Source organism: Microbacterium sp. AISO3 (assembly GCF_002204305.1).
GTDB classification, from domain to species: Bacteria; Actinomycetota; Actinomycetes; order Actinomycetales; family Microbacteriaceae; genus Microbacterium; species Microbacterium arborescens.
The window spans coordinates 1-110365 of the sequence record NZ_NHRF01000003.1; the positions used below are offsets into that span (position 1 = coordinate 1).

Genomic DNA, 110365 nt, shown 5'->3' on the forward strand with positions numbered 1-110365 from the left:
CACCGAAGTGGAGTCGAGGTTATTTGGCATTTGACAAGTGCACGCTGTTGAGTTCTCAAGGATCGGACGCTCCCCCAACTGACCTCACAGCCAGCCCAGAGGGCAACTTCACAACCATACCCCACCCTTGACCTGTTCATAACCAGAGCCGGAGACCGACTCGGTTGTGAGGTGTCGTGGGGACCCTGTGGCAGGTCTTGGACCTGCGACGCTCGGAAGCGTCTGTTTCGGGTTGTTCTCCGCTTGAGGGAGGCGGGACCTTCCGGCCCTCTCGCTCTTCCCTGTGGGGCGAACAAGTAATAAGTTACGCGGCTCCCGGCATCCTGGCAAAGCGGCGCGACATCCCGGGCGTGTCGCGGTCGCAGATCCCCGTCATTCCGCGGGAAGCCGGGGCACGGCGGCCACGAGCTTCGCGGTGTACTCGTCGCGGGGCGACGTGAGCAGCTGAGATGTCGGCCCCTCCTCCACGACGCGACCGGCGCGGAGCACCGTCATGCGCTCGCACAGCGCCGACACGATCGTCAGGTCGTGCGAGACCAGCAGCATGCCGATGCCCTGCTCCGCGGCGAGCCGCTGGAACAGCTCGATGACGTGCATGCGCACCGACGTGTCGAGAGCGCTCACCGGCTCGTCCGCCAGAAGCAGACGGGGGCGAGGCGCGAGGGCACGGGCGATCGCGATGCGTTGGCGCTGCCCACCCGAGAACGCGTCGGGGTAGCGGGACGCCGCCTCCACGTCGAGGTCGACGGCCGTGAGCAGCTCGCCGACCCGCGCGTCGATGCGACTCCGGTCGCGGGTGATACCGAGGGACCGCAGCGGTTCGGCGATGGACTGCCCCACCGTCATCCGCGGGTCGAGCGACGAGAACGGGTCCTGGTAGACCGGCTGCACGGCGCGGCGCAGCGACCGCATCTGCGCGCGGTCGCCGACGCGAAGCGGTGCGCCGTCGAAGAGAGCGCGACCCGATGTCGGTGCCGCCAGGCCCAGCAGCAGGCGGAGAACGGATGTCTTCCCCGCGCCCGACTCCCCCACGAGTCCGACCGTCTCGCCGGGCGCGAGCGAGAGCGAGACATCGTGGAGCACGGCCGCTCCGCGACCGTAGGCGAAGTCGACGTGCTCGAGTGCGAGTTTCGCGTGAGCGTCGGCCGTCATCGGGTTCCCTTCGCCGGCAGGAAGTCGTCGAGAGCGCGCGAGGCGGCGACCAGCTGCGCGGTGTACTCGTGCCGGGGCGACCGGAGCAGCTGCGCCGTGTCGCCGAGCTCGACCTGACGCCCGTCACGCATGACGAGCACGCGGTCGGCGATCTGCGAGACGACCGGCAGATCGTGGCTGATGAACAGCAGCGTCATCCCCCGCTCGGTCACCTCACGCTGGAGCAGATCGAGGATGCCGGCCTGCACGGTGACGTCGAGCGCGGTCGTCGGCTCATCGGCGATGAGGATGCTCGGGCCCGCCGCCAGGGCGAGGGCGATCGCGACGCGCTGCCGCTGGCCCCCGGAGATCTCGTGGATGAACGACCGTGCGATGCGCTCCGGGTCGGGCAGCTGAACATCTGTCAGGGCATCGAGCACGCCGCGCCGCAGCGCGTCTCCGGCCAGCCCGCGGTGCTTCGCGAGCGGCCAGGCCAGCTGCTTGCCCACGCGCATGAGCGGATCGAGCGAGGCCAGCGGCTCTTGGAAGACCGCTGAGATCGTCCGGCCCCGCACCCGATCGAGGCGGCGCGAGGGGGTTCCGACGACCTCCACCTCGCCCTCGGCGGTCGCGATCGTCGCCGATCCGAACGGCGTCAGCGGGTACGCGAGCAGGCCGAGCATCGCGAGGGCGGTCAGCGACTTGCCCGAGCCGGACTCGCCGATGATGCCCAGGCGTTCGCCGGGTTCGAGCGTCACGTCGACGCCGTGCACGAGCGTGCGGTCGTCACCCAGCCGCACGCCGAGACCGGATGCGGTCAGCGCGGCGGTCATCCGATGCTCCTCGTGGTCGGATCGGCGATGTCGCGCAGGCCGTCGGCCAGCAGGTTCGCGCCGATGATGAAGGCGACCAGCAGGACGCCGGGGAGGATCGCCGCGGTCGGGGCGACGAGCACGGTGCTCTGCGCCTCCTCCAGCATCCGGCCCCACGAGGCGTTCGGCGGCGGGGAGCCGAGCCCGAGGTACGACAGCGACGCCTCCGCACCGACCGCTCCGCCGAACTGGAGTGCCAGCGGCACGATGAGGGTGGGCCAGACATTGCGCAGCACGTGCCGGAACACGATGCCCAGCCTGCCCGTGCCCGAGGTGCGTGCAGCAGTGACGTAGTCCATCGCGAGGACGCGCGTCGCGGCGATGCGCGTGAGCCGGGCGATCACCGCCGAGCCGGCGAGGCCGATCGCGAGGATCGCCGAATCGACTGATGCCCCGCGCCAGGCGACGATCAGCATCGCCAGCAGCAGGGTCGGGAAGGCGATCGCGATGTCGAGCAGGCTCGTGAGGGCGTCGTCCACCCATCGGCGTGCGACGGCGGCGAGCAGGCCGAGACCGATACCGACGATCGCCGCGATCAACACCGATCCGAACCCGACGGTGAGGGCCAGCCGCGCTCCGATCATGAGCTGCGTGAACAGGTCGCGGCCGAGGCGGTCGGTGCCGGCCCAGTGCTCGGCGGACGGCGGTTGCAGCCGGCCGCCGCTGGTGTCGTCGAAGGTGAACGGGGTCCACAGCAGCGAGATCAGGCCGATCACCGCGATGGCGCCGAACAGGATGCCGCCGACGGCGAGGTTGATCGAGCGTCGGCGGCGGGGCCGGGTGGGCCGCGTCGCCGGGACGGTGCCCGTGTCGGGAAGGGTCGTTGCCGTCATGTCGCCGCCCTCGCTCTGCGATTGCCCGAGATCGTGTCGCGCAGTCGCGGGTCGATGATGCGCTGCACGATGTCTGCGGCGAAACCGAGCAGAAGAACGAGGGCGGTCGAGAAGAGCAGCACCCCCTGGACGCTCGGGAAGTCCTGCTCCTTGATGCCGACCAGCAGCATGTCACCGAGACCGGGGAGCGCGAAGACCCGCTCGATGATGACCGCGCCGACGAAGGTCGTCGACAGCTGGATCGCGAGGATCGAGATCAACGGGACGACGGCGTTTCGCACGCCGTGACGCCAGATGGCCGTGGCGAAGCTCTGCCCCGTGGCCCGAGCCGCGCGCAGATACTGCTGGCCGAGCACGTCGAGCGTCGCGCTGCGGACGTAACGTGCGAGATCGCTGCCCGCCACGATCGCGATCGTGAGCACCGGAAGCGTGAGTGACACGAGCGCGGCCCCGGGGTCCTCCCAGTCGCGCCGCGGGAAGCCGCCCGCCGGCAGCAATCGCCAGTTCAGCGCGAACACCGCGACGAGCAGGATGCCGACCCAGAAGACGGGAATCGCGCCGCCGAGCTGCGACACGGCCGAGAAGGCGGTTCCGTACCAGGTGCGCGCCTTCCAGGCCGAGATGAACCCCACCGGCACCGCGATCAGCACCGACAGCGTGAACGCGATGAGGGTCAGGGGCAGCGTGACGTTGAGCCGGCGCAGGATCTCATCGCCGACGGGAAGGTTGTTGGTGAACGATCGCCCCAGGTCGAAGCTCGCGAGCTGGCCGAGATAGGCCAGGAACTGCTCCGGGATCGGCCGGTCGACGCCCAGCCGCGCGGCGGCGGCCGCGATCTCGGCATCCGTCGCCCCCACCGAGATGAGAGCGAAGACCGGGTTGCCGAGAACGCGCAGCACGACGAACAGGATCACCACCGCCAGCGCGAACGCCAGCAGCAGCAATCCTGTCCGTCGGATCAGATACCGGGTGATGGAGATCAGGCCTTCGTGATGTCGGAGACGTAGAACAGCGAGTTCAGTCCATTCTTGGGCACGCCCGACACGCCTTCGGCCGCGATGCGCAGCTGCGGGTTGAGGTAGAGCCAGACGCTGGCTGCGTCGTCCGAGATCTGCTGGTTCGCCTTCTTGATCAGTTCGGTCTGCTCATCGACGGATGCCGCGGCCTCCGAGTCGGCCAGCCAGGTCTGCACGTCGGCGTTGTCGTAGCCCCAGTAGAAGTCGGGGTTGCCGTAGAAGTTGATGTCGCGGTCGTTGACGTGGCCCTGCAGCGTCGCCTCGAAGTTCTTCTCGGTGTAGACCTTCTGGTACCACTCGTCGTCGGTGATGATGTTGATGTTCAACGTGATGCCGACCTTCGCCAGCTCCGACTTGAGGAACTCCGCGACCGTCGAGTGGACGCCCGAGTCGGGGGTGTCGACCGTGAACGTGAACCCGCCGGACTGACCGGCCTCGGCGAGCAGCTTCTCCGACAGCGCCGGGTCGTAGGGGTTGTTGTCGGCCAGATCGATGTACCAGGGCTCGGAGGGCGGCACCATCGATCCGATGAGTTCGCCGCGGCCGTCCCAGATCGCATCGAGCAGCTTCTCGCGATCGATCGCGGAGTAGATCGCCTTGCGCACGCGCGCGTCGTTGAACGGAGCGATCCGGTCGTTGAACGCCAGCAGCTCCTTCGTCGTCGAGGTGCCCTCGATGATCTGGAAGCCGGCAGCCTCGAACTCCGCGATGCTGTCGGGGTTCGACTGGCTCGTGACGAGGTCGACCGCACCGGTCGTCAGGGCGTTGTTCAGGGCCGTCGGGTCGGCGTAGTACTGGTAGACGACCCCGCCGTTCTTCGGCGCGACGCCCCAGTAGGAGTCGTTGACGTCGAGGGTGATCGAGTCGCCCTTGCGATAGTCGCCGAGCTCGTAGGGCCCGGTGCCGTCGGCGGTGGCCGTCAGGTCGCCGGCATCCTCGTTGACGATCCAGACGTAGCCGAGGTTGTAGGTGAAGCTGATCGACGGCTGCGAGAGGGTCACCTCGACGGTCTTGTCGTCGACCGCCGTGACGGTGTCGATGACGCTCAACTGGCGCTTGCGCGCCGCGATCGACTCGTCGCCGACGAACCGCTCCAGGCTGTACTTCACATCGGCGGCGGTCAGCTCCTTGCCCGAGTGGAAGGTGGCGTCCTCAAGGGTGAACGTGTAGACGAGACCGTCTGCCGACACGCTGGTCTCCGCGGCCAGCAACGGCTCGACCTGGGCGTCGTCGGTGATCCGGAACAGACCCTCGTACACGTTGCCGGTGAAGACCTCGGTGACGCCCGACGAGCCGCCGAAGATCTGATCGAGGTTGGTCGGCTCGTTCTGCGATCCGACGACGATCTCGGCGTTCGGGTCGCTCGCGCCGGCCGAACCGGCCGGGTCTGCGGATCCGGAGCATCCGGCCAGGACGAGAAGACCGGCCGTCGCAGCCGCGGTGGCGGCGACGATCCGGGAGAAGCCGCGTGAAGTCACGGGTGTTCCTTTGCTGTGTGGAGGGGGCGGCGGAGCGAGGTGCGGGCGCTCCGCCGTTTCGGGTGTTGCAGGAAGGAGATCAGAGCGAGAAGTCGCCGGCGAACCGGACCTTCTTCTCACCGGCGCGAACCGGGAAGGGCAGACGGTTCTGCAGCGGCGGCAGGGGGCAGTTCATCTGGTTCGAGAAGCCGCACGGCGGGACGACGGCCCGGTTGAAGTCGACCGTGACGGGCGTGCTGTCACCGGGGGCCAGGTCGCCGGTCGCGCCCGGGTGGTCGAGGAAGAGGAACCGGCCGGCACCGTAGGACTCGGCGCCGTTGGTCTGGTCGCCGAAGACGAGGTGAAGCTTCGGACCGCCGTAGTTGGTGTCGAAAGCGGCGAGTCGGTACTCGGTGCCGTCGATCTCGAAGACCAGGTCGCCCGAGACCGGGAGGCCGCGCGTCGCGCCGCCGTCCTTGATGTGCTCGAAGGGGACCACCCGGTCTTCATCGACGAGCTCGAAGCGGCCCTCGATCACCCAGGCCGGGTCGTACTCCCAGCGCTCGATGTCTTCGAACGCTTCGTTCGCGGGCGAGTCCTGCCGCCAGATGCGGTAGCCCTCCTGCGGAAGACCGGTCTCGATGTCGGTTCGCTGCAGACGGGTGAGCAGCGCATCGACCGGATGCCCGGCGCGCGCAGTCTCGTCGTCGACGGCGGGCTCGCCCGGAGCCGACCAGTGCGTGAGCACGAGGGCGAGGGATCCCTGCGGGGCCGCGACCGACTCCCGGCGGAAAGCCGCCCAAGCTCGGTAGTCGGACTCAGCCGAGGAGACGGATGCTGCTGCGGATGCGGATGTACTCACCATGACAGGCAACCAAACGTGGGACCGCCACGAGAAATTCCGTGTCGGACTGTTGCGCCCTCAGCGGGACCGCCCGGGGATGTCGGTGCCGCCCGCCCACAGCGCCCACGCGACGAGCACGGGCTGGAGGAAGAGTCGGCCGAAGCGCCGCTCATCGGTGTCGAGTCCGGGAGCCGACGCACCGGTGCGCCACTGGTGCACGTTGCCCGGGAACACGGCGACGAAGAAGGCGGCGATCGCCGCGGCGATGCGACGGCGTTCGCGTGGTAGCGCGAGGAGCCCGGCGCCGAGCATCATCTCGACCGCACCGCTGGCCACGACGATCATGTCCTTATCGGTGCGCAGCAGCCGCGCCGCCCAGTCCGGGACCGCGATGCGATAGCCGCGTCGGAGGACGGTCAGATGCGCCGCTCCCGCCGCGATCAGCAGAGCGGCGAGGGCGAGGCGGGCAACGGTGCGCGGCATCCGATCACGTTACGCCCGTCCGGGCGGTCCGATCACCAGCAGCACGACGTATGCGGCGATGATGCCGATCGCGAGGATCACCGCCAGCACCACGGGACGGCGGACGAACCATCGCAGGAACCGGTCGACCGCGCGCCGGTCGCGCGGGTCGTCGGTCGCCTCGGTCCGCCACTCCCCCTCGAGAAGGCCGCGCCGGCGCAGCACGATCTCGGTCGGCACGGTCGCATAGGGGACCACGGCGGCGCCGACGGCGCAGATCGTCGGGACGATCGACCACCGGTTGTTCCAGGCGACGAGCACGGCGGTCGCGCCATAGCAGAGGAAGACGAAGCCGTGGATGCCGCCGCCGATCGTCACGGCGACCGGCAGGTCGAGCGCTGTGCGGAGAATCAAGCCGAGGATCAGCAGCGTCCACGAGACGGCCTCGGCGATCGCGAGCGAACGGAATGCGGTCGACGGTGTTCGGAACACCCCCGAACCCTATCCAGCCGACCTAGACGATTCCTGCACGGATGCCGTCCATCGAGGCCGCCAGGCCCGGCATGTTGTCGCTCAGCGTGGCGTCGAGCTCGAGCAGCCGCTGGTGAGCCTGCTCCATGACCGCGATGCCCTTGGCCGTGATGCGCAGGTCGGACGCCGAGCCTGCGTGCGCCGTCGCATCGGCGACGAGCCCCTCGTCGACGAGGGTGCGGACGGCGGTGTGCGCGGATTGCACCGTGATGTGCGAGCGACGCGCGAGCTCCGAGAACGAGATACCCGGCTCCGAGCCGATGTGCCCGAGCAGGCCGAACTTGCGGGTGGAGAGGCCGAGGTCGCGCAGGGCTGCGGAGAGCCGGCCTTCCCACGACGCCGAGACGGCGATGAGCGCGATGACCGGGCTGAAGCGCGGCTCGCGCGTGAGGGCAGGAGTTTCCGACACGGTCACGATTGTAGGAGGCGGGGGCTCACTCGTGCGGGTGATAGCCGCCAGAAAAGCTGTGTCGCATCCCTAACGCGCCGCGCGCCGTTCGTCAAGGACCGAGCGTCGACGCGAGCGGATGTTCATGATGAGTTCCACGGAAGAAGCGGGGAGGTCACCATGATCACGAACGAAGAGCAGGACGAGCAACACACCGACATCCGCGGCGAGAAGCCGTTCGGTCAATGGCTCGGACTGATCAACGGCGGCCGCTGACGCCACGCGAAAGCCCCCGGCATCCTCTCTCGCGAGGAGGATGCCGGGGGCTTCGTCATTCTCGGGAGCGCGACGTTTTACATAGCTAGCCTATGCATGTTGTATAGTGAAGCTATGCAGTTGCCCGACTCCCCTATCCGCCTGATGTCGGCGTCGAGCCGGTTCAACCGGGCTGTGGCCCGCCGAGTCGAGACGTCCGCCGCCGCAGGAACCTGGCGTGCGCTCGCCGCCCTCGACGAGCTGGGCCCCACACGGGTCAGCGACCTCGCCGAGTGGCAGCGCGTGAGCCAGCCGACCATGACGACGCTGGTTCGCCGGATGGAAGCGGAGGGCCTCGTGGATCGTGCACCCGACCCCGAGGACGGCCGGGCCTCGCTCGTGTCGATCACCGACGAGGGGCGGCGCCAGTTCGAGGCGTTCCGCTCGCAAGCGCTGGAGGTGACCGCGCCGGCGTGGTCGCGGCTCAGCGACGCCGACCGGTCGGCTCTCGCGCGCGCGGCCGAGGTTCTCGCCGCGCTGCTCGAGGAGCCGGAACTGCAATGACCCCGACAGACTCCGACGAGAGGAAGGTGCGCGTGACGAGCGCGACGAAAACAGAACGGTCCGCGACCGGCGATCAGACGAAGGCGACAGCCGAGACCGCGAAGGCGTCGATCTGGCGCCAACCCGTCGCGGTATGGGCAATCGCCTTCGCCTGCACGGTGTCGTTCATGGGCATCGGCCTGGTCGATCCGATCCTCCCGGCGATCAGCCGCGAGCTGGATGCGACGCCGTCCGAGACGATGCTCCTGTTCACCAGCTACCTCTTCATCACCGGCATCGTCATGCTCTTCGCCAGCTGGGTGTCGTCGAGACTCGGCGTGAAGAAGACCCTGCTGCTGGGGCTCGCCCTCATCGTCGTCTTCGCTGCGGCCGCAGGCCTCTCCGGTGGCGTGGTCGAGATCATCGGATTCCGCGCCGGTTGGGGAATCGGCAACGCGCTCTTCATCGCGACGGCGCTGGCCGCCATCGTCGGGGCCGCCAGCGGCGGAAGCCGTCAGGCGATCGTGCTGTACGAGGCATCCCTCGGCATCGGCCTCGCGGTCGGACCGCTCCTCGGCGGCGCGCTCGGCGAGCTGTCGTGGCGCGGCCCCTTCTTCGGGACCGCGGCGCTCATGGCCATCGCGCTCCTCGCGATCCTCGTCGTGTTCCGCTCCCCCGCACCCGCTGCCGGGGCCGCAGCGCCGGCGAAGGTGTCGCTTCTCGCGTCGTTCCGTGCGCTGCGCAACCCGGCCCTGCTGACCCTGTCACTGACGGCGTTCTTCTACAACGTCGCGTTCTTCGTGCTTCTGGCCTACAGCCCGTACCCGATCGAGTCCGCCGCGGCGCAGGCCGGGATGACGTTCGGAGCGCACGAGCTCGGCCTCGTCTTCTTCGGCTGGGGACTCGCCGTGGCGCTCACCTCGGTGCTCGCAGCCCCCCTGCTGACCCGCCGGCTGGGCCTGCGCCCCGTGCTCTTCACGATGCTCGGGCTGCTGGCCGTCGCCGAAGCCGTCCTCGCGATCGGCATCGACAGCGCCACCGTGCTCATCGTCACTGTCATCGTCGCCGGCCTGTTCCTCGGCGTGCTCAACACAGCACTGACCGAGGCCGTCATGGAGGCCACCGACCTGCCCCGGAACGTCGCGAGCGGCACCTACTCGGGCGTGCGCTTCATCGGTGGCGCGATCGCTCCCGCCGTGGCAGGCCCCCTCGCCGCCGCGATCACCCCGAGTGCGCCGTACTGGCTCGGTGTCGCCGCGCTCGTCGTCGCGATCGCGATCCTCGCCGCCGCAGGCCGTACGCTGCGCCACCTCGGCCGCCCGCACGAGACCGCGATCGCCGAGGCCGCCGACATCGGCCAGGGCGACGCCTGACCGGAGGACATCTGCATGTCGGAGGGCGGGCTCCTGAAAGCCACCCTCCGACATGCTCTTCTCCGCGTGAACTGAAGCGCGGGGCGCACGCACAGCCCGGGGCGCGTCAGCCGCGCAGCGAGCCGACCAGGTGCGCGACGCCGTAGGCGTAGGCCTCGTCGAGATCCCCGCCGAGTCGGAACGCGCCGGCGAGCTCCATCGTGACAAAGCCCGTCGCCCACGCCGTCAGCAACCGCGCGGCATCCAGGGCGTGGCCGGCACCGACGGCGGCGGTCGTGGCTCGAAGAACCGGCGCGCTCGTCGCCGCGAGCTTGTCGGGATCGACCGTGCTCGTGAAGAGCAGGCGGAACGCCTCGGGGCGCTCACGCCCGAAGCGCCGGAAGGCGCCGAGCATCTCTTCGAGACCGCCGGATGCCGCGTCGAGACGTTTCGTCAGATCGTCCGCAGCCGCGCCACCGACGAGAGCCAGAAGGGCTTCACGGTCACGCACGCGTTTGTAGAGCGACGGCGCCTTCACCCCGACCGCCTGAGCCACCGCCTGCATAGTCACTGCAGAGATACCTCCGCTTTCGAGCAGCGCCGTTGCCGCGTCGATGATGCTCACGAGCGTTGTTCGTTCCGGTGTCGGCATCGCCCCTCCCAAAGCTACGCTCATAAGCTATCATGGCTACACACATTAGCCATGACCCGAGGACATCATGCAACTCACTCATTCACTCCATCGGATCGGCAACGACATCGTCGCCGCTTACCTCATCGTCACAGCCGAAGGCATCACCGTCGTCGACGCCGGCCTGCCCGGCTTTCATCGCGACCTGCGACGCGAGCTGGCCGGCATCGGGCGCACCCTCGACGACATCCGCGGTGTGGTCCTCACCCACGGCGACAGCGACCACGTCGGCTTCGCGGAACGGCTGCGGCGCGAGCACGGCGTTCCCGTCTACGTCCACGCTGCGGATGCCGCTCGCGCGCGCGGCGGCGAGAAGCCAAAGACCCCGCTCGGTCCCGTCCGTCTCGGTCCCCTTCTGCAATTCGCCGCCTACGGCGCGCGAAAGGGGATGCGGCCGCAGTGGCTGACCGCCGTCGAGGAGGTCTCCGGCGGGGACGTCCTGCCGCTGCCCGGCGAACCTCGCGTCATCGACATGCCGGGCCACTCCCCGGGCAGTGTCGCCGTGTACTCCCCCGCCGCCGCAGCCATCTTCGTGGGCGACGCGCTGACCACTCGGCACGTGCTGACCGGGCGCTCCGGCCCCGGCCCGGCGCCCTTCACCGATGACCCCGCCGAGGCGATCGCCTCGCTCGACCGCATTGCCGGCCTGCCCGCCGCGTGGGTGCTGCCGGGACACGGACCGGCGTTCCACGGCTCACCGGCCGAGGCTGTCGCCGCGGTTCAGGCAGCCAGCTCGTAGGAGAGGCGCGTTGATCGAGCCAGCAGCGGAGCTCTCACCCCATGCCCGACATCCGGTCCCACTCGATCGACCGGAACTGCAGGTACGCACACAGATCGCTCGCGACGCGCAGTTCGGCTGCAAAGCCGGCCAGCCGCTGCGGACTGACCGTCAGGTCTTCATCCCTCCCCGTGAGCGTGATCACCCACTCAGCCCGGTCGGGTCCCGCAGGTTGCATATAGACCTCTGCCGGCGTCCCGAACGGAACCATGATCACAAGACCGGTGTCTTTGCCGAGAGACTCGTCTTGGATGGCGACCTTGAACGACGACGACGTCCGCGGCCCGGTCGCAAGATAGTCGGCCAGCCATTGCTCGAGGAGAGCCTTCGAGCGCACGGGGTATCGGGGCCGGTGGCGGGTCTCGGAGTTCATGTCGTCAGCGTAAGCGACGGTGTGGGCGCCGGCGTTCCCGTAGGGCGACGCCTGGCCCCCGGGCATCCGCGTGTCGGAGGGCGGGCTCCGGGAAGCCACCCTCCGACACGCTTTTCTCCTCCGACGGGGATGCGGGTCAATCGCCTTTCACGTTGACCAGCTGACGCAGCGTGTGCCGCACCTCGACGAGGTCGGCCGCATCCGCCATGACGCGATCGATCGGCTTGTAGGCCTGCGGGATCTCGTCGATGAAGGCATCCGTGTCGCGGAACTCGATGCCCATCATGGCCTCACGCAGCTGGTCGTGCGTGAAGGTTCGGCGCGCGGCCGACCGCGAGTACTCCCGCCCCGCCCCGTGCGGCGACGAGTTCAGTGACAGCGGGTTGCCGAGCCCCGAGACGACGTACGACGCCGTCCCCATGGATCCCGGGATGAGGCCGGGCCGGCCGGCATCCGCCTGAATCGCGCCCTTGCGCGACACCCACACCTGCTTGCCGAAGTGCTTCTCGCTCTCGGTGAAGTTGTGGTGGCAGTTGATGCGCTCGAGCTCCTCGACGTCGGCGCCCATCGTCTCGGACAGCTGACGGGCGACGCGGTCCATCATCTCCTCGCGGTTCAGGAGCGCGAAGTGCTGCGCCCACCGGAGCTCGCGGATATAGCGCCGGAACTCCTCCGTGCCCTCGGCGAGGTACGCCAGGTCGGGATCGGGCAGGTCGATCCACCACTGCTTCGCGAGCCGCTGAGCGACGCCGATGTGGTGCGTCGCGATTCTGTTGCCCACTCCCCGCGAGCCGGAGTGCAGGAACATCCACACCGCGTCGGTCTCGTCGACCGACACCTCGATGAAGTGGTTGCCCGAGCCGAGCGACCCGAGCTGGTTGCGCCAGTGCCCGGCGTAGCGCGCGGGGTCGAACTCGTGCTTCTCGGCGAGCTCCTCCAGCTCGGCGATGCGCGGCTCGGCGGTCGCGACGACCTTGCGGTTGTCGCGACCGGCCGACAGCGGAATCGCCCGCTCGATCTGCTCGCGCAGCGTCCCCAGGTCGCGGCCGAGCAGCTGCGACTTCGTGAACTGCGTGCGGACGGCGATCATGCCGCACCCGATGTCGACGCCGACGGCAGCCGGCATGATCGCCCCGAGCGTCGGGATGACCGACCCGACGGTCGCCCCCTTGCCGAGGTGCGCATCGGGCATGAGCGCCAGATGCGGGTGGATGAACGGCATGCCAGACGCGGTGCGAGCCTGATCGAGGGTCTTCTCGTCGATGATGCTCGCCCATGACAGCAGCCTGTTCGAGAGCTTCTCCATGGTTCCTTTCCTTGTGATGACGGTCCGGGAACGGGCGCATGGAGAGGAACACACGAACGCCCCGGACCTGTGCGGTGCGGGGCGTGCTGACAGTGGCGGGTCAGGCGTCTCGCACCGGAGGGTACGACTCATTGCGGAGCTGGAACTGGTCCAGGTCCGCTGCGATCAGGCGCTCGTTGCGCATGGTCATGTCGTTCCTCCGGTGATGCCGTGCCTCGTGGCGCAGCCTCGCAACCCTATGCGTGGGCATGGCGCGGCGTCAACGAAAAAGTGGCGCGTGCGCCGGGAACCGCCGGAGCGATCCCGTCACACGCGCCACTTTCGTGCGCGAGTCAGCTTAGAAGTCCCAGTCCTCGTCTTCGGTGGCCTCGGCCTTGCCGATGACGTACGACGAGCCCGACCCCGAGAAGAAGTCGTGGTTCTCGTCTGCGTTCGGCGACAGGGCCGACAGAATCGCCGGGTTCACGTTGGTGACCGTGGCGGGGAACATCGCCTCGAATCCGAGGTTCATCAGCGCCTTGTTGGCGTTGTAGTGCAGGAACTTCTTGACGTCCTCGGTCAGGCCGACGGCGTCGTAGAGGTCCTGCGTGTACTGCACCTCGTTGTCGTAGAGCTCGTAGAGCAGCGAGAACGTGTAGTCCTTGATCTCGTCGCGCTCGGCCTGCGAGAGCTGCTCGTAGCCCTTCTGGAACTTGTAGCCGATGTAGTAGCCGTGCACGGCCTCGTCACGGATGATGAGGCGGATGATGTCGGCGGTGTTCGTCAGCTTCGCCTTCGCCGACCAGTGCAGCGGCAGGTAGAACCCCGAGTAGAAGAGGAACGACTCGAGCAGGGTCGAGGCGACCTTGCGCTTAAGTGGCTCGTCACCACGGTAGTAATCCATGACGATCGAGGCCTTCTTCTGAAGGTTCGGGTTCTCGACCGACCAGCGGAACGCGTCGTCGATCTCGGGCGTCGAGGCGAGCGTCGAGAAGATCGACGAGTAGCTCTTCGCGTGCACCGACTCCATGAACGCGATGTTCGTGTAGACGGCCTCCTCGTGCGGGGTGATCGCATCGGGGATGAGCGAGACGGCGCCGACGGTGCCCTGGATCGTGTCGAGGAGCGTCAGCCCCGTGAACACGCGCATGGTGAGCGTCTGCTCGTCGGGCGTCAGCGTGTTCCACGACTGGATGTCGTTCGACAGCGGCACCTTCTCGGGCAGCCAGAAGTTGTTCACCAGACGGTTCCAGACCTCGAGGTCCTTGTCGTCCTGGATGCGGTTCCAGTTGATCGCCTGCACGTGGTCGACGAGCTTGAGCGGTTCGGGAGTCATTTCGGCTTCAGTTCCTGGTTCGGGTTCCGGCATCCGTCACAGCATGCAGCTGACGCACTCGGACATATCGGTGCCCTCGAGCGCCATCTGCCGCAGGCGGATGTAGTAGATCGTCTTGATGCCCTTGCGCCAGGCGTAGATCTGGGCCTTGTTGATGTCGCGCGTGGTCGCGGTGTCCTTGAAGAACAGCGTGAGCGACAGACCCTGGTCGACGTGCTGGGTCGCGGCGGCGTAGGTGTCGATGACCTTCTCGTAGCCGATCTCGTACGCGTCCTCGTAGTACTCGAGGTTGTCGTTCGTCATGAACGGCGCCGGGTAGTAGACGCGGCCGAGCTTGCCTTCCTTGCGGATCTCGATCTTCGACGCGATCGGGTGGATCGACGACGTCGAGTTGTTGATGTACGAGATCGAGCCGGTCGGGGGCACCGCCTGCAGGTTCTGGTTGTAGATGCCGTGCTGCTGGATGGATGCCTTCAGCTCGCGCCAGTCGTCCTGCGTGGGGATGTGGATGCCGTCGAACAGACCCTTCACCTTGTCGGTCTGGGGCGCCCACTCCTGCTCGATGTACTTGTCGAAGAACTCGCCCGACGCGTAGGTCGAGTCGGGGAAGCCCTCGAAGTACGTGCCGCGCTCGATCGCGATCTTGTTCGAGGCCCGCAGCGCGTGGAACAGCACCGTGTAGAAGTAGATGTTCGTGAAGTCCAGGCCCTCTTCGGAGCCGTAGTGGACGTGCTCGCGCGCCAGGTAGCCGTGCAGGTTCATCTGTCCGAGCCCGATCGCGTGCGAACGGTCGTTGCCGTCCTCGATCGAGCGGACCGAGGCGATGTGACTCTGGTCGCTGACCGCGGTGAGGGCACGGATGCTGGTCTCGACGGTCTGGGCGAGGTCCTTGCCGTCCATCGCGAGCGCGATGTTCATCGACCCCAGGTTGCAGGAGATGTCCTTGCCGATCTGGGCGTACGAGAGGTCTTCGTTGTACGTCGTCGGGGTGTTGACCTGGAGGATCTCCGAGCACAGGTTCGACATGTTGATCCGGCCCTTGATCGGGTTGGCCTTGTTCACCGTGTCCTCGAACATGATGTACGGGTAGCCCGACTCGAACTGGATCTCGGCGAGGGTCTGGAAGAACTCGCGCGCGTTGATCTTCGTCTTCTTGATGCGCGCGTCGTCGACCATCTCGCGATACTTCTCGGTGACCGAGATGTCGCCGAACGGAACGCCGTAGACCTTCTCGACGTCGTAGGGCGAGAACAGGTACATGTCCTCGCCGTTCTTGGCGAGCTCGAAGGTGATGTCGGGGATGACGACACCCAGCGACAGCGTCTTGATGCGGATCTTCTCGTCGGCGTTCTCGCGCTTGGTGTCGAGGAACTTCAGGATGTCGGGGTGGTGCGCCGAGAGGTACACCGCGCCGGCGCCCTGACGCGCGCCGAGCTGGTTGGCGTAGCTGAAGCTGTCTTCGAGCAGCTTCATGACGGGGATGATGCCCGACGACTGGTTCTCGATCTGCTTGATCGGAGCACCGGCCTCGCGGATGTTCGACAGCAGCAGAGCCACGCCGCCGCCGCGCTTCGAGAGCTGCAGGGCGGAGTTGATGCCGCGGGCGATCGACTCCATGTTGTCTTCGATGCGGAGCAGGAAGCACGACACGAGCTCGCCGCGCTGCGCCTTGCCGGTGTTGAGGAACGTCGGGGTGGCGGGCTGGAAACGACCCGAGATGATCTCGTCGACGAGCTGCATCGCGAGGTTCTCGTCACCGTCGGCGAGACCGAGGGCGGTCATCACAACGCGGTCCTCGAAGCGCTCGAGGTAACGCTTGCCGTCGAAGGTCTTCAGCGTGTAGCTCGTGTAGTACTTGAACGCGCCGAGGAAGGTCTCGAAGCGGAACTTCTTGCCGTAGGCGAAGTCGTTGAGCTTCTGGATGAACTCGAGCGAGTACTTCTCGATGACCTTGGGCTCGTAGTACTCCTTCTCGACGAGGTAGTCGAGACGCTCCTTGAGGGAGTGGAAGAAGACCGTGTTCTGGTTGACGTGCTGGAGGAAGTACTCCCGCGCCGCGCGCTTGTCGGCGTCGAACTGGATCTTGCCGTCCGCGCCGTAGAGGTTGAGCATCGCGTTGAGGGCGTGGTAGTCGAGCCCGTCGAAGCGCGCGTCGACCTTGAAGCCGTTATCGGTCAAGGCTGTTTCCAGTGCTGATTCCACCATCGTTCCAATCCTGCGCTCACGCGCTCGACGTCTTCGGGCGTGCCGAACAGTTCCACCTTGTCCAAGTGCGGCACGGAGCACTTGCGGCTGATGATGTCGCCGGCGAGGCAGTACGACTCGCCGAAATTCGTGTTGCCGGTGGAGATGACTCCACGGAGCAGGGTGCGGTTGCGCACATCGTTCAAGAAGCGAACGACCTGCTTGGGCACCGCACCCTTCTCCTCACCGCGCCCCTGTCCCCCGCCGTAGGTAGGGGTGACGAGCACGAAAGGCTCGGTCATGACGAGGGGCGTCGGTGAGGAGTGAAGGGGGATGCGGAGCGCCGGCAGTCCGAGCTTGTCGATGAATCGCGCGGTGTTGCCGGAGACGCTCGAGAAGTACACGAGCAGAGGCGCCCGCGTCGCGACCGCCGTGCTCATGGCTCAGGCGAAGCGAGCGGCCAGCTCGTCGATCTTGTCGGGACGGAAGCCCGACCAGTGGTCCTCGTCGGTGATGACGACGGGGGCCTGCAGGTAGCCGAGCGACTTGACGCGCTCGAGTGCCGCCGGGTCCTCGGAGAGGTCGAGGACGTCGTATTCGATGCCCTTGGAGTCCAGCGCACGGTACGTCGCGTTGCACTGCACGCAGGAGGGCTTGGTGTAGACCGTGATCGCCATGTCGAGTGTGGTTTCCCTTCGCTTCTTACGCATCTCCGGCTGAGAACCCGCCGGGACCTCAATACTACATATGGGTGCCGACATCGGGGGGCACCACAAGGGGTAGTAGTTACAAGTCTGTAGTTTTGCACCGCTCTCCCCAGGTACAACACATCTTGTCCACCGTTTCATCCACAGATCGCGAGATCGGTCGAAGCCCGGTTCGGCGCGTGATTCCGCGCTTCCTCGAGGTGCTCGCGCAGTCTGTCCACAGGTCGGACGGTAGACCGACCCACCGACATCCGATTCGGACCGATCTCGTCGCTTCGGCGTGTCGCGGGCGTGTCGCGGCGATGCTCGACCGAACGTCGCCGAGGAGCCCCCGGAATCGCTACCGTTGAGGGGTGGCGGGATACGGAGAACTGCTGCGCACACCGGGTGTCGCGCGCATCATCGCCGCACAGTTGACCGCGCGCTTTCCGAGCGGGATGACGAGCCTCGCCATCCTGCTCCACATCGAGCACGTGACCGGTTCCTACGGGTCCGCCGGTCTGGTCCTGGCGGCCACCTCAGTCGGACAGGCGATCGCCGGCCCGGTGACGAGTCGATGGATGGGCGTCTGGGGCATGCGGCGCGTGCTGACGCTGACGCTCGCCGTCTGCGCGGCGGCGATCGGCCTACTCGCGGTGCTCGACGTCCCGCTGTGGGTCTACATGACACTCGGCCTCATCGCGGGCCTGTCGACCCCGCCGGTGCAGTCGGCCGTGCGCACGATCTACCCCAAGATGGTCACCTCGCGGCAGCTCACACCGCTCTTCTCGCTCGACGCGTCGCTGCAGGAGATCATCTGGATCATCGCGCCGGTGCTCATCACCTTCGTGGCGCTGCAGGCCGGTACCGTGCCGGGGCTGCTGCTCGTCGTCGTCATCCTCATCGGCGGCGGGGCGTGGTTCATCTCCTCCCCCGAGCTCGGCCGCGTCCGCATCCCGCGCAGCCGGCGCAGCCTGGGCCGTGTGCTGCTGAAGCCGCCGGTCATGCTCGCGACTGCGACCGGGTTCCTCCTCATCGGCGCGTGCTCCGCGGTCGAAGCGGGCGTCGTCGCCTCGTTCGGTCACGGCGGCCTCGAGTCCGGCATCGTGCTCGCGGTGTTCGCCGTCGGCAGTCTCGCGGGCGGCCTGTCGTTCGGTCACATCCCGATCGGGCGCTGGGCCATGGCTCGCCGCTTCCTCATCGTCACCGTCGGGCTCGCGGCGACGATCTTCTCGCTCAACGCCTGGTGGCTCGGCGGCTCGCTCCTGGTCGCGGGCATCGGTATCGCGCCGGCGCTGGCGGTCATGTTCGCCATCACCTCGGCGAGCGTGAAGTTCAGCGAGACGGCGGAGGCCTACGGCTGGATCGGTACCGGCCAGCTCATCGGAGCGGCCGCGGGTTCGGCCATCGCGGGATTCCTCATCGACGGTGTCGGCCCCCAGGGCGCCTACGTCGCCGCGACGCTGTTCGCGGCGGCCGGCCTCATCGTCGCCGCGACGTGCGTGCAGTGGTTCCCCGATCTCCGCGGGCGCGACTCGTCACCGATACCCGACACCGAGCCCGTCCACACGATCACGTGAGGCTGGTTCTGCGGTACCGACCGCTCAGTCGTTGACGCGTCGCAGCATCGCGAGCACCGCTGCCGCGTAGGCGTCCTCGGGCTGCGGATGCTCGAACGCCAGCTCCTCGCCGGCGAACTCGATCTCCACACGGTGGGTGTCGGCGAGCCGGCGCAGGCTCCGGAATCCGCCGCGCAGCATCTCGCGCAGCTGGTCCTCGCGAGGAAGCCACAGCGCCTCGTCGAGCGCGACGGAGTCGAGCGCCCATTCGGTCGTGCCGTTGAACGCGAGGATCGTGCCGGTCGGATACCGACGCGGTTCGACCGTCATCTCGCTGACGGTGAAGATGTCGGCCTCGAACTCCGGCTCGTTGAGCTGAAAACGGTCTCCGGATGCCGGGTGCCAGACGAGCCCGGCCTCGCGCAGGGCGAGCGCGGCGTCGGTCGAGATCATGTCCCCATCCTGCACCAGGACATCGGGTGCACGGCGGGCCCCGCCGGACACACCACCCGCTGCGCGGGGGCGGGAGCAGAATGGATGCCGTGAGCGACTTCGACTCGGCCCGATACCTGCCCGACGACCTCCTCGACCGGATCCGCGGGCGCGCCGCGGGCGTCGATGCCGACAACGTCTTCCCCGAAGACGACCTCGCCGAGCTACGGGAGGCGGGCTACCTCGGCATCCTCGTTCCGGAAGAGCTCGGCGGCGCGGGCCTGTCGCTCGCGCAGGCATCCGTTCTGCAGCAGCGACTCGCCGGTGCTGCACCCGCGACAGCCCTCGCGATCAACATGCACCTCGTGTGGACCGGTGTCGCCAAGGTGCTGTCCGACCGCGGTGACGACGCCCTGCGCTTCGTGCAGGAGGGCGCCGCAGCGGGCGAGGTGTTCGCGTTCGGAATCAGCGAGGCGGGCAACGACCTCGTCCTGTTCGGCAGCGACACCGTCGCCGAGCCTCAGCCGGATGGCGGATACGCCTTCACGGGCACGAAGATCTTCACCTCGCTCGCACCGGTGTGGGACCGCCTCGGACTCCACGGCCTCGACACCACGAGCGAGGACGCACCGAAGCTGGTGTTCGCCTTCGTCGACCGCACCGACGCGGTGCGCACGCGCGACGATTGGGACACCGTCGGCATGCGCGGAACCCAGTCGCGCACGACAGAGCTGCACGGCGCGGTCGCATCGCCCGGCCGTATCGTGCGCCGCCTCTCTCCCGGCCCGAACCCGGATCCGCTCGTGTTCGGGATCTTCTCGGTCTTCGAGCTGCTGCTCGCGTCGGTGTACACCGGCATCGCCCGGCGCGCCCTCGACCTCGCTGTCGTGGCCGCGACGTCGCGCACGTCGAAGAAGACGGGGATGGCGTACAGCCAGGATCCCGACATCCGCTGGCGCATCGCCGACATGGCGCTGACGTACGACGGGATGCTGCCGCAGCTCGAGGCGATCGCGCACGACATCGATGAACGGGCCGATCACGGCGGCCTGTGGTTCGCGAAGCTCAGCGGCCTGAAGCACCGCGCGGTCACGGCGGCGAAGGCCGTCGTCGACGAGGCGATGCTCGTGGCGGGCGGTTCGTCGTACTTCTCCCGCTCCGAGCTCGGCCGCCTCTACCGCGACGTCATCGCGGGGATGTTCCACCCCTCCGACCCGGAGTCCGCCCACAGCACCGTCGCCACCGCCTGGCTCGGCCCCCTGACCCCCTGACCTCCTGACCCTCTGCCCGCGCGGTGCCTCCGTGCCGGTCGAGTCGCCACGAAACGCGGATGCCGGGGCCCCCGGATCCGCACTTCCTGGCGACTCGACGGGGTCGGGAAGGGCCGGGAAGGGAGGGATCCGATCAGCGGGTCTCTAGGTCGTAGGCCTTGAGCAGCTCGGCGACGGCCTGCTCGCGGTCCGCGCCGCCGTTCTCGAACATGTGCGTCACGTGGGTGCGGAGGTGGTTCTCGATGAGGAGCTTGTCGAGCGACGCGAGGGCCTTCTGGATGGCCCGTGACTGGGCGATGATGTCCATGCAGTAGTCCTCGTTCTCGATCATCCGGGCCAGCCCGCGGACCTGTCCTTCGAGGATGCTCGTGCGGCGCAGGGCTCGCTTCTGGATGTCGTCGATCACGCGGTCAGGATACGCCGTGACCGGCCCCGCCCGGCGAACCACCGTGGGAGGATGACCGGATGGCACGCACGCCGACCTCCCTGCTCTCCCCCGCCGACCAGGCTCGACGCCAGGGCCTGCGGCGGATGAAGGCCGTCGCCCTCGGTGCGCTGATCTTCATGGCGATCGTCTTCGCGATCTCGTTCCCCCTGCAGCAGACCGTCCCCGCGTTCGGATACGTCCGCGCCGCCGCGGAGGGCGGCATGGTCGGAGCTCTCGCCGACTGGTTCGCGGTCACCGCGCTGTTCCGGCATCCGCTCGGCCTGCCCATTCCGCATACCGCGATCATCCCGAGACGCAAGGATGAGATAGGCCGCACCCTGGGTGAGTTCGTCGAGACGAATTTCCTCGAAGCCGGCGTCATCCGCGGCAAGCTCGAGTCGATAGGCATCGCGACGCGGCTCGGCGCGTGGCTGCGGCGCCCCGAGAACGCCGAGCGCGTGTCGGCCGAGGCGTCGGCTGCGGCATCCGGCATCCTCACCGCGCTGAGCGACGACGAGGTGCAGGACCTCCTCGAAGACCTGGCGCGCGAGCACCTGCTGGCGCCCTCGTGGGGCCCGTCGATCGGCGGGTGGCTCGAGCGTGTCGTCGGCGCCGGGGCCCACCACGGTGCGGTCGACCTCGCGATCGACAACATCGAGACCTGGCTCGTCGCAAATCGCTCGGTGTTCACCGGGCTCGTCTCCCGCCGCCTGCCGTCGTGGCTGCCGTCGGTGGCGACACGGCTCGTCGACGACACGGTCTACCGCGAGGCGCTGACGTTCGTCGCAGCCGTGCGCAGCGATCCCGAGCACCCGGCGCGGAAGGCGATCGACGGCTACCTCGCTCGTCTCGCCGGCGATCTGCAGGGCGAGACCGACACGGCGGCGCGGCTCGAGGCGGCCAAGGCGGCGGTCTTCGACAGTCCCCGTGTCCGTGCCCTGGCCGCCGAGGCGTGGGGCACGGCGAAGGCCGGTCTCGTCCGTTCACTCGGTGACGCCGAGAGCCCGCTCCGCCGCCGCATCGCGGCCGCGCTCACCGAGGTCGGCGAACGTCTGTCGACCGATCCGGCGCTGCAGCAGCGCATCGACGCCCGCGTCATCGACGCCGCCGCGACGCTCGTTGCCCGCCATCGCGCCGACATCGCCTCGGTGATCACCGAGACGGTCGAGCGCTGGGATGCCCAGGAGACGACCGAGAAGATCGAGCTCATGGTCGGCCGCGATCTGCAGTACATCCGGCTCAACGGCACGATCGTGGGATCGCTCGCCGGACTCGTCATCTTCACGATCGCGCATGCGGTCTTCGGCGCGGGAGGATGATTCCATGACGACGCTCATCCTCGTGCGACATGCCAAGAGCGACTGGGGCTCGCCCGCCCTCGATGACCACGACCGTCCGCTGAACGAGCGCGGCATGCGCGACGCCCCCGCGATGGCCGAGCGCCTGGCGGCCACCGGTGTCACCGTCGAGCGCATCCTCGCGTCGACGGCGCTTCGTGCTCGCACGACGGCCGCAGCCTTCGGCACCGCACTCGGGCTCGAACCCGACCTGCGCGACGAGCTCTACGGCGCTTCGGCACGCGCGCTCCTCGACGCGGCGAGCGGCAGCGGTGCTCGCTCGGTGCTCGTGGTCGCGCACGACCCGGGGATGACGGTGCTCGCCGAACGCTTGTCGAACGGCGGCATCGGCGGAATGCCGACGTGCGCGGTGGCCACCTTCATGTGGCGGACCGACGACTGGGATGTCGCGACCGCGACCGATCCCGACGAGTGGAGCTTCGACAGCCCGAAGGGCTGAGTCCGCGCCGCAGGCTACGGCTCAGACGACGGCGACGACCGTGCCGCCGGTCAGACGCACCAGGTCGTCGAAGGTCAGCGGGAAGACGGTGTGCGGGGTGCCGCCGGCCGCCCAGATCTCGTCGTACTGCGCGAGGTCTTCGTCGATGAGCGTCGTGAGGGGCGCGGGGTGTCCCGTCGGCGCGACCCCGCCGATCGCCTGGCCCGTCGCGGCACGCACCTGTTCGACGCTCGCGCGCGTGATCGCGCTGCGTCCCGTGCGCTCGGCAAGGGCGGCGGTGTCGACGCGGTGCGCGCCGCTGGTCATGACCAGCAGCGGCTCACCGTCCGACCAGAAGACCAGGCTGTTGGCGATCGCCCCCACTTCGACGCCGAGCGCTGCAGCGGCGAGGGCGGCGGTGGATGCGGCATCCGGCAGCACGACGATGTCGCCGGGGATGCCGGCGGCGCGCAGGGACTCGTGGACGATACGGCTTCGCGAAGGCAGATCGGTGGTCACGCTGACACTCTAGAAGAGGCACAATGGGCGGGGTGCCGCAACGCCGCGGCACGGAGAGCACGAGCCCACAAGGCTCCGCCGAAAGAGGATCGCGATGACCCACGCCCTGCCCCTGCCCGATTTCACGCACGAGCGCGTGGAGGTGATCTCGGGGCGGCGAAGCGGCCTGTTCATCGCCGCCGCGTTGCACTCCTCGGTGCTCGGCCCCGCCCTGGGCGGCGCCCGGGTGTGGACCTACCCGCACTGGAGCGATGCCCTCGGCGACGCCCTGCGCCTGTCGGCGGCGATGACGCTGAAGAACGCGGCCGCGGGTCTGGATGCCGGTGGCGGCAAGGCTGTGATCGGACTGCCTCCGGGGACCGTGCTCGACGCCGAGCGTCGACGGGCGGCATTCCTCGATCTCGGTGACGCTGTCGAGTCGCTGGGCGGCCTGTACCGCACGGCGGAGGATGTCGGCTCGACCACCGACGACATGCTGACCGTCAGCGAGCGCACGGCGCACGTCGTGGGGCTCCCCGACCGTGTGGGCGGCTCGGGCGAGCCCGCAGGCCCCACGAGCATCGGCGTGCACGCGTCGCTGCTCGCGACGTTCGAGCGCGCGACCGGTTCTCGCGAGGTCGCCGGACGCCGGGTCACGATCGCCGGGCTCGGACAGGTGGGCAGCCGGCTTGCCGTGCAGCTCGCCGCCGAGGGCGCGGAGCTCACCGTGACCGATGTGAACCCGGCCAAGCGCGAGCTCGCGACGAGCCTGGGCGCCACCTGGATCGAGCCCGCCGAGGCCCACCTCGCCTCGGCCGACGTGTTCGTGCCCGCCGGCATCGGCGGCGTGCTGACCGACGAGGTGATCGACGCCCTCGATGCGCGGGCGGTGTGCGGACCGGCGAACAACCCGCTGGCGCACCGTTCCGGCGCCGACCGGCTGGCCGCCCGCGGCATCCTGTACGCCCCCGACTTCGTCGTGAACGCCGGCGGCGTCATCTACCTCGACCTCGCCGCCAAGCAGCGCGACCGCAGCGAGATCGCGACGCGTGTCGAGGGCATCGGCGATGTCCTGCGGCGCATCTTCGACGAGGCCGACGCGCGCGGTGTCACCCCGCTCGCCGCCGCGGAGTCGCTGGCCGCCGAACGCCTCGCCGCCGGAGCCGCCCGCGACGCCCTGGTCTGACCCCGGTCAGGTCGGCTGCCCGCTCGCTTCCGCGCGGACGCGGATGCAAGGGATCGTGGCCGACACGCCGGCGGAGCGGCATCCGCGCCGGCGCGCCGCGCCCGATCCCTTGCATCCCGGCACCATCATCCACGGCGCAGGCGGGGGCTCAGATCTGCAGGATGGCGCGCGCGATCAGGAAGTACAGGATCAGGCCGCTGGCGTCGACGAAGGTCGTGATGAACGGGTTCGAGAAGACAGCGGGGTCCACCCGGATGGCCCGTGCGAGAAGCGGCATGACTCCCCCGACCGTCGCGGCCATCGTGCACACCGCGATCAGGGTCGCCCCGATGACGAGTCCGATGCGCGGCTCGTACACGAGCGACGTGACCGCGAACCCGACGAGCCCCAGGATGCTGCCGAGGAAGAATCCCACCCGCACCTCGCGGCTCAGCACCCGCACGACATCGCGGGGTCGCACATCCCCCAGCGCGAGCGCACGCGTGACCGTCGTCGCCGCCTGGTTGCCGGTGTTACCGCCGGTTCCGATGAGCAGCGGGACGAACAGCGCGAGCACCGTGATCTGGGCGAGCGTCGCCTCGAACGCCGACAGCACCTGCACGGTCAGGGTCGCTCCGACAGCCAGCACCAGCAGCCAGACGACGCGTGACCGCACGATCTGCAGGATCGGCGTCGAGAGGTAGGGCCGGCGCAGCGGCTCGGCGCCGCCCTGGCGCGCGGCATCCTCGCTCTCCTCGTGCTCCAGGATGCGGGCGGCGTCGTCGACCGTCAGGATGCCGACGAGCCGCTCCTCACTGTCGACGATGGGCAGCGCGAGCAGGCCCCGCTCGGTGCAGCGACGCGCGGCGGTCTCGGCGTCGTCGTCCACGCTCGCGGTCTGCGCGCTCTGCATGATGTCGCGCACGTCGGCGTCGGGGTCGGCGGCGAGCAGGTCGCGCAGGCTGACGACCCCGGCGACGCGACGACCCGCGTCGACGACGGGGAGCGTGTACACCGTCTCGGCGTCGTGCAGACGCGCCCGCACCCGGTCGAGCGCGCCCGCGACCCTGCTGCCGATCGGAACCGACACGAACTCCGGGCTCATGCGGCGCCCGATCGAGCCGCGACGGTAGCCGAGCACGGCGGCGGTCATCTCGCGCTCGTGAGCGGGAAGCCCGCGCATCAGCCGGGATGCGAGCGAGGCCGGCAGCTCGTCGACGAGCCAGGCGCGGTCGTCGGGATCGAGGTCGCCGAAGATGTGCGCCACCTCGGCGTCGCGCAGGTCTCCGATGAGCTCCCCCTGCATGTTCGGCGAGAGCGCTTCGAAGACCTGCAGCGCGTGGTCCTTCGGCAGCAGCCGGTAGGCGACGGCGCGGCGACGACCGTCGAGTCGCTCGAGCACCTCGGCGAGACGCCCGGGCTCGACGTCGGCGAGAGCGGCCGCGGCCGACGGCAGATCACCGCGCGACAGGGGCGCGGCGATGCCGTCGACGACGATGGTCAGTTCGTTGATCTGCTCCGGAGTCATGGGAGCCCTCCTCATGTGGACGCGCGCACATCCGTGGCATCGTCACGAAGACGACGGCACGGAGAACATCGCGAAGCCTGCTGGCGCGTCGCACCGCGGCTCGTCCGCTCAGGAGTCGATTCGGTCGACGAGCGGGCCGGCAGCGGGCACGGCGCTGATGATCTCGCGATGGCAACTATCACCGCTCATTGAGCACCTCACCTCGCTTCCTTTTTCTCGCAGGTCGACGACGGGCAGATGAGGATCTGCCGTCGATCACGGGCCGGGCGGCGGCACATCGGATGCCGCGGGCCGAACCCCGCCGACCATGCTACGCCTCGCACCTGAACGAACCCGACCATCGCCGGAGAACCCCTTCCGGCCTCGCGTCACGAGAGCGTCAGGCGGGCCCGTGGCTCCTCGGGCGGCACAGCGGCCAGGAGCCGCCGGGTGTACTCGTCCGACGGCTCGGCGAAGATGCGCCGGGCAGGGGCCGACTCGACGACCTTGCCGTCCCGCAGCACGACCACGTCGTGACTCATCTGCTGCACGATCGCGAGGTCGTGGGCGATGAAGAGGTACGTCAGTCCCAGCTCGCTCTGCAGGTCGCGCAAAAGGTCGAGCACGTGCGCCTGCACAGACACGTCGAGCGACGCCGTCGCCTCGTCGAGGATCATCAGCTCCGGTTCGAGGGCGAGGGCGCGAGCGATCGAGATGCGCTGACGCTGCCCGCCCGACAGCTCGTGCGGGAACCGGGTAGCGAACGCCGCGGGAAGACCGACCATGTCGAGCAGTTCTGCGGTGCGCCGCTCTCGCGCGGCGGCGGTCGGCCCGCCGAGCCGGTGCACGGTGAGCGGCTCGATGATGGCGTCGCCGACGCTCCGCCGAGGGTCGAGCGAGGCGAACGGGTCTTGGAAGACCATGGAGATCCGCCGGCGGTCGCGCCGCCCGGAGCGCAGAACGTCGCGTCCGGCGAGCGTCGCGGTGCCCGAGTCGGGTCGCACGAGACCCGTCAGCGCATTCGCGATCGTCGATTTGCCCGACCCCGACTCGCCCACGAGAGCCGTCGTGCAGCCGCGCCGCACCGAGAACGACACCCCGTCGACGGCGTGGATGGTACGGCGTCCGGTGGGAGTCGGAATCGTGAACGACACATCGAGATCCGTCACCTCGAGAAGGGACTCGGATGCCGCGGGCTCGGGCGGACCGGCATCGGCCACGATCCGCGGCCGCGCGCGGAGCAGCTCGCGCGTGTAGTCGTCTTCAGGGGCGGCGTAGACGTCTTCGACGGGTCGGTGCTCGCGGGTCCGTCCCTCGCGCAGCACGAGGACGTCGTCGGCCACTTGCCCGATGACGCCGAGGTCGTGGCTGATCCACACCACGGCGGTACCGCGCTCGTTCTGGAGCTCGCGCACGAGGTCGATGATCTGGGCCTGTGTGGTGACGTCGAGGGCGGTCGTCGGCTCGTCGGCGATCAGGAGCGCCGGATCGCAGGCGAGCGCGATGGCGATCATCGCGCGCTGACGCTGCCCACCGGAGAACTGGTGCGGGTAGGCGTCGACACGCTCGTCGGGTCGGGGCAGGCCGACGGCGTCGAGCAGGTCGATCGCACGCGTGCGCGCCGCGCGGCGGGACAGACGGCGATGGGTCTCGAGCGACTCGGTGATCTGCCGACCCACGGTCAGGAACGGGTTGAGCGACGTCGACGGGTCCTGGAAGACGAAACCGACGCGGTCGCCGTGCACGCTGCGCAGCGTGCGCTCGGATGCGCCCACCAGCTCCACGCCCGCGGCATCGATGCTGCCGTCATCGTTCCGGCGGCGCAGCACGCTCGATCCGCTGACGCGGGCCCCCGGGGCGTCGATGAGTCCGGTCGCCGCCAGCACCGACATCGTCTTGCCCGACCCCGACTCGCCCACGATGCCGAGCGTCTGGCCGGCGATGACGTCGAAGCCGAGGCCGTGAACGATCTCCTTCGTTCCGATGGCCACGCGCAGATCGCGCACCGAGAGCACCGGGTGAGCAGCGGCGGTCATCGCGCCCTCCTCGCTTCGATCAGGGTCCGCTGACGCGGATCGAGGATGTCGCGCAGGCCGTCGCCCACGAGGTTGAAGGCGAGCGCCGTGACGAAGATCGCGGCCCCCGGGAAGACGCTCATCCACCAGGCCTGGCCGAGGAAGCCCTGCGCGGTGAACAGCATCCCTCCCCACGATGGCGCCGGAGGCTGCACCCCGAGCCCGAGGAACGACAGCGCCGCCTCGGAGAGGATCGCGAAGGCGAGCGACAGCGACGTCTGAACGACGACGGGACCGGCGATGTTGGGAAGCACATGGCGGGTGAGGATCCACCACCCGGGCGTCCCCATCGTCTGCGACACCTGGACGAACGCAGAGGTGCGCACCGACAGCGCGCTGGCTCGGGCCACCCGCGCGAAGATCGGGGTGTAGACGATGCCGATCGCGATCGTCGTCGTCACCTGGCCCGGCTGGAAGATCGCGACGATCGCGAGCGCGAGCAGCAGCACCGGGAACGCGAACATCACGTCGACGACCCGCATGAGGGCAGCATCCACCCACCCGCCGCGGTAACCCGCGACGGCGCCTATCGCGAGGCCGAGGACGAGGGCGAACAGCACGGCGACCACCGCGATCGTGAGCGAGGTCGACCCCGCCACGAGCACGCGCGAGAGGACGTCGCGACCGAGTTCATCGGTGCCGAACCAGTGGTCGGGGCCGGGGGGCTGCAACGCGCGCGAGACGTCGATGTCGTTGATGCCGAAGGGGGCGATCCAGCCCGACAGCACCGAGAGCAGCACGATGGCGAACAGGCCGGCACCACTGACCACCGTCGTCGGGTTGGACAGCAACAGACGCCAGGCGGGCGTGCGGCCGCGGTCGGCGACGGCGGGTGCCGTGGCGGGCTCGGGGGTGGCGGAGGCATCGATGGTCATGAGACTCGGATCCTCGGGTCGGCGATCGCGTAGAGCACGTCCACGATGAGGTTGACGCCGATGAACATCACAGCCACCAGCAGGACGGCTCCCTGGATGAGCGGATAGTCGCGGGCAGCCACGGCTTCGAAGACGAGACGTCCGAGACCCGGCCAGGCGAAGACGACTTCGACCACGACGACTCCGCCGAGGATCGTCGCGAGCTGGATACCGGCGATCGTCAGAACCGGCACCAGGGCTCCGCGCACGATATGCCGGAATGTCACGACCCGGCGCGGAAGCCCCTTCGACACCGCGGTGCGGACATACCCTGCCGACGCCACGTCGATGACGGCCGCTCGGATGTAGCGGGTCATGATCGCCCCCGCGACCAGGCCGACGGTGAGCCCCGGCAGGAACACCTGTCGCAGCCATCCGCCGGGATCCGTTCCGAAGGCGACGTAGCCGCTCGCCGGCAGCCAGCCGAGCGTCACGGAGAACAGCGAGATGAGCAGCATCCCGAGCCAGAAGTCCGGGATCGAGACGCCGAATTGACTGGTGAGCCGCACGATGACATCACTCACGCGTCCTTCGCGCAGCGCCGAGTGGATTCCCGCGGGGACGGCCAGGACGAGGGCGATGACGAGACCCACCAGAGCCAGCGAGACCGTCGCGGGCAGGCGGTCGAGCAGCGTTACGGTCACCGGCTGCCCGTTGCGGAAGCTCACCCCGAGGTCACCCGTGACGGCGCTGCCGAGGTAGCCGAAGAACTGTTCCCACAGGGGGCGATCGAGGCCGGATGCCGCGCGCAGGGCCTCGTAGGCCTCGGGCGTGTACCGCGTGCCGAGGGCCAGGCGCACCGGGTCGCCCGGCACGAGCTGGATGAGGGCGAAGACGACGACGGCGACCCCGAGCAGCACGAGCGCCGACGAGAGCAGGCGCACGCCGAGGAACCGGGCGATACGCGCGGGGCTGATTCTCATGAGGCCTCCTCTCGGACGGACCGTGCTGCTCGAGGTCGTCACCTCAGTCGCCGATCGATGCGTCGTCGAACCGGATGGCGCGGTCGGCACGCGTCTCGTAGCCCGAGACCTGCGGCGACCACACCTGGATGACCGACGGGTTGTAGAGGTAGATGTAGCTGGCCTCGTCGGCGATGATCGTCGCGGCCTGGGCGTAGAGGCCCTTGCGCGCGTCCTGGTCGACCTCGACGCGAGCGGCGTCGAGCAGTCCATCGACCTCGCTGTTGGAGTACTTCTGCGCGTTGCTGGCCCCGTCGGTGTGGTGCTGCGAATAGTAGAAGTCGTCGGGGTCGATGTTGCCGAGCCAGCCCATCATGAGCATGTCGAAGTTTCCGGAGTTCTGCTCGTCGAGCCAGGTAGAGAAGTCGGGCTGGCGGATCTGCACGTCGATGCCGAACGGCTCGAGGTTCGCGGCGATGATCTGCGCGGCCGTGACGGTCTCGGGATAGTCCGACGTCGCGAGCAGGTCGAGCGTTCCGCCGGTGAAGCCGGCCTCGTCGAGCAGCCCGCGAGCGGTGTCGAGGTCGGTCGAGTACTGGTCGTAGGAGGTGTACCAGACGCTCTGCTCGGGGATCGCGAGCTGGTTCTGCGCGGCGGTTCCGTAGCTGACCGCCTGGACGATCGCGTCCCGGTCGATCGCATACGCGATCGCCTGCCGCACCCGCACGTCGCTCCACGGTCCCCGCGCTTCATTCAGGGCCAGGTACCAGTAGTCGCTCGAGGGGGTGAGGCCGAGCTGCACGGCGTCGTCGCCCTGCAGGTCGGAGACCTGCTGCGTCGGCACGACATCGGTCCATTGGATGTCTCCGGCGCGAAGTGCGGCGAGAGCCGTGGCCGGCTCCGAGATGAAGCGGAACTCGACACCGCCGAGCTCGGGTGCACCACCCCAGTAGTCCTCGTTGGCGGCGAGTTCGATGCGGTCGCCGGCCGTGTAGCTCGCGACCGAGAAAGGCCCGGTGCCGATCGGCGCGGTGGTGATGTCGCCCGACTCGACGTTCTCCTTCTTCACGATCGCCATGCCCTTGAAGCCGCCGAGGTTGCTCAGCAGGTTCGGCGTGGGCTGCGAGACGGTGATGACGACGGTGTCGTCGTCGGGAGCGGTGACGTCGGTGACCGCGCTGAACTTCCACGCGTTGGCGAGTTCTTCGTCGATGATGCGGTCGTAGGAGTAGACGACATCCGCACTCGTGAAGTCGGAGCCGTCGTGGAAGGAGACGCCGTCGCGCAGATCGAAGGTCCATGTCAGCTGGTCGTCGCTGACTTCCCAGCTCTCGGCGAGGGCGGGCTGCATCTCGAGATTCTCGTCGGGGGCGACGAGTGTGTCGAAGACGTTCTCGAGCACCTCGAACGCGAAGTACGAGCTCGTGCGATGGGGGTCGAGTTGGTCGGGTTCACCGCCGATGGCCGCGACGAGGACGTCGCCTTCGACGCCGGCGGCGCCGTCGATATCGACGCCTTCGCCCGCGGAGCAACCGGCCAGGGTGAGCGCCGCGACGAGGGTCACGGCGCCGAATGCGGTGCGCTTGTTCATGGTCTGCCTATCGGGTCATCGGTCGGGGCATCATCGCTGGTGCATCATTTTGATGATGATTCGATCAGTATGTGCCACCATGAGGGAGGGCGACAAGCGCACGCCCAACTCGAAACAGAATCTTCACAATCGCCCCGCGAGAGGAATCGCATGACCTTCACCGTCCTGGCACGCGATGGTCGTACGGACCTGATCGGCGCTGCCACGGCGAGCAAGTCGCTCGCCGTGGGCAACGCCGTCATCGATGTGCGGCGGGGTGTCGGCGCGGCGGCGAGCCAGGCATGGACCAATCGGGCGCTGCGGGGCCGACTTCTCGACGCGGTCGCGTCGGGATCCGCAGCGGATGCCGTCGCACTCATCCCCCGCTGGGACGACGAGCCGGCACTGCGCCAGGCCGCCGTTCTGCCGGCGGCGGGCGCGGGGGCAGCGCACACGGGTGCGGACACGTCGCCGTGGAGCGGCCACCTCGTCGAGAGTGACCTGATCGTCGCCGGCAACCTGCTGACGGGCGAAGACGTGCTCGGCGCCATGCGAGACGCATGGCTGGCTGGCGACGAAGACCCGACAATCACGCCCGCCCCCGATGCAGCCGCTTTCGCTGCGCGCCTCGTCGCCGTCCTCGCGGCGGGTGAAGCGCAGGGCGGCGATCGCAGGGGACGCCAGAGCGCCGCGGTCATGGTGACGTCGTCGGGTGTCGCCGGCGACGCGTGGGTCGACCTCCGGGTCGACGACCACGACGACCCGCTCGCGGAACTCCACCGGCTCGTGGAGCTGCGCGCGAGCGATCTGCGCCTGGATCTCAGCGCTCGAAAGGCGTGACGGCGCCGAGCACGACCGTGACGTCGTCGTGGCCGTTGGCCCACCAGTGCGCCTCGGAGCAGCCGTAGGTCACCGTGTCGCCGGTTTCGAGCCGCACGCGACGCTCGCCCTGCGCGACGATGAGCACCCCGCGCTCGACCGTGACGGTCTCGGTGCCGATGTGGCGGAACGGACGGCTTTCATTGCTGAATCCGACCGGTAGGGTCGACCGGATCAGCTGGAGCATCGATTCGCCCCGCGGCGTCAGCAGCTCGCGGACCGACTGCTGATCGGCGGGGATATCGGCAATCGGCGGCATCCGGTGCCCCTGGCCGGCGGCCACGACGGCGAGCTCGCCCGCCGGCTCGTCGAGCAACTGGCCGACCGGCACACCGAGGGCACCCGCGAGTCGATGGATCGACTGGAGCGACGGATTGCCCATTCCGCGCTCGAGCTGGCTGACGAGCCCGAAGCTCACTCCCGCCTTCTCCGCGAGGGCGTGCACGCTCAGCCCGAGGCGCTTACGCGAGTCACGGACGGTCGCGCCGAGAGCGCGCACCGCTTGGGCTTCGTCGGTCTCGGGAGGGCGCGTCACGCCTGTCACCCTACCGGCGACGACACCATGCGCCGGGGTGCATCACGACGACAGGGCGCCCGACCGTGTGGTCGGGCGCCCTGTCGAGAGGGGTCTGCTGATCAGCTGGCGGCAGCGAGGTTCTTCGCGACGTGCGCGTGCACGGCCTTCAGCCACGAGAGCAGGAACTCTGACGTCGACTCGTTGGTGACGGTGCCGTCGTCGTCGATCAGCCCCTCGGTGAGCTGCAGGTAGCCCTCGGGCTGCGAGAGCTCGGGCGACGCGAGGAACGAGAGAATCGAGCGCAGGTGCTGCTGCGCGACGGCGGTGCCCACCGCGCCGATGGAGATGCCGATGACAGCGGACGGCTTGCCGGCGAAGCTGTTGTCGCCCCACGGACGGCTCGCGGTGTCGAGAGCGTTCTTCAGGACGCCGGGCACCGAGCGGTTGTACTCGGGGGTGACGATGATGACGCCGTCGGCCTTCTCGACCGCAGCCTTGAACTCGGCAGCCTCGGCGGGAATCGACGCGTCGTTGTCAGCCGAGTAGAAGGGCAGCGGTGCGATCGGGATCTCGGTGAGCTCGAGCCCGGCCTGCGGGGCCAGCTTGGTGAGCGCCTTCGCCAGACGACGGTTGATCGAGGTCGACGAGATGCTGCCGACGATGACGCCGACGTTGTAGGTGGTCATGGACGAAACCTCCCGGGGGATCGATTCAGTTGCATGCATTCTACGCCCCCTCGCCGACCGGCTCGCGACGCGCACGGCTGCCGCCGTACGCGCCCGGATCCGTCAGAGCGAGAACGGCACGACGAGCGCAGCCCAGGCGAGGAACGGCCCGATCAGCACGATGACCCCGGAGTACCGCAGAATCCGCTGGTAGAACGCGGGCGGGTCGACGTTCTGGGCGTTCGCGAGGACGAGCGCGCCATTGGTCGAGAACGGTGAGACGTCGACGACCTTCGCGGCGATCGCGACCGCAGAGATCGCCATCCCGCCGGCGACGGGGCTGTCCTGGATGAGCGGCAGGAGCATCGGGATCGAGATCGCGATGACCGCCGTCGACGAGGCGAACGCCGAGACGACACCGGCCATGACGCAGAGCACGAGCACCCCGATGAGGGGCGAACCGAGGCTGCCGATGCCGTTCGCGACCCACTCGATCGCGCCGGCTTCTTCGACGATGCTGATGTAGGTGATCATGCCGGCGACGAGGAGGATGGTCGACCAGCTGATGCCCTCGACCGCCGCGGTGAGGTGCTTCTTCTCGATGAAGGCGATCAGGGTGCCGGCGACGAGCGCGAGGATGCCGATGTCGAGGTGGAACACCATGGCCCCGACGGCCAGCCCCAGCAGGGCGAGCAGCGTCAGAACCTGAGCCGGCGTCGTCCGCACGCGAGGGGTCTGGAGGGTCTGCGTGAGAGTGAGGACCGAGCCCTGCTCGGCGCCGCCGACGGAGATGTTCCCCGTTGCGGGCACACGGGGTCCGGGCACCGCGCCGCCATCACCGGTGCTGCTGTCCGCAGCGCCCGGGTACGCTCCCCCGCGAAGCCGGTTCTTCCACGAGAAGAACAGCTGCGTCAGGATCGCGATCAGCGTCGAGTAGACGAACGCCGTCACGAACAGCACCATGGGCGAGAAGCCCGGGGTGTCGCCCACCATGCCGCTGACGAGCAGGCCGAGCACCGAGATCGGCGAGAGCGAACCCGCCAGCGCCCCGTACACGACGGTCATTCCCACCGGCAGCGGGTCGAGGCCGTGCTTGGCGGCGAAGCTGAGCGCGACGGGGGCGACGAGGGCGACGGCGGCCGGCGGGAACGTGCCCATGGCCGTGAGGATCGCGGCGACCCCGAACAGCACCCACGGCACCAGCGCCGTCCGGCCCCGCACGAGGCGGACGCCGCGGTCGACGATGAGGTCGACGGTGCCGTTGAGCTTCGCGACGGCGAACAGATAGGTGACGCCGACGATCGTGAGGAAGAGGTCGGCGGGGAAGCCCGCGAGCATCTGCTTCTCGTCGAGGCCGAGCACGAGCGTTCCGACGAGGAAGGTGCCGATGAATCCGAGGATGCCGATGTTGATCGGCCGCACGGTGGCGATGATGACCATCGCGAACAACGCGAGTATCGAGATGAGTTCTGGTGACATCGTTGTCTCCCAACGGGGGTTGGCGGCAGCCGGCTGCGCCTCGGCGAGGCCGGCCGCCTATCTGATCATCGGACGAGGAGGGCTTCCTCGACCAGTCCCGATGCTTGATCGGGCAGCTGCTCCAGCGGCAGGGTGACGGAGGCATCCGCCAGCCGCCGCGCCGAGCGGGTGATGCCGACCGCGGGCAGGGCGCCGTGTCGGCCGATGCGGGTGCTGACGACACCCGACGGCGTGCGAAGCGAGGTGACGTCGGCGGCGCCTCGCGCGGCCATCCTCGACACGACGGTGCCGGGAGTCGCCGCCGCCAGCGTCAGCGCGACGCTGCCGGTGATCGCAATGGCCGGGTGCGCCCTACCCATCGACATCATCGTGACCCCGAAGTCGTGATCGTCCGCGCTGCGGGGCGACACCAGCGCGACCTTGGGCACCGCTTTCAGCGCGGCGACGGCGGTCGCCGCGAGCCCCATGCGGACGGCGCCTTCGCGACGGATGCCGTCGATGCGGGCGAGCAGCTCGGGTCGCGCATCGATCTCGGCGGGCGTCTCGAGGCCGGTCAGGCCCAGCGCCGTCGCCTCGGCGATGACGACGGGCGCGCCGCCGTCGATCAGGGTCACCGGAACACCGTCGATCTCTTCCAGCGCGACGCCGGAAGGAAGCAGCCGTCCCGTGGTCCGGCCGGCCGGGTCGACGAACCAGAGCACGACCTCGAGGCCCGCGAACGGGACGCCGACGATGTGCGTGTCGCCCGACTCGTCGAACATGCCTCCGGGCGTCGGCACCTCGGCGACGATCAGCTGACCCGTGTTCGTGTTGAGGATGCGCACGGACGTCCGGTCGCCCTGCGGCTGGAGCCACCCCGCGTGGAGAGCGAAGGGCGCGACGGCGGCCGAGCAGTTGCCGCAGTTGCTCGACCAGTCGACCCGGCCATCGGCGAGACCGATCTGAGCGAAGGTGTAATCGATGTCGGCGTCGTCTCGCCGGCTCGGTGCCAGGATCACGGCCTTGCTGGTGGTCGAGGTGCCACCGCCGAGGCCGTCGATCTGCCGTTCGTCGGGGCTGCCGTACAGGCGCAGCAGGATGTCGTCGACGGGTGCGCCGACACGCTCCAGCTCGTCGCGGCGGAACACCCAGCACTTGCTGGTCCCGCCCCGCATGAGTGTCGCCGGAATCTCCAACATGGCCGCCTCCTGAGGTGTCGGCATCCATGCTCGTCTGCAGCTTCGTGCAGCAAAATGACCGATCACTTCACGCCCGTGAAGTGATCCTTCATACTGCTGGCGCGGAGAATCCCGGCATTCACGCGAGCGGTCCGGCCAGAAGTGTCGCCCGGGTCAGCCGTGATCGTGAAGCATCGCTTCATCCGCTTTCAGCGTGCGAGCTCTCGCCTGTACGGTGGAGGCGGAAAGCGAGGCCCCCATGCTCGATGTGCGACGACTGGCTGTCCTGGTGACGATCCTCGATCACGGGTCGCTGACCGCAGCGGCGAAGACGCTCGGGTACTCACCCTCGGCGCTCTCGCAACAGCTGCAGCGGCTCGAGCAAGAGGTCGGCCAGCCGCTGGTGCGGCGCCAGCCGCGCGGCGTCACGGCCACCGAGGCGGGCGCGCTGCTCGCCGGGCACGCCCGGTACATCCTGCGCCGGCTGCGGGCAGCGGAGTCCGAGCTGGGCGAGCTCGCAGGTCTGCGGCGCGGCCGCATCGCAGTCGGCACGTTCCCGACGATCGGCACTACGCTCATGCCGGTCGCGATCAGCCGCTTCCGGCGCGACTACCCCGATGTGCGCCTCGACGTGCACAGCGCCCGGTTCGACGAACTCGTCGCCGCTCTGCAGGAGAACACGATCGGCCTTTCGCTGCTGTGGGACTACGAGTGGAACCGCATCGACGAGCCCGACCTCTCGATCACTCCTCTGTTCGAAGACCCCACGGTGCTGGTGGTCTCGCAGGACCACCGCCTCGGGCGCACGCGTCACGCGACGATGTCGATGCTTCGGCACGAGGAGTGGATCGTCCGAAAGCGCGACCACCCGGTGGCCGAGGTCCTGGAGCGCAGCTGCCGGGCCGCCGGATTCAGCCCGACCATCGCGTTCGAGGCCAACGACTACCAGGAAGCCCTCGCGATGGTGAGCGTCGGCCTCGGCGTCGCCCTCGCTCCGCGCACGGCGGTGCAGTCCGCACGGCCGGACGTCCGTATCGTCGGCCTCGGCCAGGACGCACCCTCGCGGCGCGTCGTCGTCGCGCATCGCAGCGACCGCGTCCGCCCGCCCGGGGAGCGCGCGATGCACCAGATCCTCGTCGACGTCGCCCGGGAGCAGCTCGTCGCCGGCTGACCGCCCCCCATATGCGAAAACCGGCATCCTGATGGATGCCGGTTTCTCGTTTCGGTGGACCTGAGGGGATTCGAACCCCTGACCTCTTCATTGCGAACGAAGCGCGCTACCAACTGCGCCACAGGCCCGGAACTCCCCCACACTATCACGCAGTCGGGGCTGGTCCGTGCGCGCACAATGGAAGGATGCTCCACCCCGCGGCATCCTTGATTCGCAACGTCCGTGTCGCCGACGCCTCCGCCGTCGACATCCGCATCGCCGACGGCCTGATCACCTCGGTCGAGCCCGCCACGCCGCAGGCGCTTTCTGCTGCCACGGGTGGCACCGGTCTCGAGATCGACGGACGCGGAATGCTCGCGCTGCCTGGTCTCGTCAACACTCACGCTCACGTCGACAAGTCGTGGTGGGGCCTGCCCTGGCAGTCGTACGGCGGCGAGGGCGGCACCGACGGCCGCATCCGCCACGAGCGCGCCCGTCGCGACGAACTGGGAATCCCGAGCGTCGCGACGACGGCACACGTTCTCGAGCAGTTCGTCCGTCACGGTACGACCGCCATCCGCACGCACGTCGATGTCGACCTCGGCGTCGCCCAGCGCGGCATCGAGGCCGTGCGCGAAGCGGTCGCCGCGTACGACGGAGCGCTTCAGGTTCAGATCGTGGCCTTTCCCCAGGACGGCGTGCTGCGCCGCCCCGGCGTCATCGACCTGCTCGACGAGGCGGCCGCCGCCGGCGCGGACTTCATCGGAGGCCTCGACCCCGCGACGATCGATCGCGACCCGGTCGGCCAGCTCGACGCGCTCTTCCGCGTCGCCGCCGACCGCGGCGTCGGGATCGACCTGCACCTGCACGACCCCGCCGAGCTCGGCGCGTTCCAGATCGAGCTGATCATCGAGCGCACCGAGCGTTTCGGTCTCGCCGGACGCGTCAACATCGCGCACGGATTCGCGCTCGCGCAGGTCGGCGCGACGCACCGGCGCGACCTGCTCCAGGCGATGGCCGCGCTCGACATCACGATGACGACGGTCGCGCCCCTGCGCCTCCCCCAGCTGCCGCTTCACGAACTGGACGCCGCGGGCGTGCGCTTCGGCTTCGGCACCGACGGCATCCGCGACCTGTGGAGCCCCTACGGCACCGGCGACCTGCTCGGCATCGCCTGGCAGTACGCCCGCGCCTCGAGCCTCGTCCGCAACGACGACCTGCGCCGTGTGGTCGACATCGCGACGGGCGGCTCGGCCCCCTTCGCGGGACTGCCGGTCGGCCGGATCGAAGCGGGCTCGCGCGCCGACATCATCCTCGTCGACGCGGAGAACCCGATGGACGCGCTCGTGCGCACACCCGAGCGCGAGATCGTCGTGGGGAACGGGCGCGTGCTGTTCCAGCGCTGAGTCGGGCGTCAGCCGGCCGCGCGCTGCGCGAGCAGACGCCGGACGTGATCCTCGATCTGCGCGTCGTCGACCTGACCGGTCGGCACGAATGCGGGGGTGGGTGCCTTGGCGGCCCGGCTGGCGTCGAGGGATGCCGGCGCGCGGCGCGCGGCCTCGCGCTGGATCGCCTCACCGACCGCGGCCTGGCGCAGCGCTTCACGCGCGTCGACCTCGTCGAGCACGGCCGCGGCGCGCGAACCGGCGGAAGCAGTGAGCGGGCGGGGCAGCTCGCGCGGCGTCCAGGTGGCACGCGCGTCGGCGAACTCGAACTCGGGCACGACGGCCGACTCCGGCTCGACACGAGCGGTGACAGTCGGGGCGACGACGGCGGAGCGGGCGGCGCGTCGAGCTACCGCAGCCATGCGGTTGAGCACGACCGTGGCCACGAGCAGAGTCGCGAGGCCCGAGACCAGCAGCGCGGCCGATCCGGACGAGGTCAACATCCATCCGCCGGCGCCGGTCGCGCCAGCGGCCAGCAGAGCGACGATCGTCGTCGCGAGGCGGAGCCGACGGCGGACACGAGCCCGGTGCTCGGGCGACGTCATGCGCGCGGTGCGCGCGGCGCGCACCTCACGGCGCGCTTCGATGAGCTGGCGGCGCTCGCTTTCGAGTCGCAGCTGCTCCTTCTCGTGCTGCACCTGGCGGGCGAGCTTCTGCTGCGCCAGCGCGGTGCGCGTCGAAAGCTCGACCCGCACCTCTTCGGGCGCCTCAGCGGTCTCTGCGAGCACGCGCAGCGCCTGGTTCAGGCGGACGGCGTTGCGTTCGGCGGCGTCGTAGCGGTAACGACTGTGCCAGGACGGAAGCAGATAGACCATCCACAACGCGACCGCGACGAGGACGATCACGCCGCCGCCGAGAACCTGCCCACCCATGGGGACAACCGTACGTGGCATCCTCCGTGGTGACACTTCAGACACACCCGTGTCTGAAGTTCTTGTTCAACTTTAAGGTTCGAGACCCGCCGCGCGGCGGTCCGCGAGCGGGACGGTGGCCGCGTCGGGAGGCACAGCGCCCTCGAGCCAACGCCCGAGGACACCACGAGGCACCTCCTCTGCGACGAGCGCGAAGGCGAAATGGTCGCGCCAGTCGCCGTCGATGTGGATGTAGCGGCGGCGCAGTCCCTCGTAGCGGAATCCGAGCTTCTCGACGACGCGCAGACTCGCCCGGTTCTCGGGACGGATGCAGATCTCCATGCGGTGCAGCCGCAGCTCCTCGAAGCAGAGGTCCGTCGCGAGGGCGACGGCGGTCGGCGTGATGCTCTTGCCGGCGAACCGCTCGCTCACCCAGTAACCGATCGTCGCTGACGACAGCGAACCGCGCGCGATGCCCCAGACGTTCAGCTGACCGGCGATCTGGCCCTCATGCTCCATGACGAACGGCACTCCGCTGCCGTCGCGGTACTGCTGCAGCAGACGCCGGATGCCGAGCCGCATGTCGAACGACACGGGGCCATCGGGGCTCGTCGCCTCCCATCGCTGCAGCCACGAACGGTTCGCCAGCAGCTCGGACTGCAGGGTGCGGGCGTCGCGCGGCCTGATCAGCCGTATGGCCACCGGTCCGTGGTGGCGGGGTGCGGTGGCCTCCACGCGCGTTCCCGTTCTCGTGTCAGAGGGTCCCGACGAAGTCCTTCAGCCACGGCCGCAGCTCAGGACCGAGGTCATCGCGATCGGAGGCGAGCTGAACGATCGCCTTGATGTAGTCGAGCCGGTCGCCCGTGTCGTAGCGGCGTCCGCGGAAGACGACGCCGAGCACGCCCTCGGTCGTCGCGAGCTCCTGCAGCGCATCCGTCAGCTGGATCTCGCCACCCTTGCCCGGCTCGGTCCGCTCGAGGATCTCGTACACGTTGGGCTTGAGGACGTAACGACCGATGATCGCGTAGTTGGAGGGTGCGTCCTCCTTCTTCGGCTTCTCCACGAGCCCCGTGACCTTGACGACATCCGGGTCGTCGGTCGGCTCGACCGCCGCGGCGCCGTAGAGGTGGATCTGGTCGGGGTCGACCTCCATGAGGGCGACGACCGTCAGACCCGAGCGCTCCTGCTCGGCGAGCATCTTCGGCAGCAGCGGGTCGCGCTCGTCGATCAGGTCGTCGCCGAGCATGACGGCGAACGTCGCGTCCCCGACGTGGGCGCGGGAACGCAGCACCGCGTGCCCCAGACCCTTCGGCTCGCCCTGACGGACGAAGTGGATGTCGGCGAGGTCGGACGACTCCTGCACCTTGCGCAGCTTGACGTCATCGCCCTTGCGCGTGAGGTTGTGCTCGAGCTCGGGGACGGAGTCGAAGTGGTTCGACAGGTTGTTCTTATTGCGCCCGATGATGATCAGGACGTCATCGATGCCTGCCTGGGTCGCCTCTTCGACGACGTACTGGATCGCCGGCTTGTCGACGACGGGCAGCATCTCCTTCGGCATGGCCTTCGTGGCGGGAAGGAAACGGGTGCCGAGGCCTGCGGCGGGGATGACCGCCTTGATGCGCTGCTGAGACATGGGACCACCATATCGATCAGGTGCCGCAGACGAGCCCTAACGCGCACAGCCTTTACAATCGGGGGCATGTCCGACGCGATCGACAACGCAAAGCGCGCGCTGCGGGCGGACCTCCGCGAACGCCGGTACGGGATGTCGGATGCCGCGCGCGAGTCGGCCGCCGACGGCATCCGCGAGCAGCTTCGCGAGCTGGTGTCCAGAACGGGCGCCCGCTCGATCTCGTGCTACCTCTCGGCGCCGACCGAGCCGGGCACCCGCGCCTTCATCGACGAAGCCGTCGCGGCGGGAGTCCGGGTGCTCCTGCCGATCAGCCGCAACGACGGCCTGCTCGACTGGGTCGTCGCCGAACCGGGGGCCGCCGTCGCTGACGGCCTCTTCGGAGTGCCCGAGCCGATCGGCGAAGTGCTCAGCCCCATCGCCGTCGGCGACGTCGATCTGCTCGTCATCCCCGCCGCTGCGGTCGACGCCGCAGGCATGCGCCTCGGCTGGGGCCGCGGGTACTTCGACAAGACCCTCGGTTCGATGGAGAACCGCCCGCCGGTGTACGCCGTGCTCTTCGACTCCGAACTCGTCGACGAGGTGCCGCGCGACCTGCACGATCAGCCGGTCACCGGCGTCGTCACTCCCACCAGAACCGTCGTCCTCGCTCCCGAGGCGCACTGAACACCGAGGAACCATGCCCACCTACGCCTATGCCTGCAAGTCGTGCGGGCACCGCTTCGACGCGGTCCAGTCCTTCGCCGAGCCTGCTCTCACGGTCTGCCCCGAGTGCTCGGGCGAGCTCCGCAAGCAGTACGGGTCGATCGGCGTGACCTTCAACGGCGGCGGCTTCTACCGCACCGACTCGCGCGCGAGCGGGTCAGGATCGGGCGCAGCGTCGAGCACGTCAACCGGTGGCGGTGACTCGTCGTCTTCGGCATCATCGAAGTCCGAGGCGAAGTCCTCCCCCGCCGCGGCGGGTTCCTGACACCCCGGCGCGTCCGGACAGAGAGGAGAGCCATGATCAAGGGCTTCCGCGATTTCATCATGCGCGGCAACGTCATCGACCTGGCCGTCGCCGTGGTCATCGGCGGCGCGTTCACCGCCGTCGTCAACGCGATCGTGTCGAGCATCATCAACCCGCTCGTCGAGCTGTTCTACCAGCCCAACGAGGAGGGTATCGCCGGTCCGACGCTGACCGGAATCTACGGTCAGCCGGTCCCGTTCCCCCTGGGGGGACTCATCACGGCGATCATCAGCTTCTTCGCCGTCGCTCTCGTCGTGTACTTCGTGTTCGTCGTGCCGATGAACAAGTGGAAGGAGCGCCAGGCCGCCAAGGCCGGCGTCGTCGAAGAGACGGCGAAGCTCCCGACCGAGCAGGAGCTGCTCATCCAGATCCGCGACCTGCTGGAGAAGAACAACGCCGCGAGCTCCACGTCGCCCGCACCCGCGGCGGCTACCGACGCCCCGCTGCGCCGTTCGCAGAACACTCCCCCGGCAGCGCCTTCCGCCTGACGGAGTCAGTAGTGCGGCGGAACCTCGTTCCGCATCCGCGCATCGTTCGGACCGGATGCCCCGGCCGCGCCCTGGGCGCCGGCCGGGGCATCCGTCGTCTCATCGGCCGGTGTCGGCTCGGCCGTGGTACCCGGAGCTGCGGTCAATCGGGCGCGACGGCGACCGACGCGCTCCACCCGTTGCCGATCAGTCGATGACATCGAGCGGCTCGGTGCTCGCATCCGCCGTCGGCGCCTCGGGCTCGACGCCCAGGATCGCCGCGACCCGTGCGGCCACACCGGCGGGATCGCTGTAGAGATCGAACGAGTGCACGCGGATGTAGTGCCATCCCAGCCGCCGCAGGATCTGCGGCCGCAACCGCAGCGACTCGCGGAGCGACTGTCCGATCGTCTCGGGGTCGCCCTCGACAACGACCGCTTTGCCGTCGCGCTGCGCGACCAGCGGAAGCAGCCCGCGGTATGCGACATCGACCGCGACGCCGAGGCGGCGGAGGTTCTGCGCGAGAGCGAGCGTCAGGGGGTCGGCGAGGTCTTCGAGGCGGGCCTCGCGGGCGCGGGCTGCGATGCCCCCGAGGATCGACATGAGCGTTGCGGCGCCGTTCTCGAGGCGTCCGTCGTCGAACGCGGACGGCCGGATCGACGACACGATGACCATGGAGCGACGGGCGCGCGTCATGCCGACGGTGAGCAGACGCTCGCCGTCCGGTCCGGAGAGCACGCCGAAGTCGCTCAGGACGCGCCCGTGGCGGGTGAGGCCGTACCCGAGGGAGAACACGACGCGGTCGCGGCTCTCGGCCACAGACTCCTCGAGCCCGAGGACGGCGAAGGGCTCAGCCGTCTCGCGACCGACGAACTCGGCGACATCCGATCGTCCGGCGAAAGCAGCCTCGACGGCGGCGCGGATGCGGAGGGCGTGTTTCGTCGACGCGGTGACGACCATCAGCGACTCGTTCGGGCGGTTGACGGCGTGCTCGACGACGAGCGTCACGACGCGGGCGACCTCGGCGTCGGGGCTCTCCACCGCACCGGAGTCGGGGTCGGGCGCGCCGACACCGCCTTCGACGTAGTCGACGCTGAGGCTGCCTCGTCCGAGGTACGAGCCGGCCCAGGGGAACGAGACGATCTCGCCGCCGTAGAAAGCCTCGTTGACGAGCTCCGCGAGGTCTTCGCCTCCCGCGCGGTAGCTGCGCGTCAGAGTCTCGACCGGGACGATCTCGGCGAGCCGCTCGAAGACGCTGCGCTCTTCGGGGTCGACGAGGGGCTCGTCGGAGGGATCGCGGTCAGCGGCGATCTCGAACGGCGTCGGTCGCTGCGTCACCGGATCGCCGAACGCGACGACCTGCCGCCCGCGGCGGAGCGCAGCGGCGGATTCGGCGACGCTGAGGGCGCCGGCATCCGCCAGGATCACGACGTCGTAGGCGGGACGGGCGGGCAGCGTCGCGACCTCGTAGGGCGATGCGATCCACACCGGCGCGAGGGTCCGAAGCAGCTTGGGAGCGACCGCGAGCAGCTCGGCGGCCGAGGCGGTGCCCTCGCGCAGCGCCGACTTCAGCGCCGCGGTCTCGTCGGCCTCGTCGACGATCGCGATCTTCCATCGCGTCGCGAGTTCGGCCGCGAGCTGCTGCCCCGCCGATGCCGCGTGAGCCTCGTCGACGAGGCGGAAGTCGCGTTCGAGCCGGTCGACGACGCTGGTGTTCGCGCCGAGCAGCGCACGGTCGCTGCGGAGCATGGCCTCGAGGGCGGACTGCCACCACGCGAACTCGAACTCCGACGCGACGCGTTCCTCGGGCACATGCCGCACGGAGAGCTCGGTCAGCAGACCCTCGAGGCCCAGTGCGGCGAGCTCGCCGCGCAAAGTGGCGCGCTCGACGAGGTTGTCGAACACATCGGAGTCGGCGGCGAGTCCGGCGAGGATCCGCACGAGCTCGGGGATCGGCGTCGCGAGCAGGTCGTGTCCGGGGCCGAGAACGCGAGAGAGCTCACCGAGATCGGCATCGACGCGCTGCCACGAGGTCGCGACGGCATCGAGGCCCGCGGGGATCTCGGGCACGACGCCCGCCTCGGCGAGGCGCTGCCACTGCTCGCGCTGCTTCTGCACTCGCACGAGGGCGTCGTGCATGTCGGTGACGTGCATCCCGGGACGCACGTACTCCTTGGACAGGCGGCGCAGACGGCGACGCGTGGCGCCGTTCATCTCCGGGGTGTCGCGGCGGGTCGAGTGCGCCTCGATGAGGTCGCCCAGCGGACGCTCGAAGACGGTCAGGCTGAAGCGGTCGAGCGAGGCGCGGATGCCCTGCAGCAGACGGATGTACGCGCCGAGCTCGGCGAGCGTCGTGAACGGCCGCATCCGGGTCTGTCCGATGAGCTCATACCCGCGCTCGAGGATCTCCGGGATCTCGGTGCGGTGCAGCCGACCCGCCAGGGCGTGCGCGGCGCGTGCCTGCTCGGTCGTCTCGAACGCGACGCCGTACCAGGGCGAGTCGTCGGGACCGAAGCGGAACTCCCCCAGCCGCGCAGCGGTCGCGAGCGAAGCGGCGGCTTCAGCGCGTCGTGTCGAGAGGCGCTGGAGGGTCGCGGAATCGAACCGGGTGGCAGCCGAGGGCTGCGGAGACTCGGCGGCGATCGTCGTCAGCTTCTGCAGCACCTCGAGCGGCGAGACGCCGAGCATCGGATGCCGCTGCGTCAGCGAGACGCGATAGTCGCGCAGCACCGTGCGCAGGCGCACCAGCGCGTCGTCGATCTCACCCATCTTGGGGTGCTGCGCCTTCTCGTTCCGGGCGATCGCGCGAATGAGGTCGCGGTGGACGCCGCGAGGCGAGACGGCGAGCCCGGGCAGCCCGATGCCGGCGAGGCGGTGGCGGACGCCCTCCAGAGTGGAACGGCGGGCGCTGACCACGAGGACGCGCTTGCCTCGCCTGACCAGCTCGCCGACGGCGTTGATGATCGTCTGCGTGCCCCCCGTGCCGGGGAGCGTGTGGACGACGAGCGACTGCCCCGCGACGATGCGGTCGAGGACGCCTTCCTGCTCGGCGTCGGCGTCGAGCAGCAGGCGGTCGGATGCGGGCGGGCGGTCGTCCGAGGGAACGGCGTCGGGCACCGGGTACCGCGTCGCGATGAGAGCGCGGTCGTCCTCGTGGCCCGCGAGCGCATTGAGCACGGGCACGTCGAGGTCGGCGGCGTCGCGTTCCGCGCGGGCGGCGACATCGGCGAACGTCGAGACGATCAGGCGCGGCTGCACGGTGAACGTGTCGACATGCGCCGTCAGGGCGCGGAGGTGGTCGATGACGGGCTGCGGCTTGAAGACGCCGCCGTCGTACGCGAGCGCGGCCAGCCCGCGCCGGTCGAGGTCGATGCCGAAATGCGTGCGGGCGATCTCGACGAGCTCGGGGTTGACCGAGAAGGAGCCGTGGAGCTTGAGATCGAAGTCGCCGTGATGACGGCGGATGGCGAGCGGTCGCAGGAGGACGGGCGCGTTGTAGGTGAGTCCCCCGGCACGCCACGAGGCGAACCCGACGCCGAGATGGACCGTGTCGAGGCCGCGCGTCGTGCGGAGCTCGACGTCTTTCGCGGTGATGCGCCCGGCCGCGAGCCGTGCCGTGCGCAGTCCGACCTCGTCGCGGAACAGGTTCGACAGCAGCGTCGACCGGCCCGTGATGAACTGCGGCAGACTGCCGGGATGCGCCTTGGTGATGTCGATGCCGACGTCGTCGGAGGCGATGTAGTGCAGCAGCGTCGACCGGCCGCCGAGCTGAGCCGCCTGCACGCGGATGCGCTCGCGCTCCGGGTCGGCGACGTGCGCGACGGCGACGTCCTCTTCGGCGACGTCGAGCTGCGCCGGGGTCACCGATTCGACCCGAACCTCGTCGGCTGCGTCCGGACGGACGGCTCCTCGATCTCCTCGCCACACAGCACACACCCTAAGCGGCGCGACCGCATCCGACACTCAGGCGCCGCCGAGTTTCGCGCTATTGCCGACACGCCGGAGGATCGGCGTTTCCTCCCCAGCCTTCCCGCCGGCGATCTCCTCCCCCGGTTCGCTGACCCCGCCCGTCGTGCGCGAGGCCGCCCGAGATGATGGAGCAATGATCGACGCAGCTTTCGCGGTGCACGCCACGCCGATCGGCGACGCCCTCCTCGTGGTGACCGGAACCGGCCTGGTGCACCTCGACATCCTCGGCCGCCCCGCCGACATTGCCCTCGTCGACCTCGCTCCCGCCCTCGGAGCGTTGCCGGTGCACGATCCCGGCGCGACCGCCGATGCCGCGGCAGAGCTCGACGCCTACTTCGCGGGACGGTTGCAGCGCTTCCAGACCCCGATCGACTGGCTGCTCGCGCCGACCGGATTCGCCGGCGAGGCGCTGCGCGCCGTCTGCGACGTCCCGTACGGCGAGGTCGCGACGTACGGCGAGATCGCGATCGCCGCCGGCTCGCCGCGTGCGCACCGCGCCGTCGGATCGGCCTGTGCGCGGACACCGATCTCGATCGTCGTGCCCGCCCACCGCGTGGTCCGCAGCGACGGAGCGATCGGCGAGTACGGCGGCCACCCCGAACGCAAGCGCTTCCTGCTCGACCTCGAGAGCGGTGCAGGCTCCGGCCGCGTGTAGGCCGCGCCGGAACGACGACGGCCCCGGGCAGCGCACGCCCGGGGCCGTCGTTCGATCGGCGGTGTCACTCCCTCTAGTGGTCGACCGCCTTCTCGGCGCCGTGGCCGGTGAGGGATCGCACGTCCATCTCGGCGGCCTTGACCGGGTCCTCCTGGCGGCGCTCGGTGACCGAGCCGAGCCAGCCGAGGAAGAAGCCCAGCGGGATCGAGACGATGCCCGGGTTGTTCAGAGGCCAGATCGCCGTGCCGACGTTCTTGAACACGCTCGTCTCGGTACCCCAGAACACCGGCGACAGGACGATGAGGATGATGGCTGCCGCCAAGCCGCCGTACATGCTCCACACCGCGCCGCGCGTGGTGAACCTCCGCCAGAACAGCGAGTAGATGATCGTCGGCAGGTTCGCCGACGCAGCGACCGCGAACGCCAGGGCGACGAGGAAGGCGACGTTCTGTCCCTGCACGCCGATACCGCCGACGATCGCGAGGATGCCGATCACGATCACCGTGCGACGGGCGACCTTGACCTCGCCGTCCGGCGGCACATCGCCCTTCTTGACGACGTTCGCATAGATGTCGTGCGCGAACGAGGCCGCCGCGGTGATGGTGAGACCGGCCACGACCGCGAGGATCGTCGCGAACGCCACCGCCGAGATGAAGCCGAGCAGCAGGGGGCCGCCCAGCTCGAGGGCCAGCAGCGGGGCCGCGGAGTTGACGCCGCCGGGCGCCGATGCGATGCGCTCGGGGCCCACGAGCGCACCCGCGCCGTAGCCCAGGACGAGAGTGAGGAGATAGAACAGACCGATCAGCCAGATCGCCCACACGACCGAGCGCCGGGCCTCCTTCGCCGTCGGCACCGTGTAGAAGCGCATGAGCACGTGCGGCAGGCCCGCGGTTCCGAGGACGAGCGCCACGGCGAGCGAGATGAAGTCCCACGGGTTGGCGCCGTACTGCAGGCCGGGTCCGAGGATCGCCTCGCCCTTCGGCGACGCGGCGACCGCGCTCTCGAGCAGGGTGTTGAGGTTGAACCCGTTGATCGCGAGCACCCAGATCGTCATCACGAGCGCGCCGCCGATGAGGAGGAACGCCTTGACGATCTGCACCCAGGTGGTGCCCTTCATGCCGCCGATCAGCACGTAGACGATCATCAGCACACCGACGACGGCGACCACGATCGACTGCCCGACCTGCTCGGTGATGCCCAGCAGCAGCGAGACGAGCCCGCCGGCACCTGCCATCTGCGCGAGCAGATAGAAGAAGCACACGGCGAGCGTCGTGATGGCGGCCGCCATGCGCACCGGCGTCTGCTTCAGCCGGAACGACAGGACGTCGGCCATCGTGAACTTGCCGGTGTTGCGCATCAGCTCGGCGACGAGCAGCAGGGCGACGAGCCAGGCCACGAGGAATCCGATGGAGTACAGGAAGCCGTCGTAGCCGTTGATCGCGATCGCGCCGCAGATGCCGAGGAAGGATGCCGCCGACAGATAGTCGCCCGCGATCGCGAAGCCGTTCTGCGGACCGGTGAACGAACGGCCCGCGGCGTAGTAGTCCGCGGCGGTCTTGTTGTTGCGGCTGGCGCGGATGACGATGAACAGCGTCACGGCGACGAACGCACCGAAGATCGAGATGTTCAGCACCGGATTGTTGTCGACCGTCTCGCCCGCCGCGACGACGGCCGCTCCGACGCCGTGCACCGCTTCCCAGAATCCGTTCACGAACCCGCCTCCTGCCGTTCGAGGTCATGCCGGATCGACGCCGAGATCGGGTCGAGCTTGTGATTGGCGTACCAGACGTAGCCCATGGTGATCGCGAACGTCGTGACGAACTGGCCGAGTCCGAACAGCAGACCGACGGTGATGTCACCCCAGACGCGCTGGGCCATGAAGTCGGTCGCGAACGACGACAGCAGCACGTAGACGAAGTACCAAACGAGGAAGACGATCGTGAGGGGCCACACGAAGCTGCGGTGTTTGCGCTTGAGTTCCTGGAACGGCGCCGACTCTTCGACGGCGACGTAATCCACTGCGCCGGGCGGCGGCGAGTGGGTGGGCGATGCGGACATGTGGCCTCCTTGCCTCATGGTGAGCAGCTCTCCAGCGGTCGTCGTCGTCGAGCGACCGCGATGGTAGGGTCGACGCTACGAAAGGCGGCAACGAGGCCGTCACCCCCGGAAGTAGGTAGTGCGTGACGGCACTGGCGGCACCCGAGAACGACGCGCAGCTGGTCTCCCGCGCGGTGGACGACCTCGCACGCAGCACACGCTTTCCCGTCGTCTTCGGCGGCCTCGAGAGCCAGGGCTCGGTTCACGTCACCGCGATCGCCGGAGCGCGGTCGCATTCGATCGACGACCTGGTGGTGAGGATCGGCCGCGGACTGGGCGGCGCCGCGATGGTCGAGAAGCGCCCGCGCCTCGCCCTCGACTATCGCACCGCGCGCACCATCACCCACGACTACGACCGGGCGATCCTCGGCGAGGGGATCTCCACGCTCTTCGCCGTCCCGATCGTGACCGATGGCCGAGCCCGCGGGGTGCTGTACTGCGGTTCGTGGTCGCAGGCTCCCGTCGGAGACCTCGTCGCACGGCCGGCGTTCCGCGCGGCGGACGCGATCAGCACCGAGCTGCGCATCCGCGACGAGGTGCAGCGACGGCTCGCCCTGGCCCCGACGCCCGAAGCGGCGACGGGCCTGTCCGCCGCGGCTCGTGAAGACCTCCGCGAGAGCTTCGCCGAGCTGCGCAGCATCGCGGCGACCGTCGACGACGCCGACCTGCGGGCGCGGCTCGCCGCGATCGAACGCCGCCTGACGACGGTCGCGAGCGACGGAACGACCTCGGCGAAGGACGCCGACGTGCAGCTCTCGCCACGCGAGCTCGACGTGCTGGCGTGCTGCGCCCTCGGCTCGACGAACGCCGAGATCGGCGCGGCGCTGAGCCTGAAGGAGGGCACCGTGAAGTCGTACCTTCAGTCCGCCATGGCCAAGCTCGATGCGTCGACGCGGCACGCGGCCGTCACACGCGCTCGACGCCTCGGTCTGCTCCCCTGACCCGCGACGCCCGCCGATATTCGCTGACGTCGTTGCCGGACCAGGCCGCGACGCGCAGGATCAGGCCGCGATGCGAAGACGGCCGCGGTGCTGCTCGATGACCGCCGCGTACTCCGCGATCATCCGGTCGCGACCCAGTCGGTTGCGGGCGGCGAGCGCGGCAGCGGCGAATCCTTCGCGTTCGAGGGCGGCACGTCGCCACCCGGCCGCAACAGCGTCGGGGTCACGCGGGGTGACGATGCCGATCCCCTCGACGAGGCGGGCCGCGTCGCCGACATCCGTCGTCACCGGCACCGCGCCGCTTGCCGCTCCCTCGAGCAGACAGAGGGGCGCCGCCTCGCCGAAGGCGCTCGTGAGCGCCACGACGTCGGCCGCCCGGTAGATCGCGGGCATGTCGTCGCGGATGCCGAGGGCGTGCACGCGGTCACCGCCCTCGGCGGAGAGCATCTCGACCAGCCGGGGGTTCTCGCGCGTCATCCCCGCGCCGCACATGACATAGTGCGCATCCGGCACCATCCGGCGGTGCGCGGCGACCGACCGCAGGAAGAGCTCGGGATCCTTCATCTCGTCGAACCGGGCCGCGTAGGCGACGACGACCGCTTCCTCCGGGATGCCCAGCTCGCGACGCACCGGGTCATCCCCTCGGGTGATGGCCGGGCGGAACCGCGAGAGGTCGATGCCGTTGTCGACGACGTGGCGCCGCGCACTGCCGAGAAGCGGCGCGTACGCGGCATCCGTCGACTGCGCGCACGAGACCGCCGCCGTGACGATCCCGCGCCGGACGCTCTCGCCGAGCCACGCGAGGGCGTCGCCGGAATGCTCGGGATCGGAGCGATGGAGGCAGGTCACGACGGGCCGAGCGGGCATCATCATGGCGTCGTCGAGCGCGAGCAGCAGTCCGAGCGGCTGCTCCTTGAGCGTGAGCACGACGTCCGCTGCGGCGATCGCCCGCGACGCCGCCCGCAGCTGTCGTGATGAGTACGCATGCGGCGCATGCGGCACCGCCCCCGCGGTCTTTCCCAGCGAGGCGACGGCGATGCCCGCCGAGCGCAGCGAGCGATAGCGCGGATCGGTGGCCATGTGCTGCACCGTGGACTCGCGCCTGGCCCGCGACGCGATCGAGAGCACGCTGTGGCGCTGTTCGCCCCGCGCGTGGAGGCCGGCGACGACGTCGCTGTGGAGGATCCGAGCCCCGCCGGCGAAGAAGCCCTCGGTGAGGGAGAGGACGCGAAGCGGAGCGCTCATTCAGGACCTTCGGGATCGACGCGGCGGGTGCGATCCATCGTGCGGCAACGCTCGCCCGCGGCGAGTGAACCGCGGACGAGCGTTGCGTGAACGAACGGCGCCGGACGCCGATCCCGAGCGCCGGGCTCAGAGGATGGGCTTGCCTCCCGTGACCGCCAGACGCGCGCCCGAGATGTACGACGCCTCGTCGGATGCGAGCAGCACGTACGCCGGAGCGAGCTCCGCGGGCTGGCCGGCCCGTCCGAGGGGTGTCTGCTCGCCGAAGCTCTCCACCGCGTCGGGCGGCAGCGTGGCCGGGATCAGCGGGGTCCAGATGGGTCCCGGGGCGACGCTGTTGGCGCGGATGCCGCGCTCACCGAGCATCTGCGCGAGCGAGGCGGTGATGCTCGCGATGGCGGCCTTCGTCGCGGCGTACGGCAGCAGGTTCGGCGAGGGCTGATCGGACTGCACGGAGCTCGAGCCGATGATCGACGATCCCGGCCCCATGTGCGGCAGCGCCGCCTTCACCAGGTGGAAGTACGCGTCGACGTTCGTCGCCCACGTGAAGTCCCACTCCTCGTCGGGGATCTCCTCGAGGGTCTCGCGGTTCATCTGGAACGCGGCGTTGCTGACCAGGATGTCGATCCCCCCGAGCTCCTCGACGGTGCGCCGGACGACCTCGCGGCAGTGCGCCGGGTCGGAGATGTCCCCGGGGATGAGAACGGCGCGACGGCCCGCATCCTCGACGAAGCGCTTGGCCTCTTCGGCATCCTCGTGCTCGTCGAGGTAGCTGATGGCGACATCCGCTCCCTCGCGGGCGTAGGCGAGCGCCACCGCCTTGCCTATGCCGCTGTCGCCACCGGTGATGAGGGCGCGCTTTCCGGTGAGCTTTCCGGAGCCGCGGTAGGTCTCTTCGCCGTAGTCGGGCTTCGGCACCATCTTCTGATCGGTACCCGGGACGTTCTGCTGCTGGGGTTCCATGGTCATCCCTCTCTTTCGTCGAACGGTGAACGGTTGGTCTACCCGATCCCGACTGGGCTCCGGATACACGGGGCTTGACACCCGGTCGCCCGATCCGGCATCGCGTCGCCCGGGCGACCGACGCGTCAGTCGACGCCGCGGGAGCGGGCGATCGACACGGCAGGCGCGATGCCGCCGTCCTCCCAGACGGCGCCGTGACCCGGAAGGACGAGGCGGGCGCCCGTCTCGGCGAGCCGGCTCAGCGAATCGAGCGCCTCGCGGCTGTGCGCGGTCGCGGCCCGGGCCACGACGCGCGGGCCGACGCGCCCCGTGTAGGGATCGAGGGTGACAAGGGCGTCACCGGTCAGCAGGATGCCGCGGGACTCGAGAAGGAAGGCGCAGTGCCCATCGGTATGACCGGGCGTCGCGATCGGAAGGATGCCGCCGGCGAGCGGGATGGAATGTCCGGGCACGATCGACGGATCGGTCCGCACGCCCTTCACGCCCAGCGCTCCCGCACTCACCATCCGGGCGAGGATCGGCATCGCCGCCGGATACCGGAACGGGTAGGGGAATCGCGGAGCTTCGTGCGCGTACCGGTACGGATGCCGCGCCAGCTCCTCGTCGCCCGGGTGGACGTCGGCCACGAGGTGGTGCTCGTCGGCGAGGCGCTCGCACATCCCCACGTGATCGAAGTGCCCGTGGGTGAGCAGAAGCATGTCGATGTCGGACGGGCGGGCGCCCACGGCCGCGAGGGCCTGCTCCAGGAGCGGCCAGGTGCGCGGCAGTCCCGCGTCGATCAGGACGAGCCCGTCGTCGGAAGCGATGAGGTAAGCGTTCACACCGCCGCGGGCGAGCTGGAACACGCCCTCGGCGACCTCGGACACCCGCGGTCGGTGATCGGTCGTCATGATGCTCCCTCCGGTTCCGCACGATGATCCGCAGCCCCTCGGCCGAGCGCCCGGGGCTTGACAGATCGATCCGCGGTCACCCGCCGCGCGGGCGCGATGGTCGCACCGACCCCGGAACCAGTCAAGGCCCGTGGCTGTCTCGGAAAGGCAGACGTACCTTCGCGGCGCCGGCGCACTCGGCGCTCGGCCGATCCCCAGGAGGCGAGATGTTCTTTCATCGACAGGAACTGCAATTCGAGGCCCGTCCGGAGAAGCCCGACGCGATCTTCGCGCGACGGATGCAGGAGGTGCTCGGCGGCCAGTACGGCGAGATCACCGTGGCGATGCAGTACGGGTTCCAAGCGTGGAACGCCCACATCCCGGGCAAGTACCGCGACCTGCTCTACGGCATCGGGGCCGAGGAGTTCGGCCACGTCGAGATGCTCGCGATCATGATCGCGCAGCTGCTCGAGAAGGCTCCGGCCGAGCAGTCCGAAGCCGCCGCGAAGTCCGACCCCGTCCTCGGCGCCGTTATCGGCGGCATGGACGTGCAGGCTGCGATCGTCGCCGGCGCGGGCGTGCGCCCGGTCGACTCGAACGGCAACCCGTGGCAGGGCTCGTACGTGACGGCCAGCGGCAACCTGCTCGCCGACTTCACCGCCAACGCGAACGCCGAGATGCAGGGGCGCCTGCAGGTCGCGCGGATCTATCACATGACCGACGACAAGGGCGTGCGAGACATGCTCTCGTTCCTCTTGGCGCGCGACACGATGCACCAGAACCAGTGGATCCGGGCCGCCCAGGAGCTGCGCGAAGAGGGAGTGGAGGACATCCCCGTGCCGTCGAACTTCCCGCTCTCGAACGAGGCGCGCGAGCACGCCTACAAGTACATCAACTTCTCGGACGGTGCCGCAGCCGCCGAGGGTTCGTGGGCCTCGGGACCCACCCCCGACGGCAAGGGCGAGTTCACCTACCTCGACGGGCCCGACACCTCGGTTCCCATGCCGCCGCCCACGCAGCCGGACCCCCGTTTCTACGGCACCGACGCGAAGCCGAACATCATCGACAAGGCCGAGGGCGTCATCCGCGACAAGCTCTGACCCCGAGGGCCACGTCCGCGGGCGACGCGGCCGTGCCCCGATGCAAGGGATCTCGCACGACACCCCGGCCGGAACGGCATTTGATCGGGGTGTCGGCAATGATCCCTTGCATCGGCGCGCAGGTCAGAGCGGCCGGGAGCGGGCTCAGTCGGCGGTGAAGCCGGCGAGCTTGTGGGTGCCGTCGCAGAACGGCTTGATCGCGCTCACCCCGCAGCGGCAGAGCGCCACCGTGCGGCGGGTGCGCGGAATCGGGTTGCCCGCGTCGTCGAGCAGGTCGACGTCGCCCCGCACGAGCAGCGGCCCGTCGGGGCAGGCGGTGATGGTCACGGATGCACCGTGGTGCTCGCTCATCGTCTCTCCTTCTTCCTCAGTGTCCTCATGCTGTTCGCCGCTCGCCGCAGCCGCGTGCCGCGATAGCGCACCCCGCCGCGCAGCCGCAGCGACAGCGCTACCCAGCTCGCCAGACCCCGCTCGATGACCCACGGCACCGCCCACAGGGCATCCGTCCGCCCGAAAACGCCACGTCCGCCGTCACGGCGGCGCCCGACCTCGGCGGCGACGATGACCGCTGTCCCGGCGAGCGCCAGGGCACCCGGCCGGCGGCGCAGCGCGAGGATGAGGGGAACCACCGCCAGCTCCAGCGCGAGGCGAGCCGGCTGCGCGAGGCTGTCGTACGCCTGGCGCACGCGCTGTTCCCGGAAACGGCCTGCCGTCGCGGGCAGGCGGGCGACGAAGATGTCGCGCGCGATGCGACGGCGGCCGCCACGGGCGATGATCGTGCGCTCGAGCTCGAGGTTCTCGAAGAGGACGTCGGTGTCGTAGCCGGGGCGAGCGAGGCCGGTCCGTACCGCGACGGTGCCCGAGAAGTCGCCTCCGAAGGCGCGGTTGACGAGGATGCGGCCGGTGTCCCAGCGGGCGTGCCACGGCCGGGGCCGCAGCCAGACGTTCTGCGGCCGCACGATGTCGGCATCCGACAGCGCTGCGACGACCTGCTGCAGGGAGCCGTCGTCGTACCGGACGTCGTCGTCGGCGATGACCGTGAGCGGATGCCGGGCGAGGACGAGCCCCGTCATCGCTCCGCGCGCTTTTCCGTTGCGACCCGGCACCGACGGCGGCACCACTCGCGCGGGCGCCCAGTCACGACGGTGCGCGGCGAACAGGTGCGCGGGCGAGCCGTCGACGACGGTGACGTCGACGCGGCAGGTGAGCCAGGCGAGGTACTCCCCCAGCTCGGCCGCGTCGGACCGATGGGCTTGGTCATCCCAGCGCAGCGGCAGAACGTACTCGACGTCGTCGCGCATCACGCCGTGAGGTCGGGAAGGACGCCGCCGCGAAGCGCGCTCCGCTCCTCCTCCCAGGCAGCGAGCACGTGGTCGCCGACCAGGTCGTCGAGGACGAGGCAGGCCCGAGCGCCGAAGAGGATGTCGGGCAGCAGTTCCGGCTCGTCCTCGGCGAGGGAACCCGCGAGGTCGCGACCCGCGATCTGCTCATGCACGGCGTCGGCCTCGACGTGCTCGTCGAAGTACCACGTGACGTCGGAGCCGAACCCGAGCCGCCGGAAGCCGTCGCCGTACGAGCGGTTGGGGATCGACGAGGTCATCTCGAACGCCGCGAGGTGCCCCACGATCGCCCCGCGGAGGCGCCGGTGCAGTCCGAACAGCGACATCGCGTTATGGCTGGCCAGGACGACGGCGGGCACGGCGTCGATGTACGCGCCATAGGTGTCGTCGAGACCGGCGCCGCGGACGGTCTGGGCGAAGATCGTCGCGTGCACGCGGGCCGGGTCACCGCCGCCGTACTCGTCCGACTGGATCTCGACGAGGGCGGCCTTCGACCGGCCCCGCAGTCGCGGGATCGCCCACGAGTGCGGGTCTGCTTCGCGCAGCGTGTAGACGGTGCGGAGGATGAGGAACTCACGCAACTGCTCGAGAGAGGCCTTCTTCGCGACGAAGCGCGCCATGCCCGGTCCCGCGGTCGGGGCAGTCAGGTCGAACAGCCAGCGTGCGACGGCGTCCCGTTCCGCCTCGGGCGGATCGGCGATCTCGGCCGCGGCGCGCAGGGCCCCTCGATAGCGCGCTCGATGCGCCCTCTTGCGGCGACGAGCGACGGCTCCCATTCCCACGAGGCGTCCAGCCCCGGCAGCGAGCCGTAATGGACGGCATACATGAGGAACAGGGAGAGCTGCAGGTCGTCGTCGCACACGATGTCGGGCGTCTCGGCGAGCGCGCGCCCCACGAGCTCGGGAGCGTCGATCGGCAGACCACTCGTCGCCGGGGCGATGAGCGCCCGCTGGAGCATCGCGCTCACGGGCCCCCGGGCACCGAACGGCAGGGGATCGGCGCCGCCGAGGTCGAAGGGGATGGTCTCGATGGTGATGCTCATGGGGCTCCTCGGGGGTGACAGCGGCGACCGTACGTGGCCTGCGCGGCGTCCTTCGAGCGGGTTGACCCGTGCGATCTCGGTGTGCAAGCGGCGCCTCCGTTGCGGCGTGACGCGCGCGGGCGGTAGCGCGTCGACGTCAGCTCGTCCAGCCCGTGGGCGGGAGGCGCGGTCGCGCGCAGTGTGACGGGCACGAACCCCGGCAGAGAGGCGATCGATGAAAGCCATGACCTACCGCGGACCGTACAAGGTCCGCGTGGAAGAGAAGCCCGATCCGAGGATCGAGCACCCGCACGACGCGATCGTGCGGGTGACGCTCGCCGCGATCTGCGGATCGGACCTGCACCTCTACCACGGCATGATGCCCGACACCCGGATCGGTCACACGTTCGGCCACGAGTTCATCGGCGTGGTCGAGCAGCTCGGCGGCGCCGTGACGAACCTCGCTGTCGGCGACCGCGTGATGGTGCCGTTCAACATCTTCTGCGGCTCGTGCTACTTCTGCGCGCGTGGGCTGTTCTCGAACTGCCACAACGTCAACGCGAATGCGACGGCGGTCGGCGGCATCTACGGCTACTCGCACACGGCGGGCGGCTACGACGGCGGTCAGGCCGAGCGCGTGCGCGTTCCCTTCGCCGACGTCGGCCCCACCGTCATTCCCGACTGGATGTCGGACGAGGACGCGCTCCTGCTCACCGACGCCTATTCGACGGGCTACTTCGGCGCCCAGCTGGGAAGCATCGTCGAGGGCGACACCGTCATGGTGCTCGGCGCCGGGCCGGTCGGCCTCGCTGCGGCGCAGTCGGCCTGGCTGATGGGTGCGGGGCGGGTCATCTCGTTCGACCACCTCGACTATCGGCTGACCAAGGCTCGTGAGTTCGCGCACGCCGAGACGGTGAACATCTCCGAGCACCGCGACGTCGTCGTCGAGATGAAGCGGATGACCGACTACCTCGGTGCCGACGTCGTCATCGATGCCGTGGGTGCCGAGGCGGACGGCAACGTCACCCAGCACGTCACCTCGGCGAAGCTCAAGCTGCAGGGCGGCTCGCCCGTCGCCCTGAACTGGGCCATCGACGGAGCACGCAAGGGCGGATCGGTCTCGGTGATCGGCGCGTACGGTCCGCTGTTCAGCGCGGTGAAGTTCGGCGACGCCCTCAACAAGGGCCTCACGCTGCGGATGAATCAAGCACCGGTGAAACGGCAGTGGCCGCGCCTGTTCGAGCACATCCGCGCGGGATACATCTCGCCGAGCGACCTGATCACCCACCGCATCCCTCTCGAGCACATCGCCGAGGGGTACCACATGTTCTCATCCAAGCTCGACGACTGCGTGAAGACCGTCGTCGTCCCCTCGGAAGGCTGACCCGTGAGCGCGAACTCCTCCGACGTCCCCACCCCGTACACCCCGAACGTGCCCCGGCCGGCACCCGATCGCGCGGCGTTGCGCGCCCGCATCCCCGGATGGGGCGCCGACCTCGACCCGGCAGACCGTCCGTCCGGCACCGTCGAGAGGATCGACGAGACTGCCGCCGATCGCGGGATGCCGCCGCGACAGGCCGACGACCCGGGCCGCGAGCGCTCGATCGAGCACGCGTTCCTCACGCCCGTCTACGGCACGGCGCAACCGCTGCACGGCCTCTCGGGGCGAATCCGCCGGCTGGCCTACGCGCGTTTCAGCGAGGGCCGGGCCGCGCACTGGCTGCTGCTCATCGCGGGTGATCGCGTCGAGGCCGTCGGCGCACATGTGCGCTCGTTGGCGACGGCTCGGCCCGACAACCCCATCACCGAGACCGGGGTTCTGAGTGAAGCCCGTCGGCATCCGATCCGGTCGCGGTTCGGCCGAGGACGGGTCGACCAGCGGCACACCTGGCTCGATCCCCTCCTCGTCGCCGGGCCCTGGGTCCTCGCCGGGTGGGTCGTCATCCGTATCGTCGGACGGGCGTTCAGACGTCGCTAGGCCGATCGAGCGGGCGCGGGATCTCGGCAGCCGTCGCGGGGTCGTCGAGACTGTCGAGAACCGCTCCCGAGCTCGGGTCCGCCGCGGCGCCCCGCCGGAGGCAGGCCTGGACGAGATCGGCGGCGAGCCGGGTCGTCAGCCCCGGGGCGATGCGGTGGCCGAGCAGCGCCGCGCGCGCCTTCCACCCGACGGCGACGCACTCGCGACGGGAGACCGCCGACCGCAGGATCGCGTCGGCCACGAGCTCGGGTTCGTCCATCAGCGGCAGCCGCAGAGCGCGACCCGCGTGGTTGCCCGCGTGGCGCCAGAACGGTGTCCGAACGGCCCAGGGCAGCACCGCCGTCACCGTCACGCCCGTCGCACCGGCGAGCCGCAGCTCCTGTCGCAGGGCACGGGTGAGCGACAGCACGCCGGCCTTCGTGGCCGCGTACGACGCCTGATACGCCAGCGGGACGACGCTCTCGACCGACGCGGTGTTCACGATGACGCCACTCCCCCGCGGCACGAAACGGCGGAGAGCGACGTGCGCGCCGCGCACGGCACCGGCGAGATTGGTGTCGACCACGCGGAGGTGCTCGTCGAGGGGCGCCTCCCAGAACGGGCCGATCGTGGCGACGCCCGCATTGCCGACCCAGACATCGATCGGTCCGAACATCCGCTCCGCCTCGGTGGCGAGGCGTTCGAGGTCCTCGGTGCGGCCGGCGTCGCCCGGCACGACGTGAGCCTGACCGCCCCGGTCACGGATACGTCGAGCGAGCTCGTCCAGCGCTTCGCCGCGCCGCGAGAACACCACGACCCGCGCGCCGGCCTCGCCCGCGCGTACGGCGACGGCGCGACCGATACCGCTGGACGCGCCGACGACCACGATCGTCCGGCCGGTGAGATGGGGATGCGGAGTGGTCGCGCTCATCGACGCAGGATCGTCCCGGCGGTGCGGATGCCGAAGCCGGTTGCGTTCCCCGCGCGCACACGCTATTCCGCGTCGCGTCCTCCGGAGCCGTCGCGGGAACGACGACGTCGGCGGTGCTCCTGCCCCTCAGCGCTCCGGGAACAGAGCACCTTCCGGGAACAGAGCACCGCCGACACCGATGACGACCGCAGCCGTCAGCGGTCGGTGCGGGCGTCCTCGGCAGCCTCTTCGGCCTCAGCGCCTTCTTCGGGCGACTCGGAACCGGCCGATGCCGCGTCGTCCGCGTCGTGCTGGTGCTCGTCGTCTCGTCCGTGGTGGTCGACGCTCATGTCACTTCTCCGATCGGCTCGCGTGGCGTCCCGCGCTCGCGGGACACCTCCACTGTGCACGCCGGGCGGATGCCGCGAACCGGGCTTGCCCCGAAAGCGGATGCGTGCGAGACGCAGTCCGCTCTCGAGGCACGCCGGACTGTCAGTCGCTGGGCTCCGAGCGGTGGCGCGGCTTGCGCGCAGGGCGGTCGTCGCGCTCGCGCGGGCGATCGTCGCGGTCGTATCGACCCCGCGAGCTGCGGCTCGGTCCGCCCGTGTCGACGCGGATCTCGATCGCCTTGCCCGAGATGCGGGTGTCGGCCAGGCGGTCGAGCGTCGACTGGGGCATGTCGTTCGGCAGCTCGACCAGCGAGAAATCGGGACGGATCTGGATGGCGCCGAAGTCGCCGCGGCTCAGACCGCCCTCGTTCGCGAGCGCGCCGACGATCTGACGGGGCTCGACGCGGTGACGCTTGCCCACCGCGATGCGGTAGGTCGTCATGTTCGGGTTGCTTGCGCGCGGGCGACGCTCAGGACGCCCATCGCGGTCGTCGCGATCGAACGATCGGGGGGCGCGGTCCTCGCGCGGAGCGCGGGCGCGAGGCTCGGGGTCGGGTTCGAGCAGCAGCGGGGTCTCGCCCTGAGCGACGACGGCGAGCGCGGCGGCGACATCCACTTCGGGCACGTCGTGGTGACGGACGTAATGGGCGACGATGTCTCGGAATCGCTCGATGCGGTCGGTGTCTTCCAAGGCCGCCGTGATGCGGTCGTCGAAGCGCGACAGGCGCGTGACGTTGACCTCGTCGACGCTCGGCAGCTGCATCTGCGTCAGCGGCTGGCGCGTCGCACGCTCGATCGCGTTCACGAGCCCGCGCTCGCGCGGGGTGACGAAGCTGATCGCGTCGCCGGTGCGGCCGGCACGCCCGGTGCGGCCGATGCGGTGGACGTACGACTCGGTGTCGGTCGAGATGTCGAAGTTCACCACGTGCGAGATGCGTTCGACGTCGAGGCCGCGGGCAGCGACATCCGTGGCGACCAGGATGTCGAGCTTGCCCGACTTCAGCTGGTTGACGGTGCGCTCGCGCTGCACCTGGGCGACGTCACCGTTGATGGCGGCGGCGGAGTAACCGCGGGCGCGCAGCTTCTCGGCGACCTCCTCGGTCGCGCTCTTCGTGCGGGCGAAGACGATCATCGCCTCGAAGTTCTCGACCTCGAGGATGCGGGTGAGGGCGTCGATCTTCTGCTGGTACGACACGATCAGGTAGCGCTGGGTGATCGTCGAGGAGGTCGTCGTCTTCGACGCGACGGTGATCTCTTCGGGGTCGTTGAGGTACTGCTTCGACATCCGGCGGATGGCCGCGGGCATCGTCGCCGAGAACAGCGCGACCTGCTTCGTGTCGGGGGTGTCGGCGAGGATCGTCTCGACGTCCTCGGCGAAGCCCATCTTCAGCATCTCGTCGGCTTCGTCGAGCACGAGATACTTCAGCTCGGACAGGTCGAGCGTGCCCTTGTCGAGGTGGTCCATGATGCGGCCGGGCGTACCGACGATCACGTGGACCCCGCGGCGCAGTGCCGAGAGCTGCACACCGTATCCCTGGCCGCCGTAGACCGGCAGCACGTGGACGCCGCGGGTGCGGGACGCGTACTTCTCGAACGCTTCGCAGACCTGCAGCGCGAGCTCGCGCGTCGGGGCCAGCACGAGAGCCTGAGGGGTCTTCTGCGTCAGGTCGAGCCGGTCGAGGATCGGCAGCGCGAAGGCGGCGGTCTTGCCGGTACCGGTCTGCGCGAGCCCGACGACGTCGCGTCCCTCGAGGAGCGTCGGGATCGTCGCCGCCTGGATCGCCGACGGGGTCTCGTAGCCCACGTCGGAGAGTGCCTTGAGCACCTGCTCCCCCAGCCCGAGGTCGCGGAAAGTGATGACGGGCGGCTCGTCGGCGGACTCGGGTACAGGCTGTTCAGCAGAAGTGGACACGCTTCAGGGTAGTCCGCCTCTGCTGAGAACGCGCGATCGGCCCGGCGCGCTTCGGCCCGGTGCCCTAGCCTCGAAGCAGGTCGAGGGACTCGAGGGGGTATCGATGCCGGAGTGGTTGCTCTTCACCATCGCCGCGGTGGTCTTCTCGATCGCGGCCACCTGGCTCGCGAAGCGCGCGCTCGAGGCGCGGGTCGGCTGGGTGCGCGGGCCGCTCGTCTCACTCATCGTCTTCGTCGTTTTCGGACCGCTCGGCGTCTGGGTGCTGCGCGGAGCGGGCGTGCTTCAGGAGCAGGGCGGTCTGCTCACCGACCAGCCCGTCGCGTTCGGTTTCGTGCTGCTCGTGCTCGCGTGGCTGTTCGCGATCGTCCTCATCGCCCTCATCACGCTCGAGCTCATGTGGCCGGCGCGGCCGCCGATGGGGCCCGTCACCTACGTTCGCGAAGCGTTGCACCGGCGCCGCCGGGCGGTGCGGTACGCACGTATCGTCGCGATCGCCTCGCGGCACGGCCTCGGCGGGATGCGCAGCGAATCCGCGCGCGCCGAACTGCCCCGAGCGCTCGCGGCCACCCTCGACGACGCGGGCGTCACCTTCGTCAAGCTCGGCCAGATCCTCTCCACCCGCAACGACCTCCTCCCCTCCGAGATCACGAGTGCGCTCGCCTCGCTGCAGATGGACACGACGCCCATCCCCTGGCATGAGGCGAAGGCCGCGATCGAGAAGCAGCTGGGCCGGCCGATCGAGCTCGTCTTCGCCAGCATCGACGAGACGCCGCTCGCAGCGGCATCCGTCGGTCAGGTTCACAGCGCACGGCTGAAAGACGGTCGCGCCGTCGTCGTGAAGATCCAGCGCCCCAAGGCGCGCGCGCAGGTGGCCACCGACCTCGACATCATCGAACGGGCGGCCGCGGACCTCGAGCGGCGCACGACATGGGCGAAGGATGTCGGCGCCTCGGCCCTCGCCGCGCAGTTCTCCGCCGCACTGCGCGAAGAGCTCGACTACCGGGTCGAGGTCGCGAACATGGAGATGCTGCGCGACTCGATGACGGCCGCCGACGCTCGCGCGGTGCGGATCCCGGACGTCTATCCCGACCTCTGCACGGAACAGCTCATCGTCATGGAGCACGTGCAGGGCATCCCGTTCAGCCGGCTGCCCGAGCCCGGCAGCGACGCACCGAACGCCGTCGCTCCCGACGAGGCGACGCGCATCGCCGACGCCGTGCTCGACGTCATCGTCGGGCAGATCGCGCTGCGCGGCGTCTTCCACGCCGATCTGCATCCCGGCAACCTCATCCTGCAGCCCGACGGCATCGTCGCACTCATCGACTTCGGGTCGGTCGGAATCATCGAGCGCAGCATGCGGCGCCTGTTGCTGCCGATGCTCGTCGCGCTCCACAACGAAGACGACTCGGGGGCGACGGATGCCGTGCTGATGCTCGTGAAGCCGCGCGGCGACGCCGAGCTCGACGTCGGAGCACTCCAGCACGACATCGGCGTCATCCTCACACGACTGCACAACTCCACCTCCGACCAGCACCTCTTCACCGCACTGATCGAGGTGCTCCGGCGCCACCGACTCGCACTCCCGCCCGGTCTGCTGCTGGGATTCCGGACGCTCGGCGCGATCGAGGGGACGCTGCGGCGACTCGATCCCGACTACGACATGATCAAGCGCGCACTGTCGCGGGCCCCGCAGTACGCCCTGCACATGAACGACCCGCGCTCGGTGGCGATGACCGCTCAGGTGCAGCTGCAGCTCGGGATCGAGCGGGCGCGTGAGCTGCCCCGCCGCGTGGACGGCATCCTCGGCGATCTCGAGGCGGGCCGTCTCACCCTCCGTCTCCGCGCGCTGGAGTCGCCCGACGACCGCTCGTGGGTCGAGTCGCTCACCGGACGCCTCACCACGACGCTCGTCGGGGCCACCCTGGTCATCGTCGGCGTCATGATGGGCGTCGTCCAGCACGGTCCGCTGCTCACCGACTCGGTGTCGGTCTTCCCGTTCCTGGGTAGTGTGGTCGGGCTCGGCGGCCTTCTGCTGCTGTTGCGTTCGCTGCGCTCGGCGCTCGTCCGTCGCGATGGAAGGTGACCCATGAAGATCCGCGATCTCGTCCACTTCGTCGCCGCGGCCGACACGCTGCACTTTCCGCGTGCCGCCGAGAAGCTCGGAGTATCGCTCCCCGTGCTGTACTCGTCGATCGACCGCCTGGAAGAAGAAGTCGGACATCCGCTGTTCACGAAGGACGGCGGCAAGCCGCGCCTGACCCCGGCGGGCACCCTGCTGCTCGCCGACGCCCGAGCCGAGGTCGCCGCGGCTCCCGCGCCGGCCGTCGCGCCGAAGCAGAAGGCGTCGGGCGGCGGAAAGGCCAAGGCCTCGAAGGGCTCGGGCCGTGCCCCCATCGTCAAGGGACAGCCCAAGCCGTACAAGAAGCGTCAGGGACGCTGACCGTCAGGTGCGGGTGGCGGTCGTCCCGCGCGTTCGCGCCTCCGCACCGGTCCGCGGGCTCCAGCGGAACAGATCGATGAGCCGCGCGAGCGCGGGAACGCGCGCGAGCAGGAGCAGCAGGCCGTAGCCGAGGGCACCGCCGGCGACGTTCGAGAGGAAGTCGTTGACATCGGCGATGTGTCCGCCCGCGAAGTACGCCTGAGCCGCGAGCTGCAATGCCTCCACGGTCAGGCTCGTGATCGCCGCCGCGCCGACGACCTTGAGCCACGTCGGCCGGGCGAGCATGAGCGGGATCAGGATGCCGAGCGGCACGAAGACGAGCATGTTCATCAGCGCGTCGTCGAGCTCGTAGTCGGCGAACGGGATGAGCGCCAGACCCGGCGTCCACGGGGTTCCCGAATCGGGCTTGTCGAGGAAGATCGGGAAGATCGTGTTGCCCACGATGCCCGCGGCGTAGACGGCGACCGCCGCGGCCACGGCCGCGCGAGCCGGCGAGAAGCTGCGCCGGGCCCACAGCACGGCCAGCAGCACGGCGAAGACGACGATGCCGAAGGGGATGACAACGGGGAGGACCGGTACTTCGGCGAAGGGATTGCTCATCACCGTCGACGCTATCGCGACGCTGCCCCACGCCGGGACGGCGCCGTCACCGCACCCGCGGGTCGATGAGGAACTTCATCGTGTCGGGGTCGGAGTTGCGCCCGAAGAAGTCGGTGAGGTCATCGAGTCCGCCGCGCGCAGTCACGAGGTCGTCCACTTTCACGGCCCCCGACGCGACCAGCTGGATGGCGAGCGGCCACGTGTCGACATAGCGGAAGAGCCCCTCGACGACGAGCTCGCGACTCTGCAGCAGGAAGAGGTCGAGGTCGACGGTCGACGACCCCATCCCGACCAGGACGGCGCGGCCGGCGCCGCGGAGCGAGCGCAGCCCGGCGGCGATCGCCGCCCGGGCGCCGGACGCGTCGATGAACGCGTCCATCCGCCGATCGAGCGACGCCACCTCGGCGGGCTCCATCACGCGCGTCGCCCCGTGCGTGAGCGCGACCCGTCGACGAGCGTCGACCGGGTCGACCACCACGACCTCGGCCGCGCCGAACGCACGCGCCGCGGCGCCGGTCAGGATGCCGATGGGACCGGCACCGGCCACCAGCACTCTCGAGCCCGGCACCACCCCGGCCTTGCGCACGGCGGCGATGCCGACCGACAGCGGCTCGAGCAGCGCGCCCTCGTCGTCGCTCATCGTCTCGGGCAGCGGGTGCGCCGCGTCGCCGGGAACCGCGAGGTAGCGCGCGAACGCGCCGTTCTCGGGCGGTGCCGAGGGGAACCGCATCCGCTCGCACAGGTTCGTACGCCCCGCCCGGCACGCCGGGCACCAGCGGCAGGGACGCTGCGGGTCGATCGCGACCCGCTCTCCGATCCGGTGCGCGTCGGCGGGAGAAGCGACAGCGGCGATCACCCCGGCGGCCTCGTGGCCGAGGATGAGGGGGCTCTCGACGACGAGGTCGCCGACGCGGCCGTGCTCGAAGAAGTGCACGTCCGACCCGCAGAGCCCGACGGCGGTGAGCTCGACGAGCACGTCACCCGGTTCCATCTCCGGTACCGGCACGTCGCGGACCTCGAGACGACCCGGCTCGACCAGCACGCTCGCCATCATGCGATCCGGGATGCCGCTCACGCGTGCACCCGCTGATCGGCCGATGCGGTCGCCGGCGACTGTGCCAGCGACGCCTCCATCTTCTCGTCGTAGCGCGCGAGCGCCGCGGACAGGTCGTCGGCCCGGTGGCGCGCCGCCTCGACCGGGTCGAGCGCGAACAGCAGCGTCTCGGGGAGCGATGTCGCGAAGTAGTCGACGCGCGCCGGAGCAGAGCGCAGCTCGCTCACCCGCGCCGCGACGCGTGACCGCAGGCTCGCCGCGGCGGCGGCGTCACCCCGGGCACGGGCGGCCCGCGCCCCGTCGAGCGTGGCGGCGTCGACCTCCGCCGCGGCCGCCTCCGCCATCGCCGCCCGCCACGCGTCATCGGCCGCGACCCCCTCACCCGAATCCGCGCGAAGCCGCCCGAGCCGAAGCCACAGGGCTGCGCGATTGTCGAGCAGGTGCCAGGCCTCGCCGAGTGATCGCGGAGCGTCGAGAGCCCGCTCGAGGATGGCCGCAGCCTGCGCGGCATCCGGCTCGATCTCCTCGGCGCGTGCGATCGACGCCCGGGCGAACGCGCGGATCGCCATTCCCTCGCCGCCCTCCCACGGCTGCAACGGACGACTGAGCAGCAGGTCGAGCGCCTCGGCGGATCGCCCGTTCGTCGTCAGCAGGTCTGCCAGGGTCACGAGAAGGTCGTCGCGCACGATCAGCCGGTCGCGCTGCGGCTCGAGCCTGGCCAACCGGGCGGCGGTCGAGATACCGCGACGCTGCGCGAGCTGGTCGAGTTCGAACCACAACCGCGGGTCATCGCTGACCTCGACGGCCCGGTCGTACAGCTCAGCGGCGGCGTCGAGGTCGCCCCCGACCTCCGCCGTCGCGAGCGCGGCGTTGCGCAGCAGCACGCCGTCGCGGGTCGCGTCGTCGAGCGCGGCGCGCCACTGGGCCAGCGCGTCGGCTCGGCGTCCGCGGTCGTAGAGCCACATACCGAGCAGCGATCGGGCACGCGCATCCGTCGGATCCGCGGCCACGGCTGCGGCGAGAGCGTCGTAGGCGTCGAGGCCCGCGGGGAACACCCAGTCGGCGGGTGCGCGCTGCGCGCGACGGCGAGCCTCGGCGGCGGCTTCGGTCTCGCCCGCTCCGGCGAGCAGACGCGCCCGGACGTACTCGGCGATCGGTGCCGCTCCTCCCGTGCCAGCCGCCGGGCGCGCGGCCGCGGCGGCGAGCACCGCGAGCGCCTCGTCTCGCTGCCCGACACGGGCGAGGTCGCCCGCGAGATCGAGCAGCATGAGGCCGTCGTCCGGGAGGCCGCGCCCGCCGAGGTAGGCGGTGAGCACGTCGAGCCGATCGGTCTGCTCGAGCGTCGTGAGCTCGGCCGCCGCCTCCGCCTCACGCCCGAGGCGACGCAGCACGATCACCCGCAGGTTCCGCGCGAGCGGATCGTCCGACCCCTGACGGAGCGCATCGTCGAGGCGGCCGAGCGCGGCGAGGTCGCGCCCGGCTCGCGCGTCGAGCAGAGCCATCTGCACACTGGCGGGGTGGGCCCACCGCACATCCCACGCGGCCTTCGCGAACGCGTCGTAGGCACGCTCGTCGTGGCCGCGACGCGTCTCGACGAGGCCGAGGCGGTAGTGCGCCTCACCGTCGGCGGGGTTCGGGTTGCGGAAGGTCAGCCGGTCGACGGCGGCACGCAGGTATGCCGCGGCGTCGTCGTATTCGCCGCGGCCGTAGGCGGACGCGCCGAGCGCGGTGTTCGCGCGCGCGTCGCCGGGGTCGCGGCGGAGCGCCTCTTCCCAATAGGGCTCGGGATGCCGCGTCGGATGGCGGTACTGCGCGAGGTGTACGCCCGTGAGGTACAGCTCGTCGGCCGACGCGATGTCTGCGGGCAGCGGCGGCTCGGTCGCGACGGCGGGCTCGGGCGCGCCGTCGCCGTCGGAGCGCGGCCGCCAGCGGATGAGCTCGCGATCGCCGTCGCGGACGACGATCTCGACATCGGTGGCCACGATCCCCTCAGCGCACTCGATCGACTCGATGAACGCCCGGCCCGGCCCGAGGTCGACGACACGTTCCTCGGTGTCGGCCCCGACGCTGAGCCGCACCCGCGCGCCAGATACGTTCGCGGTGACGGCGACACCGATGTGCACGCGCCCCTCTTCGAGACGCACCGAGACCGCGGCATCCTGGGTCGCCTGGTGCGCCGCGCCGATGCCGGTGATCGGGAACCAGAACTGCGAGAACGTCTTGACCTCGCCGGGTGCGAGGTAGGCGAAGTCGGGCTGGTTGTCGGTGTACACCCCGGCCATCAGCTCGACGTAGGGGCCGTCGCCGTCGGTCAGCTGGTCGTCCCACGCGTGGCCGAAGGGCGCGTTGCCCCACGTCCACTGCTTCTTGCCCGGTGCGATGCGGCGGTCAGCCCAGTGCACGAAGCCGGCACCGACGGCGTGGTCATAGCCGCCGAAGAAGTCGTCGCGCGTCTCGACCACCATGTACGACGTGGGCACGGGGATGTTGCCGTAGTAGTCGATGCGGTCGGCATCGGGATGGGCCGCGTCGACCCGCGCCAGGTAGTCGACACCGTAGTAGGGACGGTCGGCTCGCGGGAAGGCGGTGATGGCACGACGCGCATGATCGGCGACGTAGCGGACGTCGGTCGGGAAGAACGACTGGTAGTCGTCGTGCGCGCGCGCCGCGACGTTCGCCCACCACAGGAACGTCTGCGGCACCTCGGTGCGGTTGTGCAGCCGCGCGCGCAGCTCGATCAGCGAGCTGTCGGGGCGCAGGCGGATGCCGTGGGTGCCGCGCATGCGCGCGAAGGGGTCGTGGTCCGACATCCAGACGGTGACCGCCCCGTCGGGTTCGCGCTCGATCCAGCTCTCCATCGGCAGGAAGGTCGCGGGACGGTGGTGCTGCGGCCAGTTGAACTCGACACCCCCCGACACCCAGGGACCGGCGAGCCCGACGAGGGCGGGCTTGATGACGTTGTTCCGGTAGAAGAAGTCGTAATCGGCGGTCTTGTCGTAGCCGATGTGGATGCGGCCGCCGAGCTCGGGAAGCAGCACCAGCCGAATCCAGCGGTTCTCGATGTGCACCGCGCGCCAGTCGCGATCGCGCGGCGCGGCGGCGATCCGCTCGGTGAACGGCAGCGGGTACACCCGGCCGCTCGACCCCTGGTAGACCCGGCGGTCGAAGAACATCGGCAGCTTCTCCGGTTGCGCCGGCTCGTAGGTGGGGATCGTGAGCGGCTGCTCCCAGACGGCCACGCCGCCGTCGTCGAGCGTCGCCTGCTCGTCCGCGGGCGGCTCGGGAAGACGCAGCGAGGATGTCGAGGTCGAATGCATGCCTCCAGCGTCGCCGAGCGAGCGCGGCGGCGACATGGCGGAAGTGGCCGTGCACCTGGACGATTCGCCGATATGCCAGGATGGCGACCATGGCCATCTCGGACGGTTTCGCGGGTGAGAGGCTGTGCGTCGTGCCGGCGCCGGCCATCACCGCAGCACTGCAGCGCCCCGTGACCCGCCGACTCGTCGTCACCGATGCCGGCTGGTTTCCGCACGCCGCAGATCATGGCCGGACTCGCGAGCGCGGCATTCGCACGACGATCGTCATCGTCTGCACGGCGGGCGCCGGGTGGCTCGAGATCGCCGGGACACGCCACCGGGTGCAGGCCGGCACCGCCGTGGTGATCCCCGCGCGCACGCCGCACGCCTACGGGGCGGATGCCGATGACCCCTGGACGATCTGGTGGTGCCATGTCGTCGGCTCCGACGTCGATGACCTCACCGCGGCGATCGGCACGACCGCCGCGCGTCCGCTCGTACGGCTGCACAGCGTCGAACGCGCGGTGTCGCTGCTCGACGAGATCGTGCGCGGGCTCGAGCGCGACCAGTCGCCCGTGCGCCTTGTCGCCGTCACGGGCGCCGCATTCAAGCTCATGACGCAGCTCGCCTCAGACCAGGCGCTGCCCGAGCGCGGCGACCCGCTCGAGCGAGCGATGACGTTCCTGTCCGAGCGGCTCGACAGCGCGGTGCCGGTGAGCGAGCTCGCAGCCCTCGTCGGCGTCTCGGCATCCCATCTGACGTCGCTGTTCCGGCGCGCGACGGGAGGCGGCGTCCTGGCCTACCACACGGGCCTCCGCATGACGGCGGCGCGCACCCTTCTCGAGCGCACCGACCGCACCGTCGGTCAGATCGCGACCGAGGTCGGGTACAGCGATCCGTTCTACTTCTCGCGGCACTTCCGACGCGTGCACGGGATGAGCCCGAGCCGCTACCGGGAGGACCGTCGCGGGTGACAGCCCTCAGTCGCGACCGGGGGCGGCCGTCGTCGGGGCCGCGAGGATCTCGGCGTTGAGGCGCCGCTGCCACGCGACATCCGACCACTGCGGATGATGCGGCGCCGCGTTCGAGCTGAGCACCATGCCCCACACCCCGTGCTCGAGTGCGGTGCGGACGCCATGCTCGGCGAGTTCGGTTCCGACCGGCCCGTCTTCGAAGTCGGCGCGCAGCGGGGTGTAGCCGACCCACCCCTCCCCCACGACGGCCGGGATGCCGCGGCGGCGAGACCACGCGGCGAGCGCCGTCACCCGCGACCCGATCTCGCGCAGCATCTCTTCGCGGTAGAGCCCGTAGTGGTTGTACAGCCAGCGGTCCCAGAGGTCGGGGTCGACCCAGTCGTATCCGTAGATCTGCTGATCGGTGATGACGGTGGCCTCGAACTTCCAGTCGGCGGCGCGGCCGTACTCGGCGAACGAGGGCGCGTCATCGACGAGCAGTGCCCGCATGGCTGAGCCCGGGAAGCCGTCAGTGCCTTCGGAACGGATGTCGATGCGTCGCTGCAGCGCGTCGAGCACGCCGTAGGCGTAGACGTGCAGCTGACCGACCTGGAACCGCTCGGAGAGTCCCGCGAGGTCGAGGAAGGGCGCCTTGCCGTAGCTGGCGGTGACGAGGTGACCGGGGTGCGCGGCACGCACGCGGTCGAGAGCGGCATCCCCGCCGTCGGCGAACGCGGGGACGATCGAGAAGTCGACCTCGTTGTGGAGCTCGGCGAAGGCGATCGTGTCGGTCAGACCCGCGGCCTCGATCTCATCGAGCATCCGGATCGTCGCGGACGCGAGCAGGTCGTAGCGCTCTTCGAGCGGCACGGCGTCGATCGCGCGGAACCAGCGCTCGTCCGCCGCGAACGCCGGCGACTGCTGGTACTCCCAGCTCGCGAGAATGACGACGATGCCGCGTTCGCGGGCACCGCGCAGCAGGTCGAAGAAACGCGTGCGGAGGTCGAGCCGATAGCCGCCGGGCACGTCGTACCAGCGCGTTCCGTTGCCGAACACCTCACCGTGCGGCGAGCGCCCGAGTCCCTCGATCTCGAGGTCGCTCGCGAGGTCGTCGAGTCCGAGACCGCCGAAAAGCAGCAGCGGCGCGGCGCAGATGCGGATGGCGTTGTAGCCGCGGTCGACGGCCTCATCGAGGGCTGCACCGAGGTCGGCGTAGGGCTCGCCGGCGCTGGCCCGGGTGTACCAGGAGAAGTCCCACAGGGTGATCGTGAGGCGCGGCGGCAGGTGGGCGGGAACGGCGCCCGTCAGTGCCCGGGTGTCGGGGGCCGGGTCGTGTCCGGAGCCGAGGTAGCGGGTCATCGGGTCATCCCTTCGTCGCGCCGGCGGTGAGACCGGCTCGCCAGAATCGTTGCAGAGCGGCCATGACCACGATGAGCAGGACGGCCGAGACCGCGGCTCCCGTCACGACGAGCTCGTAGTACAGCGGTGCGCGCTGCGTCTGGCCGTTCCAGAGCATGAGCCCGAGGGTGACCGGGAACGTGCGGGCGTCGTTGAGCATGACGAGCGGCAGCAGGTAGTTGTTCCAGATTCCCACGAACTGGAAGAGGAAAACCGTCACGAGGGCGGGCGCCATCATGCGGGAGGCCATGGTCGCGAAGATGCGCACGTCGCCGGCGCCGTCGAGGCGCGCGGCCTCGATGACCTCGTCGGGCACGCCGGCGGTGGCGTAGATGCGGCAGAGGTACACCCCGAACGGACTGACGATGCTCGGCAGCAGGAACGACCAGTACGTGCCGGTCAGGCCTACCGCGTTGAACATGAAGTAGGTCGGCAGGGCGATGACGGTCGCGGGAACGAGGACGCCGCCGAGGATCATCGCGAAGACGGCCTCGCGCCCGGCGAAGGCGTACTTCGCGAAGGCGTAGCCCGCCGCCCCGCTGAGGATCGTCGCGATGAATGCGCCGAGCCCCGAGTAGAACAGGCTGTTGAGCAGCCACTGGGTATAGATGCCGCGATCGGTCGTGAAGAGGTTCTGGAGGTTCGTCAGCGGCTGCGGCGCATCGCTGAACCAGAGCCCGAAAGAGCCGAACAGGTCGGCGTTGCTCTTGGTCGCGGCGAACAGCACCCACACCACCGGAAGCGCGAAGTAGACGAGAGCGGCGACGAGCACGGCGAGGGTCGGCAGCGATGCCCAGAACCCCGCACCCGGTCGCCCCGTGCCGCCGCGGCGGGCCCCGCGGCGATCGCGACGATCGGATGCCGCGCCGGTGGTGACCGTGCGGGTGGACTCGGTGACGGGTGCGATCACCATGCGCGGTTGCCCTTCCGGTTGACCAGCCGCAGGAAGACGAACGAGAACACGAAGGCGATGACGGCCACGATGACGGCCATCGCGGCGGCGAGGTTCGGGTTGCTCTGCGTGAACGCCTGGTTGTAGGCGGCGAGGTTCGGCGTGTAGTCGGTGTTGATGGCGGTCGTGAGCGGACGCAGCACGAGGGGTTCGACGAAAAGCTGCAGCGTGCCGATGATCGTGAACACCGTGGTGAGCACGAGCGAGGGGCGCAGGAGCGGCAGCTTGATCTCCCACACGATGCGCCACTCGCTCGCGCCGTCGATGCGCGCGGCCTCGTACAGATCGGCGGGCACCGCCTGGAGCGCTGCGATGAGCACGAGCATGTTGTAGCCGGCGAACGTCCAGATGCCGATGTTCGCGATGGCGAACATGACGGTGCCCGATTCGAGCGGCGCGGCCGAGATGCCGACGGCAGACAGCCCCTGGAGGATCGGACTCGTGCTCGGCACGTAGAGGAAGCTCCACAGGAGCGACGCGATGACGCCGGGCACGCCGTACGGCATGAAGAACGCGACGCGGAAGAACTGCGGCCAGCGGGCTCGGGTCGACTCCAGCAGCAGCGCGAGCACCGCCGAGAGCACCACCATCAGCGGCACCTGAATGAGAGCGAACACGGCGATGCGTCCGAGGCTCGAGACGAACGCGGGATTCGCCAGCGCCCGGGCGTAGTTGTCGAGCCCGACGAAGAGCGTTTCGGGCGCGCCCAGCCCGAGTCCGCTCGCACGGACCGAGAAGAGGCTCTGGACGATCGCCCAGACGATGGGGGCGACGTAGAAGACGGCGAAGGCCAGGAGGAACGGGCCGAGCAGCAGCAACAGCGGCAGCCGGCTTCGGGTGGTGTGCATGCGATTCCCTTCGGGGCGCGACCCGAGCGGCGCGGACGGCGTCGCTGCCGTCCGCGCCGCTCGGTTCAGTCGGCGACCGAGATCCCCTTCGCCGTCATTTCGGCCACCATCCGCTCCTGCACCGCGGCGTAGGCCTCGGTGAGCGGGGTGCCCGACTCGACGGCGGCGGCGACCTCGTCTAGGAGGCTCGCGTTCAGCGCGTCGACCAGCGGCGGCCACTGCCAGTCGCGCGCGACCTGCTCACTCGACTCGGCGAAGACATCCCAGATGTCCTGGCCGCCGAAGAACTCGAACACCTCGGGGGCCGACTGGATCGAGGGGATCGAGTCGACGTCGGCGATCGCGGGCCAGCCGGCGCCGTTCTCGGTCAGCAGGCTCACGCTGTCGAGGTTGCTGTTGAGCCAGAGGGCGAATTCGGCCGCCTGCTCGGGGTGCGCCGACCCCTTCAGCACCACGTTCGCGGAACCGCCCGACCAGCTCGCCGAGCGGGGGTTCGCCTCATCCCACTGCGGCATGAGTCCGACCGACCACAGTCCCGAGGTCTCGGGGGCGTTGTTGCGGATGATCGCGTCGGCCCACGAGCCGCTCATCCACGAAACGATGCGCCCGGCCTGCACGTCGGCGAACCACTCGCTCGACAGGTCGGCCTGCACCTTCACGAGATCCTCGTCGATGAGGCGCTGCCAGTACTCGGCCATGCGGAGGGTGTCGGGGTTGTCGATCGCGACCTTCCAGGCGTCGCCCTCGACTTGGAACCAGGGCTCGCCCGCCTGCTCGGCGAGGCCTTCCATCCACGCAGCCTGGTTCGGCGCGAACGCCGCGATGTAGCGGTCGGGCGCCGTCGCCCGCACCGCCACGGCGGCCGCATAGAAGTCGTCCCACGTCGCGGGGGCCTCGGTGATGCCCGCCTCGGCGAACACGTCGGAGCGGTAGTAGAGCCCCATCGGCCCGGCCGCCTGCGGGATGCCGTACACCCGATCGTTGAACGTCGTCGCGCCGATCTGCCAGTCGGAGAAGACGTCGACCTCGTCGCCGACGTAATCGGTGATGTCTTCGAGGGCGCCGTTGAGGAGGAACGTCGGCATCTGGTCGTAGCCGACCTGGGCGACATCCGCGGGGTTGCCGGCCTGGACATCCGAGAGCATCTTGGCGTAGCCGCCCTCGGCGCCCGAGACGATCGTCTGCAGCTCGACCTGGATGTCGTCGTGCTGCTCGTTGAAGAGATCGACGGCCTGGTCGATACCGGGCACCCAGGTCTGGAACGTGAGGGTGACCGGCCCCTCGTCGGCGGGCGCGGAACAGGCCGCGAGCGGCGCGATGACGGCGGCGGTGACCGCCAGCGGGAGAAGGCGACGGCCGCGGAGCCGCCGGGGTGGAGTAGACATCGATGCCCCTTTGCATGTGTGCGACGAGCTGCTCGGGTAGCAGCCGGATTTCACACGCTAGAACCGCCGAGAGCGCGCGCACATAGCCGAATGAGCGTGCGCCCTGGACGATCCGCTGATCACCCCCTGAGGACAGCCCCGCTCCGGGACGCCTCATAAGTGGGCCTCATACGGTGGGAGCACACGGAGGGAGCAGGGATGCCGGAGGAAGTCGTGTCGGACGAAGCGCGGGTCAGCATCAGCGGCGGCGAACTGCGAGGCTCGCGCCTGAACGGGGTCGACCGCTACCTCGGCATCCCGTACGCGAAACCGCCCGTCGGCGAGCGCCGCTTCCGGGTCGCCGAGCCGGTCGACCCCTGGGACGGCGAGCGCGACGCGACACGGTTCGGCCCCACGGCCCCGCAGACCCCGTATCCGGGCGACCTCGGCGAGCTGCTCACCGTCCCGACGATCGAGGGCGACGACATCCTCACCGTCAACGTGTGGGCACCGGTGGGAGCGGCGGACGCCCCCGTCGTGCTGTGGCTGCACGGCGGCGCTCTCGAACGCGGCGCCGCCGCGCAGACGATCTACGACGGCACGACCTTCGCCCGAGACGGCATCGTCTTCGTCTCGGCGAACTACCGCCTCGGCGTGGAGGGATTCAGCGTGCTCGACGGCGTTCCCCGCAACCTCGGGCTGCGGGATGCCGCGGCGGCCTTGCGCTGGGTCAGCGACGAGATCCGGGCCTTCGGCGGCGATCCGGCGCGCATCACACTCATGGGCGAGTCGGCCGGCGGCGCTCTCGTCGCCGCACTGGTGAGCGAACCCCGTTCACGCGCCCTGGTCGCGGGAGCGATCATCCAGTCGGGTCCGCTCGAAGCTGCGGGGCCCGACAAGGCGCGCCGGGCGTCGGATGCGATCGCCCGCGAACTCGGCATCCCGACGACCCGCGAAGCGTTCGCCGCCACGTCCACCGCCGATCTGCTGAGCGCGCGGTCGCGGGCCTCGGCCGGTTCGAGCCCGCTGCGCGGCGCGCCGGGGTTCGTCCTCGCCCTCGACGAGGAGTCGCTGCCCGAGGTGCCCGAGGACGCGCTGACGTCGGCGGACCTGCCCATCATGATCGGGACCAACACCGACGAGTACCGCCTGTGGCTGACCCCCGACGCGATCGCCCGGATCGGGCGGCTGAAGGCATGGGTGGCGCGCCGCGCGATGGGGGTGTCCGAGCGGGCGGCCCGGGCCGTCGCACGCTCATTCCCCGGCGCATCGCCCGGTGAGGTTCTGGGGCAGCTGCTCACCGACCGGATGCTGCGCGCCCCCGCGACCCGTGTCGCTCGTGCGCGCACCGCACCGACGTTCGTCTACGAGTTCGCGTGGCGTAGCCCGGTCCGCGGCCTGGATGCCGCGCACGCCCTGGAGATCGGCTTCACCTTCGACCGGCTCGGCGACCCCGAGGCGCTGCTGCTCGCGGGGCCGGACGCTCCTGCCGACCTCGCGCGCGACATGCATGCGGCATGGGTCGCCTTCGTCCGCGATGGCGACCCCGGCTGGCCGCCCTTCTCGGTGTCTCGCACGACACGCATCTGGGATGCGGCGAGCCGCGACCTGGCCCAGCGCCGGGCAGAGGTGATCGACGCCTTGAGCTGACCCGGGCATACGCGAAATCCGCCGTGTCGGCTAGGCCCTCTCGGTAATTCGTCGGCGGTGCCAGAGTTTTCGTCCGGACCTCTCGCACCGACGAACGGAGCCGTCATGACGGACGCCAACACCTCACCTGCCACGGGCGACGACGCCGCCGTCGACGATGCCGACGCGCAGACGCCCGTCCCGGAGGCATCCGAGAACGCATCGGGCGTCACCCGCGCCGCATCGCGGGTCGTGCACGGTGTCGCCGATGCCGGCAAGGGCGCCATCCACAAGGCGCAGGATGCCGCGAAGGACGCGCTTCCCGACGCCGTTCCCGACGTCGCGGACAAGATCGTCGACGCCGCGGCCGGCTTCGCCACCGCCCGGATAGATCAGAACGTCAGAATCGTCGACGGCGCACTGACGCTCACCCGCCGCACCGGCAAGGCCGCGCGCATCGCTGCCGTCATCGGTGTCGTCGCCGTCATCGCGCTGCTCATCGCCCGCCGCTCGTAACGGGATCGAAGCGCGCTCCCCCACGCTCACCACGCATCGAGAGCATGATCGCGAGGGCGATCCAGCCGATGAGCGGCAGGACGATCAGAAAGAACCACACGCCGCTGCGGTTCGTGTCGTGCAGACGACGCCAGGTGACGGCCAGCATCGGCAGCAGGGTCGCCAGCGAGAAGACGAGCACGATGACGTCGGGGACGTTCTGCACGACACGAGTGTCGATGGGACGCCAGTCGCCTGTGGTAAGCCCGTTGACGATCTGAACCACGATCGGGAACAGCACGATCACGAGCATCGGCCACCAGAACTCCGACCGGCTCGCGCGTCCGCGGAAGGTCGCGTAGTTCTGCATCCACCGCCGCAGCGCCGCGAGCGGCGGTGCGCCGACGTAGGGCCGAGTCAGCGGGGGCTCGGCGAGACGGTTCGGTCGGGGTGTCGCTTCACTCGTCATTCCCCGAGCCTATGGGGCGCCCTCACATGGGCGTCTACCGGAACACGCGACCGATCGATGCACCGATCTGTGAGATCTGCAGCCAGATCGCGAAGCTGTACAGGGGTCGCATGACCCACCGCAGCGGCGGGAGGCCTCGCCGCGAGGCGGTGCGTTCCCACGCTTGACGGACCAGCAGGCGGGTGCCGCCGGCGGCGGGTTCGAGTTCGATCCGCATCCGGCGCCTGTTCGATGTCGGCGAATCGGGCCAGGTCGTGACCCACTCGATCGCCGTCGCGGGCTCGCTCTCGATCAGCTCGATGCGGGCGCGTCGACGCTCCGGGTTGATGCGCTGCGGCTTGCCGTTCGGCGCCGTCTCGAGTGCGTACGCGGTCCATGCGGTGCCCGGCGCGGCTGTGGCAGGCAGGTCGTCGACCCGGCCGAAACCAAGATCCCATTCCGGCATCCGTGCGGGATCGCTGAGCAGCGCCCACACCTCTGCGACGGGAGCGGGGATATGTGCCGCGCCGGCACCCGAGATCGACCGACCGTTATCGGCGACGCGGGTCGGCAGAGCGGGATAACGCTCCGCCTGATCGAGAAGCTCGCGCACCTGCTGCGGGCTCGTGTCGAGGCGCTGGAGAATCGCCTCGACGAGCCCGCTGCCCTCGTCGACCAGCTCGCGCAGGACCGCGGCGGCATCACCGCGCTTGCCCCCCTGACCCGCACGCCGGAGGACGTCGAGGGCGCGATCGTTCCACGCGAACTCCCCTCGCTCGTGATACGTGATGCGGCCGGGACCGGGCATGGCGGCCTGCACTCCGAGTGACGCGAGCTGATCGGAGTGCTGCTGCTCGACTGCCGCGCGCGTGCGCTCGAGAGAGGCGCCGAGCGCGCGCAGAACCTGGCCGGCGACCTGCTCGTTGATCGTCAGGGCCAGCAGAAGGTGGTCGATGTCACCGTTCTGCTCGCCGAGTCGAGATGCCTCCTCCGCACCGGCGAGGGACAGGTCGTACATCGTCGCGGTCGCGACCGTCAGCTTGCTCATCGGGTTCTCCTCGGGACGTCGATGGTCGGATCGATCCGTTTGGCGTACTTCTTGTGCACGGCCTGGCGCGAGACGCCGAGCGCGTCGGCGATCTCTTGCCAGCTCATGCCTGCGCGCAGGCCCGCCTCGACCTGCGCCAGCTCGAGGCGTTCGGTGAGAGAGCGCAGCGACGCGATGGCTCGGAGACCCGCACGTGGATCACGCGTGTCTGCGGCGACGCCGGCGATCTGAGTGGATTCCATGTAAGCAACCTAGGTTGCTCGTAGTCATCTTGTCAACCTTGGTTGCTCATCAGGTCTGTGCGCATCTTGTGTCATGCTCCTGATACATTTCGTGTCATTATCGAGGTACAAGCGAAAGGCATCACGCATGCTCATCCCTTCTCTCGCGAGCTTCGGGCCCCTGGATCTCACCGGGGCCATCGCGACGTGGCCTCCGATGTCGTTCGTCCTCGGCCTCGTGGCCGCCGCGACCGTCGTCGCGATCCGGGCCAACACGAGCGGCGGTGACGAGCGCGGCGCCGGACTCCTCGGTGCGCGCCGGTCCGCGGTTCGGCGTCGCTACGCGGGAGAGCACATCGCCCTCGCCGTCGCGGGGGTCGTCATCGCCCTCGGCTTCGTTCTCGAGTTCCTGTTCCGCGGCTATATCTGGGACGGCTCCGGCGCGTCGTGGTGGCGCGTCGCGACACCACTCGTCGTCGCGCTGGTGGGCGTCGTCACCGCGCTCGTCCTGGTCCGCACGCGCGGATCGGGCGCCCCCGAACGGCCCGTGTCGCCACCGGTGCGCAGATCGTGGGTGTCGTTCAGTTCACCGGTGGCCCTCTCCGCCGTGACGGTCGCAGCCCTCGCCCTCGCGGCGACTACCGTGGCGGCTGGGCTCGCGTCGTCGCTTGACGATGCCGGCGACTGGCTCTGGCTCGTCATCCCGATCCCGAACGCCGCGGATGTCGACCCGTTGCGCGTCGTCTTCTACGGCTGGGTCTACGGCGTGCCTGCCCTCGTCGGGCTGGTGCTGCTGGTGATCGCCGCCTGGCGCGCCCTCGATCGCAACGCGGCACGCTCGTTCCTCCGGCCCGAGACCGTCGCGATCGAACGCGCAGCCCGCCGCCGCACCGCGGGCGGGGTCGTGTGGCTCACGACGGGCGCGTGCCTACTCGCCCTCGCGGGCGGGTGGCGCCTCATCGGCAACGCGGGCTCGACGACGACGCTCGTGATCGACGGTCCGGGCACATCGACCTCGTACGACGTCGCGTGGCGCTACGCGGAGCTTGCGTCTCTCGCCGGTGCCGCAGCACCGATCATCGAGATCGTGGCGCTCTGCATTCTTCTCGTCGTCGGCGGATCGCTCGTGCCGCGTGCCGATCACGCCTCGGCTGCTGCTCCGGCATCCCCGAGGCCGGGGTCGTCGGGGACGGATGTCGGGTACGCCCGGTGACCCTCACCCGATCTCTCTCCGCGACTGACGAGAGCACCCCGTCGCGCGAGATCTACCTGCAGCTGCGCGGACTCATCGTGTCGGGCATGCTCGCGGCCAACGAACGCCTTCCCACCGTCCGCCAGACCGCTGCCGACCTCGGCGTCGCGCCCGGCACCGTCGCGAAGGCCTACAAGCTGCTCGAGCAGGAGGGGCTCGTGGTCAGCCGCACCGCCGCGGGAACCCGCGTCGCGGAATCGGCGGCGGTGCTCCCCCATGCCGTACTCAAGCGGATCCGCGAGCTGACCGATGAGGCGCTGCGCACGGGCGCGGGGATCGACGATGTCGTGAGCGTGTTGCGGGCGCAGTGGAGCGCTCAGACCGAGCAGCCGCCGGCCGATTGAGGCAGGGCTCGGGCTACAGCCCACTCCGGATGACGACGACGCTGTCACTGATCTGTTCACGGCCCGGGCGGTTCTCGGCATCCGGCAGGTAGCGGAAGTCGCCCACCTCGATGGCAGGCCCTCCCGTGACGGTCGTTCCGAGTCCGCCGCCGGAGGAGCACGCGGTGCTCTCGAAGCCGCCGTCGCGGAGCTGAATGAGGCAGATCTCGTCGTCCTGGCTCTTCGCGAGGAACAGCTCGACGCCGTCCACTTCGCCGACGAAGCGCGTCGTCTCGGACGCGATACCCTCGATCGCCCGCTCGTCGTCGACGACGTCGCGGTCGGTCTGCTCGGTCGCAAACTCGGGCAGATCGCCTGCCGAGCAGCCGGCGAGCAACAGGATCGATGCGGCCAGGAGCAGTGCTTTCATCGGCGATCGCATGCCTGCACCCTATCGGGATGGCTGTCGAGACTCAGGCCTCGGTGACGCGGCCGCCCTCGACGTGCCAGCGTCGGTTCGTGCTCACGGCATCCAGCATCCGCCGGTCGTGGGTGACCAGCAGCAGTGTGCCGTCGTACGACTCGATCGCCTGTTCGAGCTGCTCGATCGCCCGTAAGTCGAGGTGGTTCGTCGGCTCGTCGAGCACCAGGACGTTCACGCCTCGAGCCTGCAACAGCGCGAGGCCGGCACGCGTGCGCTCCCCCGGCGACAGCTCGTCCACCGGGCGCAGCACGTGATCGGCCTTGAGACCGAACTTCGCGAGCAGCGTGCGGACCTCGCCGGACGCCATTTCGGGCACGAGGGCCTCGAACGCGTCGGCCAGCGGGCGTGAGCCCACGAGCAGCGAGCGCGCCTGGTCGATCTCGCCGATGCTCACGCTCGACCCGAGTCCCGCCGATCCCTCGTCGGGCGCCTGCCGACCGAGAATCGTGCGCAGGAGCGTCGACTTGCCGGCACCGTTCGGCCCGGTGATGCCGATCCGGTCACCGGCGTTGACCTGCAACGAGACCGGTCCGAGTGTGAACGAGCCCTGCCGGACGACAGCACCGTTAAGCGTCGAGACGACGGAGCTCGACCGCGGCGCAGCACCGATCGTGAATTCGAGCTGCCACTCCTTGCGGGGTTCCTCGACTTCTTCGAGCCGGGCGATGCGGCTCTCCATCTGGCGCACCTTCTGCGCCTGCTTCTCGCTCGACTCCGTGGCGGCCTTGCGCCGGATCTTGTCGTTGTCGGGGTTCTTCTTCATCGCGTTGCGGACGCCCTGGCTCGACCACTCGCGCTGCACGCGGGCACGCGCGACGAGATCGGCCTTCTTGCCCGCGAACTCGTCGTACTTCTCGCGGGCGTGGCGGCGCACGGTCGCCCGCTCTTCGAGGTAGGCGTCGTAGCCGCCGCCGTAGATGCGGTGCGAGTTCTGCGCCAGGTCGAGCTCGAGCACACGGGTGACGCTGCGCGCGAGGAACTCACGGTCGTGGCTGACCAGCACGACTCCCCCGCGCAGGCCGCGCACGAACGCTTCGAGGCGCTCGAGCCCGTCGAGGTCGAGGTCGTTCGTGGGTTCGTCGAGCAGGACGATGTCGAAGCGCGAGAGCAGCAGCGCGGCGAGTCCGACGCGCGCCGCCTGACCGCCCGAGAGGGATGTCATGTGGATGCCGTCGGCGTCGAGCTCGAGCCCGAGGTCGGCGAGCACGATCGGCAGACGCTCGTCGAGGTCGGCCGCACCACTCGCGAGCCAGCGCTCCAGTGCCGTGGCGTAGCGGTCGTCGGCGCCGGGGATCGAGGGATCGCCGAGGTCGGATGCCGCGGCATCCATCTCCGCCGTCGCCTCCGCGCACCCGGTGCGGCGGGCGATGTACGCGGCGACGGTCTCGCCCTCGACGCGCTCGTGCTCCTGCGGCAGCCAGCCGACGAACGCGTCAGCCGGAGCAAGACTCACGGTTCCCGCCTGCGGCACATCGCGCCCGGCGAGGATGCGGAGGAGCGTCGACTTGCCGGCACCATTGGCGCCGACGACCCCGACGACATCCCCCGGGCTAACTGTGAGATCGACGCCCTCGAAGAGTGTGCGGTGGCCGTATCCGCCGGCGAGGCCCTGAGCGACGAGAGTTGCGGTCACCGGACGATTCTTCCATCTGGTGGCGATGATCGATCGCTAACAGGACTCGAAGCCGCGGCCCTGAACTGACTACGGCCGGAGGCAGACCCTAAGGCCCTCGTAGCTCACAACACCATCGATCTGTGGTCGACCACCGCGGAGGCGCTGGCTTTGACATCCACGGTCGCATAGACACCGAGTACTAGATTGCATCGGCGGTGGTACCTGTGGCGCGAAACCGTTCGAACGCAATCCTGGTGGTAGCTCCCGCCTCCCCGATAGCATCGCGCCATGAATCTTTTGGCCCGTGGCGCCGGCAGCACGTGCGCTACCAATGCCGGCAGCCCCAGCGATGAGCGAAACCACACCCCCGCTGACAACTATTCTGCGGTAATCAAGCATCGCTTGATCTACGCGACCCATAACGCCGATCACGTGGATCTGAACCCCGCTCAACGCATGGCTGTCCAACACCTCCGCGAGCAACTCCTCAGACTCCTCAGGAAGCGCGACACGTATCTTGCGTTCGTCGAGTCGGTCGAATCGTCACCTCTCGGGGTCGGCAAGAGGCCGACGCCAGCCGAGCAGGACATCGCCTACGAATTAACCCAGGGATATTTCGAGCAAGTGTACGCGACATTATCCGCCCTGGCTTCCGTTCATGGTCGCATCCGGCTCTACCCCGAACTCAAAGAGGCGCCAATCAGCTCCAATGAGAAGTTCCTTCTCTGGTGGGAGAAAGTACGAGAGGGCGGATGGGTAACGGATGCCATCGAGTTCCTCGCGGAAGCACGAGACTTTCGCACCGTCTTCATGCATCCCGCGATGTGGTCGCTGTATGACTGGCGAACCGTGGGAACGGCTGACGACGTCCGCATCGTGCTATTTGGGTCGGAAAGCTCCAGCGGTAACATTCCGCCGGGCTCCGTCCGCAGCGACGGAGGCGGCGCGTGGCAGTTTGTTGCACCCGAGATGGACGCAATGTTGTGGGCGTTCGAGAAGCTCTGCTCGGCCAGCTTCGGGCCCATCTTCACCTGGTACCCGGCCGAAAGTGACCCGAGCACATGTACTTGGGAGCCCGACGGGGTTGGTTCGACCATTGGCGATGGCGCTGCGCGAGCACTGAGAGATGCTCTTTCCGCGCACGACCTGGACCCTCATGTCAAAGTCTTGTTGGCGCCTAACGTCCTCGACGAACTCACGGATTACATCAAAGCTATGAATGACATCAGAACTTCAGTCTCAAGTGCGCCCGCCGCGTCCGCAATTCGCACAAATATTCCTGCGGCTCGGCCCTCACTCACGCTTCAGCGACCATTCGGGCTCGAATCGTCAAGCGCAGTAAAAGGCGACTGAGCAGAAACGAAAAACATGAGCAATTAGATATGCTGGTGATGCCACAATCACGCTGACATTGCGGTTTCCGCGATCACCTCGTGAAATCGGCATCCCACCGATCGGGGCGGCGGGTCTCCGGCTAACCCGTCACGTCGCCCTCGCGAAGCAGTCAACTGCAAGACACCCGCCTTTTGGATCTGGAGCGCCAATGCGACGCGCATGCCCGCGGGTGGCAGACCTACAGCCCGCCCCGCCGTACGGCCTCGTCAATCATTGTTTGCTACGTGGGATTGGGGGCGCGTACCGAACAACAATGTTTGGAGCCCCGTTGCTGAGTGCTAGCTCATCACTCGGCGCCGAGCGCGGCGTCGCGCGCGGCGCGCCAGGTGACCAGGTACGGGTAGGCGGTGTTCACATCGTGGGCGCGGCGAGCGGCGCGGACGGCCGGCGCGAGCAGATCCGCGTCGCTTCGCTCGTACGCGTGGCCGAAGGGCAGGGGGAACCGCGACCGGAAGTGGTCCATCCACAGCAGCACGAGGTCGCCGTCGTGGGCGAGGATCCCGTTGGAGAACGACCCGCGCTCGTGGCGGACGATGTCCCAGCCGCCGCCTTCGCGCGGAACCGCGGAGAAGTCGGGGTCACCCATCCACCGCCACGCATCGCGGTGGCGCACCGGTGCGCCGATGCGACCTGCGAGGGCTGCGGCGAGGTCGTCGGGGGTCCAGGGCGCGGGGAAGAACGACGAGAGGCTCGCGATCAGTGCGAGCGGGCTGAGAGGTCCGGCATCCACACTCCGGCGCTCAGCGGCGAGAGCTTCGTTGAGGATGACCGTGTTCGTCGCGGGCGCGCCGGGATCGAGCATGGCGAGGTAGAGCTGCAGCATGTCGAGGTACCGCCGGTGGTCGGCGGCCGTCGCGAACGGCGGGAGCGGGATGCCGGCGACCGCCTCGCGTCCTGCGGGAACGTCAGCGTCGAGGAACTGTTCCATGCGGCCAGTTTGGCGCAGCTCGGGGCGGGTGCCGGCGAGGTGAGGCGCAAGTGGGCCATTCGAACGACGAACACGAATCGATAGCATCGAGGTCAACCATCGGGAGGGCGCATGAGGAAGCACTGGACCATATGGTCGGCATCCGTCCTGGCTCTCCTGACCCTGATCGTGGTTCTCGGCAACGTGCTCCCTCCCGACTCACCCGTCACGACTTTCGTCACCTTTGCGACCATCATCATCTCAAGCGGCGGGCTGTACTGGCTGCACCAGAAGCGGAGCCGGACGCGCGAGAAGAGCGGTCACAGCGAATGATGGCTGCGCCCCGTCAGCTCACGAGCCCCGGCTTCATCACGGGAGCCATCGTGTACGTCACGATCATCGTGACGTTCGTGGTCCTCGGGGCCACCAATTTCGGTCGCGGAAACGACGATGCACCGCCTGTCCTGCCGTCGGACTTCCCGCGCCCGACCGTCACCGGGACCGTGGGCCCCTGAGAACGGCCACGCTCGTCCCCTCGCGGGGAGGGAATCTGGGCGCTACGGGCGAACCCGAGCCCCGCGTCCGTCGAAGACGACGACGTCGTCGTGCTGCAGTTGGCGTCCGCGGCGCCGGTCGACCTCGCCATTGACCGTGACGAAACCGTCGATGATGGCTTCCTTCACGTCTCCGCCCGAGTCGAGTAGGCCCGCGAACTTCATGAACTGGCCGAGGCGGATGCCGTCGCTCCCGATCGAGACGTCGATGATCCGGGGAGTTTCAGCCATGCCGAAATGCTAGCCGAGCGCTACGGGCGCAGAACCAGGATGTCGCCGGGCTGGATCTCCACCGGGGGCATGAACTTGCCGTTGTACGCCATCACGGTGACGTAGTCGATGCACAGGCGATCACTGATGCCCCACGCCGTGTCGCCGGACGCCACCGTGTAGGTCGAGATCTCGCCCTCATCATTCAGCCCGACCTCGCCAGATGCGTAGGGCGCCGGGCCGAGGTCTGTGATGGTTCCGCCGAGTCTCGCCGCGGGATTGCCCGCATCGTAGGGATGAATCGCGGCCCACGTCGGGCAATCGCCCGGCCCTGTGGACGGGATGGCGATTCCACCACCGATGTCTTGATACCCGGGGAGCTCATCCTCGGTACCGACAGGAGACGTCGTCTCGACGGCAGCATCTGTCGGCGGACCAGCCGGCCCCTGATCCGTTGCCATGTGCTCGACAGACGCCCCGGAGTCGGAGGCGGCGGAGCTTGAGAAGGATGCGAAAGCCGGCGCGGCCATCGCGACAAGGCCGGCGACCGCCAGAGCGGAGACGCCGAGCAACACACCTTCGCCCTTGTTCATTGCTGAGGAGGCTATCCGACACTCGTGTCGACGCGCCAGAGCGTCCGAACATCCAATCCGGCGAGACGGTTACGGTCGAGACCGTCACGCCCGTAGCGTTGTCGGCACGATGGCGAGCCAGCGCCGCAGACGTCGACACAGCGTCAGTCGGGTCGCGTTCATCCGTTGCCATCGATCTCGCCTATCCCCACCACAGCGCCGTCATACCTCAAAACAACACGTTCGCCATCGTCGCTTACACCCCGCAAATCAGTCCACGTCCCACACATACGCACGAGCTCCGGCGCGATTCCCGGCGGCGGTCTGATCGACGTTTTCCCCCGTCATCAGAAACACCGACACCACCTTCGACGAGTTCCAGTGGAAGCGAGTTTCTTCCGGCGGCTGCGAGACGTTCGAGCTGAACCGCGCGTTCACAACCGACCGCGCCGGGGAACTTTTCCGGGTCGTTGCACGAATCAACCGGGTCAACGAGGTCGTCGCCGGATACCTGCGTCAAGCAGGTCCTCGCGGTCGATATGAGCGTGCCGGCGGGAGTCGCGTGAGCGTCATCCGGGTGCTCGTCGTCGACGATCAGGAGCTTCTTCGTCGCGGCCTGCGAATGATCCTCGAGACCGACAGCGGCGTCGAGGTGGTCGGCGAAGCGGAGGACGGTTCGCGGGCGCTCGCGCTCATCCCGACCGTCCGCCCCGACATCGTGCTCGCGGATGCGCGCATGCCGGTCCTGGATGGATTGGCGCTCGTCCGAGAGTGCGCGGTGCATCATCCGGGTCTGCCCGTGCTGGCCCTTACGACGTTCGACGACGCGGAACTTGTCCGGTCGCTGCTCGAAGCGGGCGCCGCGGGATTCCTTCTGAAGGATGTCTCCCCGGACCGACTGCTCGACTCGATCAGGCAGGTCCTGAATGGCGGCTTGGTCATCGACCCGCGCGTCGCACGCGTCGCGCTCAGCCGTGACAGCGGTGTCGCTCCCCCGCTCTCACCCGAGCTGACGCAGACGGAACAGGCCGTCGCCGAGCTGCTCGCGCTCGGGCTACCGAACGCGGAGATCGCGGCGCGCCTGCACCTCGCTCACGGCACCGTGAAGAACGCGGTCTCGGCGCTGCTGAGGAAGCTGGGACACAGTGACAGGACGTCGCTGGCGTTGGAGTTGGCGCGCGGGAGGTGAGCGCAACCAGGGCTCCGTTCGGGAACCGCTCGGGCGCGCTCGCTCGGGTCAGGCGCGGCCCGCTTGCAGGCCGACATCGATGACAGATCTCATGTACTCCCGGAGACCAGGGTCACAGACGTACACGTACGTCCCCAGAATCCCGCGCGTCAGCAGGACTCCGTAGATGTTTTGGACGAGCGCGAGGAGATCCGCATCCGTCGTGCGCCGACCGAGCTGGCTCAGGTTCTCCTTGCCCTTCCTATCGCGGTACGCAGCGCGATCCACCGCGACTCGTCCGTCATAGCGCAAATCGTTACCGATGATCACGCCGGTGTAGTTGAGGTCGTATCCCTGAACCGTATGGATGGATCCCACCTCCTCCAGCGACCCGGGAGAGTTGATCCAGTCCTTGTCAGTGCGATTCCACGTGAACGGGATCCCTTCCAGCTCGAAGTCGGATCCCGGTTTGTTCCCTCGTGTCCTCCAATCCCAGGCGTAGCCGGCCACGAGACGGGCAAGCCCAACCTCGCGGTCGCGCTCGCGGATCGCATCTTGCATGCCCGCGACGCTGTCGAAGAACCTCAGATCGTATTTGCCGAAGTCAGGGCGGTCTCCCGCCCGCAGCTCGCCTCGCAGCAGCTGACGAGTGAACCCGACATAGTCGGCATCCGCCCTGACGCGCATCTGTCTCGCTAAGGGGAACCACCGCTTGTCTCGCTGCGCGTCCCTGATCTCGGTGTCAAGCACGTCACTCGGGAGATCTGCCGGCCGGACACCCTGCCGCTCGTCGATGAGCAAGATCTGGTGACGGCTTTGCGCACGGACCCAGTCGAGTTGAGTCTTGGTCGTGTCGTCCAGTCCGAAGAGCCGTGCGTTGATCTCAGCGAAGTCCCGGTTTCGGATGCCCGACGACTGATTCGCGCGACGATTGAGCCGGTGCGTTTCGTCCACGATCAGTAGGTCGAACGGCACCGTCGACTTGCCCACATCGAAGGGGTTGAGAACGAGCTCCTCGCTGACCTTGGGGGTCTTCCGAAAGACCTTCTTGATCGAGTCGCGTAACGACTGCTGCGGGACGACGAGCCCGATACGGACGCCCCTCAGCAACTCCCGGTTCTCAGGAACGAAAAACTCCGCAAAGAGGGAATCCTGTTCGACTTCATCCGCGTCGCCATAGTCGCGTATGTCACCCAGCAGCTTCATGAGGAAGATGGCAACGATGGTCTTGCCAGTGCCGGGGTTTCCCTGGATGACGCTGGTGGATCGGGTGCCCGCCGCGAGATCTTCCAGAAGCGCCTCGACGATCTGCTCGACGGCAATCGCTTGCTCATGCGTGAGGACCTTGAACGGCGAGAGCTTGAATAGATCGGTGTTCTCGATCTCGGGAATGCTCCGCTGAAATAGCCCCTCGGAGCGCAGCTGCTCGAAGACCTCGCGGAAGCCCTCCCGGTACCGTTCCCGCTCGTAGTAGCGCGCATCGATGATGCCCTCGTTGCCGTTGAGAACGGTGAAGTGCCCGTCACCTGCAAGCCAGCGGATGAGATGCGACTCGAGATCGAGGCAAGCTGACTTGTTGGATGCCTCGTCGATCACCACCCGCGATCGGCGCAACGCTGCCTTGGCCGGATTGCGCAGGTGCTGCTCCATCCGCGAGGCAGCATTGATGGTCTCGCCGACATAGACGAGCGGTGGGCCCGGGGCTCCGGCGCTGTCGAGTACATACACGACCGGCCAATTCGTCCGCCGCTCATCTTCAGACGCCCAAGCCCGGACGTTTGACGCGGTGAGGTCGAACTCCTGAATCTCAGAGGGCGTCATACTTGGTGCTCCGTCCCCTCGCCTTGTCGACGGGGTACTTTGCCCGGGTCTCGGCAAGCTTGTCGAGAACGATCTGGTCCAAGTCGAGGCCAAGCCGCTCCGCGAGAAGAGTGCAGTAGGTTACGACATCAGCCAGCTCTTCTCGAACCCGCGTCTCGTCGGCATCGTCGCTCCACTGGAAGCACTCGAGCAGCTCCGCGGCTTCTATTGAGATGCTCTTGGCGAGATTGCTCGCCGTGTGGAACTGACCCCAGTCACGCTCCGCGACAAACTGCGACAACGCTTCTTTCACCGACTCACTCGTCACGGTGTGACGGTACCGCAGGCGGACCCGACTCACGGCTTCGGAGGTCCGGGACAAGCGAGCCAGCGAGTAATAGGTGCCCCTGGAGGGATTCGAACCCCCGACCCGCTCCTTAGGACGGAGTGGCTCTTCCACTGAGCTACAGAGGCTAGGCACCCCAAGTCTAGACGGCCGCGGGCCGCGGCATCCCGTCCCTCCTCAACCCCAGCGCGCCCCGCCCTAAGCTGACCAACGTGACCCGAGATGCCCCAGCCGCCGCGCCAGCGCGCGGGCCGCTACGGACGGCAGTCGGGATCCTCGCCGCGTTCGTCTTCTTCTCCGCCACCATGGCGACCTGGATCGGCGGACTCATTGCGTTCGACGCGCTCGGCATCCCGATGCAGGGCGATGAGTGGCTCGGCTGGGTGCTCGCGGGGCTCATCGCCCTCGCGGTGTGGCCGCTCGCGGGACGGCGAGCACATCGCGAGTTCTGGGCTCACCAGCACCACGGCGGCAGTCCGCCGAGAGCGTCCGTGACGGCACCGGATCGCGCTCTGCGCATCCTCGTCATGGTCGTCGGCGCGGCGGGGCTCGTCGCGCTGTGCGGGCCGCGCAACATCACCCTTGCGCTGGCCGAGGCGTGGCAGATCATCGCTCCGGGCGGACGGTCGTCTAGTGCGCTCCTGCAGCTAATCGGTCTGCTGCTGTGCTTCGTGCTGATGGTTCCGCCGATGCTCATCACACAGCGGAGCCTGCGCCGCACCCCGCGCGATCACCCGGATCGCCTCGGTCTCGAGCTCCGGCAGAACTGGTACGTGTCGGCGACGACCGCGTGGGTCTGCTGCCTGCTGCTCGGGCTGATCGTGAGCTTCGTTCTCGCCAAAACCGTCTGACGCGGTAACCGCCCTCCGACCTTCAGAATCCCCTGGGAGTCGGCGCTCACGTTTGCGTTCGGCTCGGATTCTCGGAATCGTGGCGGGCTCCGCAGCAATCCACGGAAGGAGAGCTTCATGCTCACGCTCACCGAGAACGCCGCCACCGCGGTGAAGAACCTCACCGCCCAGATCCCCGCCGAGACCGGCGGTATCCGTATCAGCGACTCCGGCTCCCCCGAGACCGGCTTCGCCCTCTCCCTCGCCGAGGCCCCGCATAGCGAGGATGCCGTCGTCGAAGCCGACGGTGCTCGCATCTTCGTCGACCCGGCCGCAGCGCTCGCGCTCGACGACCGCGTGCTCGACGCCCAGGTCGACGGAGAGGGCGCGATCAGCTTCGCGCTCGGCGTCCGGGGCTGACACCCCAACAGACTTCGAGAGCCCCGGCATCCGCATCCTCAGCGCGGAGGCCGGGGCTCTCGTCTGTCCGGCTCCGCGCGCCGAAGGCCCCTCGATAGGGTCGAAGGGATGGAAGCCGAGATCATCCCCCGCATCGTCCTGTTCGTCACGATGGCCGGCTCGGGTGCTCTGCTGATCTGGATGGCGCGGGCTGCGGCATCCGGAAAGCTGAAGCGGAACTCGCTCGCTGGCATCCGCACACCCAGCACCAGGGCCAGCGACGAAGCCTGGCGCGCCGCGCACGAGCGTTCGAAAGGTGCGACTCTGCTCACCGGCTACCTGGCGGTCGCGATCGGCGTGGTGTCTCTCGTGCCGATGCCGCCGGCAGCGCTCGGGATCATGGTGCTCGCGGGCGCCGCGCTCATGGTCATCGTGATGATGTGGGGAACCCGCGTCGGAACCAAAGCGGCGCTGGCGGCAACCGAGGCAGCACGATGACGACATCCCCCGTCGAGATCGCGTTGCACGACGATGTCGTCTTGCGGTCGCTCCGCACGGAGGATGCCGCGGCACTCGCCGAGGCCTACCGCGTGAACTCCGAGCATCTCGCGCCTTTCGAGCCCCTCCGCCCGGCGGACTTCACCACCGAGGCAGGTCAGCGCACCGAGATCGCTGCCCTCGTCGCGAGCCGCGAGGCCGGTACGGCGCTCCCCCTCGTGCTTGCCCACGGCTCGCGAATCGTCGGACGAGTGACGCTCTCGGGCATCACCCGCGGAGCCTTCCAGAGCGGCAACCTCGGCTACTGGATCGACCGAAGCTACGCAGGCCGCGGCCTCATGACCGCGGCGGTCAACGAGATCTCACTCCTTGCGGCGGACGAACTGCAGCTGCACCGCATCCAGGCCGGCACGCTCGTCGACAACGTCGCCTCGCAAACCGTGCTCAGAAAGTGCGGCTTCGTCGAGTTCGGAACCGCGCCAGAATACCTGCTCATCGCCGGCCGCTGGCAGGACCACCGGCTGTTCCAGAGGATCCTCGAGCCCTGAGGTCCGGGCGACGGCCAAACGTGGCCCACCTGGCGCTTCGCGCCCACTCGCGGCGTCGATAGCGGCGTGACCTAACAAGCGAATCGCATCGAGCGCCGCAGCGGAGAGGCGGAGATTGTAACGATCGCACATGCCCGCTGTCACGACGCGCAACACGACTCACGGCCGAAATACCGGCACGGGAAAATGAGGCGCGCCATGCCGGCGCGACCCGTCGCGTCACCCTGGAGGATCCCGTGTCTTACGCCGCCCCGCAGCCCGCCGCCTCGAACGTCGACCCGCTCTCGCAGCCCCTTTACGGCGCGAGCTTCGGCCAGGCCTTCAGCCGCTTCTGGAAGAAGTACGCCACCTTCACCGGTCGCGCAAGCCGCAGCGAGTTCTGGTGGTGGTACCTCGCGGCCGCCATCGTGACCGCCGTGCTCTACATCATCGCCGGCATCCTGGGATTCTCCGGCGCCACCTACGACTCGGTGACCGGCGCGGTCGCGCCCGGCCCGCTGTTCGGCATCGGCGCGCTGCTCATCGCTGTCTGGCACCTGGCGACGCTGGTTCCCACGATCGCCCTCTCGTGGCGCCGCCTGCACGACGCGAACCTCGCAGGGCCGTTCTGGTTCCTCAGCCTGGTCGCCGGCATCGGCAGCCTGGTCGTGCTGGTGCTCTGCGTGCTCCCCTCGAACCCCGCGGGAGCTCGCTTCGACCGCTGACCGCAGCCTCGATCACTCCGGGCGGTCGGCGAGCCAGTACAGCGCTCCGTCGGCCGTCCGCTCGAGCACACCGGTGTCGACGGCGTGACGGCGGAAGAACGCGGCATCCGTCACGAACATGCTCAACCGCTCGTTGAGCGCCGGCTCGGTGACTCGTTCGCCCTCGCCGACGACCCGGCGCGCCACGGCCGCCACAGCGGGGTCGAGCTCGTCCAGCGCGAGGTCGCCGGCTGAGATCTGCGAGCCCTGCAGCGAAGTCAGCGAGCCGAGCTGAGCATCGAGCGCGGCGAGCGCCTCATCCAGGAAGCTCTCACTCAGCCGCATGCCGTCATCCGTCCGCTCGGCGATGCCGCTGCGAACGAACGCCTCTGACTGCTCCTCCGCGGATGCCGTCGGCGTCGGCCCGATCAGCTCGGCGAAAGCCACGCGCAGGCGCGGGCTGCGAAGCATCATGACGAGGGAGCGAACCGGACGCAGCGACGAAGCAGACATCCCTCGATCCTCACCGACCGCGGCGCGCGCATCAAGGCGACGAGCTGACCGCGCAGCGCGGGCCATCGGATGTCTGACCTGTCACCTCAAGCCCCCTCACTGCGCCAGAAGGGGCCAGAGCTGACAGGTGAATCCCGAGAGAGCAGAAGCCTAAGCGCGTGCGAACGCGCGCAGCTAGGGGCGTGCACGCAAACCGCGCTTCACCCGGCACCTCGCGCCCCTTTACAGCGCCGGGAGGGGCCAGAGCTGCCAAGTGAACCGACGCGCACGCGTGCCAGCTCGCGCAGCCCAGGGAGGCCAGGCTTCACCTGACACCTCGCGCCCACTCGCAGCGCCAGAAGGGGCCACAGCTGCCAAGTGAACCGACGCGTACGCGTCGTGCGAGCTCGCGCGGCGCAGGGAGGCCACGCTTCACCTGACACCTCGCGCCCCTTCACAGCGCCAGAAGGGGCCGCAGCTGCCAAGTGAACCGACACCTACGCGTGCCAGCTCGCGCGGCGCAGGGAGGCCACGCTTCACCCGGCACCTCGCGCCCCTTCACAGCGCCAGAAGGGGCCGCAGCTGCCAAGTGAACCAACGCATACGCGTGCCAGCTCGCGCAGCCCAGGCAGACCGCGCTTCACCCGGCACCTCGCGCCCCTTTACAGCGCCAGAAAGGGCCGCAGCTGACAGCTGAACCGACGCATACGCGAGCGAACTCGCGCAGCCCAGGGAGACTGCGCTTCACCTGTCACCTCGAGCCCTCTCACAGCGCAAGAAGCGGCCGCAGCTGCCAAGTGAATCGCCTCGCCCCCTACTACTCATCGACCTCACGTGCGCAGCCATCGCGCCGGGCCCGGCGCACTCAGGCTGCCAACTGATCCAGCAGTGACATCAGGTGCCCGCGGGTCAGCGCCGCCGCGCGCTCGCCATCGCGGTCGGCGATCGCGTCGGCGATGCGCTCGTGCACCTCGTGGTCCGCGTCGCCACCACCCGCACCACCCGCAGCATCGCGATCATGGCCTCGCGGCTGCGCGGGGTGAAACCGTCGAACATCTCGAGCAGCAGCGGATTGTGCGACGCGGCGACGATGACCCGGTGGAACGCGGCATCCGTGTCGACGTGCTCCTCGATATCCGAACGGTGGGCGGCGCGCCGATCCAACGCGGCACGGAGCGCCCGCACCTCGGCCGGGGTCCGGCGCACGGCGGCGAGCGCCGACGCTTCGACCTCGATCGCGAGACGCGCTTCGAGCACGGCGCGGATGTCGGCCCGTCCGACGACGCGCGACCAGTCCTCGGGGGCGTCGAGCGCGGCGACGAACACACCCGCTCCCTGGCGTGAGGTCAGCACCCCGCGTCCGGCGAGCTGCCGGATCGCCTCGCGGACGGTCGAGCGACCGACGCCGAGCTGCGGCGCGAGGGTCGTCTCCCCCGGCAGCTTCGCACCCAGCGCCCACTCCCCGGCACGTATCCGCGAGAGCAGCAGCTCGGCGGCCTGGTCGGCGAGGGGTTCTCGGCGAACGGTCGTCATACCCACATCCTCTCATCGATCAGGAAACACCTCAGCTTGTCTGAGGAGTTGTGCTAGCGTCTGGGTCATGCTCGACCGTCACGACCTCCTTCTTCGCCGCCACGGCGGGGCCTAGCCAGACCGGCTCCCCACCGTGGAGCCTCCCCGCGCCGGTCTCCCCTACCGACCAATGCGAGAAGACCCATGACGATCCACGCCTCCACCCGCCTCTCCACGCCCGCGGGCCCCGTCCCCGCCGATGCGCCCGCCTGGAACCGGCAGCGCCAGTCGCAGATGCCGTCACACCGGTACCGTGACGCGTTCGCGCGCGTCGACATCCCGGCGGCAGATCAGGCAACCCAGCGCAGCTGGCCCGCCAACCGCCTCACGTCCGCACCGCTGTGGGTGCCCGTCGACCTCCGCGACGGCAACCAGGCCCTCGCCGAACCCATGGATCCCGAACGCAAGCGTCGTTTCTTCGAGCTGCTCGTGACGATGGGCTACAAGGAGATCGAGGTCGGCTACCCCTCCGCCTCGCAGACCGACTACGACTTCGTGCGGCTGATCGCCGAGACCGATCTCGCCCCCGGCGACGTCACGATCGTCGTGTTCACGCCCGCACGACGCGACCTGATCGAGCGGACGGTCGCGTCGATCCGCGGCATCCGCAACGAGGTCGTCATCCACATGTACACGGCTACCGCACCGGTGTGGCGGGATGTCGTGCTGGGGCGCGACCGCGCCGAGCTGGCAGAGCTCATCCTCGCGGGCGGTGAGGACGTGCTGCGCCTCGCGGGCGACTCGCCGAACGTCCGCTTCGAGTTCTCGCCCGAGGTGTTCAACCTGACCGAGCCCGACTACGTGCTCGAGGTCTGCGACGCGATGACGACCATGTGGGATGCCACGCCCGCGCGCCCCGTCATCCTGAACCTCCCCGCCACCGTCGAGATCGCGACACCGAACGTGTACGCCGATCAGATCGAGTACATGCATCGAAACCTCGCCCGTCGCGATTCGGTGATCTTGTCGGTCCACCCGCACAACGACCGCGGCACCGGCATCGCCTGTGCCGAGCTGGCCGTACTGGCCGGGGCCCAGCGCGTCGAAGGATGCGTCTTCGGCAACGGCGAGCGCACCGGCAACGTCGACATCGCCACGCTCGCGCTCAACCTGCATGCGCAGGGCGTCGACCCGATGATCGACTTCTCCGACATCGATGAGATCCGGCGCACCGTTGAGTACTGCAACCGCATCGAGATCCACCCGCGGCATCCGTACGTCGGAGACCTCGTGCACACGGCCTTCAGCGGCACGCACCAAGACGCCATCAAGAAGGGCTTCGGCGAGCACCGCGAACGTGCCGCCGCGCTCCGGCGCGACGAGCGCGAGATCGACTGGCGCGTGCCCTACCTGCCGATCGATCCCGCCGACCTGGGGCGCAGCTACGACGCCGTCATCCGGGTGAACTCACAGTCGGGCAAAGGCGGCGTCGCGTACCTGCTCGAGACGGCGTACGGCATCGAACTGCCACGGCGCTTCCAGATCGAGTTCGCCCGGCACGTGCAGCGACACACGGATGCCGGCGGCGGCGAGGCCACGGCGAGCGAGCTGTGGGAGCTGTTCCGGACGACCTATCTCGGCGACATCACGACCGGCCCGCGGCTGACGCGCTACGACTCGACGGATGCCGGCACCGAGATCACCCTCACCGTCGGCGGGGTCACGCACACCGGCGAGCACCCCGGAGTCGGACCCGTCGAGGCGCTCACGGCCGCCCTCGCCGAGCACGGGATCGCCATCGAGGTGCTCAGCCTGCACCAGAGCAGCATCGGCAGCGGCACCGATACCGACGCCCTGACCCTCGTTGAGTACCGTGACGGCTCCGGCGTGGTCGCCTGGGCCGCCGGCTCGAACCGATCCGTGCTCGCTGCCACTCTCGACGCGATCATCCGCGCCGCGCAGAGGCCGGCCGAAGCGTCATACTGACCTCGTGAGGATCGCGATCGCCGGCAGCACCGGCACCGTCGGCAAGCTCGTCCACAGCATCGCCACCGAACGCGGACATGACGTCGTCGCGCTCGCGCGCAGCAACGGTCATGACCTCGAGCATGCCTCGCTCCCACCGTCGGTGCTGGACGGTGTCGACACGATCGTCGACGTCAGCGGCATCCAGACGCTCTCGCGGCATCGCTCGCGGCGGTTCTTCGAGAGCGTGTCAGCCAACTTGCAACAGGCGGGAACGGCCGCCGGAGTCGGGCACCTCGTCGCGCTCTCGATCGTCGGCATCGACGGGGTGGATGCCGCCTACTACGGCGGGAAGCTGGCGCACGAACGGGCCGTGCAGCGCGGGGCGCTCCCCCACACGCTGCTCCGCGCTGCGCAGTTCCACGAGTTCGCCGAGCAGACGCTCGTCCGCGGAAAGATGGGCCCGATCACCGTCGTGCCGGCCGCCCGGGTACGCCCGATCGCTGCACGCGAGGTCGCCGAGCACCTCGTCACGCTCGCGGAGGGCGAGCCGGTCGGCCGGGCGCGCGATCTGACCGGGCCGCGCGACGAGCTGCTCATCGACATGGTGCGAGCGCTGCTCGATGCCCGCGGCATCCGCCGCACCACGATCGAGATGCGCCTGCCGGGATCGTTCGGTCGCGCGATGTCGTCGGGGCGCCTGCGCGGGCACGCGAACGCCGAACGCGGCACCGTCACGTTCGCGGAGTGGCTCGCGGCGCAGAGCTGAGGCGTCTGTCGCACCTCGCCCGCCGCATCCGATAAAGCACAAGACTTGTTGCGCAATGCTCCTTGTGCATCTAGCGTTGCGGTTATGACCTCTGCTGACCGCTCCGCCTCTCGACTCGAGACCGCTGCCGCCATGCGCGTGCTGGCACACCCGACCAGACTGCGGCTGCTCGGCCTCCTGCGCGAGAACGGACCGCAGACGGCGGCTCAGCTCGGCGAGGTCGTCGACGAAGCGCCGGGCACGATCAGTTACCACCTGAGCAAACTCGCCTCGATCGATCTCATAGAGCCCGCCGAGCCGCGCAGCGCCGACCAGCGCGAGCGCTGGTGGCAGGCCGCCGCCGCCGAGACGACGTGGGAACCGGCCGAACACCTCGACGACCCAGCCCAACGCGCTGCCTCATCGGCGCTGGAGAAGTCGATCGCGCAGATCTACGCCGCCCGCTACAGCGAATACGTCGACGCGATGCCGACCCTCCCCGCCGAATGGGTCGCCGCCGGCACCACCGGTGACCGCACGCTACGACTCACGCTCGACGAGCTGGCCGCGATGCGCTCCGAACTCGAATCGCTGATGCACCGGTGGCAAGAAGCGAGCGCGCGGCACGACGACGCAGACGAGACCACCGCACCGGTCGCCCTCGTCTACCAGGCCTACCGCCGGCCATGACCACGACCGACTCCCCTGTCCGTTCGGCCGATGCGACGCACCGGCGCGCAGCATCCCGCGCCCTCTACGCCCTTCTGTCGGCGCACGCGATCTCGCAGACGGGCAACGTCATCACGGCCTTCGCCATCCCCTTCTACGTCCTGGCCACGGGCGGCTCGGGCGTCGAGGTCGGGCTGGCCGCGTTCGCCGCGACCGCGCCCGTCATCGTGGGAGGCGTGTTCGGCGGGGTGGTCATCGACCGCATCGGCGGCCGTCGCACCGCGATCGTCGCCGACATCGTGAGCGGTGTGACGGTTCTCGCGATCCCCGCGCTCGCGCTCACGGTGGGCCTGCCCTTCTGGGCTCTGCTGGCGCTCGTCTTCACGAGCGGCGTGCTCGACACTCCCGGACAGATCGCGCGCCGGGTCATGCTGCCCGAGCTCACCGAGACCGCCCGCGTCCGCATCGAGCGGAGCGTCGGGCTCCTCGACGGCTCGGAGCGCCTCTCCAAGCTCATCGGCGCATCCGTCGCCGGCGCACTCGTCGCCCTCCTCGGACCGATGGCGGCGCTCGTCACGAACGCTGTCGCGTTTCTCATCTCGGCTGCGATCACCCGCCTGATGGTCCCGGCAACGACAGTGCGAATGGCCGCCGACGGCGACACGGATGCTGCAGCCCGGCGCTCGTACTGGCGCGAGCTGCGTGACGGGTTCCGGTTCGTCGTGCGTGATCCGCTCATGCGCCTCATCGTCGGCATGGTGCTCATCACCAATCTGCTCGATGCTGCCCGCAGCGCCTCGCTGATGCCTCTCTACGCGAACGCCGAGCTCGGCGGCGCCGGAGCCCTCGCCGTCATCGTCGCCGTCATGGGAGGGAGCGCGCTCATCGGCAACGTCGCGTTCGGCTTCATTGCGCACAGGATGCCGCGGCGCGTGACCTTCGCGCTGTGCTTCCTCGTCGCCGGCGGCCCGTCCAGCGCGGTGTTCGCCCTCGGCGCGCCGTTCCCGGTGCTCGTCGCTGCCGCCGGCATCTCGGGGCTCGCGGCCGGCGCGCTGAACCCGATCCTCGGCGCAGTACAGCTCGAACGCGTCCCGGCGCCCATGCGCGGTCGCGTCTTCGGTCTGATCAACGCCGGCACGTGGGCAGGGGTCCCGCTCGGCGCGCTGCTCGGCGGCATCGCCGCCGATGGCCTCGGTCTCTTCGCGTCGTTCGGCATCGTCGCGATCATCTACACCGTGGTCACGACGGCACCCCTCGCGGGCGGAGCTTGGCGGCTGATGGAACGGCGCCCGAACGAACAGACGGCACTCTAGGCCCCAGCGCCGCGTCTCGCACGTCGTTCCCTATCCGGCATCCGCTCGTGTTGACTGCCGGAATGAGCAATTGGGCCGAGACCGTCATGTGGTGGCACGTCTACCCGCTGGGATTCACGGGAGCACCGATCCGGCCGGACCTCTCCGACGCGCAGGCGGACGCTGGCGGCGCGGACCAGCCCGTCGAGCACCGGCTCGGCCGTATCGAGGCGTGGCTCGATCATGCCGTCGAGCTCGGGCTCAACGGGCTGCTGCTCGGGCCGGTCTTCGCCTCGAGCACGCACGGCTACGACACGACCGATTACTTCCGCATCGACGCGCGGCTGGGCGACGGGCTCGATCTCGACCGCCTCATCGCGGCCGCCCACGACCGCGGCATCCGGGTGCTGTTCGACGGTGTCTTCAACCACGTGGGACGCGAGCATCCGGCCTTCGAAGCTCTCGAGAAACGGGGCCCGGAGGCTGACACCGCCGACCTCTTCCGCGTGCGGTGGGACGGCTGGCAGCCCGGTGGGCCGGTGGATGCCGACGTCTTCGAGGGGCACGACGCCCTCGTGACACTGAACCACGACTCACCCGCCGTCGCCGACCTCGTGGTCGAGGTGATGACCCACTGGCTCGGACGGGGCATCGACGGATGGCGACTGGATGCCGCCTACGCCGTGCCTCCCGCGTTCTGGGCTCGGGTGCTGCCGCGGGTTCGCGCCGAGTATCCCGAGGCGTGGTTCCTCGGCGAGGTCATCCACGGCGACGCCGCTCGCATCGTCGAGGAGTCGACGATCGACTCGCTGACGCAGTACGAGCTGTGGCAGGGCATCTGGCACGGCATCGCCGACCGCAACCTGTTCGAGCTGAAGCATGCGATCGAGCGGAACAACGAGCTGCTGTCGGTCTTCGCTCCGCAGACCTTCGTCGGCAACCACGACGTCACGCGGATCGCCTCGGCGGTCGGCCCCGACCTGATGCCGCACGCACTGGCGGTGCTGTTCACCGTGGCGGGGGTGCCGTCGGTGTACGCCGGCGACGAGTACGGCTACGAAGCGGTGAAGGAGGAACGTCTCGGCGGCGACGACGCGGTGCGCCCCGAGTTCCCCGATGCGCCGCCCGCACCCGAGTCGCTGCCCGAGAGCGCGCAGCACATCCTCCGCACGCATCAGCAGCTCATCGCCGTGCGCCGGCAGCATCCCTGGTTGCATCGCGCCCACACCGACGTGATCCATATCGACAACACCGCGATGGTGCTGCGGACCGCGACGGGAACGGATGCCGTCGTCACGGCGCTCAACGTCGGCGACGCACCGGTGACCGTGCCGGTCGCCGACGCGACACAGGTGCTCGCCGGATCGCTGGCCGACGACATCGACAGGCGCGCCGGCGAGGCATCCCTTCCGCCGCGCGGCTGGGCAGTGCTATCGGGTACCCCCGCCTGACCCGCGACCCGACCCAGATGGCGGTTCTCCCCCACGCGTGACGACAATTCGCGTCGGCTCGCATCGGGTCGCGCGGTGGCGTCAGCGGAAGTCTCGTGACTGGTGCCTCACCCCCACCCGCAGGTCTTCGAAGGCGTCGGCGAGGATGTTCACGACCCCCTCGTTGGACCGCTCCAGGATGCCGCGGACGATGAGCGCCGGGCTGTCGCGCACGACTCGCCGGTAGCGGTGCCACATGCCCGTCGAGCAGATGACGTTCATCAGTCCGTGCTCGTCCTCGAGGTTGAGGAACGTGATGCCGGATGCCGTCGCCGGCCGCTGCCGGTGGGTGACGAGCCCGGCGATCTCGACGCGGCGTCCGGTCTCGTGCTGACGCAGGTCGTTCGCGGTGAGCACCCCGCGCGCGTCGAGCCGCGAGCGGTAGTGGGTCATCGGATGATCGTCGGGTGAGATGCCCGTGGCCCACAGGTCGGAGGCCAGCACGTCGTAGCTCGACTGGTCGGTGAACAGCGGCGGCTGCACGGCGATGAGCGAATCGGGCAGGTACTCGATGCGGTCCTGCGCGGCCGAGCCCGCCAGCCAGATGGCCTCGCGGCGAGTGTGCCCGAAGCACTCCAGCGCTCCCGCGGTCGCGAGCGCTTCGAGCTGCGTCGTGTCGGCGCCGGTGCGGCGCACCAGGTCGCGCATGTCGCGGTAGGGACCGGATGCCTCGCGCTCGGCGACGATCCGCTCGGCGAACCTCTTGCCGATGCCGGTGACCGCGGCGAGCCCCAACCGCACGGCGAAGCCGTCGTCGCGACGATGGGCCGCCGACTCGTCGGGGGCGTTGATGTCGAAGACCGGCACCGGAGGCTGCTCGCCAAGGCAGCTGTCGAGCCCCGTCGGCCCCGGCCGCCCCGCCTCGCCCGACACGGATTCGAGCACGGCTTCGGCCCCCGAGAGCTGCAGATCGGGGCGCCGCACCTCGACCCCGTGACGGCGGGCGTCGGCCGCCAACGTCGCCGGCGAGTAGAAGCCCATCGGCTGAGCCCGCAGCAGCCCGGCGAGGAACGCCGCCGGGTAGTGCAGCTTGATCCACGAGCTGGCGTAGACGAGCAGCCCGAACGACAGCGAGTGGCTCTCGGCGAAGCCGAAATTCGCGAACGCCTGGATCTTCGCGTAGATGTCGTCGGCGGCATCCCCCACCAGGCCGTTCTCGGCCATGCCCTCGTAGAGCTTCTGCTTGAGCGAGTCGATGCGCTCGATGCCGCGCTTGGAGCCCATCGCGCGACGCAGCAGGTCGGCGTCCTCGCCCGACAGCCCGCCGATGACCATGCCCATCTGCATGAGCTGCTCCTGGAAGACCGGCACCCCGAGCGTGCGTTCGAGCACGGGCTTGAGCTTCTCGTGCGGATACGTCGTCTTCTCGTACCCGAGCTTGCGGCGCACGTACGGGTGCACGGCGCCGCCCTGGATGGGTCCCGGCCGGATGAGGGCGATCTCGATCACGAGGTCGTAGAACCGGCGCGGCTGCAGGCGCGGCAGCAGGCCCATCTGCGCGCGAGACTCGACCTGGAACACCCCGATCGAGTCGGCCCGGCACAGCATGTCGTAGACGGCCGCTTCTTCCTTCGGCAGCGTCGACAGCTCGAACCTCTCCCCCGTCGCCCCCTCGATGAGGTCGAAGCAGTACTGCAGCGCGGCGAGCATGCCGAGGCCGAGCAGATCGAACTTCACCAGGCCCATCCAGGCGGCGTCGTCTTTGTCCCATTGGATGACGGTGCGGTCCTGCATCCGGGCGTGCTCGATCGGCACGACCTCACCGACGGGACGATCGGTCAGCACCATGCCGCCCGAGTGGATGCCCAGGTGCCGGGGAGCCTTCAGCAGCTCGGCGGCGTAGCTGAGCACCCGCTCGGGGATGTCGTGGTCGGGACCGGTGTCGAGGGTCGCACCCCAGCGTTCGACCTGCTTCGACCAGGCGTCCTGCTGTCCCGGGGAGTGCCCGAGGGCCTTCGCCATGTCGCGCACGGCGTTCTTGGGCCGGTACTGGATGACGTTCGCCACCTGCGCCGCCCGCTCGCGCCCGTAGGTGGCGTAGACCCACTGGATGATCTCCTCGCGCCGGTCGGAGTCGAAGTCGACGTCGATGTCGGGCTCCTCCTCGCGGAGGGCCGAGAGGAAGCGCTCGAACGGCAGCCGGTAGTAGATCGAGTCGATCGCGGTGATGTCGAGCAGGTAGCAGACGGCGCTGTTCGCGGCCGAACCACGCCCCTGGCAGAGGATGCCGCGCCGCCGCGCCTCTTGCACGATGCCGTGGACGATGAGGAAGTAGCCGGGGAAGTCCTTCTGTTCGATGACGGCGAGCTCTCGCTCGATACGGTCGCGGTCTTCGGCCGGCAGGTTCGGGTACTTGCGGGGCACCGCCTCCCACACGAGGTGCCGCAGCCACGTCATCGGCGTGTGCCCCTCGGGAACGGGAAGCTTCGGCAGGGCGGGCTTGGCCCGGCGCAGCGGGAAGGCGAGCTCGTCGGCGAGCTCGACGGTGCGCGCGACGGCTCCGGGAAACCGCCGGAAGCGCCGCGTCATCTCGGCGCCCGACCGCAGGTGCGCGCCCGCATGCGAGGGCAGCCACCCGTCGAGCTCGTCGAGCCCGCGATTGGCCCGCACCGCCGCGATCGCCGCGGCGAGGTGGGCGCGCTCGGGCACGGCGTAGTGCACGTTGTTCGTCGCGAGGATCGGCAGACCCCGCTCACGGGCGAGGCCGGCGAGGATGTCGTTGTGCCGCGAGTCGAGCGGCTCGCCGTGGTCCAACAGCTCGACCTCGACGGCATCGCGCCCGAACCGGTCGACCAGGGCGTCGAGCTCGGCGGCGGCGGCATCCGGCCCGCGCTCGATGAGCGCCCGGCGCACTGCTCCCTTGCGGCATCCGGTGAGGACGCTCCATTCGCCTCCGGCGATGTCGGCCAGATCGTCGAGCCGGTAGCGAGGCTTGCCCTTCTCCGCTCCGGCGAGCTGCCCCTGGGTGAGCGCGCGCGCCAGCCGGTGGTAGCCCTCTTCGCCGCGGGCGAGGACGAGCAGATGCTCCCCCGGCGGGTCGGCCTCGTTGCGCGCGGCGCCGACGCGCTGCGGCAGATCGAGCGACAGCTCCGCCCCGAACACGGTCTTCACCGCCAACTGCTCGGCGGCTTCGGCGAAGCGGACGATGCCGTAGAACCCGTCGTGGTCGGTGACGGCGAGAGCGTGCAACCCCAGCCGTTCGGCCTCTTCGGCGAGCTCTTCGGGCGATGAGGCTCCGTCGAGGAACGAGTACGACGTGTGCGCGTGCAGCTCGGCGTACGGCACCGCGTTCTCAGGACGCTCGATCCTCGGCGCCGAGTACTTTCCGCGCTTGCGCGACCACGCGGGACTGTCGCCGCCGTCGGCACCCGCCGGCGCGCTCGGGGCACGGTTGCCGCTGAGCAGTCGTTCCATCTCGGACCACGGCACCGAGGGGTTGTTGAAGCCCATCAGTCGTACCGCCCCTCGACCGACCATTCGCCGCCGTCGCACACCAGCAGCCACGCGGTCTGGGTGGCATCGACCATCTGGAAGCGGTGGGCATGGCGCGCTCGCGCGGCATCCCACGCCCGCTCGACCACCGGCCACGGTCCCGCCCACGAGCGGATGCCGCGCGACCCGGTCGACGACACGAGCGCCGCCGGGATCGCCGTCAGCTCGCCCCGCCCGTCGACGGCCACCATGTCACCCTCCCGATCGACGACCGCCAGCGGCAGCGCCCGCTCGAAGACCGTCGCGGGCAGCGGATCGGGCAGGCTTCCCGGCCAGGGCCGCTCGCGCGAGCTCGTCACCGGACGGTCGCCCCACGGCACGAGCACCTGCCGCTCGGCGAGCCAGCGCCCGCCGCCGACAACCGGGGTCACGACGCCCGTGTGACCGAGCATCGCCTGGACGCGCGACAGGGCGTGGTGCACCCGCTGCTCGGGACCGGAGCCGAACAGCGAGACGGCGTGGTGGGATGCCGCATCCACCGCTTCGGGCTCGATCTTGACCCGGGCGACACCGCTGGTGAGCTTGCCGCTCTCGGCCAGCTGCCAGCGCACCCGGTCGACGACGGCGGCGGCGTCGAAGGTGCCGGGGTGAAGCCAGACGCGGTTGCTCGTCTCGCCGCGGTCGCCGGTGAGAATGACCCGCAGCTCGGTGCACACGAGATCGACCGCACCGAGTCCGGAGATGAACTCCTCGGCCGCGACCCTCATGCCGAACGCGACCTGGTCGGCGAGATCGAGAGGAGGTTCGAACGAGACCTCGCGGTGGAGCTCGGGCGGCGGGGTGCGCGGGGTCACCGGGCGTGAATCGGCACCGGAGGCGAGGCCATGCAAGCGCGCGCCGCGGGGGCCGAAACGTTCGACCAGTCGTTCGGGTTCGATCGCGGCGAGGTCGCCGAGGGTCTGCACGCCGAGCCGGGCGAAGAGGTCGACGGAGTCGTCGTCGAGCACGGCGATCGTCAACGGAGCGAGGAACTCCGCCGAGCGCCCGGCCTCGACCACCCGGATGGGCCGATCGGGGCGGGTGCTCATCCGGGCCGCCTGCTGCGCGGTGAAGGGTCCGTCGGCGACACCGGCCCGCACGTCGAGGTCACCCTCGGCGACCGCGGCCAGCAGCGCGCCGGCGGCCTCGGTCTCACCGCCATAGAAACGCGCGGGGCCGCGCACGCGCAGCGCGCAGAGCCCCGCCTCGAGCACCTGCACTCCCGGCGCCATCTCTTCGAGGCGCGCCACGATCGGCGCGAACTCCCGGTGATCGCGCACCGCATCCGCGTCGGCCACCTGCAGCGCGGGACATCGGGCCTGCGCGTCACGGCGACGCTGCCCACGTGCGACGCCGTCGGCACGCGCGGCCGCTGAACACGCGATGACCACGCCTTTCTCGAAGACCGCGATCGGCGCGTTCGGATCGCCGCCGCTTTCGCGCACAAACGCCACGACCGGCCAGTCGGGCACCCACACCACGAGACTGCGTACCGGCGCCGTCGCCTCCTGCTCCCCCACGTCAGACCGCCCGTCGCATCGGGATCGGCTCGACGACCGGGCCGCCCGCGAGAGCCCGCTCGTGCGGAGCGGCCGAGATCGCGCCATCGGGCGCGGGCAGCAGCATCCGCGCCGATCGGGGAACCGGGAACCGTCGGCTCGACACAGTGACCGTCAGCTCGCGGTCGCTGAGGTAGCCGTCACCGTCGCCCAGCCCCGACCACCGCGGATCGGTGACGTCGAGCATCGCCTCGGTCTGCGGCCACGGCCCCTGCACGAGCAGCACCGTTCCACGGTCGCGCAGACGGCCGGCGAGCTTGGCGATGTCGGAGTCTTTCGCCCGTTCGGGCGGACGCACCGCGACGATGGGAAGCACGTCGGCGATCGTCGCGGTGACGGCGAGCCACCGGGCTCCCGGATCGGGGATCAGCACGACGCGGGACAGGTCGACCCCGGCGTGCTCCGCCGCTTCGGCCCCGAAGCCGGGCATCCCGACCACACCGCACCACGACCCGGTCTGCGACGGCTGGGCGAGCAGGGCGAACAGCAGCGAGGACGACGAGCCGAGCGAATAGGCGGCGCCGGGCCGCAGCCCCCGCCCGGGTAGCAGTCCGGCCAGGGCAGGATGGGTCGGCAGCACCGGAGCATCGAGGCGGCGCCCCTGCATCCGCTCCATCTGCGCGCGCAGTCGCTGCACGTCCTCGGCGGCAGCGGGATTGCGCATGATCGACCTCACTCAGCAAGGGTAGAACATATGTTCTAGACCATCAATGTCGATATCGAAGATACGACCGACTTCCGACATTCGCGCCGACGAGTGCGCTCCGTAGTCAGCGTCGCCGCCGCACCAGCCCGACTGTCACGGCGACGCCCACGGCGGCGAGGACGACGACAGGCACGACCGGCGAGATTTCTCGGCCGGCTCCCCGGCTGGTGGAGGCGTCCTCACCCCGTTGCAGGATCGGCAGTCGCTCCACAGCGTGAGAAGCACGCGCCAATCCCTGACTGAGCGCTCGCAGCGATCCGTCCGCGCCACCCCGCCCCAGCCGCGCCGCGTCGAGGCGGTCTCGTGACCGATCGAGGATCGACAGCGGAAGCGCCGCGAGGACGTTTCCCGGTGGCCGCCGGGCAACGATCGGGTGAGCCCTCGTCGGAGCCACACGGCGCACCAATTTCCACGCCAGGCCGAGCATGCGCAGGCGCCGCACCGAAACCCGCTCCTGCAGGCGAGGGAACAGCTCGTCCTCCTCATCGCGCACGTCCTCACGCAGCACCTCAGCCAGACGCTTCAGTACTGCCTCCCGTTCGGCCGTTCCCAGCTCGAGGTGCTCGAGACGGGTGACGAGATCGTTCACCTCCTGGTGCTCCTGCTCGACTTCGAGCGTGAGCTGCTCGCCATCGGGTAGCACGCGGCGCATGAGGGGCCACAGCACGGACTCCTCCGCGAACGCGTGCGGGAAGACCAGCCGGTAGAGGTCGAGGAGGACGGGCAGCTGCTCCTCGTGCGATGACACCGCGAGGCGGTCGAGCAACGAGTCCAACTCGACGTGATCGTCGCGCTGCAGGACGAGAACGCTCATGCGTCCCCCGAGCTCCCGCACACTCTGATCGGCGACCGATCTCATTGTCATCGTCATCCTCCCCGTTCGTGGCGACGGGCGGCGCTCGTCCGTCGGGCGCACGATAAGCAGGGGCGCGAGCGTCACCTCAGGGGGTGGACAGGGCAAGATGCGGCCGATAGATGCCCCCGCTCAGGGATGACGCGCGAGGTCAGCCCGCGAGCACTTCTCTCATCGCGGCGTACGCGGGCGTCGGCTTCCCCTCCGCGAAGAGGAAGTCGTGGGCCTGGTGCAGCCGACCGTCGTCATCGATCCACCAGTCGTACTCGTCGTCCACTCCCCACGTCGTGTACGAGACGCACGCGTCCGACCCGAGACAGGTGGCGAGTACCGTGGCGTACTGCTCGGCCTGCGCCTCCTGACCGTCGCCATCAGTGACGTCATTCTCGGAGATGCGCACGATGAGTCCAGCATCCTCGAACGCGTCGAGCGTCGTGTCGAGATCGGCGGCGGAGATGGCGTCGGTGTCGAGGTGATAGACGTGAGCCTGAAGTCCCACGCCGTCGATGTATCCGCCCTGCTCGTTCGTGTCGAGAGCGAGCTGGCGCAGGGCGTCCTGCCGAGGACCCGGCACGTCGGCACCGTTTTCGTTGATGAACTGCTTCACGTCCGGGTCGGCATCGTGAACCGCGCGCGACACGACCACCGGGTAAGCGGGCCCGAAGACACGGAACCAGATGTTCTCCTGCAGGTCGGTCCCCTGGTCGACGTCGAACGGTTCGTTGACGACGTCGAGCGAATCGAGACGACCCGCGAAGTGCGTCACGACAGTACTCACGTAATCGAGCAGAGCTTCGGCACTCGCCTGTCGCTCCTCCTCGGTGCCGGTGGGGAGGTCCTGCATCCACCGAGGCATGGCTTCGGTGAAGGCGATGGTGTGGCCGTGAACCGCGAATCCCTTGCTCTCCGCGAAGTCGAGGAGAGCGTCGGCCTCCGCGAATGAGTATTCGCCCTGCCGCGGAGAGAGCGCCTGCGGCTTCATGGCGTTCTCCGGGGTGAGTCCGCCGAACTCGCCGACGAAGTCCGCCGCGTAGTCCTCGTCCGAGGCCAACGGCCCGAGCGCGACGGCCGCACCGATGACGAACCCGGGCCGCAAGCGAGCAGCGAGCGCCTGCAGCCCATCCGCGGACGGTTCCGCGTCGACGGCAGCAGGAAGGGCGGTCGCCAATGATGCGCGCCCCGGCGCCGTGGCGACGAAGGAGCTGACCGTGAACGACCCGCCGTCGCTGGTCAACCCGAGCCACAGCTCGCCGGAGGTGAAGACGTCGGCGAGCGCCGAGGATGACACCGTCGCGCCGCCGCTCGCGATCTCGAGCCGATCACCGGAGCGATGCACGGAGATCTCCGCCTCCGGGTCGTCGATCGTCACCTGCTCGATCCGCGCGGGTTGAGGCTCGGTCACATCCTGCGGCGCCGAACCATCGAAGATCGCGATCTGGAGGTCGTCGCCGCGAAGCGTGAGCTGCAGCCCCGCGGGCTCGATGCGGAATTCGTCGGCGATAACCGGCGGGCTGTCGTAGACGGCCAACGTGGCGTCGGATGTCACGTTCTCGAACGACACACGGAGCGAGAAATCCTCCGGCACGACCAGGTGCGTTCCCATGAGGTTGACCGGAGGATCGGGCTGGCCCCCACCGCCGTCCTGTTCGACGATGCTCCTGACGGTCGCCGTAATGTGCAGCGCATCCGACTCAGCGGTGACCCCGGGAACGCTCCGCCAATCCTGCCGCAGCAGGTCGACCGTGGTGCCGCGCTCCGACGGCCCGTCCGTCGGACTGCATCCGGTCAAGACGAGGAGGATCATCGCGATGGTCGACACGGCAGATACGCGCGCGATCTCGCGGAGATGCCCCATGACATGAAGGTAGCGAAGATCACGACCTCGTCGCGGCGGCGAGCGCAACGGGTCACACGTCACGCGTTCTGAGGACGAGAAGAGCGGCGAGCGTCGTCCATAGCGTGAAGATCGCCATGATCCCAAGACCCGCCAGCGGCGGCATCCCGCTCGTCGTCGCGACAGCGTACGAGGCCTGGCCCGCCGTCGTGGGCCAGTAGGTACCCGCGAACTCGCCGATGACCCCGGGCATCCCCGGGGCGAGAGCGGGCACGAGAAGCGCGACGGTCACGATGATCGCGAGCGCACCGGAAGAGCTTCGCGTGATGATGCCGAATCCGAGGCCGAGGACGGCCGTGAGGACGAGGTACACGATCGCGCAGACGATAGCCCGAACAGTGTCAGGGTCGTCGAGCGCCGCCACAGGCAGAGCGGCCGCCGTGAGCGCTGCCTGCGTGGCACCGAAGCTGCCCGCTACTGCTGCGACCGCCGCGACCGAGCCGACGAGCACCGAGACCCCCAGCTTCGAGGCCAGGAGGGCGCCGCGCCGAGGCACGATGGTCAGGCTCGTGATGATCTGCCCCGAGCTGTATTCACTGGTGATGGCCTGCGATCCGATGGTCGCGAGGAGGATCTGACCGACCAGGATGCCCTTGAAGCTGATGCCGGTGGGGTCGAAATCGGAAGGGAGCGTGGCCTGCCAGTCAGCCACGAGCCCACTCACCCCCAGCAGGCTGACCATCACCGTCACGACGACTGCCGAGGCAGCGAGGATCCAGGTGCTGTGGACACTGCGGGCTTTGATCCATTCGGAAGCGAAGAGGTTCATGTCAGGCGGCCTTCTGCTCGATCGTGGTCATGGCGAGAAACGCGTCTTCGAGCGAATCCCGAACGAGGGTGAGCTCGAACACCTCGGCGCCGGAGGCGGCCGCGATGCGGCCGACGCTCTCCGTCGTCGCCCCCGAGACGATGAGGACATCGGTGCGATCGGCGTCTGCCCGAACCAGAAGCCCGGCTCGCCGGAGCGCATCACGCAGGACGTCGGCATGGGGAGTCCGAACGCGGACGTACTCGTTCGTGTGCGAGGCGATGAATGCGTCCAGAGGCTGGTCTGCGAGCAGACGACCGTGGTTGATCACGATGAGGTGATCCGCCGTCAGCTGCATCTCACCCATCAGATGGCTCGAGAACAGCACCAATCGGCCCTCCGCAGCGAGCTCGCGCATCAGGGATCGAGCCCAGCGGATGCCTTCCGGGTCGAGTCCGTTGAGAGGTTCGTCGAAGATGACGATGCCGGGGTCGCCGATCAACGCCGTGGCGATCCCCAGCCGCTGCTTCATCCCGAGCGAGAAGTCGCCGGCCGGCCGGCTCCCTGCTTCAGCCAGGCCCACCATCTCCAGAACCTCCCCGACTCGGCCCCACGGCACGGCTCCGGCACGCGCGACGGACGCGAGATGATCCACGGCCGTACGCCGCGGATGAACGGCGCGCGCATCGAGCATCGCGCCGATCACCCGCATCGGATGGGGCAACTCGTGCAGTCGATGCCCGTTCACGGTCGCGGCGCCGCTCGTGGGCTTGTCCAGGCCGAGGAACATGCGGAGGGTGGTGGACTTGCCCGCCCCGTTCGGTCCGAGGAAGCCGGTCACGATCCCGGGCCGAACCTGGAACGACAGACCGTCCACGGCGGTGACGGTTCCATAGCGCTTGACGAGAT

At 69.4% G+C, this 110365-nt stretch carries 109 protein-coding genes, 2 tRNA genes and 1 pseudogene (1 of these 112 cut by a window edge); 40 read left to right on the forward strand and 72 right to left on the reverse strand.

Features of this window, described 5'->3' with window-relative positions; translation table 11 throughout:
• Positions 1-372 precede the first annotated feature (372 nt).
• From CBF90_RS05090 to CBF90_RS05130, 9 genes are all read right to left on the reverse strand, one after another.
• Positions 373-1152: an ABC transporter ATP-binding protein gene (locus tag CBF90_RS05090; protein ID WP_088380072.1), complete on the reverse strand. Its 780-nt coding sequence runs from the start codon at positions 1150-1152 to the stop codon at positions 373-375.
• Entirely contained in the window at positions 1149-1964 is an 816-nt protein-coding gene (locus CBF90_RS05095; RefSeq protein WP_071917974.1) for an ABC transporter ATP-binding protein, read from the reverse strand. The genes CBF90_RS05090 and CBF90_RS05095 overlap by 4 nt, the downstream gene beginning before the upstream one ends.
• Positions 1961-2836: an ABC transporter permease gene (locus CBF90_RS05100; RefSeq protein WP_023954584.1), complete on the reverse strand. Its 876-nt coding sequence runs from the start codon at positions 2834-2836 to the stop codon at positions 1961-1963. The genes CBF90_RS05095 and CBF90_RS05100 overlap by 4 nt, the downstream gene beginning before the upstream one ends.
• Positions 2833-3819, reverse strand: coding sequence for an ABC transporter permease (locus CBF90_RS05105; RefSeq protein WP_306460398.1), 987 nt, complete (start codon positions 3817-3819; stop codon positions 2833-2835). The genes CBF90_RS05100 and CBF90_RS05105 overlap by 4 nt, the downstream gene beginning before the upstream one ends.
• Entirely contained in the window at positions 3816-5330 is a 1515-nt protein-coding gene (locus CBF90_RS05110; protein WP_023954586.1) for an ABC transporter substrate-binding protein, read from the reverse strand. The genes CBF90_RS05105 and CBF90_RS05110 overlap by 4 nt, the downstream gene beginning before the upstream one ends.
• Positions 5331-5409: 79 nt before the next feature.
• The gene (locus CBF90_RS05115) at positions 5410-6174 is read right to left on the reverse strand and encodes a DUF1684 domain-containing protein (protein WP_064954913.1); all 765 of its coding nucleotides are present in this window, start codon (positions 6172-6174) and stop codon (positions 5410-5412) included.
• A 57-nt stretch (positions 6175-6231) separates the two neighbouring features.
• Positions 6232-6636, reverse strand: a complete 405-nt coding sequence (locus tag CBF90_RS05120; protein ID WP_023954591.1) for a hypothetical protein — start codon at positions 6634-6636, stop codon at positions 6232-6234.
• Between the two features lie 9 nt (positions 6637-6645).
• The gene (locus CBF90_RS05125; RefSeq protein WP_088380073.1) at positions 6646-7107 is read right to left on the reverse strand and encodes a DUF3817 domain-containing protein; all 462 of its coding nucleotides are present in this window, start codon (positions 7105-7107) and stop codon (positions 6646-6648) included.
• A 22-nt stretch (positions 7108-7129) separates the two neighbouring features.
• A complete protein-coding gene (locus CBF90_RS05130) occupies positions 7130-7555 on the reverse strand; it encodes a MarR family winged helix-turn-helix transcriptional regulator (RefSeq protein ID WP_081731878.1) in 426 nt (141 codons plus the stop codon).
• Between the two features lie 369 nt (positions 7556-7924).
• Between CBF90_RS05130 and CBF90_RS05135 the strand changes: the two genes are divergently transcribed.
• Both CBF90_RS05135 and CBF90_RS05140 read left to right on the forward strand, forming a co-directional pair.
• Entirely contained in the window at positions 7925-8353 is a 429-nt protein-coding gene (locus CBF90_RS05135) for a MarR family winged helix-turn-helix transcriptional regulator (RefSeq protein WP_064954916.1), read from the forward strand.
• Positions 8350-9705: an MFS transporter gene (locus CBF90_RS05140; protein WP_023954595.1), complete on the forward strand. Its 1356-nt coding sequence runs from the start codon at positions 8350-8352 to the stop codon at positions 9703-9705. Before CBF90_RS05135 ends, CBF90_RS05140 begins: the two co-directional genes overlap by 4 nt.
• Positions 9706-9811: 106 nt before the next feature.
• Here CBF90_RS05140 and CBF90_RS05145 read toward each other — a convergent pair whose 3' ends face one another.
• Positions 9812-10309 carry a TetR/AcrR family transcriptional regulator gene (locus CBF90_RS05145; RefSeq protein WP_242435594.1) on the reverse strand — a complete coding sequence of 166 codons (498 nt, stop codon included), beginning with the start codon at positions 10307-10309 and terminating at the stop codon, positions 9812-9814.
• Between the two features lie 94 nt (positions 10310-10403).
• Here CBF90_RS05145 and CBF90_RS05150 point away from each other — a divergent pair, with 94 nt between their 5' ends.
• A complete protein-coding gene (locus CBF90_RS05150) occupies positions 10404-11114 on the forward strand; it encodes an MBL fold metallo-hydrolase (RefSeq protein ID WP_088380075.1) in 711 nt (236 codons plus the stop codon).
• 34 nt (positions 11115-11148) lie between these two features.
• On the opposite strand, the gene CBF90_RS05155 is transcribed toward CBF90_RS05150, so the two are convergent.
• From CBF90_RS05155 to nrdH, 6 genes are all read right to left on the reverse strand, one after another.
• The gene (locus tag CBF90_RS05155) at positions 11149-11526 is read right to left on the reverse strand and encodes a hypothetical protein (RefSeq protein WP_141097132.1); all 378 of its coding nucleotides are present in this window, start codon (positions 11524-11526) and stop codon (positions 11149-11151) included.
• A gap of 136 nt (positions 11527-11662) precedes the next feature.
• Positions 11663-12832, reverse strand: a complete 1170-nt coding sequence (locus CBF90_RS05160; RefSeq protein ID WP_064954920.1) for an RtcB family protein — start codon at positions 12830-12832, stop codon at positions 11663-11665.
• A 337-nt stretch (positions 12833-13169) separates the two neighbouring features.
• A complete protein-coding gene (gene nrdF / locus CBF90_RS05165; RefSeq protein WP_023954600.1) occupies positions 13170-14147 on the reverse strand; it encodes a class 1b ribonucleoside-diphosphate reductase subunit beta in 978 nt (325 codons plus the stop codon).
• A 36-nt stretch (positions 14148-14183) separates the two neighbouring features.
• The gene (gene nrdE, locus CBF90_RS05170; RefSeq protein ID WP_023954601.1) at positions 14184-16352 is read right to left on the reverse strand and encodes a class 1b ribonucleoside-diphosphate reductase subunit alpha; all 2169 of its coding nucleotides are present in this window, start codon (positions 16350-16352) and stop codon (positions 14184-14186) included.
• Positions 16322-16771, reverse strand: a complete 450-nt coding sequence (nrdI, locus tag CBF90_RS05175; protein WP_023954602.1) for a class Ib ribonucleoside-diphosphate reductase assembly flavoprotein NrdI — start codon at positions 16769-16771, stop codon at positions 16322-16324. The genes nrdE and nrdI overlap by 31 nt, the downstream gene beginning before the upstream one ends.
• Before the next feature lie 3 nt (positions 16772-16774).
• Positions 16775-17008, reverse strand: coding sequence for a glutaredoxin-like protein NrdH (gene nrdH / locus CBF90_RS05180; RefSeq protein WP_023954603.1), 234 nt, complete (start codon positions 17006-17008; stop codon positions 16775-16777).
• Positions 17009-17391: 383 nt separating this feature from the next.
• On the opposite strand from nrdH, the gene CBF90_RS05185 reads away from it, so the two are divergent.
• Positions 17392-18597, forward strand: coding sequence for an MFS transporter (locus tag CBF90_RS05185; RefSeq protein WP_023954604.1), 1206 nt, complete (start codon positions 17392-17394; stop codon positions 18595-18597).
• 24 nt (positions 18598-18621) lie between these two features.
• On the opposite strand, the gene CBF90_RS05190 is transcribed toward CBF90_RS05185, so the two are convergent.
• Positions 18622-19029 (reverse strand): hypothetical protein, encoded by a 408-nt coding sequence (locus CBF90_RS05190; RefSeq protein ID WP_023954605.1) that lies wholly within the window; start codon positions 19027-19029, stop codon positions 18622-18624.
• Positions 19030-19109: 80 nt separating this feature from the next.
• Between CBF90_RS05190 and CBF90_RS05195 the strand changes: the two genes are divergently transcribed.
• Entirely contained in the window at positions 19110-20279 is a 1170-nt protein-coding gene (locus CBF90_RS05195) for an acyl-CoA dehydrogenase family protein (protein WP_088380077.1), read from the forward strand.
• Positions 20280-20412: 133 nt separating this feature from the next.
• Here CBF90_RS05195 and CBF90_RS05200 read toward each other — a convergent pair whose 3' ends face one another.
• Complete coding sequence (locus CBF90_RS05200; protein ID WP_023954607.1) at positions 20413-20685, reverse strand: metal-sensitive transcriptional regulator; 273 nt, start codon at positions 20683-20685, stop codon at positions 20413-20415.
• A gap of 59 nt (positions 20686-20744) precedes the next feature.
• Between CBF90_RS05200 and CBF90_RS05205 the strand changes: the two genes are divergently transcribed.
• Positions 20745-22025: a DUF445 domain-containing protein gene (locus tag CBF90_RS05205; protein WP_088380078.1), complete on the forward strand. Its 1281-nt coding sequence runs from the start codon at positions 20745-20747 to the stop codon at positions 22023-22025.
• A 4-nt stretch (positions 22026-22029) separates the two neighbouring features.
• Positions 22030-22503 (forward strand): histidine phosphatase family protein, encoded by a 474-nt coding sequence (locus CBF90_RS05210; protein ID WP_023954609.1) that lies wholly within the window; start codon positions 22030-22032, stop codon positions 22501-22503.
• 21 nt (positions 22504-22524) lie between these two features.
• On the opposite strand, the gene CBF90_RS05215 is transcribed toward CBF90_RS05210, so the two are convergent.
• The gene (locus CBF90_RS05215; RefSeq protein ID WP_023954610.1) at positions 22525-23001 is read right to left on the reverse strand and encodes a YbaK/EbsC family protein; all 477 of its coding nucleotides are present in this window, start codon (positions 22999-23001) and stop codon (positions 22525-22527) included.
• Positions 23002-23095: 94 nt separating this feature from the next.
• Between CBF90_RS05215 and CBF90_RS05220 the strand changes: the two genes are divergently transcribed.
• Positions 23096-24166: a Glu/Leu/Phe/Val dehydrogenase family protein gene (locus CBF90_RS05220; protein WP_088380079.1), complete on the forward strand. Its 1071-nt coding sequence runs from the start codon at positions 23096-23098 to the stop codon at positions 24164-24166.
• Between the two features lie 148 nt (positions 24167-24314).
• Here the strand turns inward: CBF90_RS05220 and mgtE are convergent, their stop codons facing one another.
• The 5 genes from mgtE to CBF90_RS05245 all read right to left on the reverse strand — a co-directional run bounded on the left by mgtE (position 24315) and on the right by CBF90_RS05245 (position 31134).
• Positions 24315-25673 carry a magnesium transporter gene (gene mgtE, locus CBF90_RS05225; protein ID WP_088380080.1) on the reverse strand — a complete coding sequence of 453 codons (1359 nt, stop codon included), beginning with the start codon at positions 25671-25673 and terminating at the stop codon, positions 24315-24317.
• A gap of 368 nt (positions 25674-26041) precedes the next feature.
• Positions 26042-27688 carry an ABC transporter ATP-binding protein gene (locus tag CBF90_RS05230; protein ID WP_088380081.1) on the reverse strand — a complete coding sequence of 549 codons (1647 nt, stop codon included), beginning with the start codon at positions 27686-27688 and terminating at the stop codon, positions 26042-26044.
• Positions 27685-28602 (reverse strand): ABC transporter permease, encoded by a 918-nt coding sequence (locus CBF90_RS05235; protein ID WP_023954614.1) that lies wholly within the window; start codon positions 28600-28602, stop codon positions 27685-27687. Before CBF90_RS05235 ends, CBF90_RS05230 begins: the two co-directional genes overlap by 4 nt.
• Entirely contained in the window at positions 28599-29564 is a 966-nt protein-coding gene (locus CBF90_RS05240; protein WP_088380082.1) for an ABC transporter permease, read from the reverse strand. Before CBF90_RS05240 ends, CBF90_RS05235 begins: the two co-directional genes overlap by 4 nt.
• 43 nt (positions 29565-29607) lie before the next feature.
• On the reverse strand, positions 29608-31134 hold the full coding sequence (locus tag CBF90_RS05245) for an ABC transporter substrate-binding protein (RefSeq protein WP_088380083.1): 1527 nt from the start codon (positions 31132-31134) through the stop codon (positions 29608-29610).
• A gap of 150 nt (positions 31135-31284) precedes the next feature.
• Here CBF90_RS05245 and CBF90_RS05250 point away from each other — a divergent pair, with 150 nt between their 5' ends.
• On the forward strand, positions 31285-31953 hold the full coding sequence (locus tag CBF90_RS05250; protein ID WP_071917962.1) for a DUF1028 domain-containing protein: 669 nt from the start codon (positions 31285-31287) through the stop codon (positions 31951-31953).
• Here CBF90_RS05250 and CBF90_RS05255 read toward each other — a convergent pair.
• The 4 genes from CBF90_RS05255 to CBF90_RS05270 all read right to left on the reverse strand — a co-directional run bounded on the left by CBF90_RS05255 (position 31934) and on the right by CBF90_RS05270 (position 35831).
• Complete coding sequence (locus CBF90_RS05255; protein WP_023954621.1) at positions 31934-32527, reverse strand: helix-turn-helix domain-containing protein; 594 nt, start codon at positions 32525-32527, stop codon at positions 31934-31936. The two genes, CBF90_RS05250 and CBF90_RS05255, sit on opposite strands and share 20 nt — an antisense overlap.
• Before the next feature lie 101 nt (positions 32528-32628).
• Entirely contained in the window at positions 32629-33195 is a 567-nt protein-coding gene (locus CBF90_RS05260; protein WP_023954623.1) for an NADPH-dependent FMN reductase, read from the reverse strand.
• A gap of 102 nt (positions 33196-33297) precedes the next feature.
• Positions 33298-34653, reverse strand: coding sequence for an SLC13 family permease (locus CBF90_RS05265; protein ID WP_088380084.1), 1356 nt, complete (start codon positions 34651-34653; stop codon positions 33298-33300).
• A 65-nt stretch (positions 34654-34718) separates the two neighbouring features.
• Positions 34719-35831, reverse strand: coding sequence for a PrpF domain-containing protein (locus tag CBF90_RS05270; protein ID WP_088380085.1), 1113 nt, complete (start codon positions 35829-35831; stop codon positions 34719-34721).
• A 238-nt stretch (positions 35832-36069) separates the two neighbouring features.
• On the opposite strand from CBF90_RS05270, the gene CBF90_RS05275 reads away from it, so the two are divergent.
• Entirely contained in the window at positions 36070-36981 is a 912-nt protein-coding gene (locus CBF90_RS05275) for a LysR family transcriptional regulator (RefSeq protein WP_023954631.1), read from the forward strand.
• Between the two features lie 55 nt (positions 36982-37036).
• Here the strand turns inward: CBF90_RS05275 and CBF90_RS05280 are convergent.
• Positions 37037-37109, reverse strand: a tRNA-Ala gene (locus CBF90_RS05280).
• A 57-nt stretch (positions 37110-37166) separates the two neighbouring features.
• Here CBF90_RS05280 and CBF90_RS05285 point away from each other — a divergent pair.
• Positions 37167-38366 (forward strand): amidohydrolase family protein, encoded by a 1200-nt coding sequence (locus tag CBF90_RS05285; protein WP_088380086.1) that lies wholly within the window; start codon positions 37167-37169, stop codon positions 38364-38366.
• Positions 38367-38374: 8 nt separating this feature from the next.
• Here CBF90_RS05285 and CBF90_RS05290 read toward each other — a convergent pair whose 3' ends face one another.
• The 3 genes from CBF90_RS05290 to galU form a co-directional block, all read right to left on the reverse strand.
• The gene (locus tag CBF90_RS05290) at positions 38375-39277 is read right to left on the reverse strand and encodes a hypothetical protein (RefSeq protein WP_023954635.1); all 903 of its coding nucleotides are present in this window, start codon (positions 39275-39277) and stop codon (positions 38375-38377) included.
• Between the two features lie 72 nt (positions 39278-39349).
• Positions 39350-39991 (reverse strand): GNAT family N-acetyltransferase, encoded by a 642-nt coding sequence (locus CBF90_RS05295; protein ID WP_023954637.1) that lies wholly within the window; start codon positions 39989-39991, stop codon positions 39350-39352.
• Between the two features lie 19 nt (positions 39992-40010).
• On the reverse strand, positions 40011-40889 hold the full coding sequence (galU, locus tag CBF90_RS05300) for a UTP--glucose-1-phosphate uridylyltransferase GalU (protein WP_023954639.1): 879 nt from the start codon (positions 40887-40889) through the stop codon (positions 40011-40013).
• A 66-nt stretch (positions 40890-40955) separates the two neighbouring features.
• Here galU and CBF90_RS05305 point away from each other — a divergent pair, with 66 nt between their 5' ends.
• The 3 genes from CBF90_RS05305 to mscL are packed head-to-tail and all read left to right on the forward strand — an operon-like array spanning position 40956 to position 42383.
• Positions 40956-41552: a 5-formyltetrahydrofolate cyclo-ligase gene (locus tag CBF90_RS05305; protein ID WP_088380087.1), complete on the forward strand. Its 597-nt coding sequence runs from the start codon at positions 40956-40958 to the stop codon at positions 41550-41552.
• Between the two features lie 13 nt (positions 41553-41565).
• Positions 41566-41856 (forward strand): FmdB family zinc ribbon protein, encoded by a 291-nt coding sequence (locus tag CBF90_RS05310; protein ID WP_023954643.1) that lies wholly within the window; start codon positions 41566-41568, stop codon positions 41854-41856.
• Positions 41857-41888: 32 nt separating this feature from the next.
• Complete coding sequence (gene mscL / locus CBF90_RS05315) at positions 41889-42383, forward strand: large conductance mechanosensitive channel protein MscL (RefSeq protein ID WP_023954645.1); 495 nt, start codon at positions 41889-41891, stop codon at positions 42381-42383.
• A gap of 5 nt (positions 42384-42388) precedes the next feature.
• On the opposite strand, the gene CBF90_RS05320 is transcribed toward mscL, so the two are convergent.
• Positions 42389-42583, reverse strand: coding sequence for a hypothetical protein (locus tag CBF90_RS05320; RefSeq protein ID WP_064954938.1), 195 nt, complete (start codon positions 42581-42583; stop codon positions 42389-42391).
• Positions 42570-46298 (reverse strand): ATP-binding protein, encoded by a 3729-nt coding sequence (locus CBF90_RS05325; RefSeq protein ID WP_064954939.1) that lies wholly within the window; start codon positions 46296-46298, stop codon positions 42570-42572. The genes CBF90_RS05320 and CBF90_RS05325 overlap by 14 nt, the downstream gene beginning before the upstream one ends.
• Before the next feature lie 166 nt (positions 46299-46464).
• Between CBF90_RS05325 and CBF90_RS05330 the strand changes: the two genes are divergently transcribed.
• Complete coding sequence (locus tag CBF90_RS05330) at positions 46465-46986, forward strand: methylated-DNA--[protein]-cysteine S-methyltransferase (protein WP_088380088.1); 522 nt, start codon at positions 46465-46467, stop codon at positions 46984-46986.
• A 73-nt stretch (positions 46987-47059) separates the two neighbouring features.
• Here the strand turns inward: CBF90_RS05330 and CBF90_RS05335 are convergent, their stop codons facing one another.
• Both CBF90_RS05335 and CBF90_RS05340 read right to left on the reverse strand, forming a co-directional pair.
• Positions 47060-48676: a cation acetate symporter gene (locus CBF90_RS05335; protein WP_036306006.1), complete on the reverse strand. Its 1617-nt coding sequence runs from the start codon at positions 48674-48676 to the stop codon at positions 47060-47062.
• Positions 48677-48693: 17 nt separating this feature from the next.
• Positions 48694-49044, reverse strand: coding sequence for a DUF485 domain-containing protein (locus tag CBF90_RS05340; RefSeq protein WP_023954652.1), 351 nt, complete (start codon positions 49042-49044; stop codon positions 48694-48696).
• A 122-nt stretch (positions 49045-49166) separates the two neighbouring features.
• Here CBF90_RS05340 and CBF90_RS05345 point away from each other — a divergent pair, with 122 nt between their 5' ends.
• A complete protein-coding gene (locus CBF90_RS05345) occupies positions 49167-50024 on the forward strand; it encodes a LuxR C-terminal-related transcriptional regulator (protein WP_088380089.1) in 858 nt (285 codons plus the stop codon).
• Between the two features lie 60 nt (positions 50025-50084).
• On the opposite strand, the gene CBF90_RS05350 is transcribed toward CBF90_RS05345, so the two are convergent.
• The 3 genes from CBF90_RS05350 to CBF90_RS05360 form a co-directional block, all read right to left on the reverse strand.
• A complete protein-coding gene (locus tag CBF90_RS05350; protein ID WP_088380090.1) occupies positions 50085-51269 on the reverse strand; it encodes a glycosyltransferase in 1185 nt (394 codons plus the stop codon).
• Positions 51270-51395: 126 nt separating this feature from the next.
• On the reverse strand, positions 51396-52235 hold the full coding sequence (locus CBF90_RS05355) for an SDR family oxidoreductase (RefSeq protein ID WP_023954658.1): 840 nt from the start codon (positions 52233-52235) through the stop codon (positions 51396-51398).
• A 119-nt stretch (positions 52236-52354) separates the two neighbouring features.
• The gene (locus CBF90_RS05360; protein ID WP_023954660.1) at positions 52355-53119 is read right to left on the reverse strand and encodes an MBL fold metallo-hydrolase; all 765 of its coding nucleotides are present in this window, start codon (positions 53117-53119) and stop codon (positions 52355-52357) included.
• A 206-nt stretch (positions 53120-53325) separates the two neighbouring features.
• Here CBF90_RS05360 and CBF90_RS05365 point away from each other — a divergent pair, with 206 nt between their 5' ends.
• Positions 53326-54198: a manganese catalase family protein gene (locus CBF90_RS05365; protein ID WP_023954662.1), complete on the forward strand. Its 873-nt coding sequence runs from the start codon at positions 53326-53328 to the stop codon at positions 54196-54198.
• Between the two features lie 144 nt (positions 54199-54342).
• Here the strand turns inward: CBF90_RS05365 and CBF90_RS05370 are convergent, their stop codons facing one another.
• The 3 genes and pseudogenes from CBF90_RS05370 to CBF90_RS05380 form a co-directional block, all read right to left on the reverse strand.
• Positions 54343-54549: a CDGSH iron-sulfur domain-containing protein gene (locus tag CBF90_RS05370; protein ID WP_071917955.1), complete on the reverse strand. Its 207-nt coding sequence runs from the start codon at positions 54547-54549 to the stop codon at positions 54343-54345.
• Positions 54546-55499 carry a glycosyltransferase gene (locus CBF90_RS05375; protein WP_088380091.1) on the reverse strand — a complete coding sequence of 318 codons (954 nt, stop codon included), beginning with the start codon at positions 55497-55499 and terminating at the stop codon, positions 54546-54548. Before CBF90_RS05375 ends, CBF90_RS05370 begins: the two co-directional genes overlap by 4 nt.
• A pseudogene (locus CBF90_RS05380) lies at positions 55499-56580 on the reverse strand (iron-containing redox enzyme family protein). Before CBF90_RS05380 ends, CBF90_RS05375 begins: the two are co-directional and overlap by 1 nt.
• 214 nt (positions 56581-56794) lie before the next feature.
• Between CBF90_RS05380 and CBF90_RS05385 the strand changes: the two are divergent.
• Both CBF90_RS05385 and CBF90_RS05390 read left to right on the forward strand, forming a co-directional pair.
• Positions 56795-57943, forward strand: coding sequence for a zinc-dependent alcohol dehydrogenase (locus CBF90_RS05385; protein WP_064954948.1), 1149 nt, complete (start codon positions 56795-56797; stop codon positions 57941-57943).
• A 48-nt stretch (positions 57944-57991) separates the two neighbouring features.
• Entirely contained in the window at positions 57992-58537 is a 546-nt protein-coding gene (locus tag CBF90_RS05390; RefSeq protein WP_088380251.1) for a hypothetical protein, read from the forward strand.
• On the opposite strand, the gene CBF90_RS05395 is transcribed toward CBF90_RS05390, so the two are convergent.
• The 3 genes from CBF90_RS05395 to CBF90_RS05400 all read right to left on the reverse strand — a co-directional run bounded on the left by CBF90_RS05395 (position 58524) and on the right by CBF90_RS05400 (position 61727).
• The gene (locus CBF90_RS05395; protein WP_088380092.1) at positions 58524-59447 is read right to left on the reverse strand and encodes an SDR family oxidoreductase; all 924 of its coding nucleotides are present in this window, start codon (positions 59445-59447) and stop codon (positions 58524-58526) included. The genes CBF90_RS05390 and CBF90_RS05395 overlap by 14 nt on opposite strands.
• 194 nt (positions 59448-59641) lie before the next feature.
• Entirely contained in the window at positions 59642-59776 is a 135-nt protein-coding gene (locus tag CBF90_RS18880) for a hypothetical protein (RefSeq protein ID WP_023954676.1), read from the reverse strand.
• Positions 59777-59918: 142 nt separating this feature from the next.
• The gene (locus CBF90_RS05400; protein ID WP_088380093.1) at positions 59919-61727 is read right to left on the reverse strand and encodes a DEAD/DEAH box helicase; all 1809 of its coding nucleotides are present in this window, start codon (positions 61725-61727) and stop codon (positions 59919-59921) included.
• Between the two features lie 103 nt (positions 61728-61830).
• Between CBF90_RS05400 and CBF90_RS05405 the strand changes: the two genes are divergently transcribed.
• Both CBF90_RS05405 and CBF90_RS05410 read left to right on the forward strand, forming a co-directional pair.
• A complete protein-coding gene (locus CBF90_RS05405) occupies positions 61831-63810 on the forward strand; it encodes an AarF/ABC1/UbiB kinase family protein (RefSeq protein ID WP_088380094.1) in 1980 nt (659 codons plus the stop codon).
• 3 nt (positions 63811-63813) lie between these two features.
• Positions 63814-64167 (forward strand): LysR family transcriptional regulator, encoded by a 354-nt coding sequence (locus tag CBF90_RS05410; protein ID WP_064954952.1) that lies wholly within the window; start codon positions 63814-63816, stop codon positions 64165-64167.
• 3 nt (positions 64168-64170) lie between these two features.
• Here the strand turns inward: CBF90_RS05410 and CBF90_RS05415 are convergent, their stop codons facing one another.
• From CBF90_RS05415 to CBF90_RS05425, 3 genes are read right to left on the reverse strand one after another with little or no spacing between them, the layout of a single operon-like run.
• The gene (locus tag CBF90_RS05415) at positions 64171-64767 is read right to left on the reverse strand and encodes a VanZ family protein (RefSeq protein WP_052007935.1); all 597 of its coding nucleotides are present in this window, start codon (positions 64765-64767) and stop codon (positions 64171-64173) included.
• Positions 64768-64813: 46 nt separating this feature from the next.
• Complete coding sequence (locus CBF90_RS05420; protein ID WP_242435597.1) at positions 64814-65842, reverse strand: alcohol dehydrogenase catalytic domain-containing protein; 1029 nt, start codon at positions 65840-65842, stop codon at positions 64814-64816.
• Positions 65839-69138, reverse strand: a complete 3300-nt coding sequence (locus CBF90_RS05425; protein ID WP_172407790.1) for a DUF5107 domain-containing protein — start codon at positions 69136-69138, stop codon at positions 65839-65841. The genes CBF90_RS05420 and CBF90_RS05425 overlap by 4 nt, the downstream gene beginning before the upstream one ends.
• Before the next feature lie 89 nt (positions 69139-69227).
• Here CBF90_RS05425 and CBF90_RS05430 point away from each other — a divergent pair, with 89 nt between their 5' ends.
• Positions 69228-70091: an AraC family transcriptional regulator gene (locus CBF90_RS05430; RefSeq protein WP_071919342.1), complete on the forward strand. Its 864-nt coding sequence runs from the start codon at positions 69228-69230 to the stop codon at positions 70089-70091.
• A 6-nt stretch (positions 70092-70097) separates the two neighbouring features.
• Here the strand turns inward: CBF90_RS05430 and CBF90_RS05435 are convergent, their stop codons facing one another.
• From CBF90_RS05435 to CBF90_RS05450, 4 genes are all read right to left on the reverse strand, one after another.
• Positions 70098-71429, reverse strand: coding sequence for a cellulase-like family protein (locus CBF90_RS05435; protein ID WP_088380096.1), 1332 nt, complete (start codon positions 71427-71429; stop codon positions 70098-70100).
• Positions 71430-71433: 4 nt separating this feature from the next.
• Positions 71434-72381, reverse strand: coding sequence for a carbohydrate ABC transporter permease (locus CBF90_RS05440; RefSeq protein ID WP_088380097.1), 948 nt, complete (start codon positions 72379-72381; stop codon positions 71434-71436).
• Positions 72375-73268 carry a carbohydrate ABC transporter permease gene (locus CBF90_RS05445; RefSeq protein WP_023954696.1) on the reverse strand — a complete coding sequence of 298 codons (894 nt, stop codon included), beginning with the start codon at positions 73266-73268 and terminating at the stop codon, positions 72375-72377. Before CBF90_RS05445 ends, CBF90_RS05440 begins: the two co-directional genes overlap by 7 nt.
• A 65-nt stretch (positions 73269-73333) precedes the next feature.
• Positions 73334-74653, reverse strand: a complete 1320-nt coding sequence (locus CBF90_RS05450) for an ABC transporter substrate-binding protein (protein ID WP_023954698.1) — start codon at positions 74651-74653, stop codon at positions 73334-73336.
• Positions 74654-74851: 198 nt separating this feature from the next.
• Between CBF90_RS05450 and CBF90_RS05455 the strand changes: the two genes are divergently transcribed.
• Together CBF90_RS05455 and CBF90_RS05460 are read left to right on the forward strand one after the other, a co-directional pair.
• Positions 74852-76282, forward strand: coding sequence for a carboxylesterase/lipase family protein (locus CBF90_RS05455; RefSeq protein WP_088380098.1), 1431 nt, complete (start codon positions 74852-74854; stop codon positions 76280-76282).
• A 105-nt stretch (positions 76283-76387) separates the two neighbouring features.
• Positions 76388-76777 carry a hypothetical protein gene (locus CBF90_RS05460; RefSeq protein WP_088380099.1) on the forward strand — a complete coding sequence of 130 codons (390 nt, stop codon included), beginning with the start codon at positions 76388-76390 and terminating at the stop codon, positions 76775-76777.
• Here CBF90_RS05460 and CBF90_RS05465 read toward each other — a convergent pair.
• From CBF90_RS05465 to CBF90_RS05475, 3 genes are read right to left on the reverse strand one after another with little or no spacing between them, the layout of a single operon-like run.
• On the reverse strand, positions 76758-77225 hold the full coding sequence (locus CBF90_RS05465; RefSeq protein ID WP_088380100.1) for a DUF805 domain-containing protein: 468 nt from the start codon (positions 77223-77225) through the stop codon (positions 76758-76760). The two genes, CBF90_RS05460 and CBF90_RS05465, sit on opposite strands and share 20 nt — an antisense overlap.
• A 34-nt stretch (positions 77226-77259) precedes the next feature.
• The gene (locus CBF90_RS05470; protein WP_088380101.1) at positions 77260-78252 is read right to left on the reverse strand and encodes an SRPBCC domain-containing protein; all 993 of its coding nucleotides are present in this window, start codon (positions 78250-78252) and stop codon (positions 77260-77262) included.
• Positions 78249-78494, reverse strand: coding sequence for a helix-turn-helix domain-containing protein (locus CBF90_RS05475; protein WP_064954960.1), 246 nt, complete (start codon positions 78492-78494; stop codon positions 78249-78251). The genes CBF90_RS05470 and CBF90_RS05475 overlap by 4 nt, the downstream gene beginning before the upstream one ends.
• Before the next feature lie 127 nt (positions 78495-78621).
• Here CBF90_RS05475 and CBF90_RS05480 point away from each other — a divergent pair, with 127 nt between their 5' ends.
• Together CBF90_RS05480 and CBF90_RS05485 are read left to right on the forward strand one after the other, a co-directional pair.
• Positions 78622-79686, forward strand: coding sequence for a hypothetical protein (locus CBF90_RS05480; protein WP_088380102.1), 1065 nt, complete (start codon positions 78622-78624; stop codon positions 79684-79686).
• Complete coding sequence (locus CBF90_RS05485) at positions 79683-80069, forward strand: GntR family transcriptional regulator (protein WP_088380103.1); 387 nt, start codon at positions 79683-79685, stop codon at positions 80067-80069. Before CBF90_RS05480 ends, CBF90_RS05485 begins: the two co-directional genes overlap by 4 nt.
• 13 nt (positions 80070-80082) lie before the next feature.
• Here the strand turns inward: CBF90_RS05485 and CBF90_RS05490 are convergent, their stop codons facing one another.
• Positions 80083-80490, reverse strand: coding sequence for a hypothetical protein (locus CBF90_RS05490; RefSeq protein WP_088380104.1), 408 nt, complete (start codon positions 80488-80490; stop codon positions 80083-80085).
• Between the two features lie 31 nt (positions 80491-80521).
• Complete coding sequence (gene abc-f / locus CBF90_RS05495; protein WP_088380105.1) at positions 80522-82165, reverse strand: ribosomal protection-like ABC-F family protein; 1644 nt, start codon at positions 82163-82165, stop codon at positions 80522-80524.
• A gap of 270 nt (positions 82166-82435) precedes the next feature.
• Between abc-f and CBF90_RS18185 the strand changes: the two genes are divergently transcribed.
• On the forward strand, positions 82436-83500 hold the full coding sequence (locus CBF90_RS18185; RefSeq protein WP_141097133.1) for a hypothetical protein: 1065 nt from the start codon (positions 82436-82438) through the stop codon (positions 83498-83500).
• Between the two features lie 328 nt (positions 83501-83828).
• On the opposite strand, the gene CBF90_RS05500 is transcribed toward CBF90_RS18185, so the two are convergent.
• A complete protein-coding gene (locus CBF90_RS05500; RefSeq protein WP_088380106.1) occupies positions 83829-84470 on the reverse strand; it encodes a hypothetical protein in 642 nt (213 codons plus the stop codon).
• A 111-nt stretch (positions 84471-84581) separates the two neighbouring features.
• Between CBF90_RS05500 and CBF90_RS05505 the strand changes: the two genes are divergently transcribed.
• Both CBF90_RS05505 and CBF90_RS05510 read left to right on the forward strand, forming a co-directional pair.
• Positions 84582-84782 carry a hypothetical protein gene (locus CBF90_RS05505; protein ID WP_088380107.1) on the forward strand — a complete coding sequence of 67 codons (201 nt, stop codon included), beginning with the start codon at positions 84582-84584 and terminating at the stop codon, positions 84780-84782.
• Entirely contained in the window at positions 84779-84964 is a 186-nt protein-coding gene (locus tag CBF90_RS05510; protein WP_141097134.1) for a hypothetical protein, read from the forward strand. The genes CBF90_RS05505 and CBF90_RS05510 overlap by 4 nt, the downstream gene beginning before the upstream one ends.
• Positions 84965-85006: 42 nt before the next feature.
• Here the strand turns inward: CBF90_RS05510 and CBF90_RS05515 are convergent, their stop codons facing one another.
• Positions 85007-85234 carry an RNA-binding S4 domain-containing protein gene (locus tag CBF90_RS05515; protein WP_023954721.1) on the reverse strand — a complete coding sequence of 76 codons (228 nt, stop codon included), beginning with the start codon at positions 85232-85234 and terminating at the stop codon, positions 85007-85009.
• 20 nt (positions 85235-85254) lie between these two features.
• Positions 85255-85806 carry a LysM domain-containing protein gene (locus tag CBF90_RS05520; protein ID WP_088380109.1) on the reverse strand — a complete coding sequence of 184 codons (552 nt, stop codon included), beginning with the start codon at positions 85804-85806 and terminating at the stop codon, positions 85255-85257.
• Between the two features lie 541 nt (positions 85807-86347).
• On the opposite strand from CBF90_RS05520, the gene CBF90_RS05525 reads away from it, so the two are divergent.
• Complete coding sequence (locus CBF90_RS05525) at positions 86348-86974, forward strand: response regulator transcription factor (RefSeq protein WP_088380110.1); 627 nt, start codon at positions 86348-86350, stop codon at positions 86972-86974.
• A 48-nt stretch (positions 86975-87022) separates the two neighbouring features.
• Here CBF90_RS05525 and CBF90_RS05530 read toward each other — a convergent pair whose 3' ends face one another.
• The 3 genes from CBF90_RS05530 to CBF90_RS05540 all read right to left on the reverse strand — a co-directional run bounded on the left by CBF90_RS05530 (position 87023) and on the right by CBF90_RS05540 (position 89227).
• Positions 87023-88774 (reverse strand): DUF2075 domain-containing protein, encoded by a 1752-nt coding sequence (locus tag CBF90_RS05530; RefSeq protein ID WP_088380111.1) that lies wholly within the window; start codon positions 88772-88774, stop codon positions 87023-87025.
• A complete protein-coding gene (locus CBF90_RS05535; protein WP_088380253.1) occupies positions 88761-89081 on the reverse strand; it encodes a nucleotide pyrophosphohydrolase in 321 nt (106 codons plus the stop codon). Before CBF90_RS05535 ends, CBF90_RS05530 begins: the two co-directional genes overlap by 14 nt.
• A gap of 74 nt (positions 89082-89155) precedes the next feature.
• Positions 89156-89227: transfer RNA gene (locus CBF90_RS05540), tRNA-Arg, on the reverse strand.
• Positions 89228-89311: 84 nt separating this feature from the next.
• Here CBF90_RS05540 and CBF90_RS05545 point away from each other — a divergent pair.
• From CBF90_RS05545 to CBF90_RS05565, 5 genes are all read left to right on the forward strand, one after another.
• Positions 89312-89950 (forward strand): hypothetical protein, encoded by a 639-nt coding sequence (locus CBF90_RS05545; protein WP_141097135.1) that lies wholly within the window; start codon positions 89312-89314, stop codon positions 89948-89950.
• A 117-nt stretch (positions 89951-90067) separates the two neighbouring features.
• A complete protein-coding gene (locus CBF90_RS05550; protein ID WP_023954731.1) occupies positions 90068-90349 on the forward strand; it encodes an iron-sulfur cluster assembly accessory protein in 282 nt (93 codons plus the stop codon).
• A gap of 108 nt (positions 90350-90457) precedes the next feature.
• Complete coding sequence (locus tag CBF90_RS05555; protein WP_088380113.1) at positions 90458-90826, forward strand: SdpI family protein; 369 nt, start codon at positions 90458-90460, stop codon at positions 90824-90826.
• Positions 90823-91374 carry a GNAT family N-acetyltransferase gene (locus CBF90_RS05560; protein WP_088380114.1) on the forward strand — a complete coding sequence of 184 codons (552 nt, stop codon included), beginning with the start codon at positions 90823-90825 and terminating at the stop codon, positions 91372-91374. The genes CBF90_RS05555 and CBF90_RS05560 overlap by 4 nt, the downstream gene beginning before the upstream one ends.
• Positions 91375-91610: 236 nt before the next feature.
• Complete coding sequence (locus tag CBF90_RS05565) at positions 91611-92078, forward strand: DUF805 domain-containing protein (protein ID WP_088380115.1); 468 nt, start codon at positions 91611-91613, stop codon at positions 92076-92078.
• 12 nt (positions 92079-92090) lie between these two features.
• Here the strand turns inward: CBF90_RS05565 and CBF90_RS05570 are convergent, their stop codons facing one another.
• Together CBF90_RS05570 and CBF90_RS05575 are read right to left on the reverse strand one after the other, a co-directional pair.
• A complete protein-coding gene (locus CBF90_RS05570; protein WP_088380116.1) occupies positions 92091-92570 on the reverse strand; it encodes a DUF2087 domain-containing protein in 480 nt (159 codons plus the stop codon).
• Between the two features lie 888 nt (positions 92571-93458).
• A complete protein-coding gene (locus CBF90_RS05575; protein ID WP_306460396.1) occupies positions 93459-94082 on the reverse strand; it encodes a FadR/GntR family transcriptional regulator in 624 nt (207 codons plus the stop codon).
• Positions 94083-94355: 273 nt separating this feature from the next.
• Between CBF90_RS05575 and CBF90_RS05580 the strand changes: the two genes are divergently transcribed.
• The 5 genes from CBF90_RS05580 to CBF90_RS05600 all read left to right on the forward strand — a co-directional run bounded on the left by CBF90_RS05580 (position 94356) and on the right by CBF90_RS05600 (position 100186).
• Positions 94356-96047 (forward strand): 2-isopropylmalate synthase, encoded by a 1692-nt coding sequence (locus CBF90_RS05580; protein WP_306460399.1) that lies wholly within the window; start codon positions 94356-94358, stop codon positions 96045-96047.
• Positions 96048-96051: 4 nt separating this feature from the next.
• Positions 96052-96795, forward strand: coding sequence for an SDR family oxidoreductase (locus CBF90_RS05585; RefSeq protein WP_071917924.1), 744 nt, complete (start codon positions 96052-96054; stop codon positions 96793-96795).
• Positions 96796-96879: 84 nt separating this feature from the next.
• Positions 96880-97464 (forward strand): helix-turn-helix domain-containing protein, encoded by a 585-nt coding sequence (locus CBF90_RS05590; RefSeq protein WP_023954749.1) that lies wholly within the window; start codon positions 96880-96882, stop codon positions 97462-97464.
• Complete coding sequence (locus tag CBF90_RS05595; RefSeq protein ID WP_023954751.1) at positions 97461-98756, forward strand: MFS transporter; 1296 nt, start codon at positions 97461-97463, stop codon at positions 98754-98756. The genes CBF90_RS05590 and CBF90_RS05595 overlap by 4 nt, the downstream gene beginning before the upstream one ends.
• 62 nt (positions 98757-98818) lie before the next feature.
• Positions 98819-100186, forward strand: coding sequence for an alpha-amylase family glycosyl hydrolase (locus CBF90_RS05600; RefSeq protein ID WP_088380118.1), 1368 nt, complete (start codon positions 98819-98821; stop codon positions 100184-100186).
• 81 nt (positions 100187-100267) lie between these two features.
• On the opposite strand, the gene CBF90_RS05605 is transcribed toward CBF90_RS05600, so the two are convergent.
• The 7 genes from CBF90_RS05605 to CBF90_RS05635 all read right to left on the reverse strand — a co-directional run.
• Positions 100268-103675: an error-prone DNA polymerase gene (locus CBF90_RS05605; RefSeq protein WP_088380119.1), complete on the reverse strand. Its 3408-nt coding sequence runs from the start codon at positions 103673-103675 to the stop codon at positions 100268-100270.
• On the reverse strand, positions 103675-105216 hold the full coding sequence (locus tag CBF90_RS05610) for a DNA polymerase Y family protein (protein ID WP_242435599.1): 1542 nt from the start codon (positions 105214-105216) through the stop codon (positions 103675-103677). The genes CBF90_RS05605 and CBF90_RS05610 overlap by 1 nt, the downstream gene beginning before the upstream one ends.
• Before the next feature lies 1 nt (position 105217).
• The gene (locus tag CBF90_RS05615) at positions 105218-105919 is read right to left on the reverse strand and encodes a hypothetical protein (protein ID WP_064954983.1); all 702 of its coding nucleotides are present in this window, start codon (positions 105917-105919) and stop codon (positions 105218-105220) included.
• Between the two features lie 106 nt (positions 105920-106025).
• A complete protein-coding gene (locus tag CBF90_RS05620; RefSeq protein ID WP_197690561.1) occupies positions 106026-106826 on the reverse strand; it encodes a hemerythrin domain-containing protein in 801 nt (266 codons plus the stop codon).
• A gap of 139 nt (positions 106827-106965) precedes the next feature.
• Positions 106966-108669, reverse strand: a complete 1704-nt coding sequence (locus CBF90_RS05625; protein WP_088380122.1) for an endo-1,4-beta-xylanase — start codon at positions 108667-108669, stop codon at positions 106966-106968.
• 52 nt (positions 108670-108721) lie between these two features.
• Positions 108722-109477, reverse strand: a complete 756-nt coding sequence (locus CBF90_RS05630; RefSeq protein WP_064954985.1) for an ABC transporter permease — start codon at positions 109475-109477, stop codon at positions 108722-108724.
• A 1-nt stretch (position 109478) separates the two neighbouring features.
• Positions 109479-110365 carry the 3' portion of an ABC transporter ATP-binding protein gene (locus CBF90_RS05635; RefSeq protein WP_088380123.1) on the reverse strand. It continues 37 nt past the right edge of the window, so the window shows 887 of its 924 coding nt (coding positions 38-924); its start codon lies beyond the right edge, outside the window; its stop codon occupies positions 109479-109481.

What these genes read in the sequence shown, in the direction of transcription:
- nrdF (WP_023954600.1), bottom strand. Translation starts at nt 14,147, where the DNA reads ATGACTCCCGAACCGCTCAAGCTCGTCGACCACGTGCAGGCGATCAAC.
- CBF90_RS05190 (WP_023954605.1), bottom strand. Translation starts at nt 19,029, where the DNA reads ATGATCTCGACCGACGCCGCGCTCGCCCTGCGCGAGGCCGGGCTCGTC.
- CBF90_RS05310 (WP_023954643.1), top strand. Translation starts at nt 41,566, where the DNA reads ATGCCCACCTACGCCTATGCCTGCAAGTCGTGCGGGCACCGCTTCGAC.
- CBF90_RS05150 (WP_088380075.1), top strand. Translation starts at nt 10,404, where the DNA reads ATGCAACTCACTCATTCACTCCATCGGATCGGCAACGACATCGTCGCC.
- CBF90_RS05575 (WP_306460396.1), bottom strand. Translation starts at nt 94,082, where the DNA reads ATGACGACCGTTCGCCGAGAACCCCTCGCCGACCAGGCCGCCGAGCTG.
- CBF90_RS05090 (WP_088380072.1), bottom strand. Translation starts at nt 1,152, where the DNA reads ATGACGGCCGACGCTCACGCGAAACTCGCACTCGAGCACGTCGACTTC.
- nrdI (WP_023954602.1), bottom strand. Translation starts at nt 16,771, where the DNA reads ATGAGCACGGCGGTCGCGACGCGGGCGCCTCTGCTCGTGTACTTCTCG.
- CBF90_RS05605 (WP_088380119.1), bottom strand. Translation starts at nt 103,675, where the DNA reads ATGGGCTTCAACAACCCCTCGGTGCCGTGGTCCGAGATGGAACGACTG.
- CBF90_RS05395 (WP_088380092.1), bottom strand. Translation starts at nt 59,447, where the DNA reads ATGAGCGCGACCACTCCGCATCCCCATCTCACCGGCCGGACGATCGTG.
- CBF90_RS05250 (WP_071917962.1), top strand. Translation starts at nt 31,285, where the DNA reads ATGACCTTCACCGTCCTGGCACGCGATGGTCGTACGGACCTGATCGGC.
- CBF90_RS05470 (WP_088380101.1), bottom strand. Translation starts at nt 78,252, where the DNA reads ATGAGCAAGCTGACGGTCGCGACCGCGACGATGTACGACCTGTCCCTC.
- CBF90_RS05425 (WP_172407790.1), bottom strand. Translation starts at nt 69,138, where the DNA reads ATGCATTCGACCTCGACATCCTCGCTGCGTCTTCCCGAGCCGCCCGCG.
- CBF90_RS05530 (WP_088380111.1), bottom strand. Translation starts at nt 88,774, where the DNA reads ATGACGCCCTCTGAGATTCAGGAGTTCGACCTCACCGCGTCAAACGTC.
- CBF90_RS05240 (WP_088380082.1), bottom strand. Translation starts at nt 29,564, where the DNA reads ATGAGAATCAGCCCCGCGCGTATCGCCCGGTTCCTCGGCGTGCGCCTG.
- nrdH (WP_023954603.1), bottom strand. Translation starts at nt 17,008, where the DNA reads ATGGCGATCACGGTCTACACCAAGCCCTCCTGCGTGCAGTGCAACGCG.
- CBF90_RS05465 (WP_088380100.1), bottom strand. Translation starts at nt 77,225, where the DNA reads ATGACGAGTGAAGCGACACCCCGACCGAACCGTCTCGCCGAGCCCCCG.
- mgtE (WP_088380080.1), bottom strand. Translation starts at nt 25,673, where the DNA reads ATGACTCCGGAGCAGATCAACGAACTGACCATCGTCGTCGACGGCATC.
- CBF90_RS05210 (WP_023954609.1), top strand. Translation starts at nt 22,030, where the DNA reads ATGACGACGCTCATCCTCGTGCGACATGCCAAGAGCGACTGGGGCTCG.
- CBF90_RS05120 (WP_023954591.1), bottom strand. Translation starts at nt 6,636, where the DNA reads ATGCCGCGCACCGTTGCCCGCCTCGCCCTCGCCGCTCTGCTGATCGCG.
- CBF90_RS05275 (WP_023954631.1), top strand. Translation starts at nt 36,070, where the DNA reads ATGCTCGATGTGCGACGACTGGCTGTCCTGGTGACGATCCTCGATCAC.
- CBF90_RS05450 (WP_023954698.1), bottom strand. Translation starts at nt 74,653, where the DNA reads ATGTCTACTCCACCCCGGCGGCTCCGCGGCCGTCGCCTTCTCCCGCTG.
- CBF90_RS05615 (WP_064954983.1), bottom strand. Translation starts at nt 105,919, where the DNA reads ATGCGCAATCCCGCTGCCGCCGAGGACGTGCAGCGACTGCGCGCGCAG.
- CBF90_RS05375 (WP_088380091.1), bottom strand. Translation starts at nt 55,499, where the DNA reads ATGCGCGACGACGTCGAGTACGTTCTGCCGCTGCGCTGGGATGACCAA.
- CBF90_RS18185 (WP_141097133.1), top strand. Translation starts at nt 82,436, where the DNA reads ATGAATCTTTTGGCCCGTGGCGCCGGCAGCACGTGCGCTACCAATGCC.
- CBF90_RS05385 (WP_064954948.1), top strand. Translation starts at nt 56,795, where the DNA reads ATGAAAGCCATGACCTACCGCGGACCGTACAAGGTCCGCGTGGAAGAG.
- CBF90_RS05270 (WP_088380085.1), bottom strand. Translation starts at nt 35,831, where the DNA reads ATGTTGGAGATTCCGGCGACACTCATGCGGGGCGGGACCAGCAAGTGC.
- CBF90_RS05285 (WP_088380086.1), top strand. Translation starts at nt 37,167, where the DNA reads ATGCTCCACCCCGCGGCATCCTTGATTCGCAACGTCCGTGTCGCCGAC.
- CBF90_RS05140 (WP_023954595.1), top strand. Translation starts at nt 8,350, where the DNA reads ATGACCCCGACAGACTCCGACGAGAGGAAGGTGCGCGTGACGAGCGCG.
- CBF90_RS05115 (WP_064954913.1), bottom strand. Translation starts at nt 6,174, where the DNA reads ATGGTGAGTACATCCGCATCCGCAGCAGCATCCGTCTCCTCGGCTGAG.
- CBF90_RS05290 (WP_023954635.1), bottom strand. Translation starts at nt 39,277, where the DNA reads ATGGGTGGGCAGGTTCTCGGCGGCGGCGTGATCGTCCTCGTCGCGGTC.
- CBF90_RS05245 (WP_088380083.1), bottom strand. Translation starts at nt 31,134, where the DNA reads ATGAACAAGCGCACCGCATTCGGCGCCGTGACCCTCGTCGCGGCGCTC.
- CBF90_RS05520 (WP_088380109.1), bottom strand. Translation starts at nt 85,806, where the DNA reads ATGAACAAGGGCGAAGGTGTGTTGCTCGGCGTCTCCGCTCTGGCGGTC.
- CBF90_RS05630 (WP_064954985.1), bottom strand. Translation starts at nt 109,477, where the DNA reads ATGAACCTCTTCGCTTCCGAATGGATCAAAGCCCGCAGTGTCCACAGC.
- CBF90_RS05480 (WP_088380102.1), top strand. Translation starts at nt 78,622, where the DNA reads ATGCTCATCCCTTCTCTCGCGAGCTTCGGGCCCCTGGATCTCACCGGG.
- CBF90_RS05590 (WP_023954749.1), top strand. Translation starts at nt 96,880, where the DNA reads ATGACCTCTGCTGACCGCTCCGCCTCTCGACTCGAGACCGCTGCCGCC.
- CBF90_RS05415 (WP_052007935.1), bottom strand. Translation starts at nt 64,767, where the DNA reads ATGAGCAATCCCTTCGCCGAAGTACCGGTCCTCCCCGTTGTCATCCCC.
- CBF90_RS05600 (WP_088380118.1), top strand. Translation starts at nt 98,819, where the DNA reads ATGAGCAATTGGGCCGAGACCGTCATGTGGTGGCACGTCTACCCGCTG.
- CBF90_RS05135 (WP_064954916.1), top strand. Translation starts at nt 7,925, where the DNA reads ATGCAGTTGCCCGACTCCCCTATCCGCCTGATGTCGGCGTCGAGCCGG.
- CBF90_RS05580 (WP_306460399.1), top strand. Translation starts at nt 94,356, where the DNA reads ATGCCGTCACACCGGTACCGTGACGCGTTCGCGCGCGTCGACATCCCG.
- CBF90_RS05205 (WP_088380078.1), top strand. Translation starts at nt 20,745, where the DNA reads ATGGCACGCACGCCGACCTCCCTGCTCTCCCCCGCCGACCAGGCTCGA.
- CBF90_RS05155 (WP_141097132.1), bottom strand. Translation starts at nt 11,526, where the DNA reads ATGAACTCCGAGACCCGCCACCGGCCCCGATACCCCGTGCGCTCGAAG.
- CBF90_RS05370 (WP_071917955.1), bottom strand. Translation starts at nt 54,549, where the DNA reads ATGAGCGAGCACCACGGTGCATCCGTGACCATCACCGCCTGCCCCGAC.
- galU (WP_023954639.1), bottom strand. Translation starts at nt 40,889, where the DNA reads ATGTCTCAGCAGCGCATCAAGGCGGTCATCCCCGCCGCAGGCCTCGGC.
- CBF90_RS05620 (WP_197690561.1), bottom strand. Translation starts at nt 106,826, where the DNA reads ATGACAATGAGATCGGTCGCCGATCAGAGTGTGCGGGAGCTCGGGGGA.
- CBF90_RS05220 (WP_088380079.1), top strand. Translation starts at nt 23,096, where the DNA reads ATGACCCACGCCCTGCCCCTGCCCGATTTCACGCACGAGCGCGTGGAG.
- CBF90_RS05430 (WP_071919342.1), top strand. Translation starts at nt 69,228, where the DNA reads ATGGCCATCTCGGACGGTTTCGCGGGTGAGAGGCTGTGCGTCGTGCCG.
- CBF90_RS05360 (WP_023954660.1), bottom strand. Translation starts at nt 53,119, where the DNA reads ATGACGACCGATCACCGACCGCGGGTGTCCGAGGTCGCCGAGGGCGTG.
- CBF90_RS05550 (WP_023954731.1), top strand. Translation starts at nt 90,068, where the DNA reads ATGCTCACGCTCACCGAGAACGCCGCCACCGCGGTGAAGAACCTCACC.
- CBF90_RS05570 (WP_088380116.1), bottom strand. Translation starts at nt 92,570, where the DNA reads ATGTCTGCTTCGTCGCTGCGTCCGGTTCGCTCCCTCGTCATGATGCTT.
- CBF90_RS05100 (WP_023954584.1), bottom strand. Translation starts at nt 2,836, where the DNA reads ATGACGGCAACGACCCTTCCCGACACGGGCACCGTCCCGGCGACGCGG.
- CBF90_RS05230 (WP_088380081.1), bottom strand. Translation starts at nt 27,688, where the DNA reads ATGACCGCCGCTGCTCACCCGGTGCTCTCGGTGCGCGATCTGCGCGTG.
- CBF90_RS05625 (WP_088380122.1), bottom strand. Translation starts at nt 108,669, where the DNA reads ATGGGGCATCTCCGCGAGATCGCGCGCGTATCTGCCGTGTCGACCATC.
- CBF90_RS05355 (WP_023954658.1), bottom strand. Translation starts at nt 52,235, where the DNA reads ATGACCATGGAACCCCAGCAGCAGAACGTCCCGGGTACCGATCAGAAG.
- CBF90_RS05595 (WP_023954751.1), top strand. Translation starts at nt 97,461, where the DNA reads ATGACCACGACCGACTCCCCTGTCCGTTCGGCCGATGCGACGCACCGG.
- CBF90_RS05160 (WP_064954920.1), bottom strand. Translation starts at nt 12,832, where the DNA reads ATGGAGAAGCTCTCGAACAGGCTGCTGTCATGGGCGAGCATCATCGAC.
- CBF90_RS05560 (WP_088380114.1), top strand. Translation starts at nt 90,823, where the DNA reads ATGACGACATCCCCCGTCGAGATCGCGTTGCACGACGATGTCGTCTTG.
- CBF90_RS05340 (WP_023954652.1), bottom strand. Translation starts at nt 49,044, where the DNA reads ATGTCCGCATCGCCCACCCACTCGCCGCCGCCCGGCGCAGTGGATTAC.
- CBF90_RS05095 (WP_071917974.1), bottom strand. Translation starts at nt 1,964, where the DNA reads ATGACCGCCGCGCTGACCGCATCCGGTCTCGGCGTGCGGCTGGGTGAC.
- CBF90_RS05515 (WP_023954721.1), bottom strand. Translation starts at nt 85,234, where the DNA reads ATGGCTGAAACTCCCCGGATCATCGACGTCTCGATCGGGAGCGACGGC.
- CBF90_RS05235 (WP_023954614.1), bottom strand. Translation starts at nt 28,602, where the DNA reads ATGACCATCGATGCCTCCGCCACCCCCGAGCCCGCCACGGCACCCGCC.
- CBF90_RS05410 (WP_064954952.1), top strand. Translation starts at nt 63,814, where the DNA reads ATGAAGATCCGCGATCTCGTCCACTTCGTCGCCGCGGCCGACACGCTG.
- CBF90_RS05195 (WP_088380077.1), top strand. Translation starts at nt 19,110, where the DNA reads ATGGATGCCGTGAGCGACTTCGACTCGGCCCGATACCTGCCCGACGAC.
- CBF90_RS05330 (WP_088380088.1), top strand. Translation starts at nt 46,465, where the DNA reads ATGATCGACGCAGCTTTCGCGGTGCACGCCACGCCGATCGGCGACGCC.
- CBF90_RS05440 (WP_088380097.1), bottom strand. Translation starts at nt 72,381, where the DNA reads ATGGTGATCGCACCCGTCACCGAGTCCACCCGCACGGTCACCACCGGC.
- CBF90_RS05475 (WP_064954960.1), bottom strand. Translation starts at nt 78,494, where the DNA reads ATGGAATCCACTCAGATCGCCGGCGTCGCCGCAGACACGCGTGATCCA.
- CBF90_RS05445 (WP_023954696.1), bottom strand. Translation starts at nt 73,268, where the DNA reads ATGCACACCACCCGAAGCCGGCTGCCGCTGTTGCTGCTGCTCGGCCCG.
- CBF90_RS05405 (WP_088380094.1), top strand. Translation starts at nt 61,831, where the DNA reads ATGCCGGAGTGGTTGCTCTTCACCATCGCCGCGGTGGTCTTCTCGATC.
- mscL (WP_023954645.1), top strand. Translation starts at nt 41,889, where the DNA reads ATGATCAAGGGCTTCCGCGATTTCATCATGCGCGGCAACGTCATCGAC.
- CBF90_RS05305 (WP_088380087.1), top strand. Translation starts at nt 40,956, where the DNA reads ATGTCCGACGCGATCGACAACGCAAAGCGCGCGCTGCGGGCGGACCTC.
- CBF90_RS05500 (WP_088380106.1), bottom strand. Translation starts at nt 84,470, where the DNA reads ATGGAACAGTTCCTCGACGCTGACGTTCCCGCAGGACGCGAGGCGGTC.
- CBF90_RS05260 (WP_023954623.1), bottom strand. Translation starts at nt 33,195, where the DNA reads ATGACCACCTACAACGTCGGCGTCATCGTCGGCAGCATCTCGTCGACC.
- CBF90_RS05490 (WP_088380104.1), bottom strand. Translation starts at nt 80,490, where the DNA reads ATGCGATCGCCGATGAAAGCACTGCTCCTGGCCGCATCGATCCTGTTG.
- CBF90_RS05320 (WP_064954938.1), bottom strand. Translation starts at nt 42,583, where the DNA reads ATGTCATCGACTGATCGGCAACGGGTGGAGCGCGTCGGTCGCCGTCGC.
- CBF90_RS05555 (WP_088380113.1), top strand. Translation starts at nt 90,458, where the DNA reads ATGGAAGCCGAGATCATCCCCCGCATCGTCCTGTTCGTCACGATGGCC.
- CBF90_RS05435 (WP_088380096.1), bottom strand. Translation starts at nt 71,429, where the DNA reads ATGACCCGCTACCTCGGCTCCGGACACGACCCGGCCCCCGACACCCGG.
- CBF90_RS05365 (WP_023954662.1), top strand. Translation starts at nt 53,326, where the DNA reads ATGTTCTTTCATCGACAGGAACTGCAATTCGAGGCCCGTCCGGAGAAG.
- CBF90_RS05455 (WP_088380098.1), top strand. Translation starts at nt 74,852, where the DNA reads ATGCCGGAGGAAGTCGTGTCGGACGAAGCGCGGGTCAGCATCAGCGGC.
- CBF90_RS05265 (WP_088380084.1), bottom strand. Translation starts at nt 34,653, where the DNA reads ATGTCACCAGAACTCATCTCGATACTCGCGTTGTTCGCGATGGTCATC.
- CBF90_RS05460 (WP_088380099.1), top strand. Translation starts at nt 76,388, where the DNA reads ATGACGGACGCCAACACCTCACCTGCCACGGGCGACGACGCCGCCGTC.
- CBF90_RS05510 (WP_141097134.1), top strand. Translation starts at nt 84,779, where the DNA reads ATGATGGCTGCGCCCCGTCAGCTCACGAGCCCCGGCTTCATCACGGGA.
- CBF90_RS18880 (WP_023954676.1), bottom strand. Translation starts at nt 59,776, where the DNA reads ATGAGCGTCGACCACCACGGACGAGACGACGAGCACCAGCACGACGCG.
- CBF90_RS05505 (WP_088380107.1), top strand. Translation starts at nt 84,582, where the DNA reads ATGAGGAAGCACTGGACCATATGGTCGGCATCCGTCCTGGCTCTCCTG.
- nrdE (WP_023954601.1), bottom strand. Translation starts at nt 16,352, where the DNA reads ATGGTGGAATCAGCACTGGAAACAGCCTTGACCGATAACGGCTTCAAG.
- CBF90_RS05350 (WP_088380090.1), bottom strand. Translation starts at nt 51,269, where the DNA reads ATGAGCGCTCCGCTTCGCGTCCTCTCCCTCACCGAGGGCTTCTTCGCC.